General features: G+C 60.6%; 101 protein-coding genes and 4 pseudogenes. 55 read left to right on the forward strand and 50 right to left on the reverse strand.

What is annotated here, in order from left to right; genetic code table 11:
* Positions 1-218: 218 nt before the first annotated feature.
* From HD842_RS19925 to HD842_RS19965, 10 genes and pseudogenes are all read right to left on the reverse strand, one after another.
* The gene (locus tag HD842_RS19925) at positions 219-560 is read right to left on the reverse strand and encodes a DUF1840 domain-containing protein (RefSeq protein ID WP_183556591.1); all 342 of its coding nucleotides are present in this window, start codon (positions 558-560) and stop codon (positions 219-221) included.
* A gap of 69 nt (positions 561-629) precedes the next feature.
* Positions 630-2183 (reverse strand): hypothetical protein, encoded by a 1554-nt coding sequence (locus HD842_RS19930; protein WP_183556593.1) that lies wholly within the window; start codon positions 2181-2183, stop codon positions 630-632.
* Positions 2180-2914 carry an ABC transporter ATP-binding protein gene (locus HD842_RS19935; RefSeq protein ID WP_183556595.1) on the reverse strand — a complete coding sequence of 245 codons (735 nt, stop codon included), beginning with the start codon at positions 2912-2914 and terminating at the stop codon, positions 2180-2182. The genes HD842_RS19930 and HD842_RS19935 overlap by 4 nt, the downstream gene beginning before the upstream one ends.
* An 8-nt stretch (positions 2915-2922) precedes the next feature.
* Positions 2923-3429: a hypothetical protein gene (locus HD842_RS19940; RefSeq protein ID WP_183556597.1), complete on the reverse strand. Its 507-nt coding sequence runs from the start codon at positions 3427-3429 to the stop codon at positions 2923-2925.
* Between the two features lie 64 nt (positions 3430-3493).
* Positions 3494-4096 (reverse strand): annotated as a pseudogene (locus tag HD842_RS19945) (ATP-binding protein); the annotation flags it as partial.
* A 306-nt stretch (positions 4097-4402) separates the two neighbouring features.
* Positions 4403-4854 (reverse strand): annotated as a pseudogene (locus HD842_RS24545) (IS3 family transposase); the annotation flags it as partial.
* Between the two features lies 1 nt (position 4855).
* Positions 4856-5143 (reverse strand): transposase, encoded by a 288-nt coding sequence (locus tag HD842_RS24550; RefSeq protein ID WP_441899750.1) that lies wholly within the window; start codon positions 5141-5143, stop codon positions 4856-4858.
* A 685-nt stretch (positions 5144-5828) separates the two neighbouring features.
* On the reverse strand, positions 5829-6569 hold the full coding sequence (locus HD842_RS19955) for a hypothetical protein (RefSeq protein WP_183556601.1): 741 nt from the start codon (positions 6567-6569) through the stop codon (positions 5829-5831).
* 271 nt (positions 6570-6840) lie between these two features.
* Positions 6841-8394 carry an MBL fold metallo-hydrolase gene (locus tag HD842_RS19960; RefSeq protein ID WP_183556603.1) on the reverse strand — a complete coding sequence of 518 codons (1554 nt, stop codon included), beginning with the start codon at positions 8392-8394 and terminating at the stop codon, positions 6841-6843.
* Positions 8381-10318, reverse strand: coding sequence for a hypothetical protein (locus tag HD842_RS19965; protein WP_183556605.1), 1938 nt, complete (start codon positions 10316-10318; stop codon positions 8381-8383). The genes HD842_RS19960 and HD842_RS19965 overlap by 14 nt, the downstream gene beginning before the upstream one ends.
* 237 nt (positions 10319-10555) lie before the next feature.
* Between HD842_RS19965 and HD842_RS19970 the strand changes: the two genes are divergently transcribed.
* The 6 genes from HD842_RS19970 to HD842_RS19995 all read left to right on the forward strand — a co-directional run bounded on the left by HD842_RS19970 (position 10556) and on the right by HD842_RS19995 (position 17619).
* The gene (locus HD842_RS19970; RefSeq protein ID WP_183556607.1) at positions 10556-11227 is read left to right on the forward strand and encodes a dUTP diphosphatase; all 672 of its coding nucleotides are present in this window, start codon (positions 10556-10558) and stop codon (positions 11225-11227) included.
* Positions 11217-12146, forward strand: a complete 930-nt coding sequence (locus tag HD842_RS19975) for a phosphoribosyltransferase-like protein (protein ID WP_183556609.1) — start codon at positions 11217-11219, stop codon at positions 12144-12146. Before HD842_RS19970 ends, HD842_RS19975 begins: the two co-directional genes overlap by 11 nt.
* A complete protein-coding gene (locus tag HD842_RS19980) occupies positions 12113-14017 on the forward strand; it encodes an ORC-CDC6 family AAA ATPase (protein ID WP_221290773.1) in 1905 nt (634 codons plus the stop codon). The genes HD842_RS19975 and HD842_RS19980 overlap by 34 nt, the downstream gene beginning before the upstream one ends.
* Positions 14010-14963, forward strand: a complete 954-nt coding sequence (locus tag HD842_RS19985) for a hypothetical protein (protein WP_183556611.1) — start codon at positions 14010-14012, stop codon at positions 14961-14963. The genes HD842_RS19980 and HD842_RS19985 overlap by 8 nt, the downstream gene beginning before the upstream one ends.
* A complete protein-coding gene (locus HD842_RS19990; RefSeq protein WP_183556613.1) occupies positions 14960-16078 on the forward strand; it encodes a class I SAM-dependent methyltransferase in 1119 nt (372 codons plus the stop codon). Before HD842_RS19985 ends, HD842_RS19990 begins: the two co-directional genes overlap by 4 nt.
* Positions 16079-16611: 533 nt before the next feature.
* Positions 16612-17619: a serine hydrolase domain-containing protein gene (locus HD842_RS19995; protein WP_183556615.1), complete on the forward strand. Its 1008-nt coding sequence runs from the start codon at positions 16612-16614 to the stop codon at positions 17617-17619.
* 332 nt (positions 17620-17951) lie between these two features.
* Here the strand turns inward: HD842_RS19995 and HD842_RS20000 are convergent, their stop codons facing one another.
* Together HD842_RS20000 and HD842_RS20005 are read right to left on the reverse strand one after the other, a co-directional pair.
* Positions 17952-18281, reverse strand: a complete 330-nt coding sequence (locus tag HD842_RS20000; protein ID WP_183556617.1) for an H-NS histone family protein — start codon at positions 18279-18281, stop codon at positions 17952-17954.
* 457 nt (positions 18282-18738) lie between these two features.
* The gene (locus tag HD842_RS20005; protein WP_183556619.1) at positions 18739-19428 is read right to left on the reverse strand and encodes an ankyrin repeat domain-containing protein; all 690 of its coding nucleotides are present in this window, start codon (positions 19426-19428) and stop codon (positions 18739-18741) included.
* A gap of 516 nt (positions 19429-19944) precedes the next feature.
* On the opposite strand from HD842_RS20005, the gene HD842_RS20010 reads away from it, so the two are divergent.
* On the forward strand, positions 19945-21078 hold the full coding sequence (locus HD842_RS20010; protein ID WP_370660862.1) for a TDT family transporter: 1134 nt from the start codon (positions 19945-19947) through the stop codon (positions 21076-21078).
* A 10-nt stretch (positions 21079-21088) separates the two neighbouring features.
* Here the strand turns inward: HD842_RS20010 and HD842_RS20015 are convergent, their stop codons facing one another.
* From HD842_RS20015 to HD842_RS20045, 7 genes are all read right to left on the reverse strand, one after another.
* Positions 21089-21679, reverse strand: a complete 591-nt coding sequence (locus HD842_RS20015) for a uracil-DNA glycosylase (RefSeq protein ID WP_065306379.1) — start codon at positions 21677-21679, stop codon at positions 21089-21091.
* Between the two features lie 14 nt (positions 21680-21693).
* Positions 21694-23094 carry a YVTN family beta-propeller repeat protein gene (locus HD842_RS20020; protein WP_070245919.1) on the reverse strand — a complete coding sequence of 467 codons (1401 nt, stop codon included), beginning with the start codon at positions 23092-23094 and terminating at the stop codon, positions 21694-21696.
* The gene (locus tag HD842_RS20025; RefSeq protein ID WP_082488630.1) at positions 23081-23521 is read right to left on the reverse strand and encodes a DUF305 domain-containing protein; all 441 of its coding nucleotides are present in this window, start codon (positions 23519-23521) and stop codon (positions 23081-23083) included. The genes HD842_RS20020 and HD842_RS20025 overlap by 14 nt, the downstream gene beginning before the upstream one ends.
* Positions 23518-24324, reverse strand: a complete 807-nt coding sequence (locus HD842_RS20030; RefSeq protein ID WP_056139889.1) for an anti-sigma factor family protein — start codon at positions 24322-24324, stop codon at positions 23518-23520. Before HD842_RS20030 ends, HD842_RS20025 begins: the two co-directional genes overlap by 4 nt.
* On the reverse strand, positions 24321-24839 hold the full coding sequence (locus HD842_RS20035) for an RNA polymerase sigma factor (RefSeq protein ID WP_056139892.1): 519 nt from the start codon (positions 24837-24839) through the stop codon (positions 24321-24323). The genes HD842_RS20030 and HD842_RS20035 overlap by 4 nt, the downstream gene beginning before the upstream one ends.
* 11 nt (positions 24840-24850) lie before the next feature.
* Positions 24851-25282, reverse strand: a complete 432-nt coding sequence (locus tag HD842_RS20040; RefSeq protein WP_056139895.1) for a nuclear transport factor 2 family protein — start codon at positions 25280-25282, stop codon at positions 24851-24853.
* Positions 25283-25370: 88 nt separating this feature from the next.
* Complete coding sequence (locus tag HD842_RS20045; RefSeq protein WP_056139900.1) at positions 25371-26255, reverse strand: LysR substrate-binding domain-containing protein; 885 nt, start codon at positions 26253-26255, stop codon at positions 25371-25373.
* A gap of 100 nt (positions 26256-26355) precedes the next feature.
* Between HD842_RS20045 and HD842_RS20050 the strand changes: the two genes are divergently transcribed.
* From HD842_RS20050 to HD842_RS20060, 4 genes are all read left to right on the forward strand, one after another.
* A complete protein-coding gene (locus HD842_RS20050; protein WP_056139903.1) occupies positions 26356-27366 on the forward strand; it encodes a YeiH family protein in 1011 nt (336 codons plus the stop codon).
* Positions 27367-27413: 47 nt separating this feature from the next.
* Positions 27414-27671, forward strand: coding sequence for a substrate-binding domain-containing protein (locus tag HD842_RS24395; protein WP_229255202.1), 258 nt, complete (start codon positions 27414-27416; stop codon positions 27669-27671).
* On the forward strand, positions 27671-28186 hold the full coding sequence (locus HD842_RS20055; RefSeq protein ID WP_307139974.1) for a substrate-binding domain-containing protein: 516 nt from the start codon (positions 27671-27673) through the stop codon (positions 28184-28186). The genes HD842_RS24395 and HD842_RS20055 overlap by 1 nt, the downstream gene beginning before the upstream one ends.
* Before the next feature lie 516 nt (positions 28187-28702).
* Positions 28703-28936: a hypothetical protein gene (locus HD842_RS20060; protein WP_183556623.1), complete on the forward strand. Its 234-nt coding sequence runs from the start codon at positions 28703-28705 to the stop codon at positions 28934-28936.
* A gap of 122 nt (positions 28937-29058) precedes the next feature.
* Here the strand turns inward: HD842_RS20060 and HD842_RS20065 are convergent, their stop codons facing one another.
* Positions 29059-29355, reverse strand: coding sequence for a hypothetical protein (locus HD842_RS20065; RefSeq protein ID WP_183556624.1), 297 nt, complete (start codon positions 29353-29355; stop codon positions 29059-29061).
* A 422-nt stretch (positions 29356-29777) separates the two neighbouring features.
* Positions 29778-30023 (reverse strand): helix-turn-helix domain-containing protein, encoded by a 246-nt coding sequence (locus tag HD842_RS20070; protein WP_183556626.1) that lies wholly within the window; start codon positions 30021-30023, stop codon positions 29778-29780.
* A 694-nt stretch (positions 30024-30717) separates the two neighbouring features.
* Here HD842_RS20070 and HD842_RS24190 point away from each other — a divergent pair.
* Positions 30718-30933, forward strand: a complete 216-nt coding sequence (locus HD842_RS24190) for a hypothetical protein (RefSeq protein ID WP_229424862.1) — start codon at positions 30718-30720, stop codon at positions 30931-30933.
* Between the two features lie 516 nt (positions 30934-31449).
* Here HD842_RS24190 and HD842_RS20080 read toward each other — a convergent pair.
* The 5 genes and pseudogenes from HD842_RS20080 to HD842_RS20100 all read right to left on the reverse strand — a co-directional run.
* Positions 31450-32004, reverse strand: a complete 555-nt coding sequence (locus tag HD842_RS20080; protein ID WP_183556628.1) for a hypothetical protein — start codon at positions 32002-32004, stop codon at positions 31450-31452.
* A gap of 17 nt (positions 32005-32021) precedes the next feature.
* Positions 32022-34235: a site-specific integrase gene (locus HD842_RS20085; protein ID WP_183556630.1), complete on the reverse strand. Its 2214-nt coding sequence runs from the start codon at positions 34233-34235 to the stop codon at positions 32022-32024.
* Positions 34232-36262: a hypothetical protein gene (locus HD842_RS20090; RefSeq protein WP_183556632.1), complete on the reverse strand. Its 2031-nt coding sequence runs from the start codon at positions 36260-36262 to the stop codon at positions 34232-34234. The genes HD842_RS20085 and HD842_RS20090 overlap by 4 nt, the downstream gene beginning before the upstream one ends.
* Positions 36259-37329, reverse strand: coding sequence for a site-specific integrase (locus HD842_RS20095; RefSeq protein WP_183556634.1), 1071 nt, complete (start codon positions 37327-37329; stop codon positions 36259-36261). The genes HD842_RS20090 and HD842_RS20095 overlap by 4 nt, the downstream gene beginning before the upstream one ends.
* A gap of 352 nt (positions 37330-37681) precedes the next feature.
* Positions 37682-38623 (reverse strand): annotated as a pseudogene (locus HD842_RS20100) (YifB family Mg chelatase-like AAA ATPase); the annotation flags it as partial.
* A gap of 237 nt (positions 38624-38860) precedes the next feature.
* On the opposite strand from HD842_RS20100, the gene HD842_RS20105 reads away from it, so the two are divergent.
* On the forward strand, positions 38861-39787 hold the full coding sequence (locus HD842_RS20105; protein ID WP_183556638.1) for an ABC transporter ATP-binding protein: 927 nt from the start codon (positions 38861-38863) through the stop codon (positions 39785-39787).
* A 9-nt stretch (positions 39788-39796) separates the two neighbouring features.
* Positions 39797-43378, forward strand: a complete 3582-nt coding sequence (locus HD842_RS20110) for an ABC transporter permease/M1 family aminopeptidase (protein WP_183556640.1) — start codon at positions 39797-39799, stop codon at positions 43376-43378.
* 269 nt (positions 43379-43647) lie between these two features.
* Here HD842_RS20110 and HD842_RS20115 read toward each other — a convergent pair.
* Positions 43648-43881, reverse strand: a pseudogene (locus HD842_RS20115) (accessory factor UbiK family protein); the annotation flags it as partial.
* Between the two features lie 272 nt (positions 43882-44153).
* On the opposite strand from HD842_RS20115, the gene HD842_RS20120 reads away from it, so the two are divergent.
* From HD842_RS20120 to HD842_RS20175, 12 genes are all read left to right on the forward strand, one after another.
* Positions 44154-44888: a TorF family putative porin gene (locus HD842_RS20120; protein WP_183556642.1), complete on the forward strand. Its 735-nt coding sequence runs from the start codon at positions 44154-44156 to the stop codon at positions 44886-44888.
* Positions 44889-44907: 19 nt separating this feature from the next.
* On the forward strand, positions 44908-45246 hold the full coding sequence (glnK, locus tag HD842_RS20125) for a P-II family nitrogen regulator (protein WP_137171558.1): 339 nt from the start codon (positions 44908-44910) through the stop codon (positions 45244-45246).
* A 14-nt stretch (positions 45247-45260) separates the two neighbouring features.
* A complete protein-coding gene (locus HD842_RS20130) occupies positions 45261-46661 on the forward strand; it encodes an ammonium transporter (protein WP_183556644.1) in 1401 nt (466 codons plus the stop codon).
* 174 nt (positions 46662-46835) lie between these two features.
* Positions 46836-48137 carry a glutamate--cysteine ligase gene (gene gshA, locus HD842_RS20135; RefSeq protein ID WP_183556646.1) on the forward strand — a complete coding sequence of 434 codons (1302 nt, stop codon included), beginning with the start codon at positions 46836-46838 and terminating at the stop codon, positions 48135-48137.
* Between the two features lie 88 nt (positions 48138-48225).
* Positions 48226-49170, forward strand: a complete 945-nt coding sequence (gshB, locus tag HD842_RS20140; RefSeq protein ID WP_183556648.1) for a glutathione synthase — start codon at positions 48226-48228, stop codon at positions 49168-49170.
* 4 nt (positions 49171-49174) lie between these two features.
* On the forward strand, positions 49175-49576 hold the full coding sequence (locus HD842_RS20145) for a PTS sugar transporter subunit IIA (protein ID WP_183556650.1): 402 nt from the start codon (positions 49175-49177) through the stop codon (positions 49574-49576).
* 87 nt (positions 49577-49663) lie between these two features.
* Positions 49664-49933, forward strand: coding sequence for an HPr family phosphocarrier protein (locus HD842_RS20150; protein ID WP_183556652.1), 270 nt, complete (start codon positions 49664-49666; stop codon positions 49931-49933).
* A gap of 41 nt (positions 49934-49974) precedes the next feature.
* Entirely contained in the window at positions 49975-51729 is a 1755-nt protein-coding gene (ptsP, locus tag HD842_RS20155; RefSeq protein ID WP_183556654.1) for a phosphoenolpyruvate--protein phosphotransferase, read from the forward strand.
* A gap of 67 nt (positions 51730-51796) precedes the next feature.
* Positions 51797-52966: a homoserine O-succinyltransferase MetX gene (gene metX, locus HD842_RS20160; protein ID WP_183556656.1), complete on the forward strand. Its 1170-nt coding sequence runs from the start codon at positions 51797-51799 to the stop codon at positions 52964-52966.
* Positions 52963-53580 carry a methionine biosynthesis protein MetW gene (metW, locus tag HD842_RS20165; RefSeq protein ID WP_183556659.1) on the forward strand — a complete coding sequence of 206 codons (618 nt, stop codon included), beginning with the start codon at positions 52963-52965 and terminating at the stop codon, positions 53578-53580. Before metX ends, metW begins: the two co-directional genes overlap by 4 nt.
* Before the next feature lie 145 nt (positions 53581-53725).
* Positions 53726-54610, forward strand: coding sequence for a M48 family metallopeptidase (locus tag HD842_RS20170; protein ID WP_183556661.1), 885 nt, complete (start codon positions 53726-53728; stop codon positions 54608-54610).
* Positions 54611-54617: 7 nt separating this feature from the next.
* Entirely contained in the window at positions 54618-55556 is a 939-nt protein-coding gene (locus HD842_RS20175; protein ID WP_183556663.1) for a pseudouridine synthase, read from the forward strand.
* Here the strand turns inward: HD842_RS20175 and HD842_RS20180 are convergent, their stop codons facing one another.
* On the reverse strand, positions 55557-56327 hold the full coding sequence (locus HD842_RS20180; RefSeq protein ID WP_183556665.1) for an exodeoxyribonuclease III: 771 nt from the start codon (positions 56325-56327) through the stop codon (positions 55557-55559).
* 202 nt (positions 56328-56529) lie between these two features.
* On the opposite strand from HD842_RS20180, the gene HD842_RS20185 reads away from it, so the two are divergent.
* Both HD842_RS20185 and pyrE read left to right on the forward strand, forming a co-directional pair.
* Positions 56530-58491 (forward strand): hybrid sensor histidine kinase/response regulator, encoded by a 1962-nt coding sequence (locus HD842_RS20185; protein WP_183556667.1) that lies wholly within the window; start codon positions 56530-56532, stop codon positions 58489-58491.
* Positions 58492-58523: 32 nt separating this feature from the next.
* Positions 58524-59195: an orotate phosphoribosyltransferase gene (gene pyrE, locus HD842_RS20190; RefSeq protein WP_183556670.1), complete on the forward strand. Its 672-nt coding sequence runs from the start codon at positions 58524-58526 to the stop codon at positions 59193-59195.
* Positions 59196-59665: 470 nt separating this feature from the next.
* Here pyrE and gatB read toward each other — a convergent pair whose 3' ends face one another.
* Genes gatB through gatC form a run of 3 tightly spaced genes read right to left on the reverse strand, consistent with a single transcriptional unit; the run spans position 59666 to position 62983 of the window.
* Positions 59666-61126 carry an Asp-tRNA(Asn)/Glu-tRNA(Gln) amidotransferase subunit GatB gene (gatB, locus tag HD842_RS20195; protein ID WP_183556672.1) on the reverse strand — a complete coding sequence of 487 codons (1461 nt, stop codon included), beginning with the start codon at positions 61124-61126 and terminating at the stop codon, positions 59666-59668.
* 32 nt (positions 61127-61158) lie between these two features.
* Positions 61159-62634, reverse strand: coding sequence for an Asp-tRNA(Asn)/Glu-tRNA(Gln) amidotransferase subunit GatA (gatA, locus tag HD842_RS20200; RefSeq protein WP_183556674.1), 1476 nt, complete (start codon positions 62632-62634; stop codon positions 61159-61161).
* 49 nt (positions 62635-62683) lie between these two features.
* Positions 62684-62983, reverse strand: a complete 300-nt coding sequence (gene gatC, locus HD842_RS20205) for an Asp-tRNA(Asn)/Glu-tRNA(Gln) amidotransferase subunit GatC (protein ID WP_183556676.1) — start codon at positions 62981-62983, stop codon at positions 62684-62686.
* 317 nt (positions 62984-63300) lie between these two features.
* Here gatC and HD842_RS20210 point away from each other — a divergent pair, with 317 nt between their 5' ends.
* The 6 genes from HD842_RS20210 (at position 63301) to HD842_RS20235 (ending at position 70305) form a co-directional block, all read left to right on the forward strand.
* On the forward strand, positions 63301-64344 hold the full coding sequence (locus tag HD842_RS20210) for a rod shape-determining protein (RefSeq protein ID WP_183556678.1): 1044 nt from the start codon (positions 63301-63303) through the stop codon (positions 64342-64344).
* 99 nt (positions 64345-64443) lie between these two features.
* Positions 64444-65577, forward strand: a complete 1134-nt coding sequence (gene mreC, locus HD842_RS20215; protein WP_183556680.1) for a rod shape-determining protein MreC — start codon at positions 64444-64446, stop codon at positions 65575-65577.
* Positions 65578-65583: 6 nt separating this feature from the next.
* A complete protein-coding gene (gene mreD, locus HD842_RS20220) occupies positions 65584-66102 on the forward strand; it encodes a rod shape-determining protein MreD (protein ID WP_183556682.1) in 519 nt (172 codons plus the stop codon).
* Positions 66103-66126: 24 nt separating this feature from the next.
* Positions 66127-68127 (forward strand): penicillin-binding protein 2, encoded by a 2001-nt coding sequence (gene mrdA / locus HD842_RS20225; RefSeq protein ID WP_183556684.1) that lies wholly within the window; start codon positions 66127-66129, stop codon positions 68125-68127.
* 3 nt (positions 68128-68130) lie between these two features.
* Positions 68131-69249 carry a rod shape-determining protein RodA gene (gene rodA / locus HD842_RS20230; RefSeq protein WP_183556686.1) on the forward strand — a complete coding sequence of 373 codons (1119 nt, stop codon included), beginning with the start codon at positions 68131-68133 and terminating at the stop codon, positions 69247-69249.
* A gap of 18 nt (positions 69250-69267) precedes the next feature.
* Positions 69268-70305, forward strand: a complete 1038-nt coding sequence (locus HD842_RS20235) for a septal ring lytic transglycosylase RlpA family protein (protein ID WP_183556688.1) — start codon at positions 69268-69270, stop codon at positions 70303-70305.
* A gap of 27 nt (positions 70306-70332) precedes the next feature.
* On the opposite strand, the gene HD842_RS20240 is transcribed toward HD842_RS20235, so the two are convergent.
* The 7 genes from HD842_RS20240 to argS all read right to left on the reverse strand — a co-directional run bounded on the left by HD842_RS20240 (position 70333) and on the right by argS (position 76752).
* Positions 70333-71109 carry a PEP-CTERM sorting domain-containing protein gene (locus HD842_RS20240; protein ID WP_183556690.1) on the reverse strand — a complete coding sequence of 259 codons (777 nt, stop codon included), beginning with the start codon at positions 71107-71109 and terminating at the stop codon, positions 70333-70335.
* 204 nt (positions 71110-71313) lie between these two features.
* Positions 71314-72039, reverse strand: coding sequence for an SPOR domain-containing protein (locus HD842_RS20245; protein WP_183556692.1), 726 nt, complete (start codon positions 72037-72039; stop codon positions 71314-71316).
* Positions 72033-72770 (reverse strand): type III pantothenate kinase, encoded by a 738-nt coding sequence (locus HD842_RS20250; RefSeq protein WP_183556694.1) that lies wholly within the window; start codon positions 72768-72770, stop codon positions 72033-72035. The genes HD842_RS20245 and HD842_RS20250 overlap by 7 nt, the downstream gene beginning before the upstream one ends.
* Positions 72767-73531, reverse strand: a complete 765-nt coding sequence (locus tag HD842_RS20255; RefSeq protein ID WP_183556696.1) for a biotin--[acetyl-CoA-carboxylase] ligase — start codon at positions 73529-73531, stop codon at positions 72767-72769. The genes HD842_RS20250 and HD842_RS20255 overlap by 4 nt, the downstream gene beginning before the upstream one ends.
* A complete protein-coding gene (locus HD842_RS20260; protein ID WP_183556698.1) occupies positions 73528-74313 on the reverse strand; it encodes an SDR family oxidoreductase in 786 nt (261 codons plus the stop codon). Before HD842_RS20260 ends, HD842_RS20255 begins: the two co-directional genes overlap by 4 nt.
* Before the next feature lie 6 nt (positions 74314-74319).
* On the reverse strand, positions 74320-75006 hold the full coding sequence (locus HD842_RS20265; protein WP_183556700.1) for an SPOR domain-containing protein: 687 nt from the start codon (positions 75004-75006) through the stop codon (positions 74320-74322).
* A 33-nt stretch (positions 75007-75039) separates the two neighbouring features.
* Positions 75040-76752, reverse strand: coding sequence for an arginine--tRNA ligase (argS, locus tag HD842_RS20270; RefSeq protein WP_183556702.1), 1713 nt, complete (start codon positions 76750-76752; stop codon positions 75040-75042).
* Between the two features lie 209 nt (positions 76753-76961).
* Here argS and rsmB point away from each other — a divergent pair, with 209 nt between their 5' ends.
* The 8 genes from rsmB (at position 76962) to HD842_RS20310 (ending at position 85510) form a co-directional block, all read left to right on the forward strand.
* The gene (rsmB, locus tag HD842_RS20275) at positions 76962-78551 is read left to right on the forward strand and encodes a 16S rRNA (cytosine(967)-C(5))-methyltransferase RsmB (protein WP_229424864.1); all 1590 of its coding nucleotides are present in this window, start codon (positions 76962-76964) and stop codon (positions 78549-78551) included.
* 43 nt (positions 78552-78594) lie between these two features.
* Positions 78595-79170: a DUF4390 domain-containing protein gene (locus HD842_RS20280; protein ID WP_183556704.1), complete on the forward strand. Its 576-nt coding sequence runs from the start codon at positions 78595-78597 to the stop codon at positions 79168-79170.
* Complete coding sequence (locus tag HD842_RS20285; RefSeq protein WP_370660863.1) at positions 79160-81475, forward strand: sensor histidine kinase; 2316 nt, start codon at positions 79160-79162, stop codon at positions 81473-81475. Before HD842_RS20280 ends, HD842_RS20285 begins: the two co-directional genes overlap by 11 nt.
* 195 nt (positions 81476-81670) lie before the next feature.
* On the forward strand, positions 81671-82441 hold the full coding sequence (locus HD842_RS20290) for a response regulator (RefSeq protein WP_183556706.1): 771 nt from the start codon (positions 81671-81673) through the stop codon (positions 82439-82441).
* Positions 82441-82887 (forward strand): GTPase, encoded by a 447-nt coding sequence (locus tag HD842_RS20295; RefSeq protein ID WP_183556708.1) that lies wholly within the window; start codon positions 82441-82443, stop codon positions 82885-82887. The genes HD842_RS20290 and HD842_RS20295 overlap by 1 nt, the downstream gene beginning before the upstream one ends.
* A 122-nt stretch (positions 82888-83009) precedes the next feature.
* A complete protein-coding gene (locus HD842_RS20300; RefSeq protein WP_183556710.1) occupies positions 83010-83267 on the forward strand; it encodes a BTH_I0359 family protein in 258 nt (85 codons plus the stop codon).
* Between the two features lie 79 nt (positions 83268-83346).
* Positions 83347-84135: a class II glutamine amidotransferase gene (locus HD842_RS20305; protein WP_183556712.1), complete on the forward strand. Its 789-nt coding sequence runs from the start codon at positions 83347-83349 to the stop codon at positions 84133-84135.
* A gap of 97 nt (positions 84136-84232) precedes the next feature.
* Positions 84233-85510 carry an EAL and HDOD domain-containing protein gene (locus HD842_RS20310; protein ID WP_183556714.1) on the forward strand — a complete coding sequence of 426 codons (1278 nt, stop codon included), beginning with the start codon at positions 84233-84235 and terminating at the stop codon, positions 85508-85510.
* Between the two features lie 255 nt (positions 85511-85765).
* Here the strand turns inward: HD842_RS20310 and metH are convergent, their stop codons facing one another.
* On the reverse strand, positions 85766-89536 hold the full coding sequence (metH, locus tag HD842_RS20315; protein ID WP_183556716.1) for a methionine synthase: 3771 nt from the start codon (positions 89534-89536) through the stop codon (positions 85766-85768).
* Positions 89537-89727: 191 nt separating this feature from the next.
* Between metH and HD842_RS20320 the strand changes: the two genes are divergently transcribed.
* Complete coding sequence (locus tag HD842_RS20320) at positions 89728-90003, forward strand: BrnA antitoxin family protein (RefSeq protein ID WP_229424865.1); 276 nt, start codon at positions 89728-89730, stop codon at positions 90001-90003.
* A 96-nt stretch (positions 90004-90099) separates the two neighbouring features.
* Here HD842_RS20320 and fmt read toward each other — a convergent pair whose 3' ends face one another.
* Both fmt and def read right to left on the reverse strand, forming a co-directional pair.
* A complete protein-coding gene (gene fmt / locus HD842_RS20325; protein WP_183556718.1) occupies positions 90100-91047 on the reverse strand; it encodes a methionyl-tRNA formyltransferase in 948 nt (315 codons plus the stop codon).
* Positions 91047-91586 carry a peptide deformylase gene (gene def / locus HD842_RS20330; RefSeq protein WP_183556720.1) on the reverse strand — a complete coding sequence of 180 codons (540 nt, stop codon included), beginning with the start codon at positions 91584-91586 and terminating at the stop codon, positions 91047-91049. Before def ends, fmt begins: the two co-directional genes overlap by 1 nt.
* A gap of 281 nt (positions 91587-91867) precedes the next feature.
* On the opposite strand from def, the gene HD842_RS20335 reads away from it, so the two are divergent.
* The 4 genes from HD842_RS20335 to HD842_RS20350 all read left to right on the forward strand — a co-directional run bounded on the left by HD842_RS20335 (position 91868) and on the right by HD842_RS20350 (position 97713).
* Positions 91868-92989 (forward strand): LysM peptidoglycan-binding domain-containing protein, encoded by a 1122-nt coding sequence (locus HD842_RS20335; RefSeq protein WP_183556722.1) that lies wholly within the window; start codon positions 91868-91870, stop codon positions 92987-92989.
* Positions 92990-92996: 7 nt separating this feature from the next.
* On the forward strand, positions 92997-94127 hold the full coding sequence (dprA, locus tag HD842_RS20340; protein ID WP_183556724.1) for a DNA-processing protein DprA: 1131 nt from the start codon (positions 92997-92999) through the stop codon (positions 94125-94127).
* Between the two features lie 213 nt (positions 94128-94340).
* A complete protein-coding gene (locus HD842_RS20345; RefSeq protein WP_183556726.1) occupies positions 94341-94799 on the forward strand; it encodes a DUF494 family protein in 459 nt (152 codons plus the stop codon).
* Positions 94800-95043: 244 nt separating this feature from the next.
* Positions 95044-97713 (forward strand): DNA topoisomerase III, encoded by a 2670-nt coding sequence (locus HD842_RS20350; RefSeq protein WP_183556728.1) that lies wholly within the window; start codon positions 95044-95046, stop codon positions 97711-97713.
* Positions 97714-97784: 71 nt separating this feature from the next.
* Here the strand turns inward: HD842_RS20350 and HD842_RS20355 are convergent, their stop codons facing one another.
* Genes HD842_RS20355 through HD842_RS20365 form a run of 3 tightly spaced genes read right to left on the reverse strand, consistent with a single transcriptional unit; the run spans position 97785 to position 102536 of the window.
* Positions 97785-98024 carry an addiction module protein gene (locus tag HD842_RS20355; RefSeq protein WP_229424866.1) on the reverse strand — a complete coding sequence of 80 codons (240 nt, stop codon included), beginning with the start codon at positions 98022-98024 and terminating at the stop codon, positions 97785-97787.
* 10 nt (positions 98025-98034) lie between these two features.
* Positions 98035-101640 carry an ABC transporter permease/M1 family aminopeptidase gene (locus HD842_RS20360; RefSeq protein WP_370660864.1) on the reverse strand — a complete coding sequence of 1202 codons (3606 nt, stop codon included), beginning with the start codon at positions 101638-101640 and terminating at the stop codon, positions 98035-98037.
* 2 nt (positions 101641-101642) lie between these two features.
* On the reverse strand, positions 101643-102536 hold the full coding sequence (locus tag HD842_RS20365) for an ABC transporter ATP-binding protein (protein ID WP_183556730.1): 894 nt from the start codon (positions 102534-102536) through the stop codon (positions 101643-101645).
* A 230-nt stretch (positions 102537-102766) separates the two neighbouring features.
* Between HD842_RS20365 and HD842_RS20370 the strand changes: the two genes are divergently transcribed.
* Both HD842_RS20370 and coq7 read left to right on the forward strand, forming a co-directional pair.
* On the forward strand, positions 102767-103198 hold the full coding sequence (locus tag HD842_RS20370; RefSeq protein ID WP_183556732.1) for a hypothetical protein: 432 nt from the start codon (positions 102767-102769) through the stop codon (positions 103196-103198).
* 15 nt (positions 103199-103213) lie between these two features.
* Positions 103214-103858, forward strand: coding sequence for a 2-polyprenyl-3-methyl-6-methoxy-1,4-benzoquinone monooxygenase (gene coq7, locus HD842_RS20375; protein ID WP_183556734.1), 645 nt, complete (start codon positions 103214-103216; stop codon positions 103856-103858).
* 165 nt (positions 103859-104023) lie between these two features.
* On the opposite strand, the gene HD842_RS20380 is transcribed toward coq7, so the two are convergent.
* Genes HD842_RS20380 through HD842_RS20395 form a run of 4 tightly spaced genes read right to left on the reverse strand, consistent with a single transcriptional unit; the run spans position 104024 to position 107867 of the window.
* Positions 104024-104446: an OsmC family protein gene (locus tag HD842_RS20380; RefSeq protein WP_183556736.1), complete on the reverse strand. Its 423-nt coding sequence runs from the start codon at positions 104444-104446 to the stop codon at positions 104024-104026.
* 54 nt (positions 104447-104500) lie between these two features.
* Complete coding sequence (locus tag HD842_RS20385; RefSeq protein WP_183556738.1) at positions 104501-105685, reverse strand: ABC transporter permease; 1185 nt, start codon at positions 105683-105685, stop codon at positions 104501-104503.
* Positions 105682-106413, reverse strand: coding sequence for an ABC transporter ATP-binding protein (locus tag HD842_RS20390; protein WP_183556740.1), 732 nt, complete (start codon positions 106411-106413; stop codon positions 105682-105684). The genes HD842_RS20385 and HD842_RS20390 overlap by 4 nt, the downstream gene beginning before the upstream one ends.
* A gap of 14 nt (positions 106414-106427) precedes the next feature.
* The gene (locus HD842_RS20395) at positions 106428-107867 is read right to left on the reverse strand and encodes an alpha/beta fold hydrolase (RefSeq protein WP_183556742.1); all 1440 of its coding nucleotides are present in this window, start codon (positions 107865-107867) and stop codon (positions 106428-106430) included.
* A 264-nt stretch (positions 107868-108131) separates the two neighbouring features.
* On the opposite strand from HD842_RS20395, the gene rplM reads away from it, so the two are divergent.
* From rplM to erpA, 4 genes are all read left to right on the forward strand, one after another.
* Positions 108132-108560: a 50S ribosomal protein L13 gene (gene rplM, locus HD842_RS20400; RefSeq protein ID WP_183556744.1), complete on the forward strand. Its 429-nt coding sequence runs from the start codon at positions 108132-108134 to the stop codon at positions 108558-108560.
* A 9-nt stretch (positions 108561-108569) separates the two neighbouring features.
* Positions 108570-108962, forward strand: coding sequence for a 30S ribosomal protein S9 (gene rpsI, locus HD842_RS20405; protein WP_183556746.1), 393 nt, complete (start codon positions 108570-108572; stop codon positions 108960-108962).
* A gap of 166 nt (positions 108963-109128) precedes the next feature.
* Positions 109129-110166: an N-acetyl-gamma-glutamyl-phosphate reductase gene (gene argC, locus HD842_RS20410; protein WP_183556748.1), complete on the forward strand. Its 1038-nt coding sequence runs from the start codon at positions 109129-109131 to the stop codon at positions 110164-110166.
* A 274-nt stretch (positions 110167-110440) separates the two neighbouring features.
* Positions 110441-110809, forward strand: coding sequence for an iron-sulfur cluster insertion protein ErpA (gene erpA, locus HD842_RS20415; RefSeq protein WP_183556750.1), 369 nt, complete (start codon positions 110441-110443; stop codon positions 110807-110809).
* 66 nt (positions 110810-110875) lie between these two features.
* Here the strand turns inward: erpA and HD842_RS20420 are convergent, their stop codons facing one another.
* Both HD842_RS20420 and HD842_RS20425 read right to left on the reverse strand, forming a co-directional pair.
* A complete protein-coding gene (locus tag HD842_RS20420; protein WP_183556752.1) occupies positions 110876-111967 on the reverse strand; it encodes an anhydro-N-acetylmuramic acid kinase in 1092 nt (363 codons plus the stop codon).
* Positions 111968-112111: 144 nt separating this feature from the next.
* Complete coding sequence (locus tag HD842_RS20425) at positions 112112-113476, reverse strand: M23 family metallopeptidase (RefSeq protein ID WP_183556754.1); 1365 nt, start codon at positions 113474-113476, stop codon at positions 112112-112114.
* A gap of 195 nt (positions 113477-113671) precedes the next feature.
* Between HD842_RS20425 and tyrS the strand changes: the two genes are divergently transcribed.
* Together tyrS and dtd are read left to right on the forward strand one after the other, a co-directional pair.
* Positions 113672-114886 (forward strand): tyrosine--tRNA ligase, encoded by a 1215-nt coding sequence (gene tyrS / locus HD842_RS20430; RefSeq protein WP_229424867.1) that lies wholly within the window; start codon positions 113672-113674, stop codon positions 114884-114886.
* Positions 114883-115341 carry a D-aminoacyl-tRNA deacylase gene (dtd, locus tag HD842_RS20435; RefSeq protein WP_183556758.1) on the forward strand — a complete coding sequence of 153 codons (459 nt, stop codon included), beginning with the start codon at positions 114883-114885 and terminating at the stop codon, positions 115339-115341. The genes tyrS and dtd overlap by 4 nt, the downstream gene beginning before the upstream one ends.
* The last annotated feature ends 2 nt before the right edge of the window (positions 115342-115343 follow it).

The following is a 115343-nucleotide window of genomic DNA, read 5'->3' on the forward strand; positions in this document are numbered from 1 at the left end:
CCGATGATAGTGCTGCAACCAGTGTGAAAGTAGGTTATCGTCAGGCTAGTTATATAGAAAAGCCCCACTCAGTGATCTGAGTGGGGCTTTTCGCTTTGGGCGATCGATATTCACGCAATCAAACAACTGGTACCACTAGACTGATATGACCTAAAAAAAGCCCGCTGATTCACATCAGCGGGCTTTTTACATGCAGACAAGGACAAACTAAAGCCTGCTTACACACCCCAAAGGATATCGGTCTTGTGATCACGCGCCGAACGCAGCATTTCCAGCAGCGGATACATGCGGGTCGAGAAACTGACGACCTCGATCGCCTGATGGTCATGGTCGTCTTCATCGCGGTGATGCGCATGAACATCGTGCGCCACCTGATCCGATACCTGATGCTTGCGGGACTCTTCGATCTCCTCTTCGACCAGCGAAATCACCTGCGTAGCTTCGGCCGAGGTAATCACGCCACGTTCGGGCTCCTTGTGCAGCAGGTCAAGGATACGTTTGGCATGTTCCTGATACATCAGAACTTCTGGATACGTTTTGCATTTAAATGTAATCAACATAGCTATCTCTTGGTTTTGTTAGTAATTAAACGATAGCACGACTCGCGCCCCTTCACAGTGCGGTCGCGCTCACATCGGCCGGGACCGCAACATCCAGGCAGTGCCAGGTACAGCAATGGCGAAAAACGTAGCCCCCGCTGCGACGAGGATGCCCATGCGGTCCAATGGCCCGAGCGTGGCAGCCGACAGAAGCCATCCCAACGCGCCCCATGCCAGGCTGTTGAACAATTCAAGCACGTTCATCACGAAGCCACCCTTGCCACGCCCCTTGAAATTACTGCGCACACCAGGCCGCCCGCACCAGAACACCACCAGACCCGCACCCGTGACAGCGCCGCACACGACCAGGAATCCGACCAGCCCGGCGGCCGGAATCCGCATTGTCAGCCATAGCAGAGGAACCGCCACCAACCCCAGCACCGGCATCATCGCCGCAGCCAGCTTGGCGCGCCGCACCGTGCGCTGCGACGCGGGCGACACCAGCAGCAGATCGGGCGCATCCTCGGCCGACAACGCAATCCATGCCAACGCACCGGTCAGCGAACTGCACAGCAACACCAGGCCCGCGCCGATGGCTTGCACTTGCACATCGGCACGCTTGAAAATCAGGAAGAACAACGGCAGCAAAAACAGTATTTGCAGCATCACCTGCGACAGCAACTGCGGATCGCGCACGATCAGGCGCCATTCCTTGATGACCACCGTGCGAAACAGGCTACGCCCGAAACGGGGCCGGGCCGTCGTCGATGACGCCTTGCCCGCAGCGAGTGACGACGTCGACGCGGCCAGTTGCAGCCCGCGCGCAAAGAAGCGATGCGTGTGCCAGGTCGACAGCATGAACATGCTGCACGCGAGGGCGCCCAGTAGCAGCACCGGCAACGGCTCGCCCAGCATCGCCCGCGCCGGCAGCCAGAGCAGGCGATCCGCTGCACCCTCCGCCTGCACCATCCTCAGCACGGTATTGCGAATGCCGTCCTGTGTTTGTCTCGACGAAAGTGCATGCAGCTGCGACGCGATAACCAGCAGCGCGCCAGCCAGCGCCCCGACAATCTGCGCCACGACGCGCGTGCGGCGCGCACCGAGCAGACGCACGAGGGCAAGCGTGAGCAGCATGGCGCCACAGCTGCATAGCACCGCAAGACCGATCACGCCCGGATAAATCCCGAGCCAGCGAAATTGGCCCTGCAGCAGCCCCGCATGCGCGAACGGCGCCAGCAAAAACAGGTACAGCGCCGCCGTATCCGCGCACACGCCCAGCAGCCGCACCGTGAAAATGCTGCGCGAGGGTAGGGGTGACGACAGCAGCAGATCGAGGTCGCTGCGCTCGAACATCACGACGACGCATGCCTTGATCGCCGATGACAGCATGAAGGTCGTGACCACGATCAGCAGGGCGGACACCGCCAGCAGGATGCGCGGATCGTCGCCCGGCATCCCTGCCAGCTGGCGCACGACCAACCAGCCCCCCACATGCATGGCGATACAGCCAGCGGCCGCCAGACCGAGCGCCAGATTGCCTGGCCGGCGCCGCCCGTCCGCCGCTTTGCCGCCCGCCGCATTGAACCAGGCGAGCCGCAGCTCGTGCCGCAGCAGCCAGCCGACACTGCCCGGCGCCAGCCTCATGGTGCGGCCATCAGGTGCAGGAACATGTCTTCGAGGCTGCCGCCCGGCGTACGTTCGCGCAGCGCGTCCAGCGTGCCTTCGGCGATCAGCCGGCCCTGGCGAATGATCCCGATGCGGTGCGCCAGGCGCTCGGCCACTTCCAGGATGTGCGTTGTCAGGATGACGGTGCCGCCCTTGGCCACGTGCGCCAGCAGCAGGTCTTTCACCTGGCGCGCTGCCGCTGCGTCCAGGCCAGTGAGCGGCTCGTCGAGGATCAGGAGTTCCGGGTCGTGGATCAGGGCGCCGGCCAGCGCGAGCTTCTGCTTCATCCCGCGCGAAAAACCTTCGGTCAGCTCGTGCGCATGCTGGCTCAGGTCGAGCCAGTCGAGCAGTTCGCGTGCGCGCGGTTCAGCATCCTGCGCCGGCACGCCCCACAGGCCCGCGACGAATTCGAGGTACTCGAACGGCTTGAGCTTCCCGTACAACATTGGCTCGTCCGGCAGGTAGGCCAGCTTCGCTTTGGCCGCTGCCGGCGCTGCAGTCATGTCCACGCCCAACACCTCGATCGTGCCGGCGTCAGGCGCCAGCAGGCCCGTGACCAGGCGCAGCGTCGTCGTCTTGCCAGCGCCGTTCGGCCCGAGCAGTGCATAGAACTCGCCGCGACGGACCAGCAGGTCGAAGCCATCCACGGCAGGGCGGCCGAACTGCTTGCGCAGGCCGACCAGGCGCAGGGCGGGGCGTTGGTCATCCATGGAAGACCTCAGAAGCTCGTGAAGGATGTGAGGAACTGCTCGACCTGTTCCGGCGGCGTCTTGCCTGCGGGGCCAAGCACGATGACCTGATAGACGCGGTTGCCCTTCGCGGCGAAGCGCCCGCTCAGATGCATTGGCGTACCCTGGCCGGCGCCCGTGACATCCACGTTCAGGTCACCAGTGGCCGCAGCGTCGGGCGCGCCGATATTGCGCAGCAGCGCCAGGCGCATGGCCGGCAGCGCCGCCTGCGCGCGCGCCGCATCGGGTGCGACAGCGGTGCCCACGGCAAACGTCGTGTTGTCCACCTTGGCCGCCGTCATCGTCATCTCGACCTGCAGGCCGTTCAGATCCACCTTGCGGGTCAGGGTCGCAGGCTTGGCCGGAAACAGCGCCTTGAAGCGGCCGTCCTCGCTCGTATGGTCACGCCAGTTATAGGCCGGATTGCAGCCGGCCAGCAGCGCGCCCGCCAGGAGGATCGGGACAATCTGCAGGGCACGCACGATAGAGGTTCGCATGCGTCGATGGTAACAGCAGCGCTGCAGAACGCAACACCTGCAACTCACGCTGCAATTCACACTACTACTCACGCTGCAACGCGCGCCGGTACCCGATCGCCTCGGCTACATGCGTGGCGGCCACGTGCTCGCTGCCAGCCAGGTCGGCCACCGTGCGCGCCACTTTAAGAACGCGGTGATACGCACGCGCCGACCAGTGCAGATGCCGGGCCGTGGCATGCAACAGGCGTTCTCCGGCGTCGTCAGGCGCGCAATAGCGGTCGATGTCGCGCGGGCCGAGGTGGCTGTTGGGCCACCCCTGGCGCGCCATCTGCACCGCACGCGCCTGTGCTACCCGCGCTGCGATCACGCTGCTCGGTTCCCCGTCGCCGCGTGCGCCCATGCTCTCCGGCCCCAGGGCCGCGACCGGCAACTGGATATCGATGCGATCGAGCAGGGGCCCCGAGATGCGGCTCTGATAGCGCAGCACGGCGGCCTCATGGCAGTGGCATTTGCCGCTGGCGTGCCCGAGCCAGCCGCACGGACACGGATTCATCGCTGCAATGAGCTGGAAGCGTGCCGGAAAATCGGCCTGGTGCGCCGCGCGCGAAATCGTGATCTGCCCCGACTCGAGCGGCTCGCGCAGCACCTCGAGCACGCGCCTGTCGAACTCGGGCAGCTCGTCTACGTTTATAGTCGGTTTTGTATTAGATGAGGGGAAATATCTTCTATCAATCAAGTTGTTAGACCCCATCTAAGAATTGATTCATTAGATGGAAGCAAAGTCGACTAACGAACTGGAACTTAACAAGACAATTCGTGCAAATAAGTTAAGGATTTATACACATGTAGGGCGGCCCAACTTTGACCATCCTCTGGCGCCGTAGCCTATTTTCTACAAATCCACAAATAAACACTCATCATGCGATCCTTGTCAGTGCATGTTAACTCTGGGCTGATATTTGGCCTTCCCTGATCGATACCGACACTTCCGTTAGGCGCATCTTAGATTTTCAAACTGTACCGGGCTAACGTAGCCGATAGTGAAATGACGACGGCGTGGATTGTAGAACCTTTCTGTATAGTGGAACACGTCAGCGCGTAACTCATCTCTGGTCCGGTAGTGCTTTTTGCTCATGCGTTCGGTCTTGAGCGTCGAGCGAAGCATTCCATTGCAGCGTTGTCCCAGCAGTTGCTACGACGGCTCATGCTGCAAACAATGCCGTGCGATTCAAGCAGACGCTGGAAGTCCTCGCTCGTGTACTGGGAGAGCTGGTCCGAATGATGCAGTACCGCGCGAGGCCGGCCACGACGGAAGATAGCCATTAGCAGGGCATCCATCACTAACCGCGCGATCATCGTCTGTTGCATTGACCAGCCAACTACACGCCGCGAGTACAGGTCTAGGACGACAGCAACAAACAGCCAGCCTTCACCAGTCCATACTTCACTTTAGGTCGGCTGCGAAGTAGCCGAGCGCCTTTTTTAATATGTCGCGCTCCGCCTTGACCTTCGCCAGCTCGCGCCGCACGTGCTCGTACTCTTGGAGCGATACCTTCTCTTGACCGCCTGGTACCTCTGCATCCACGTTAGCTTCTCTGCACCATCGCCCCAGCAAATTGGCACCGATGTCAAGGTCAGGGGCTATCGCAGCCTTGCTTGCGCAAGGCTGACCTAAAAGCTTGACTATCTCGCGCTTAAACTCTTCTGAGAACAAACGTCTTTCACGTGCCATGTAACACCTCCGATAGGAACATCATACCTATCGAAAAGTGTCGGTCGCGGTGGGGGACGGCCAAACAAACCGACTAGACACTGCACACGATCGCCGATTTGTAGAAGATCGACAGCAGATTCGCGCCTATTGCTGACGAGAAGAGCCAAGCTCGCACGTGGGCAAATGCAATTGAAACCAGTCCTCGGACGCTTCTTCAAGTGGATTGGCGCGTAGTTCGACAAGCGGAACTTCATGCTAAGCAGTCGTTTGCTAGTTCGCTAGAGTCTTTCCATAAAGCGCCGGGTTGGCCTAATGGCTTACCCGGATGGCATGCAGACATACAATACGATGATGGCGGTGTCGTATTAAGGTCGGCGATCGCAATTTGTTACGGGGCCTACGGCGGAGCAGGCGGCTTGCCTCTCTTCGAGAGGTATTAAATCTCACCGCAAAATTTGTCGGCACACTTCAGCCTCGAGACTTCGAGCTTTAACCAACCGCGCGTCTAAAGGACTTCACGGAAAAAAACGGACATCCAAAAACTAAATCGGAAGGTGAATTTCACGCATTAAGTGAAGCTTGAAAATTTTCATCAGATTTTAGCCCGATCTAAAAGTCCATAAGCCATTGCATGTTTATCTCATGATGTGGGCGTTTGCGATTCAAATGTGGAGAGCGTTTTTGTTAATATTGAATATATTCCTCAGTCACTGACCCTACCTATATCTGTATTCGCCATGTCCGTTACCGCCTCCATGATGGCGACGGTCTGTTGGGCGACAATCGGAGACGCTGGCACCACTAAGTAGCGTTCCCCCATAGTGACAAAGGGGGCAAGTCCGAGGGGCTCAAATACTACCGGTGATATCATACTAAACACGATTCCCATACAGAGGAAATTTGAGCAAAAGTATCCGGGTGTAACTTCAAATACTGCCGGATATTGAATAACTTCCCAGCCAGCTACGATTTCCCTCAAGCTTTTAAGAAATCCTAATGAGACTGGGAGGACGGGGGGCACTAGAGACACCTCACGTAACAAAAATTTTCTTAAGTGCTCTTCAGTCGCCTCGGGTAATTTATAAATTGAATGCGATTCCGCGACAGATGCACGCCAGAAAACTGAATATGTAAATATCAATATATAATCAATAGATAATGCTGGGATAGGATAGGACCGCCGCCCCATTTTACTACTTTTAAAAGCTGGACGAAGCAGTTCTATTGTCCTCTTTTCGGATATGCTTAGCATTTTTTCGCATGAAGTACATAGCATTTCTTCTTTGAGGTCTCTTTGATTTTTTTGGTTAACCGACCCACCTATTTTTATGTGTACATTTTTTCCATTATTATCTTTTGTGACTTTATGCAAAGATGATGGAATAATATGAGATTGATGAAGTAACGCTGTTTTTTTGCAAAGCTTACAAGTACCTGTATTCATGCTTATGGGAAATATTTAGTTTAATGCAATGTTGTCAGGCAAGTCATCTGCTGTCAAATGTTGGGATTTGGCTGAATCAAACCGGTGATCTAGATTAGCCAGTTGCTGAGCTGAGGAGATAGTATCCACGCCTATAGGCAGCAATCGAACCATAGTAGACATTCCGTTCTACGCAAAGTCGTACTGCAGCCCCTCTCAAAAGTATACGCAAAAAAATTTGCAATTATGTATTGAGTAGAAAATGTTCAATTATTTTAGCTGCTCTATTCTCTCAGAAATATGTTAGCTCTACAAACAACTTATTTGGATCAAGCAAAGTAGTATTGCGGAACTTTGCCTTTGCTGTGCTAGATAACCCTCTCAACACGTCATCGCTCGGCAAATCGAGGTCATCAGCTTGTAATAGTCTACCTTGGGTTTTTTCACGTAACCTTTGTACCAGCGGTGGAAACGGCATGCCTGTCCAACCACTCTTACGGGCCTGCTGCTGTACTACGGGAATGTAGGCTATTAAGTCGTCACTGTGCATCTGCTCTAAGCCCAGTTCGCGTAGAGTAGCATTGTGACTACCGTGATGACCTACCTTATAGAAGACAGTGCGTCGGAGCAGGTCATTAGCAGTCACGCGAGTAGAACCGCTGTCTTCGCTAAGCGTCCATTGCATACGTTGCCAAGAAAGCCAGTTTCCTACTTGAGCATCGGCTGGAAATAAAAAAACCTCGCCACTATCAATAAATTCGAACGCTAGCACCAAGGAAGTGTTATTCGTATGGTTATCTAAGTTAAGAGCAAGCGTTTCGGCAACATGCGTCCAATCGTCTTTAATCCGGCGCCATTCTTCGTCCGGCTGGTCCCATGTTTGTTCAAGTAGTACGCGTAATTCAGGTGAGATCGTGCTGCGAATCATATCTGGCGATTGATGCCATGCCAGATCAAAAGGGCAGTCCGCATGGCCGTCGGAAAGGGATTCGGGTAAAGCTGCCATCCTGATGAAAGCGTCACGCACATTGTCTGCTAGATCAGCTTCGGCCGCCATTTCATACACCTCTCTACCTGACTTAGTTGGCGCAGATTTTTTGATGAAAGTCTCATCTTCAGGCGGACCCAGTACGAAGATTCGTACCCCGGGAATATTTGCTAATGAAAATGGAGTTTTAGTTGGTTGTAAGTAGCGAACCTTAACACCGTTGCGATTCACGAAATAGTCGAAAGCTTTGCGGGTCCTACCGATCGGCGACGCCGGCGTAGCTGGTTCAGATTCGTCGGTTGGATCTGTCGTCGCGCCAAAAAACTGCAATACTGAATTAATGGAATCGGCTCGGGAAGTTGCGATAGGAGAAGTCGGGTTGGAGCGAAATGCTTGCACTGCAGCCGTAAGCGCAGCAACTTTCTTGGCACGTTCGGAACGCAGCCGCATGCCAAGCGCATGTGTCGGGTCTTCAGTCCAAGCGTACCAGGCTTCGCCAATGTCAATTTTGTCAAATAAAGCTTTCTGGGTGGAGAAACCAGAGACATGGTCCCAGTGTTCGTGTGTCATGACCACAACGTCGATCCGATTGTTGCATGCCTGTGATATGTCAGAGACTACTTGACCCATAGTTTCTTTGGCTCCCCCGGCTGCATTGATTAATCCACAATCGATCAAGACATTATAGGTACTGCCATCGGCTTGAGAAAATCGGAGAAGGCTACAGTCACCTAGGCCATGGCGGTAGAGTCGAATAGACAGACGCGGAGTTTTTGGATTGTCACGAATTCGGCGTGTGATAGCCGAGAGAAGATTGTCGAAAGACATATTTAATTTATACGGTTTAGTGTTCGTCATGTAGCATACAAAATGGTTCAGCGCGCTCGGTGACATGCACGCCTCCAAAATAGGTATTGCGCAATGGCATTGAATGCTCCATGCGCGTTTGTTTGTACCGGCGAACTGCCTCTAAACGTATTTGATCATCGATCGGACGCGTGATTGCATAACTTAATCGGGGCGACTCATCTGTCATGTCGAAGATGAGCGTGCATCCGCCACGGAAGGTAAATGTAGAACTGTCTGATTGATTCGGGTAAATTGGGACCTCTCGCAGTTGCTGAGTGACAGTGATAATCAATTGTTTAGAAATGCGCCCATCGGGCGTTACGCGTAGCGCAGGTAGTACCGCATGGACCTCGAAGATCGCTTGGCCATTTCGCTCGTCGCGAATGCCAGGCAAAGGTGCATCGACGTCTAAATTTAGTCCGGTTATACGGGTAAACGCCTTACGTTCTTCAGGGCTAGTATTGGATCCCAGCAGTTTTTCCAGTAGTCGGTGTACGACTACATGAGCGTTACGCAGGGTTTCGAAAATCTTATCGCGTCGACGCTGAAACAGAGCATTTGCAAGAAGCCCTTTTAGTGTGTGCGCCGCTCGCCCTAGCGCCTCGCCTCCCGCAGGATATTCCTCCTCCGCATAACCCCAGCGTAGTTGCTCCTCGGACAATACTTTTAGGCCTTCGGGGACGATTCCCCAGCGACGGAATGATTCGATAAGCGCCACGCGATAGCCATAGCGGTCGCTAGACATCATGTCATAGTCAGCTGTGACTAATGCGCGTAAATAATCGCCAAATGTAATGTCAAACGGCGGACAATAATCTAAAGCGCGAATACACATGTTGAGGAAGTGGCGCGCTGTTTTTGTTGCTGCTTTTGCGAGCGCCCCAATTACATCACCAGGAAGGGCTCCCTCGGGAAGCACGCCAGAGCCGGAACTTGCTAGAGCGAATATATGCTTGGAGCGCAATTTATATATTGCTAGAAATGAGGAGAAGATCGCCGAGACTAGAATTGCACCACGCTCATGCGGCTGGGTAGCCTCATTCAGACGCCGAGTATCCGGTATTACGGGTTGCCATACCCCTTCAGCGTCGTAGTTTCCTATGGCGCTCCGTAGGGCACCGTAGCGGCCGGTCGCCTCTCCAAACTCTTGTGCAAGTTCACCAAGAAGCGCAGCAGTCTCAAGATCGCCACGTGTACGTTCTAACTGGTGTCGTAATACGTCTGCAAGGGTAAAATGTTGGAATAGTGCAACCAAATCCGCGAACGCTTCGTGAAATGCTAAGGTATCTAAGTGATTATCTTCAACGTAGCGACGGTGCATGCCGTCCAACAGGGCATGGGTAGTTTCGTGAGCGACAATGTCTTGGGATAAACAAGAGAAGACAGTTCCGGCTGGACCTTGAAAGTAACCAAACAACAGCGCTTTTTTTTCTGGGCTGTAGTACGCGTTCGCCGCACGCAATGCGTGCGGGTAAATACGTAGGGTCGAAACATATCGCTCGCGCTGCCCAATCGGCGCCTCGCTACCGAGGTCGCGGGGGGACCACTGGACACGGCGTCCCAATGCCTGCTCAAAGCTAGCAATTGTCTTCATAGCGACGGCGTATACCATTTGCTGGTGGAATTGAGGATTGCCTTGCGAAGGGGCAACACCGTCCTGTGCGAGCAAGACTGTAGCGTTGAGGTCAACGGGTTCGTACCAGCATCCGCTGGCTGGATCGTAGTCCAGTACTTCGACGTACTCGCCGCGTGGTCCTGGCTGCAAGTTAGCTTCCCATGGGACTTCCATCACTGTGTGATTGACCGGAGCAGTCTCCAATCGAAGCGACAGACTTGGGTCGAGCGCAAATGCACGCAGACGACGGAAGGGAGGATTCCCGGCACTGCGAGTCGCGTAGTGAATTGGTGCGGTTTCGGCGTTGTATTTCGTCATTACCTATGGCCCATCTACTGGCGTTTGCTGGCATTTAGTGATAGTCGAGTTAGGAACTAGCTCTAGAATACTAACGTATTCTACTGCGTCAACTGTTGCTTGGGGGAAGTTGTGATCAAAGGAGATATGCAACTATACTTTAAGAATTTGCAGTCTCAACGCACAGCATAAGCTAAATGATGTGGCGCCTTGACGTGTTGGCCTTTAGAATAAGTAAATCTTAGAAAAAGGTTCTACATGAATGCAAATTTGGCAACATTGGCAGATAGCCGCCTCCGTGAAATGTTGATGCTACAGGAAGAAGTCAACAATTTAATTAATTCTTGCTGGCGTAGAGCTGAAAATCCCTGGTACCGCGCAATATGGACGGAGTGTGCCGAGTTAGTAGATCATGTCGGATGGAAATGGTGGAAGCAGCAGTTGCCGAACATTCAGCAGATCGAACTAGAACTCGTTGACATATTTCACTTCGGTCTAAGCGATCTACTGCAGAACCACACGATTGAGACGATCTTGGTTCAGTTTCAGGAAGTCTACAGAAATTTTGCCTCCCAAGATAATCTAAAGTCGATAGATAGTAATATAGCATTAGAGGTGGTCGAAAATTTTGCATTGGATATTATTCAGACTAAAAAATTCGACTTCGGGAAATTTTGTGAACTTTCTAAATATTTAGGAATGAGCGAAGCGAGGCTGTACCAGCAGTATGTTAGTAAGAACGTCTTGAATAAATTTCGTCAAGATCACGGATATAAAAGCGGAAAATATGTCAAGATGTGGCATGGTCGAGAAGACAACGATTGGCTTGCTGATATTTCAGCTGTGATAACAAAAAACCCCGCTATTTTTTCTCAAGAATTGTACTTGCGCCTCAAAGAAATTTATCTTGAGGTCATAAATGGAAAATGATCGGGCCGCGAGAGGCCACTTTGAGAAGTGGGATTTTTTTCGGATGGCACAATTATGGCCTCGTTCAATAAGTTTCGATCCACAGGGATGGATCAAAAATTTTGAATCGGATGAGCTTCCGTACGCTTTAAGATTGCTAGAAGGATTTACTTATTATTCCGACGAGTTGGTTCAGCATCTATTTCGAACTGCTTTCCAGAATATTTCCCAAATAGTTGTAAAGAATAAAGAAAACTATTTTTCTGCAGTATCTCAATGGACGCAGTTCGTTGATTCACTTATCGTCGTTCGTGTGGAAGGGCGGGACGTCAGCGATGCTGATACAAGTTATATATTTCCGAGATACGCACGTGACGTCCTCGGGCTGCAGCCAAGTCAAATACTCTCACCGTCTAAAGCGTTAGAACGACTAAGAGATCGTCCGAGAGGGAATGTTGTTTTTGTCGGCGACTTCGTTGGTACGGGAGAACAATTCGAAGAAATGTGGAATAAGATATATACTTTGGAAGATTATTCGTATGCTTCTTTCAATTCTTTAACTTCATCAGCAAGTGCAATCGAAACTGAGTTTTTCTATTGCCCTTTGATCGCTACCGAAATCGGACGTGATTATATTAAAAAAGAATGTCCGTTAGTCAAGCTCGTGCCAGCTCATCTACTTCCCGAAAACTATAGTGTGCTGTCAAATTCTTCGACAATCTGGCGTGACGACATGTGTCAAGATGGCCCAAAATTTATCGCGACTGTGAGTGAGCGCGCAGGGCTTTCTGACTTAGACGGTAGGTTAGGATGCTGGAAGGGTTATGGCAAGCTTGGCCTAGCTTTGGCATTTGCTCACGGTTGGCCAGATGCGATACTTCCAATTTTTACGTTGGACGATGGGAAATGGACGCCACTATTGAAAAAGGGATTCGTATGATCAACTCAACAGAGATCGAGAAAAACCAGCTTAGTGACATTCTAGGAATGTATAAGGCAGAGTGGTTAAGTAATAAGCTGTTTGATCTTTTTACAGAACCTGGTTATTTTTCAGAATTAAAAACATCGCGACCATGCGTTCTTATCGGAGGACGCGGAACCGGAAAGACTACTGTGCTAAAAGGCCTTTCGTACGAGGGCCAATTTTCATTTGCTGACGGGAATAAGGATACTATAGACAGTTGGAGCTTTTTTGGCATCTATCACCGAGTTAATACAAATCGCGTGACGGCTTTTCGTGGCCCTGAATTGAGTGAGGCAGAATGGAGTACATGCTTTGCTCATTATTTGAATTTGCTATTTTGTTCTCAACTGCTAGAGTTCGCAAGTTGGTATGAACGACAAACAGGGCGCCTGATAAGTTTAGGAGAGCAGGACTTTCTACCATTTAAAGTCTCTTTGAACCTGCCTAACGATGGGAAATTAAAAGAACTTGCACATGAGCTACGACTGGAAGTGCTAAGATTCGAGGCCTCGATTAATTCAGTTCAAGACACGCCTCCTATAAATCTGTCAATGCAATCTGCGCCAATCGATGCGCTAGCAAGGATTTTGTTATCTTCTCCAGAATTAAGAGGTAAACAGTTCTTTTTTCTTATCGACGAGTTCGAAAACTTCGAAGATTACCAGCAGCGAATACTTAATACAATAATTAAACATTCTCCCGCTGAATACACATTTAAGATAGGTGTGCGAGAACTGGGTTGGCGCGAACGTGCGACACTAAATTCAACCGAACAGCTGACATCGCCAGCGGACTATGCACGTATCTCAATCGCTGAGCGGTTAGATGATAGCAAATTTAAGCAGTTCGCAGAACGTGTTCTTTCGGTACGTTTTGCTAACGTAGCTACCTTCCCTTTGCAGCCTGCAAATTTATTTCCTAGGTTAAGCGAATCCGACGAGGCAGAAAAACTTTTAGATCGGGCTGGAATTTCTCGTATTTCCAGTCGAATACGATCGGCAGTCGCTGCGGATATACTGAACGATGCTTTAAGCTTGCCCCTCTCGGTTAAGTTCTTTTTAGTCTACTGGGCGGATGCACACCCAGAAACATCTTTAGAATCAGAGATTAAAGCTTGGCTTGCCGGCAATGCAAGTGCTCGTGAGAGATACGACAACCATTTCTATGCATCGTTATTTTCTATACGGCGTGGAAAGCGTGGAATAAGAAAATATTACTCTGGATGGGATGTCATAATATCCCTTTGTGCTGGCAATATCAGGTATCTCCTGGAGCTAGTGCATCTGGCAGTTATTCTTCACCTTGAAAAAGGAAATGATCCATTTTCGCCTATTGATCCTGAAACTCAGACTGAGGCTGCTCAGATGGTTGGGAGGAAGAATTTATCTGAACTTGAGGGACTTAGTGTGGATGGTGCGAAGTTGACAAAACTTTTACTTAGCTTGGGTCGAGTTTTTGGGGTTCTTGCTGAGTCTCCAGCACGCCATACGCCCGAAGCTAACCAGTTCCATTTGCGTGAGGATTCTGCGTCTAGCGAAAACGATGACAAAGCCACCAGTCTATTAAAACACGCTGTGATGCATCTAGCTTTAGTGCGATTTGCCGGGAGTAAAGCGCTGGATGAGCGTGATACGAGAGCGTACGATTATATGATTCATCCGATATTTGCCCCGTTTTTTGTGTTCAGCCACCGAAAAAAACGTAAGATAAAGCTAACGAGCGTACAGCTGTTAGCTCTAGTGGATCGACCGCGTGCCGGCATCGATATTGCATTGAAAAATAACAACCGGCAAAGCGACGATCTTCTTCCAGACCAACTGGAGCTTTTTGGCGAATTCTATGCGTAACATTCGCCTTGAGCCGATTTTGACCGATACCTACGAGTCTGTTGATGAATTCCGTCCTGTTCCGGGTAGTGCATATATATATGGTGTGACAGCCGAAGATCGAAGTACTCACACAGCACATTGGCGAGCAGAATGTCAGGATGTAAATTTTGTAGAAATACACAGTGAGGCATTTGCTGAGTTTCAGGTTGTTGGAGACCTAGATAAATACTTTCTTCGAGGTACCACATCGTTAAATAAGTTGCTTAATTCATTAGGAAGCGGCCGGGTTCTGTATATCGATATAACAGGTCTTACCCATCCAACTTGGGCTGCGCTGATTCGAACTGCCGTCGATGTTTATAAAGAAATACGGATTGTATATGTCGAACCGAGTCGATATAGGCGCAGTGAAGCTCCGCTGCAAGGGCAGGTATATGATTTAAGCTCACGAATTGCAGGGATCACTCCAATGCCCGGTTTCGCAACGATTTCCGAAAACGACGACTCTGTGTTTGTTCCGATGCTTGGTTTTGAAGGCGCGCGCTTGAGACATGCTCTTGAGCACGTCCAGCCGGACCGCGTTATTCCTATTGTTGGGCATCCGGGATTTAAGCCTTGGTACGTTTTTGAAACCTATTCAGGCAACAGATCAGCGCTCGAGGAGACGAAAGCTTGGCAAGAAGTCGTTTATGCCGCTGGAAATTGCCCTTTTAATTGTTTTTATGTTTTGCAGAAAATTGCGGGAAGCAATCCACTTCGAGTCCTAAAAGTAGCCATGATTGGTACTAAACCTCATGCTTTAGCTGCGGTTATGTTTTCACTCATTTCGCCAGAACGCATAGAGCTTATTTATGACAACCCAATAAGAAAGGCAGGTCGAACGGACGGATCTGATCGTCTCTTGGTGTATCATGTAAGTGCTATACTTTCTGGAATAAACAAAAATAGTAGTGTGAAGTCGTGACAATTGACAGTTTTTACACGTCAGCTTCCCTTGCTGATACGTTAACATCCTTTGGCAGTGTTAACGAGCCACCTGCTACGGTAGCCGACTTCGCTTGCGGGGGAGGGAGTCTGCTGCTTGCCGCTGAACGTCGGTGGCCCGGTATTCGTGTGTTAGCAAATGATATCTCACGTTCTGCTATAAGTAAGCTGAAACGAACGCGATCTAATTGGCAGTTTTCGGCGGCAAATTTTTTAGAGCAGCGCTCGATTCGTTCGTCGCGGATTTACGATAGCATTGGGAATGTCGATCTTGTTATTTTGAATCCACCATTTTCCCGCCGCGACAAAAAAACATATGTAGTGGTATTTAATGGAAATAAATATTGCGTTAGCGTAGCTACAGCGTTTGTGATTAATTCCTTGCCCTTTATGAGTCAAGGAGGTTGTCTCTTAGCTGTACTTCCGGATGGCTGTCTTGTCAGTACTGCAGATGCTCCCGTATGGCAAGAAGTGAACAGATTATTTAAGTTCGAAGTAGTAAGGGATAACGCGCGTTCGGAATTTGAGGGGGTAAGTGCTCGGACATGTTTAGTTCGTCTATATAAAAGAACCGAGCATACACTGCATCTTGTACCTAATGAAGTAAAAAACAAGTCGAAATTTAAGATCGAGCGTGGCACCTGTCAGATGCATACGCGGAGAATTAAATGCGAGGGAAATTCCGCGCCACTGGTACATACTACACATTTGAAGAAAGGTCGGGTTGCTCATTCTGATGAAATTGTTTTTGGTAAAACCATTGAAGGCCCCGCTCTATTGTTTCCCCGCGTTGGGAGAATAACACCAGAAAAAGTCTGTCTGCTTGAGGAGAAACGAGTCGTCGTGTTATCAGATTGTGTATTGGCGTTGCCGTGCACATCTTTTGCCGCTAGCGAAAATCTACATACTCAAATTATTTCTAAATGGTCAATATTTTCCGCTTGTTATCGCGGAACTGGAGCTCCATACATTACAGTTGACCGTGCCACGCATGCTTTATCAAAGATTATTACTGTCGATAAGAAGACGATGCGCGGTGTTTCAATGGGTAATAGTAAATCACTCGGCGCTGCAATTTCTCTCGTTGACATATAGGAAAAAGTAATTGAGGCGATTTCCGTGGTGGTCATCAATATGCTGTCGCGTTCCCCAAATTCTTATCCATAATTGGCTGGCGCCTGGCTTTACTGACCATCAACCTGGTCAAGTGGTGCATGCGGCCCTCGCATCCGCAGCAGTGGCGTGGACGACTTCGCCGCTTGTAACGACGCGCTAGTCCGCGCATCGCGTCATGCGGTCGATTCTTCATCGCGCGGCATCAGTCTCTCACTGCAAACGGTCCCCCACATCTAATACGACTCCCCGCAAGTTTGCCTGTCAGAGGATAAATTTCAACGTTCAATGCTTCACTGCAATGCGCTCGTGGCGCAATTTATTTCCTGGCTGCTGTACCAAAATCCAGATGTACGGGTGCAGTCTTTGCCTTCTGCTAATTATGGAACGAATGCTTGGCAAACCGGGGGCGTCCATATACGACCCGAAGCAGTCGTTGATGCTTTTTTTTCGATACCAACGACGCCTTGGCACGTAAGATCTCGGCTTCATCTAAAAAAACAAGCTAAAACTGCATGCAAAAACTTTTAGAATATTATAGCGAGTTGGAAGCGCTCTTGCCGTCGCAGGGACCGGGTTTCAGCGCCGCGATCTTGTGCGCAGGAGAAACGTTATTTGAGCGCCATCATGGCCTTGCATCATTGGAGCTCAAAGTGCCGTTGTCGCGCGACTCCGCATACTACTTGGCATCGGAATCGAAGCAATTCACAGCGGCGTGCGTCATGTCGTTGGTACGTGAAGGCGCGATAAGTCTTGATGACGACGTTTGTGCACATTTGCCAGAGTTGACCAAATTCGAGCAACCATTTCCGCTGCGAAGTCTGTTAAATCATAGCAGCGGGATTCCAGATTATTTCCAGTTCCTGCAGTGTCAGCTTGGACGGCACGAAGCTGACTACTTCAATAATGACATCATCCTGCAGTTGATTTCTCGCATGGACACCGTGGAGTGTCCTGCACAGACTAAACACCGGTACAGCAATAGCAACTACATCCTTCTAGCCACTCTCGTCCAGCGATTGAGCGGTATGACGTGCAAAGACTATGCTAGGAAGACGCTGTTCGAGCCGCTCTGCATCCAGGAAATGACATACGATGACGATCGCTTTGATGTCATAGAACATCGTGTGTTCAGCTATGAAAGTGACGCGGCGCGTTCTTCGGGATACAAACAGCATTTGGGTAATGCCAACACGGTTGGAGATGGCGGCATGTATGCCAGCACTGCTCAGCTGCTACTGTGGGAAGTCGAATGGCACCGCCAGTGGGCCGACCATTCAAGCCTGCTGCATGCAATGCTACAACCGTCCCCCTTTTTGGATGGAGCAGTGCCTGACTACCGATTTGGATTGGAGATCACGGAAAGGTTCGGGCAAGAAGTTGTGTTTCATAACGGCGGTCTTTGGGGATTCAACACGCTGATTGTTAGGCTACCTCAATCCCGTACATCAATAATACATTTGGCCAATTGCCAGAATGCTGAGCCGGACATGGATCGAATTCTCTCTGCAGCACTTACCTAGGGGTAGGAAAGTGAGCTAGACCAGTCTTGTATGGACCTACTCGGTGCAAGGCATTACGCGTCATTCGCTATAACTGCTTTTGGCCGACTCCTGCCTGCCACGACCGGTAGCTTTCGTCCCAGGCCGTGTAAAAACGCAAGTTAGGCATGGGCTTGAGGACAATCGCCCCCTTAAACCGCTCGCTACGGCGTTTTCTCATGGTCTGGAATCGTAAAGGGACCCCTAAGACACGCCGATCGCACGTTTTTTAAACAGCCTGGTCCGAAAAATGCCAATTCGGCAACTGCTGCCAGTTAAGCCAGCTTGGACAGTACATCGATGAACCTTTGAAATTAGATTCTAAAGTCTGCCAGTTGCTTACCGCCAGCAATGCCTTCCGCTATCCATTTTGGCTGGCGCCCACGGCCGGTCCAAGTTTGACCTTTATCAGCTGGATTGTGGTACTGCGGCTCTACCTTCTGCCCTTTGCCCTTCGACGACTTTTTCGAATTTACCGCGAGCAATTCCTCGACTGTCACGCCTACCTCCTGTGCAATCGAGAGAATTTGCTGACGTGCTTTTGCTAAGTCGCCTTGTTGGCGGTTCTTAATCTCCTGGTCGATGCCATGCTGGAGTTCCTTCAGTTTGCTAAGGTTGAAGCTTGACAGGTCGATGTTCGTCATTTTGTTTCCTTTTCAATAAGTTATAACGCTCTGGTACCAATTCTACTATGTGCTTATCAATTTACATGTCTTACGAATCAACGTCAGTGATCTTCTGAAGGGACTAAACGAAGAATGCGGGACGATTGAGCTATCTGCCCTACTACGTGGAGCAAAAGATTAGGTCGACAGAATACCCCCGACATTAGCCGGCGGCAGCAGGTCTGAGCCTCAATTTGCTCGGACATTTCCAGTGCGTCATCAACTTCGATGCCCTCTAGGCATACGTCAGTCCCTGTTCACTTAGCTTGGCACACAATGTCGAGCCGCGACCGAGCCATTTCTGCCGAACTAGGCCGTTTGCGTCGGCGTCGCAGGTTGCCGGGCGAAAAAATCACAGACTGTCTCGACAGGCCGGATTCGACCCAAACCGGACGTTCGCTAGTAAGCGTGTATCGACCGAAAATGACAACCAAGACTAGTCAAAATTGATGTTTGGATAGTACCGTTCGAGAATTTTTTGCATCTCGGGCTTTCCCGAATAGCGTGCTCTATCGCGGGCCTCATGGATGATGTTTCGACCACGCCAATCCGTCACAGTCACGTCGGCCTTGTAGCGGCAAAGCACGTCGAGTATTTCCAAGTCGGCCGGCTCTGCTTTGAGGGTGCACATGATTGCAGTAGTGCCGTCAGCGCCCATCCCGTTAACATCGGCCCCTGCTTCAAGTAGCGCCTGGACAATTGGAACGAACCTTCGATTTGCTGCCCACATGAGAGGCGTGTAGCGATTGTCATGTGTGTCGGCATGAGGAAGGGACTCGTTTGGATCCTTGTTGGCTGCAAGCAGCATCCGGACGGCCGCAATATCCCCCGCCATTGATGCATGGACAAGCGAGCCGTCACCTGTTCGCATGCCTCCGCGTCGGATGAATTCTTGTACCAGCGCTGACCTGCATTTGTTGATCGCGGCTATTAGTGGACTCCTTCCCCATTCGTCGCGTGCTCGCGTCAGGACACGCTGACTACCAAGACGAAGCGCTTCTTCATCAGCTCCACTTTCAATCGCGGTAAAAATCTCGTGGCGAAAAACTCGACCGAACCACTCCCTTAGCCGATAACCGATCTTCCTCCAACGATATAGATCTTTTAGTAGCACAAATGGCATCATTTACTCGACTTATAGGATGTCCGCTCTTGGCCTAAATCGGCCGGTCACTGTCAGGCTGGTTTCGACCCCATTTCGGACGTCTGCCGACAGCTTTGAGAGAACAACTGGCTGGGCTGCATGCACGGTTTGACCCACTTATCCGCGCTGCGCTGCTGCACTACAAATTGTTAGGACAGAACCGGAAAGCAGAATGGGCCATAGCGCACTGGTGTCACCGAAAAATAGTGACACGATCGCTCCTCCGGCTGTGGCGGCCATCGCTCGCGGCCAGCGCTGGGTAGGAAGGTGGAAGATAAGGTAGAGCGCGATGATCCCTATCAGTGCGAGTGAAACGACCCAATACCAAGCTACGTTTACCATGTTGAATCAACATTGATCCGAAAGACAAGCATGATACGTGGAGCTTGAACATGAAAGGTCACACAATTTCACGCTGATCAACTTGGTCCGCTGCGAAGGACCGCTTTTGGCCGAAAGCAGAAGTTCGTCGTCGCCAGTGTAACTCAGCAAGAAGCGGTGGATTTCGCTACTTCATGCCCTGTCGTCGCAGTAATTTCCAAAACGTCGCATCTATTTCGGAAAGTCACATTTGCGGCAACGATGGGCACCGGCATCTTGTCGCTCGCGCTCGCCCAACTTCCAGGCGCGCTCCCGGGAATGGCCCGCCTGGCCGAGGGACTTTGGCTTTTTAACATTGCGCTGTTCGTATTGTTTGCCGCGCTGTACAGCGCGCGCTGGGTCATGTTTTTCGACGAAGCGAAACAGGTGTTCGGCCATGCGACCGTCTCCATGTTCTTCGGTACCATTCCCATGGGCTTAGCTACAATTATCAATGGATTTCTCAGCTTTGGCGTGTCGCGCTGGGGCGCCGCCGCCGTCGCGGTGGCCGAAGCTTTGTGGTGGATCGATGTGGCCATGGCACTTGCTTGCGGCGTCCTCATTCCTTACCTGATGTTCACGCGCCAGCAGCACAGCATCGACCAAATGACGGCGGTCTGGCTGCTGCCGGTCGTCGCTGCCGAGGTTGCAGCGGCGAGCGCCGGGCTGCTTGTGCCGCACCTGCAGGATGGTGGCGCGCGCTTCACAGTCCTGATCACCGGCTACGTGCTGTGGGCATACTCGGTGCCAGTGGCGCTCAGCATTCTCGCGATTCTGTTATTACGCATGGCCCTGCACAAACTGCCGCACGAAAGCATGGCGGCATCAAGCTGGCTGGCGCTCGGGCCAGTGGGCACCGGCGCGCTCGGCATGCTGGTGCTCGGCGCCGCCGCGCCGGCGACGCTGGCGCCGTTTGGCCTGGCCGAGGTTGGCCACGTGGCCAACGGGATGGGCGTGGTGAGCGGCCTGCTGCTTTGGGGACTCGGCCTGTGGTGGATGATGCTGGCAACCCTGATTACGCTGCGCTACTTCAGGGCAGCCGTTCCATTCAACCTGGGCTGGTGGGGCTATACCTTTCCGCTCGGCGTATTCGCGGTCACCACGCTGCGTCTGGCGAAGGTGCTCGATTCGCTGTTCTTCGAGGTCTTCGGCAGCGCGCTGGTAGTGGTACTGGCAAGCCTGTGGCTGGTTGTCGCATGGCGCACCGCGCTCGGCGCTTACCGTGGCAACCTGTTCGTCTCTCCCTGTATTGCGTCGATGAACCGGCCCTGAAGGCCAACGTTCAGCGCGCCAGTTGCGCCGCGCGCGCCAGTGTCGCGACGATTTGCGGGGCCACAGTTGGCGACGTACAAACAGATAGCGGACTCGGATGAGGCATTTCCAGTACGATCAAGCCCGGCCGCCTGGCCTCGATGGCAGCGTGGGCCTGGCGGGCCGTGCGTCCGGCCAGCACGACCACCCGCAGGCATGGCAGGAGGTCCAGCACATCGCCTAGCATGGCGATGCCTGCGCGTACCGCCGCCACACCCAGGCGCGCCGGCGGAGCTTGCTCGTCGGCCAGCCAGGGCACGGTATTCCACAGCACGGTACGCGCACGCGCGACGGCGGCTTGCGCCAGGAAACGTTGAAGATTGCGCTGCGCAGGACCAGGATTGTCGCGCGAGACGAAGCGCGGGCGCATCGCATGGCGCGCCGGCGCTTCCAGCAAGATGAGAATGGACGCATCGGCGCCGCCGTCCAGCGGATCGAAGTACGGCAGCGCGCGGACGGCTGCGTGCGTGTCGACCCACTGGTTGAGCGCGACCACATGGGGAAGAGACAGCAGTTCGACGCGGCGTGCCAGTTCGGCTACATCGTCCAGCAAGGGAGCCACCGGCACGCCAGACGTCACTCGCTGCTCGCCAGCGCTGCCTGCTCCGCTCCGGCTGGCGTGTCGCCCTCCATCACCAGGATCCGGCTGGCGCCAGCCGGCTGCTGCGCCAGGCCCGGCCGCACGTCGCGCATGGGCCCAATGGCAGTACCGTTCGCCATGCCTTTGCCGTCAGTCTTGAAGCGACCCACCGGCGCGCGCTGACCACCGGCGTAGACGTTGTAAACAGTCTCCGGTTTCAGTTTGTACAAGAACACTTCCAGTGCATCGGTCACGCCCAGGCTGCGCACGACCACGAATCCTTTGGCGTCGCCGCGGGACTTGAGAGCGATATTGCTCGACTCGCCGTTCACACGCGGCACCAGGTTGCTGGTACCAGCACCGGTGGGCACGGCATGGGACACGTAGACAAGCGCTTGCGGCGCCTGGCCGGCCGCCACATGCGCGACGACCTTGTTGCTTGCGGTGTCGATCACGTCGACACCATCGCCGTTTTCGAGACCAACGTACACTTTGCTGCCGTCGTCCGACGCCCATGCGCCATGCGGCAAGGCCCCGGTCGGTATCGTCGCCATCAGTTGTGGCTGATCACCGGTGGAATAGACCTTGACGACATTTTCTCCGCCCACTGTCACGTAGGCTCTTGCGCCGCCAGCGTTCTTCCCGAACGCCAGGTGGTTGGTAATAAAACCGGTGTCGATGACGCCTTTGACTGTCAGCGTCGCCACGTCGATGCGGGTGACCTTGCCAACGTCCTTGTGCGTCATCCAGACTTCCTTGAAATCAGGCGTGAACTGCAAGAACGGCGAGAACGGGCTAGTGACAGAAATATGCTTGATCACTTTGGATGTTTTCATGTCGATGACATCGACGACAGGATTAAAGCTCGATACCACGAACGCCAGTTTGCCATCGGGATGGAACATCACCATGCCCGGACCACCTGTTGTCTGGATCCGGCGTTTTTCCTTGAAGGTGACAGGATCGATGACCGAGACGTAATCTTCGCCGCGTACCACGACCCAGACTTCGCGACCGTCCGCGGTGAAAAATCCTTCGTGAGGCGACCGCCCGATATAGGTAACGCCCTTGACCTTATTGGTGGCCGTGTCGATGAAGGTCACCGAATTGGAGCCATTCGATATCGCAATCAAGGTTTTATGGTCCGGCGAAAAACCCAGTCCATGAACATTCACTTGCCCCTTGTACAAAGGAGACAGGATGTCGGGCCGCTGATTACCCAACCGGATTTGTCCCAGCAACTGATTGGTGGATGGATCGATCACCGAAACGGTGTTGCTGTTCTGGTCAGCTGTATAGACGCGGTCCTGTGTGCCTGGCGCAGCCTGCGCAGTACCCATGGCAGCGACCGCAAGCGTCATGGCGAAGGTGAGCTTATTCAATTCAGTGAGTTGCATGAGAGTCTTTCCTGGTGTCTGCGTTGGTGGAATCGGCTCTTGCGCCGTGGGCTGCCTGGTAGCGTTGCAACCAGGCGCGCATTACATTGATTTCGTTCTGTTGTTCGACGATGATGCCTTGTGCCAGGTTGCGCAGTTCGCGGTCGTTACTGTGCACCAGGATGGCCTTGGCCATATCGATCGCGCCTTGATGGTGAGGAATCATCATGCTCATGAAGTCATGCGCGGGGTCCCCGGTTGTCGGCGCGCGTCGCATGCCGTCATCCATGATCGCCATGGCATCATCCGCGAGAGACGCATAGGGCCTGTCGCTACTGGCGATAAACGAGGCAGGCGGCGCAGTCGCGCCATGGTGGCCAGCATGCTGCGCCGAGACTGTGGCGGTGCAGCACCAGAGCATGGCGCCCAAAAAAAGTGAAAATTTCAAACCGGTCCCTCCAGTTGTTCATAGACGGCGCTGGCAACCCGTGCCAGTTCGCCCTTGTCGACGGCTGCGGACAGCGCATAGCCGAACTTCCCGTCGATCCAGTAAAACACGTTGACGTCGCCCTCTTTGGCGAACCGAAAGCCGGTGTCCTTGTTGCGCGCCTGCTCCGTCGACACGTACAGCGTCAGGCGCTGGCCAGCGCCGTCGTGGTACATGAATTGCGCTACCGGCCCGCTGGCCCCGGGCAGCAGGCGCCCGCCGATCAGTTCATAGCCCAGCTTGCCCAAATGCGGCGGACGGATCTTGCTGCCCATGCGCTTCGACAGCCAGGTCACCAACTGGTCTTCCTGGTCGGCGCGAATTTCCACTGGCCGGCGCACATCCGGGCTGTACACGGCATGGGCTATTGCGGCCTGGTGTGCCAGGCCGGACCACGCTGCCTGCTGATACGCGGGCGCTTGCTGCTCCATACGCGCCAGGGACTGGCCAGTTGCCGCGCCGCGCAAGCCCCAGCCGGCGCCACCGCTCACCAACGCGATTGCCAGGCCCGCCGCCAGCGCCTGCCATTGCCAGTGCCGGTTGCGCTGCGGCGTGGTGGCCGCTGCCATGGGCGCCGGGACCGGTTCGCCCAGCACCGGATCGAACAGGCGATGCATGGCGTCGTTCTGGGCCGCGTAGGCGCGCACGCGCGCAGCTTCCTCGGGGCGCTCTGCCAGGTAGGCGGCGACCTCGGCAGCGCGTGCTGCCGGCAGCACGCCGTCGACGTACGCGTGCAGATCGGCTTCAGTCACGGGCAGGTTCATTTCACGACTTTCAACGAGTTCACGCGGGCGCCGCCGTCCATCAGGCTGCGCAGCTTTTCGCGGGCGCGCGCGAGCCGCGACATGACGGTCCCGACCGGGATGCCGAGCGTCGACGCCACTTCTTCATAACGCATGTCTTCCAGCCCGACCATCAGCAGGATCGCGCGCTGTTCTTCGCTCAGCAGGCGCAGCGCGGCATCCATCTCGCGCACCTGGATGCCGACCGTGCTGCGATCCGCCAGGGCCGGCATCGGCGTATCATCGTCGAGCGGCTCGGTGACCAGTGCGCCGCGCCGTATCTGATCGATACGCATATTGTGCATGATCGCAAACAGCCAGGCGCGCGCGTCCGTGCCGGGTTGTAGCGCGGCGCGCTGGGCCCAGCCGCGTTCGAGCGTGTCCTGCACCAGGTCATCGGCCGCGGCGCGCTCGCCCACGAGCGCGCGCGCGTAGCGCCGCAGCCGCGGGACACACGCCAGCAACTCCGCGCCGGGAAGAAGGGGCAGGACGCTCATGGAACCAGTGATTACATCGCGCTGGCGGCCAGCTTCGGATCGATCTGCCAGGTTTCATTGACCAGTTTGCCGTCGCGGTAGGTCAGCACGTAGCGCACCTTGATGGAGGCCTTGCCGTCGAATTGCACTGCCGCCGTGACGGTCGCACCCTTCGGATTGACCGACTCGGACGCGCCCATAACGGTGACGCGCAGCGGGCCCATCGCGCCGAACTTGCTCCATACGGCGCCGATGGCGGCTGCACCGTCGTAGCTGCCGTCAAGCGGTCCACCAACCCAGGTCAGCCGCGCATTGTCGGCGTAATCATGCACGATGGCGGCGTGTTCACCGGCGCCAATGGCGGCGAAGTGGGCTTGCGCCATATCCAGCGCAGGCCCGGCAACAGCCGTGGTGGCGATGCCGATGGTGCTGGCCAACAGGAACATCAGGTGGGTGGTTTTCATGGGTGCGGTCCAGTACAGGTCAGGTTGAAAAACGGGCTTGCTACAGGTGCAAACGTCATTGCCCTGTTTTTATTCCATGTATTTGTATTTATTTTTTTGTGTTCATCAATTCTTCAAATGCCAGCGCCGCACGGCTGCGATGGCGTTCAGGATGACGCAGCATCGAGAACCCACGCGCCGGCAGGACCAGCGCCGCGCGCGCCAGCAGGCCCGCCTGAACATGCGATGCCACGACCAGTTCGGAAATCGCGGTGGCAAAGGGACCGGCCATCACCGCGCTGCGCACCGCCTCGTTGGACGGCAGGCTGAGAGCAACCTGCATTGCGGCGACCGGCACGCCCATGTCCGACAGCGCTTTCTCAAACGCCGAACGCGTGCCGGAACCGGTTTCGCGCAAAATCCATTGCGCCTGCACCAGGTCGGCAGCCGCCAGCGGCACCCCGGCGGACCATGGATGATCGGGTGCTACCACGACAACGAGCTGATCCTCCCCCACAGCTTCGATGGCCAGGGAGGGTTCGTCGATATCGCCTTCGATGAAACCGAGATCGGCGCCACCCAGCAGGATGGCCTGCGCCACGCTGTCGGTATTGCCCACTTCCAGGGTGAGGTCGATGGCCGGGTAGGTTTGACTGAATTGCACGAGCAAGCGCGGTAGCCAGTAACTCGCGATGGTCTGGCTGGCGTGGATTGCCAGCGTGCCGCGCCGCATCTGGCCCAGCTCCGACAACGTGTTTTCCGCTGCACGCGCGCTGGCCAGCGTGCGTTGCGCTTCTATCAAGAAAATCAAACCGGCGTCGGAGAGTTCGATGCGCCGTCCTATCCGATGGAACAGTGCCGTGCCATAGCGCTCTTCCAGGGCCTTGATCGATGAGCTGACGGCAGACGGGGATAGAAACAGCGCGGAAGCCGCCTGAGTAAGGTGCTGGCGTTGTGCGACTTCAACAAAAATGCGTAGCTGGTCCAATGTCATCGTTCGATCCAATCTAATGATTTGTCATTAATTATACGATGGACCGAACGAAATCGCCGTTCAATAATGCATGCACTAAATATCTGAACGAGAGTCGACCATGACATCCCACTATCAAAAATGCGCTCCATTTGTACCCGGCCTGTTACTGTGCGGCGCCGTCACGCTGGCCGCGTATGGGCTGGAAGCTGTAGAAGCCCATCTGTTCGGACGCGCGTGGCTTGAAAGCCTGGTCCTGGCGATCTTGCTCGGAACCGGACTGCGCACCGTGCACCGTCTCGATCAGCGGTTCGAGCCAGGCATCCATATGGGCGCCAAGCTGCTGCTTGAAATTGCCGTGGTGCTGCTGGGCGCATCCGTCAGCGCCGGCGCGCTGCTCGAAAACGGCATGGGACTGGTCGGCGGCATTGCCGGGGTAGTCGTGCTGGCAATTCTGTTCAGTTATTTCCTGGGCCGCAGCGCCGGTCTGCCGAAAAAGATGGCGATCCTGATTGCTTGCGGCAATTCAATTTGCGGCAACTCGGCGATTGCGGCGGTGGCCCCAGTGATCGACGCAGATGGCAAGGACGTGGCCGCCTCCATCGCCTTTACGGCGGTGCTGGGTGTGGTGGTGGTGCTCGGGTTGCCGTTGCTAGTCGGGCTGTTGTCATTCACGCCGGTTCAATACGGCGTGTTTGCCGGGCTGACCGTGTATGCCGTGCCACAGGTACTGGCGGCAACGAGTTCGGTGTCCGCAGCCAGCGTGCACATTGGCACCCTGGTCAAGCTGGTGCGCGTGTTGATGCTGGGCCCGGTCGTGCTGGTGTTGTCCTTGACAGGGCGCGGACGGGGAGGCGCCCGCCTGAACGTCGCGCACCTGGTGCCGTGGTTTATCGTCGGCTTCCTTGCATTGCTGGGCTTGCGCTCGCTGGGCTGGATTCCGCAGGCAGCGCTGGCGCCAGCGCACGTTGCCGCCAATTTCTTCACCATTATGTCGATGGCCGCGCTCGGCCTCGGCGTCGATGCCCGCGCTGTCCTGCGTGCCGGCGGCAAGGTTGCCGGGGTTGTCATTTTTTCGCTGCTCGGCCTTGGTGTCATCAGTTTCGCCCTGATCAAATTTCTGGGTGTTTAAGGACGTAGCAGTACGCCATCCATTTTCCAAAAACGAAAGAAAACGCCATGACATCACATCACTATTTGACCGCGGCGCGCTGCAGCCTTGTTGTTGCAGTCTCGCTCACCGCTGGTATCGCGTGTGCCCAGCAGCCGTTGCTGGTGTACGGCCCGGGTGGACCGGCTCCTGCGATGAAAGAGGCGGCGGCGGCATTCGAGCACGCGAACGGCATCAAAGTCACCGTCACGGCTGGCCCCACGCCGAGCTGGTCGACCACGCAAAACAGGATGCGGACATCATCTACAGCGGTTCGGAAACGATGATGACGGACTTTACGTTAGCGATGGGCGGCAAGATACAGGAGGCAAGCATTACCCCGCTATATATGCGTCCCCTGGCGATCCTGGTGCGTCCCGGCAATCCCAAGCACCTGCGCGGCGTGGCCGACCTGATGCAGCCCGGCGTGCGCCTGTTGGTGGTCAACGGTGCCGGCCAGAACGGCGTCTGGGAAGACATGGCTGGCCGCAAAGGCAGCATGGAGTCGGTGCGCAAGGTACGCGCAAATATTGCCAGTTACGCACCCAACAGCGCGAGCGCGCGCGGTACCTGGACCGCGCGCACCGACATCGACGCGTGGCTTATCTGGAATATCTGGCAGGTGTCGAACCCGCGCCTGGCCGACGTCGTGCCAATCGAACCTGATTATGCGATTTACCGCGATACCGGCGTGGCGTTGACTGAGCATGGCGCTGCCAACCCGCAAGCGAAGCAGTTCATCGCATTCCTGCAATCGCCGCAAGGCAGCGCGATCTTTGCCAGGTGGGGCTGGCAGAAATAATGAGCGCCGGATTGTGGGCCTGCGGCGGGTTTCAGTATATTCAGGTACCGCGTGCAGCGCGTCGCACGGCGGCGGTAACGATTCCTAGACAAAATGGACAATAACGCACCATCGCGCGGGGCGGTCGTGACCCAATCGCTTGCCCTGGCAGCGCCCGGTGCACTTGGAACCCTTTCTGGAGCTGCAGCCGCAGGGACTGCCACCGCATGGCGGGTCGTCTTCCAGGGGAGCGACGCCAACCCCATGAAACGGAATCTGACGCTCAACAATACTTGTAATGCGCAGGATGACCTAGGCGCCGACAACGTGAGGATCGAGGTCGTTGCGTTTGGCCACGGCATCGCGATGCTGATGGCCGACAGCGCTGTCGCCGAACGGCTAGCTTGTCGAGATGCTTGGCCAAGGTCGCCGGCGATAGCTCGCCCCTGCGGCGTTTGACTGGCTGGTCCCCTTGGCATTGAAAAAAAGTGTTGTCGGCAAGCCGCGCGCCCCTGATTAGCGCGCCATGGCGCCAATATGGTCGATCAGAACATTTTGCAGGACCATGCTTTTTTGGGAAAGACAGCATTTGAATGCCGGGGCAAAACCACCCTGATTAGCAAAGATGAAGACGACATCGCCACGCCCTGCCTGCGCTTTGGCCAAGACCGTCGTCTCTCGACGGCCGACGGGCACCAACTGGCCCACAGGTTCGCTACTACGGGCTTGCCGGACAGCGACAGTCCGCTTTTGGCCGAACCCGGCCGTTGAGCTCAGCATATCAGGTCGCCAAGCCCAAAAAATCGTGGACTGTCACGAAGGACCGCACCCGACCCAAAGCGGACATAGTCCGGATAGGCTGCAATTACAGTAGTGCCTCACTTCGTGCTCACCTAGCTGTAGACCCAATCAGGATAGGCGTCGTTTTCGGCATAGTAAAAAATCAAATTTCTACGCTCTTGAAGATTCGGTTGGCGTGTTCCAAACACCTCCAGTACCTCTATTGCAACGTAGACCTCAAGGAAATATTCAAATTCTTCACCCGCCACCTCTGCTGGGACCCTGAAGTCGTCAGTTAGGGGCCCGACGGTGGCTAAAGTATTTGTGCTCCATGGCTTGCGCGCGAAAATGCAGTGGTCCTCGTCAAGCATTTCTAACGAGTCCACGATTTCAACAAGTGTTGTGTTCACAAGCATAGGTATGCAAAGGAAATGAATTGTTCTAAGTCCGCTTTTGGCCGAACCTGAACGTTCAGGGCAGCATAAGAGGTTGTCAGGTCGAAAATCTAGCGGCGGCGGCCGTAGGCCGAGTACGCATGCCTTTGGCGCGGTCGGTGCGGATGCCATCGTCTGCATTAGTGGGACAGTGGGGGGCTGATCGCGGCCTTCACAGGGTCGACGCGGCTGCTGGCGACGCCATGCGAACATTTAGCGCTCTCGCACAGGGCCGTTTAAGGGCGTTCCCATTCTCTCGAACGACAAGTTGCGACTCGTTGACTCATCGATCCAATCGATCGTCAAAGTTCGGCTCACATATCGTCATGGTCATGCTCTAACTTTGATGATATGTGAGCCGAACTTTGACGATATGTAGTATAGCGGCTTGATAGGACCTAAAGTCCAGCTGTCTTCATGATTTCTGATGGTTGGCAACCGATGCCGCGCGAAATGCGAACAAGGTTAAGCATAGATAGATTGCGCTCGCCGCGTTCAACCCTGCCCATGTGACTCCGATCAATAGATGAGAGGTACGAAAGCTCTTCTTGAGAGAGCCCTTGTTCTTTTCTCAATGATCGAATAGCGGCGCCGATTGCCGCTAACACATGAGAATCGTCTAGTCGAACCGGATCGATATCCATTGTGCAATGGTCCGGTTTTCGGGCACAATAGGCCACGGCATTTGCGGCCCAATTTACATTTTTGCAACTAACTATACCGTTTAGATGACTACACCCCAATCAGTTGCAAAGAAGAAAGCTGTGCTTATACGCATTACGCCGCAGTTGTACGAAGATCTTCTGAACCTATCAGCTGCAGCTACGTTACTTCAGCGAAAAAGTATTAGCGTTCCAGGCTTAGTCGTTGAAATACTTGAAGATGCCCTGAGGAAACGCTCTTCCCGGTAAGCATATATTCACGTTCTTAAGCTGGAGTCTCAGAACCTAGCTGCGCCTTCCGCACTGTTGATGTTAATCCGCGTTGTGCTTGTTATTTTTCACGCGCGGTGATTCAAGATTTTGATCCTTGCGCTGTCGACTAGCAGGAGCATCCCGTTGTCGTTGGTCATCCCTCAATTGCCACGTCAAGATGCTCTTAGCGACGGCTCACTGTGTTTGCCTGTCTGGGGCGGCGACCCTTCGCAGGCTTCTCGCTATACCATCGCCAGACCTATCGCCCAGTTTAAAAAGTGCTTAATCTTCAGACAAAATTGGATCGCCGGAGCGCCACCTTATCTCGAAGGGGAGCTACGAGGCATTCAGGCAGGCATTCGAGCATTCAAACGGCAGCGCATGGGAGGCCGAGCGCGACGCGGTCGGATTTCTGCGAGACGGCGTGATCGCCGGCCTCTCGGCCGCCTTAGGCATGTCGGTCGAGTCGGCCGGCAAATGGTTCGACAACGCGGCTGAGACCTACAAGATTAACATGGAGGGATTCGCCGGGATCGTGCGCGACTATCTGGACTCGAAGGGGCCCGGCCACCGCGTCGTGTTTCTCGCCGACGAAGTAGGCCAGTTCATCGGCAAGACCGCTCAACTAATGCAGAACTAGCAAACTATCACCGAGGGCCTTAGCACCGTATGCAAGGGCCGGGCGTGGGTAATCGTCACAGGCCAAGAGGATATCGATTCCACGCTTGGGAAGGCCAACGCCGCGCGCTCCAACGACTTCTCGAAAATCACGGGGCGATTCCACACGCGCATGTCTTTGGTTCGAGGCGTAAATTCATTCTGCTTTTTCGATATGTTGAAGCGGACATATGATGCTAGCCCTGCCGGAAAGTCTAAAGTGAAGTTGTACAAAACGATGTGGAACCGTGACTGGGAGGTAGACAAATTGAGATACGAAGAGTTCCACTCACTCGTTGCGTTGGTACATTTTTCGGGTCCGTCTACACCTGCTAGGGAGACGTATAACGCTTTCGTGCCATATATTACGGTCCAACAAACTGGAGAACATGGAGACGCAATTAGAACAGGCAGACCATTTCTGATCACCCTGAAGTGGACTAGCCATGCGCCGGCGCTGTGCATCAACGCTAACGAAAATTAGCTAGGTCCAAGCAGATCAATTAGCGTCAGCACGTGAAGATCTGTAAATCGATACAACATTATTATCTTTGAGAAGACGTTCGAGGCTCGTGTTTTCTAGTTTGAGCCTCTGAAGTTCAGCTCGGACCAGCTCTAATTCAGATTCTCTCGCCTGCAATTCAAGTTCCGTATCGCGGTGAGACTGAGCAAGCCCTTCATATAGTGTCTTCCAATCAGCGATTCGCTCCGAGAGTGTTCGCCGTATTTTAACCCGACCTACTATTTGTAGGCACTTCAGGTCGCGTACCCATTCTTTTACTTGTTGACCCAGCTCCTTTTGGCAAGGGCTGAACAAGGTCGTCACATGAATGCCGGCGCGCCTGGCTACCTCAGCCGATGAAACGGAACCCTTGTTGTGTGGATAGATACCTCCGTTCGCTTTCATTTCTTCGGTGACGTTTGTCATTGCCTCCTCGACCTTACGCCGGACTTCAATTGTCCTAAGTAATCCTTGCTGTTTCGCTTTTTCCCGAATCTGGGCGCGTCGCGCCTCAGTTGAATGCAAGGCTAATGTTCGTGCATCGATTGTCATCAAATGTTCGGTAATAGTTAAGTTAGCTCTAAAGCGAGAATTTTTTGAATTATGGGATCGTTCTGCCACTTAATTTTTAGTTCCGGTAGCCTCCCAATGTGCGCGCGTATCTGTCCTGCCCACATCGCCTGCATTAGTTCGTCTCGTTCAGTATTGGCATTATTATATTCATTGACACATACGGCAATAGAATTATCAATGTCTTCCCGCAAGAAGGCTTCTTCAAGCCTATGGCTGCAATCAGGCTGACATTTAGAGGGCTCTGGTCTACCTTTGCTTTTGTTGCAAGGCCCAGCTTCCGTGCCGGGAAGTTTTGTGCAAATCACCCCCTGCCGAACGACCTCCCAAGCTTTCCCTTGCAGTGTGAGTATTTCCGCTAAGTCACGAACGGAATCTGAACCCCATTGATTGCCCGCCAAGTGCGATTGCTCCCTCTGTCGATCGATAGTACTACGTAGCATGAGGGCTGCGGGGCCGCCATAATTTCCAACCGGTGCGCTGTCCTTCCCCATATCTTCGGCATCAACAATTGCATTAATGGCCGTCTCAGCTCGCATTACGCGAAGTTCCCTGCTAACAGTTTCAATATCTGCTTGGAGATCTTTATCACAGAGTATGTAATAAAGAGTCATCTCGATGGATTTGTGCCCGAATACATCCATGAGAATTTTCGGTGCATGGGTAAGAGCTAGGGCGGCCAGGCGTGCTATGGTTTTTCGAAAGCGATGAGGGCGAAGCCACTGGTCATTAGGTTTAGGGTCCATGCCAATCGCGATCGCATAGGAACGTAGAGGAACAGCTAAGTCTTGAGCAGGTAGTTTGTGATTGCTATTCGACCCAGCGCCGACCTGAACCCATAGATGATCCAAAAAATCATCCTGTTTGTCTGCCTCTATCATGATTTTCCTGGCTCCAATGTGCTGAATGGATTCAATCAGCGGGACAAGCCTACATTGCTGTTCTATTGCCTGAATTGCTAAGTCTGGTAGTGTCCAGTCACGAGCCAAACCGTCATGTCGATCAACGAGTTTGAAAGTTCGACCGTTTAGGTAAGGATATCCGTTCCGGGCGTATTCGATGCAGTCGCGACGCAAGGTCAGGATCTCTGAACTTCGCGCGCCAGTGGCAAGAAGAACGACGAACAGATGAGCACACTGTAAGTTAGCTAGGAGTCCAAGAATAGATATAAGATTTTTTGGAGGCCATCTCATGTCCGCGAGAGTACTTCTCTTTCTGCCTAATTGAGAAAGCCGAATTTCAAATGGAGTCGAATCAAAAGGATGACCATCGACGTCTGTCCATATCCAAGAGCTAAGAACTTTGTCGACCGCATTGCGTCTCCGGTTTTGTGCCTTCTGAGGCGATAGTGCACAGTTTTCTATTTCGACAAGGTCCGTACTTATTTTTTCAGCTACTTGAAGGAGTGTCGGTCCTAGAGTTTCGATGATCCAAAGGCTTTTACGGCCCATTTCTGACACGTAGTCGTCGGGCAATGGTAGATGGGGGCTTTTTACTCGATAGGCAGGGTAGGGAAGAGGATTCCCTGATACATCAGTAACTTTCGCATCGTCGGGACCAATATTCGGAAGATCCGTCCAATAGCCTCGATCGACTAATAGTTGCATTCGTCGCGATTCTCGCATAACGTGCTCCTGAACAGGCACGCTTTGTTTTTTTATATCCGTCACTTCAACGATTTTTAGGAAACCCCCTTCGTCCGGCGCGCTTCCTTCGCGTTCGTTCAACCATTTGCAAAGAGCGATTGCAAATAGCGATGGTGTACCAAAATAAGCTTGTCCAGCTACGTATCGAGGATTGATTGGACTAGGCGTAGATCGGCCCATGCTGGCGGGTGCGACGCGAAGGACGACTAAGTATTTGGTCAAAAGTTTAACAGCGATCTTTAGCAACCGCTGCCCCTGCACTGTTATTGTCCTTTCGCGTGCAGACTGCTCGGGCATGAGATCCAGTAGCCGAGACTTCAGGTCGATGTTCAGATGGTTTCTTCTGACGCCGAGGTGCCATTTGCGAGGAGTAAGCCATGTTCCGAAGACTGTGCCGTGTTGCAGTATGGATTGAGCACAAACTAAAGAGCTTTCATCGAGAAATTGAATCTGTTCCGCGGCGACGAGTTGCAATGCTTGGAGTCGGGTGGTTTCGAACTCTGTTTCGACTCGAATTGGGGCTGCTGCGTTGTCAAAAATTCCAGTTGAGGTGTTGCGACTGTTCATACGTTTACTTTCTGCAGGCCATCGATATCAATTACTAAGTGGGATCCTTCGGCTATGCGTTGCTCCCAGTAGAGAGTGAATTGGTCACGCTCGGCAGCCTCAAATCCATTTAAGATTATGTTTATATTTTCCATTTCTTGGCCGAATGATGATTCTAGGAATGCTAACGTAGACATCTGCGATTTGATCGTTCTTAGCTCTGCTAGTCGCTTACAAATTCCGGACAGGCTGTCCGGGAATATTACTGCATGTTCGGAACACAGCATGCACCTCTGGACATGACACATCGATTTTCCATTGACCTGGAAATTTGGGGCTATAGATTTCGGTGGATGTGTTGGGTCTTTGCAGCCTACGCCGATCCGGCTTCGGCGTAGCGTGCGATACTCTTCGAGTCGGCTAAGCTCTCTCTGCGTCGTGATTCCATATCGCGAGTTACTGGCGATGATCGTTGGGTCTAACCGGCCATGTAGCTTTATCTCGTCCCAGAGTGAATTGCTGAAATTTCTATAAAGGTTTTCGGACTGCGCGTTAATTAACGTGTTGTTCAGGTAGGCCTGTGTCGATTTTAGACTCCTATGTCCTAGTGCCTTCATCACGTAAAGAATCATCCCGCCGCTAATGCGAAATGCATAGGCAGCAAACGCATCGCGAAGGTCACTTGGTTTCAATGGCGATAGTTTTTTTTCCAGCGGTTGGTCTTCATTTATTCGGCTAATTACGATTGAAAGAAAAGATGATGGTCCCGTAGTTGCGTGATTTCGCTCATCTCGTGCTAACCAGACAATCTCGTCCGTTTTTGCGGTAACATAAATCCAAATTGCAGAAGCGCCTTCTCTGAGTCTTTCAATTAACTTCCTTTGACTGTTGAGTTCAGCCTCCGAACTGTTTGCAGCAATCATTTCCGTGTATTGTTGACTCTCTTGGTATAACTGGAGTTTCAATCGCGCGCGCAGTGGTTCTGTACGTTGAACTAACGTTTGCAGAATGACCCCGACAGAACCTTTTGATTTGTATAAGCCTTCGCTAACTTGTTCAGTTCCCGCCCGAGTCTTGAAGCCACGCAAGAGATAGCGGGATGGATCCTTCGGGTGCGACTCTATAAACGTTCGATTAGTACTCAGACTAAGAAAAACGGCAGCGTTCCATCCAGTGTTTGCTAGACATAAAAAGAAAGCGTAGCGTATTGTTTCAGAATCAGGATATGTGCCACGCAGCATATCGGACACGCTGTAGCCTTGCTTTAAATAGCGCGTGCCTGAGAAATCGCTAAAAAGCTCGCGAGCTGTAGGGCGCGGGTTGCCGGAACGGATAACAACATCTCGAAATCGAAGATAGTTGCGTTTCAAACGTTCCTCTTCTTGATTAACTGTGTGACGCCCTGAAAGTAGTTCGTCTGCAGTTTGCCAACGGAAAAGCGCTTCAAACCAACGGTGTTTTAAATAAATTCTTAGCTTTCGAATTTGCCACTCGGGAGGAAGATGCCGAATGGGCTCTCGGCGTTCCATTGGTTTCCAATGAAGTGGCCGAAGCCCTTTATGTTTTCGAGCGATGTTAAATAAGACTAAGCTGCATCCGAATAGTCCACGATTCATATTTTCATCATGAGCTCTTTGTCGATGTATCTCTGTAATATGCTCTACGCTGTGTACGGGTTTGATGTTGGTGCCTTGCGGTTGATCACGGCATTCGACTGCGTCAAAAAGTCTCCACCAGCTTCTAAGTGAACTTAAATATCGGGCGCATGTTGCTGGAGTGTAGTACTCCATAAGAGCTTTCATGACTGGGGCAAGTTCTTCAATCAACAAAGGCCTGCCGGAAAAGCCGCCAAGACGCGTGCCTACTACGTTCGCTACAGAGTTATCCCCGACTGCGAAAACCGTGAGATCGACCAGTGTTGGATTTTCGTGGACTGTCCAAAAACAAAGAGGAGATTCAGTTTGATGAAATTTCTTAGGATCTGAGGCTTCGGCCAGTGCAGGGGCTATTTCTCTTAGATGGTCTTTATTATGCTTACGGATGCTCAAATCAATTCCTCTTCAGTCAGATCTTGTTCGTACTTAATTGATAGGGCAACGCCAAGCATATCAGCTACCCATTGAAGATAAATCATGCTTGTACTGTCATGTGCATGACCAAGTTGAGGCTGAATTTGAAGTCGAATGATGCTCATCGCTGTAGATTCCAAAAGTGCGGCGCTGGCAGCATTTCCTAGTGAGCGCAGCAGCTCGTGCCGCTTGATTTCTCTCCAAAGCACTGAGCAGGCCCACCAGTCACGGCCCAAATGAGGCGACCAGCCTTTAAAAGGAAGGTCGACTGTTGTCCACGCATCATAAAGATTTTTTGCTGAGAGTTTGTTTCCTATTTTCTCGTCTAAAAAAAGGTGGACTGATTCAGAAATTCGCCGACGTTTCTCAGCGACGCTTGAGGCGGCAGATATTAATTTCTTTAATGAGCGATTGCGTAGGCTCATCCGATACTCATGCAGGCGCTCAGCCAAATCTAAGGGCATCCATATTTCTCGTTGAGGGCCGATTTTGTCTCCATTATCCCTGCCATAAGTAGTTCCTTTTGTCCCGTACTTAATGGACACCCGAACGGACTGTTCCTTTGGAGGGGCATCTGAATTATTGCGGTGCCATTCCTTAGGATTTTCCGAAATAAAATCTATTCGAAGAGATGCGACTTCATTTCTTCGCATTGCGGTAAGTAGGATTGTTTCGCACATCAATCCTTTTGTCTCGCCATTTCGTTCGTAAACGGCGGACAGCCAGCTTCCAATTTCGTTATCGGTAGGGAGTCTAAGGTAGCGTTTGTTTTTTCGAACTTTGCCTTCTCGAACTGCAACTTTCTCTCCGCGATGAGCAATGGCGTTTGTAGCACTACCTTTCCGGATATTCAGGATCCGAACCGGCTGCTCAAACGGCTCTCGGTGGCCTTTATATGCTAGCCAAGTGAGGAAGTCACAAGCAATTTGAACCCGGACGTTTACCGTGCTCGCCGCGAGGCCACGGGCATCTCGTGACCAAATACCGTTTATCATCTCACTTTGATAACGTCCGTAGATGTGAGCCGTGTATTCGCAGGTAGTCAAGTCGATGTTCCTTATTTCTGCCCACTCAAGGAAATTTGACAACCAATATGCATAGTTGAGTAGAGATTGTTCACTTGGAGGTGGGCCAGGATTTCGACCATGGGAAACTGGATCCCAGGCATTCACCGCTCGATCGATCAGGTATCGGCTACCAAGTCGGTGGTACCCGGGTCTAGAGTCGAAAATGCAGGGAGCTGTAGCGACTTTGCCGAAGCCGGCTTCTGTCGTGATTTGCTGATTGCTTCTGTAAACAGTAAAACCCATCTTGTTCCCTTAAGTAGAGACCTGCTGGCATGATTGCGAAGTTGCTTAATTGCAACATTAATCTAATAATGTGTACCCTGTCTATAACCAGAAACAATACCCCATGATGGGCGAGCGAGACTTCGCCGGGCCGCGGCACGCTGCCACCGCCCACCAGGGCCACGCCGGACGTCGTGTGATGCGGGCTGCGAAATGGCCGCTGGCGCCAGCGTTGCGGCGAGAAGCCGCCGGCGAGCGATTGTACGGCAGCCGATTCGAGCGCTTCGGCGTCACTCATCAACGGCAGCAAGCCTGGCAGGCGCGCCGCCAGCATGCTCTTGCCCGCACCGGGCGGGCCAACCAGCAAGCACGAATGCGCGCCGGCCGCCGCCACCTCGAGCGCGCGCTTGGCATGCTGCTGACCTTTGACCTCGGCGAAATCGGGGTAGCACACAGCATGCGCAAGGGCCGGCCCCACATGCCGCACCAGCTTGGGCGCATCGGGCGCGTTGGCGAAGTGCGCACAGACCTCGAGCAGCGTGCGCGCTGGCAGGATCTGGGCTGCTTCGACCAGCGCCGCTTCGTCGGCATTGGCCAGCGGCAGGATGAAGGCCCGGCCCTGCAGGTCGGTCTGTAAAGCAGATTGTGCAGCACCCGCGCGCACCATCGCGAACGCCATCGCCAATGCCCCGCGAATCGGCCGCAGCTCGCCCGATAGCGACAATTCGCCGGCAAACTCGTAACGGTCCAGCGCATCGCCGCGGATCTGGTGCGATGCGGCCAGGATGCCCAGCGCAATCGGCAGATCGAATCGGCCGGATTCCTTGGGCAGATCGGCCGGCGCGAGATTGATCGTGATGCGGCGCGGCGGGATATCAAAGCCCGAATTCTGCAGCGCCGCGCGCACGCGATCCTTCGCTTCGCGCACTTCGGTGTCGGGCAAGCCGACGATCGTCCAGCCGGGCAGGCCGTTGGCCAGATGGACTTCGACATTGACGGGCGGCGCGGCCATGCCGGCCAGCGCGCGGCTTTTCAGGACGGCGAGACTCATCGGATTCCTTCTGCAGAACGCCAGGGTGCCCCATCCTAAAGCGCGGATCGCACCACCGTTTGAGAGCGGACAGGCGTGCGCGCGCTTGCCCTTTCATGACCGATGCATATACCGACCATCTCGTCGTTCATGCCGCAATTCATACCGTCTGTCACAAAATACTGACATTGCTTTTTATTAACGTTACATTGATCGTGAACAGCACCACAACCGCAACCGTCCCCGGAGAATCAGTCCATGCTATCGATCAAGCAGCTCAACAAGACCTATGCCAATGGCGTCAAGGCGATCAACAACGTCAGTCTCGAGATCCCGAACGGGATGTTCGGCCTGCTGGGCCCCAACGGCGCCGGCAAGTCGTCGCTGATGCGCACCATCGCCACGCTGCAGGACCCCGACAGCGGCAGCATCGATTTCAATGGCCTGGATGTGTTAAAGGACAAGGAAGGCCTGCGCCGCCAGCTCGGCTACCTGCCGCAGGACTTCGGCGTCTACCCGAAAGTGAGCGCCGAAAAACTGCTGAACCACTTTGCCGTCCTCAAGGGCCTGACGGCCAAGGGCGAGCGCAAGGAGATGGTCGAGGCGCTGCTGCACCAGACCAATCTGTGGGAAGCGCGCTCGCGTGGCCTGGGCACATTTTCGGGCGGCATGCGCCAGCGCTTCGGCATCGCGCAGGCGCTGCTTGGCGCGCCGCGCCTGGTGATCGTCGACGAGCCGACCGCGGGCCTGGACCCCGATGAACGCAACCGCTTCCTGAACCTGCTGGCCAAGATCGGCGAACAGGTGGTCGTGATCCTGTCGACCCACATCGTCGAAGACGTCACCGATCTGTGCCCGCGCATGGCGATGATCGCGAAGGGCACCGTGCTGCTGCAGGGCGAGCCACAAGCTGCGATCGACACACTCAAGAGCCGCGTGTGGCGCCGCACCGTCAGCCAGGATGCGCTGGCCGACTACCAGCGTGATTTCAACGTGCTCTCCACGCGCCTGGTAGCGGGGCGGCCGCAGATCAATGTGTTCGCCGAATCGCAGCCGGACGACGGCTTCGTCAGCGTCGAGCCGGACCTGGAAGACGTCTACTTCCTCCAGATCCGCAACGCCAACCGCGCGGCCGTTTCGACGACCGATGCGGCGCTGGCGTCCACCGCACCGGTCGTGGCGTAAGGAGCCGGCATGCTACGGGAATTCTTCAAGTTCGAGCTGGGCATCCAGCTGCGCCAGCCGCTGTTGTGGGTGTGCGCATTGATTTTCGGCGCGCTGGCCTTTGGCGCGACCACCACCGATGCGATCCAGATCGGCGGCAGCATTGGCAACGTGAACCGCAATGCGCCGGTCGTCGTCGCGCAGCTGCTCGGTGTTTTCAGCCTGATGTCGATGTTCGTCGTCACCATCTTCATCGCCGGCTCGGTGCTGCGCGATGGCGACGTCGGCATCTCCGACATGCTGTTTGCCACGCCGATGAAAAAGCACGACTACCTCGTCGGCCGCTTCCTGGCGGGTCTGCTGGCCTGCATGGTGATCTTCGCGGTGATCGTGGCGGGCATGATGCTCGGTCCCCTGATGCCGTGGATCGACGCCGAGCGCGTGGGGCCGTTCCCCGGCGCGGCCTACCTGTGGGCGCTGTGCGTGCTGGTGGTGCCGAACCTGCTGTTCATCGGCGCCTTGCTGATGCTGCTGGCTTCAACCACACGCTCGATCATGATGGTGTATGTCGGCGTGATGGCGTTCTTCGTGCTGTGGATCCTGGCCGGCAAATTCACCAGCAATATCGACAATGAGTGGTTCGCCGTGCTGGCCGACCCGTTCGGCCTGCGCGCCCTTGGCCGCGCCACGCGTTACTTCTCCACCGCCGAATCGAATGCCGGCCTGCCGGCCATCGGCGGCTATATGCTGGCCAACCGGCTGTTGTGGAGCGTGGTCGGCCTGGCGCTGCTTGGCCTCACGCTGGTGCTGTTCAAGCCGCAGCGCGCCGGCACCGGAAAGCGCCTGTTCGGCAAGGCCAAAGCGGCAGCGCCGGTAGCGGGCACGCCGGCCCACGTCGCGCTGCCACGCATCGCGCCGCGCTTCACACGCGGCACGCGCTGGACCCAGTGCTGGCATATCTTCGTCTTCGATGCCGTAGCCGTCTTCAAGAGCGTGCCGTTCCTGGTCATGCTGCTGTTCGGCGTACTCAATATGGTGGGCAGCTCGAGTCAGCTGCACCAGATGTTCGGCACCGACGTCTACCCACGCACCTACCTGATGATCGAGCTGCTCAAGGGCAGCTACAACTTCCTGCTGCTCATCATCGTGATCTTCTACGCCGGTGAACTGATTTTCAAGGAGCGCCAGGCCGGCATCGCCGACGTGAGCGACGCGATGCCGATGCCGAACTGGGCGCCGCTGGTGGCGAAGAGCCTGGCCCTCGTTGGCGTGGTGCTGGCCTTCCTGTTTGCCGGGATCCTGACCGCGATCGCCATCCAGCTGTACAAGGGCGGGGCGCCGATCGAACCGATGGTGTATCTGCAGGGCGTGTTCATGGCCGGCACGCCGTACATCCTGATGGCGCTGATCGCCGTGGCGCTGCAGGTCGTCACGAACAACAAGTTTCTGGGCTACCTGTTCATGATCGTGCTGATCGTGTCGCAGATCGTCCTGTCGGTCCTGCACTTCGATCACAACCTGTACAACATCGCTCTGCTGCCCGAGACGCCGTACTCGGACATGAACGGCTTCGGCCATTTTGTTACGGGCTGGTCGTGGTTTGCGCTGTACTGGACCCTGTTTGCCGTGGCAGGCCTGATCGTGGCCCAGGCATTCTGGGTGCGTGGCCTGTCGGTCGAGTGGCGCACGCGCACGCGTGAAGCCACGCGGCGCCTGAAAAGCGCATCGGGTGTCGCGCTGGCCGCCTGCACGATCGCGTTCGCGCTGGTGGGCGGCTGGATCTTCCACAATACCGTCACGCTGGGCCGCTACGAAGCGCAGAACGTCGCGATGGACAAGCAGGCCAGGTACGAAAAGACCTACCGCAAGTACAAGGACCTGCCCCACGTGAAGATCGTCGACGTGCTCGCTGCGGTGGACATCTACCCGGCCGAGCGGCGCGTGATGGTCAAGGGCCGCTACGTCTTCGAGAACAAGACCAGCCAGCCGCTGGACACGCTGCGCCTGCAGGTCAATCCGGATGTCGTGACCACGTTCGCCGGCCTGCCCGCACACACGGTGGTCCTGGACGACCAGGTAGCGGGCTTCCGGATACTCAAGCTCGCGCAGCCGACGGCGCCGGGCGCCCGCCTGGCACTGGACTTCACGGTGGACGTGCGCCGGCCCGGATTTTCCAACGCGGGCAGGGGCGACACGCTCAACCTGAACGGCACGTTCTTCAACAACCGCGAGTTCTTCCCGCTGGTCGGCTACCAGAGCGAGTTCGAACTACTGGACCGCAACGAGCGCCGCAAGCGCGGCCTGGGCGAGCCGGAGCGCATGGCCAAGCTTGAAAACCAGGCGGCCCGCGCCAACACGATGTTCGGGGACGACGCCGACTGGATCAGCTTCGATACCACCGTCTCCACCAGCGGCGACCAGATCGCGCTGGCGCCGGGCTACCTGCAAAAGGCGTGGAAGGAAAACGGCCGCAACTTCTATCGCTACAAGATGGACCAGAAGATGATGCCGTTCTTCGCCTATTTATCAGCCAACTGGCAGGTGAAGAAGGGCGACTGGCACGGCATTCCGATCGAGATCTATCACGATCCGAAACACGCCTACAACGTGGACCGGATGATCGCGGGTACGCAAAAGTCGCTCGACTACTTCACGACCCAGTTCACGCCCTACCAGCACAAGCAGGTGCGTATCCTGGAATTTCCGAACTACCAGCGCTTTGCGCAATCGTTCGCCAACACGATCCCGTTCTCGGAAGCGATCGGCTTCATCGCCGACCTGCGCAACAAGGAAGATATCGACTACGTCTTCTACGTGACGGCGCACGAGATGGCGCACCAGTGGTGGGGCCACCAGGTCACGGCCGCGAATGTGCAGGGCGCGAGCATGCTGATCGAATCGCTGGCGCAGTACTCGGCGCTGATGGTGATGGAGAAGGAATACGGCCCTCACAAGATGCGCCGTTTCCTGCGCTATGAGCTGGACCGCTACCTCAGTTCGCGCGGCGCCGAAAAGATCGAGGAGCTGCCGCTGGTGCGCGTGGAGAACCAGGACTACATCCACTACCGCAAGGGCAGCCTGGTCTTCTACCGCCTGCGCGACGAGATCGGCGAAGCGGCGCTCAACCGCGCCCTCAAGCGCTTCCTGCAGGACAAGGGCTATCAAGAGGCGCCGTTTGCGACCTCCGCCGAACTGGTGGACTACATCCGCGCCGAAGCCCCGGTCGGCAAGCACGCGCTGATCGCCGACCTGTTCGAACGCATCGTCTTCTACGATAACCGCGTGACCGAAGCAAAGGCCGTCAAACGCCCGGACGGACAGTGGGACGTGACGATGAAACTGCATCTGGCGAAGATGCAGGCCGACGGCAAGGGGCAGGAAACCCCACGCACCTATGACGAGGCCGTGGAGATCGGCGTGTTCGCACGCGCGAAGGATGCCAAGGAATCGGACGAGCGGGTGCTGTTATTGGAGAAGCGTGTACTGCGAGGCGAGAATCCGACTGTGACGGTGACCGTGAAGGAACAGCCGTTCGACGTGGGTGTCGATCCGTACAACAAGCTGATCGACCGCGTGGCGCGTGACAACCGCAAGGAAGTCAGCGTCGATTGAAGTCCGGGTAGTAGGGTGGGCGGGTTTCCCGCCCACGCGTTCAACCAGACGCTGGTAACTGCGCTGGTAACTGCTTAATGCTTGTCGAGCGTTGGCGGCACGACGATCGTCGGATCTTCGGGTGCAGCCGGGAACGGCGCAGTAGCCGACGGCGCCGCGCCTGGCATCGGAATCGCCGAGCTGCCCGAGGTCGGAAACGCGGCCGATGCCGATGCCGCTGTCGCCGAGGTTGCCGATGAGGTTGCCGACGGCGCCGTGGTGCTGCCTGCACCCAGCTTGGCTTCGAGCTCGCTCACGCGCAGTTCGAGCGCCTCGAGCTTGCTGCGGGTCTTGGCCAGCACCTGGGCCTGGATATCGAATTCCTCGCGCGTGACCAGATCGAGCTTGGAAAAGCCCGATGTCATGGCCGCCTTCACATTGCGTTCAATATCCTTGGCCGGACCGCTCTCGAGCGCCTGGTTGATCTTGCCCTGCAAGTCGCTGAAGAAGTTGCTATTACTCATATCCATTTCCCTTTCTGCCGAGGCCGCACGCTCCATGTTGGTGCAATGTGACCTGATGTAGTGCGCCGAACGGCCGTCTGGGTGCCGTGTGCGGTCCGTTGTGTTGTAGCAAAACCGATGTGGGGCGTGTTTACCAAAAAAACAAGGACCTTTTTCCCGTTTATGAGCTGGCTATGAGCTGGCACGCATCCTGCTAAATAAAGCATAGATAAAGAACATCACAAGGATCCACAAGCAGTCATTTTTCATGTTGTTCATCAAGGGGGTTTGTCATGAAGTGCAAAGCAAAATTCAGCGCAGTTGTCCTGGCAGTGTCGGCACTTGCCAGCGCTCCGGGCATGGCACAGGAACAACCCGCCGAACACCAGGTGAGCTACAACGCGAGCATCACCAGCGACTACCGTTACCGCGGCCTGTCGCAAACAGCCCTCGACCCCGCCCTGCAGGGCGGCGTCGACTACGTACACGGCCCATCCGGCTTCTACGTGGGCACCTGGCTTTCCACCATCAAATGGACGAAAGACCTGGGCGGCGACGGCAATATCGAATGGGACGTCTATGGCGGCAAGCGCGGTCAATTGAGCGACGCGATCAGCTATGACATCGGCGGCCTGTATTACTACTACCCGGACAATGGCCTGAACCCGAGCGCGAACACGTTCGAGCTGTACGGCAAACTCGGTTACGGCCCGGCCTACATCAAGTACTCGCACTCGACGACCAATCTGTTCGGCACCGCAGACAGCAAGCGCAGCGGCTACCTGGACGTGGGCGCCGACATCGACGTCAGCAACGGCTTCATCCTGAACCTGCACGTCGGGCGCCAGAAACTGAAGAATAACAGCGCGTTTTCGTACACCGACTACAAGGTCGGCGTCACCAAGGACTTCGGCGTCGCCACCGTGGCGCTGGCGTGGCACAAGGCGAATACCGACGCCTACCTGAGCCCGGAAGGCAAGAATCTCGGCAAGTCCGCCGCCGTGCTGTCCGTCTCAAAAACTTTTTGATTGCAAAAGAGGCAATACCATGAAAATGATCACCGCCATCATCAAGCCCTTCAAGCTCGACGAGGTGCGAGAGGCACTGTCGGAAATCAACGTGCAAGGCATGACCGTGACCGAAGTAAAAGGTTTCGGTCGCCAGAAAGGCCACACCGAGCTGTACCGTGGCGCCGAGTACGTCGTCGACTTCCTGCCCAAGATCAAGATCGAAGCCGCGGTCGATGATGCCATCGTCGACCAGGTCATCGATGCGATCCAGGGCGCTGCCCGCACCGGCAAGATCGGTGACGGCAAGATCTTCGTGGCCGACCTGAACCAGGTCATCCGTATCCGTACCGGCGAGACCGGCAACGACGCACTGTAAGAGGGAATGTTTTCATGAAGCGTATAACTACAACGATACTGACCGCCTTGCTGGGCCTGGGCGTTGCCCTGCCGGCCATGGCGGCGCCGTCCATCAACAAGGGGGATACGGCCTGGATGTTCGTCGCCACGCTGCTGGTGATCCTGATGACCATTCCCGGTCTGGCGCTGTTCTACGGTGGCCTCGTGCGCGCCAAGAACATGCTGTCGGTGCTGATGCAGGTGATGATGGTGTTTGCCCTCGTCATCGTGCTGTGGTGCCTGTACGGCTACTCGCTTGCCTTCACGCAGGGCAATGCGTTCATCGGCGGCTTCGACCGCGCCTTCCTGCAAGGCATCTGGGATCCGGTCGCCGGCAAGTTTGCGATGGCCGCGACCTTCAGCAAAGAGACGATGATCCCTGAATTCATCTTCGTCGCCTTCCAGGGCACCTTCGCAGCGATTACCTGCGCGCTGATCGTCGGCGCCTTTGCCGAACGCGCCAAGTTTGCGGCCGTGCTGGTCTTCGTCGTGCTGTGGTTCACCTTCGGCTACCTGCCAGTCGCGCACATGGTCTGGTTCTGGGCCGGTCCTGACGCCATCACCGACGCTGCCTCGCTGCAAACCGTTACCGCAGCTGCCGGCTACCTGTGGCAGCAGGGCGCGCTCGACTTCGCGGGCGGCACCGTGGTGCACATCAACTCGGCCGTGGCCGGCCTGGTGGGCGCTTATGTGATCGGCAAGCGGATCGGCTACGGCCGTGAATCGATGGCGCCACACTCGCTGCCGATGACGATGGTCGGCGCATCGCTGCTGTGGGTCGGCTGGTTCGGCTTCAATGCCGGCTCGGCGCTCGAAGCAGGCGACGTGGCGGCACTGGCGTTCCTGAACACGCTGCTGGCCACCGCCGGCGCGACCCTCACCTGGGTACTGGGCGAGTGGATCTTCAAGCACAAGCCATCGATGCTGGGCGCCGCATCGGGCGCCGTGTCGGGCCTGGTGGCCATCACCCCGGGCGCCGGCTTCGTCGGTCCGATGGGCGCACTGGTCATCGGCCTGCTGGCTGGTATCGTCTGCCTGTGGGGCGTGACGGGCCTGAAGCGCCTGCTGCGCGCTGACGATTCGCTGGACGTGTTCGGCGTGCACGGCGTGGGCGGTATTCTCGGCGCGATGCTGACCGGCGTGTTTGCGTCGCCAGCACTGGGCGGGCAGGGCGTGTGGGATTACACGACCAATGCGATGAACACGAGCTACTCGATCGTCGGCCAGCTGTGGATCCAGGCCCATGCGATCGGCGTGACCGTCATCTGGTCGGCCGTCGTCGCCTTCATCGCCTTCAAGCTGGTGGATATCGTGATCGGTCTGCGTGTGCCGGAAGAAGAGGAACGCGAAGGCCTGGACATCACGAGCCACGGCGAATCGGCCTACCGTTACTGATCCAGCCACACCCCGCACGTCGTTCCCGCCTCCGCGGGAACGACGTTTTTTTACGCTCGTGACAATGCGATTCCCCGCGCTTTCCACCAGCCCTTTAAAATACCCGGACCAACCCCATATGCGATTCCCAAGTTAAATTAACAACAAGAAGCGCACAACAAGGACGTCCAATCAATGGTTCCGCACCTCGCCACCGCCCAGACCGGTCCTTTGCTGGACCTGGAAAAGAAAATCCTCGAAGCCACGCCTGCCATCGAGCGCTGGTTCCGCCTCGAGTGGCAGGAGCACACGCCGCCATTTTATTGCTCGGTCGATCTGCGCAATGCCGGCTACAAGCTCGCACCGGTGGACACCAACCTGTTCCCGGGCGGCTTCAACAACCTGGCCAGCGAGATGCTGCCGCTGACGGTGCAGGCGGCCATGGCGGCCGTCGACAAGTATTGCCCGGATGCGCGCAACCTGCTGCTGGTGCCGGACGCCGACCGCCGCAGCCCGATCTACCTGCAGAACGTCGCGCGCCTGATGCAGATCTTCCGCCAGACCGGCTTGCATGTCCGCCTTGGCACGTTCTCGCCCGAGATCACCGAGCCGACCCCGCTGGCGCTGCCTGACGGCAATATGCTCGTGCTCGAGCCGCTGGTACGCTCGGCCAATGGCCGGCGCGTCGGCCTGCCCGACTTCGACCCGTGCACCATCCTGCTCAACAATGACCTGTCGGGCGGTATCCCGTCGATCCTCGAAAACGTTCATGAGCAAGCCTTGCTGCCGCCGCTGCATGCCGGCTGGGCGCTGCGCCGCAAGAGCAACCACCTCAAGGCGCTGGACGAAGTGGCCAAGAAGTTCGGCAAGCTGATCGACATCGACCCGTGGCTGGTCAACCCGCTGCACAGCACCTGCGCCGAAGTCGATCTGCGCGAGAACGTCGGCACCGAAGCGCTGGCCGACGACGTCTCGGCGCTGTTCTCGAAGATCAAGAAGAAGTACAAGGAATACGGCATGAAGGAGCGCAAGCCCTTCGTCATCCTCAAGCCCGACGCCGGCACCTATGGCATGGGCATCATGACCATCAAGGACGCGAGCGAAGTGCGCGACCTGACTCCGGCCCAGCGCGCGCGCATGTCGGTGGTCAAGGATGGCGTGGCCGTGACCGATCTGATCATCCAGGAAGGCGTACCCACCTTCGAATCGATCGACGACGCCGTCGCCGAGCCGGTCGTCTACATGATCGACCGCTATGTCGTGGGTGGCTTCTACCGTGTGCACGCCGAGCGCGGCATCGACCAGAACCTCAATGCCCCCGGTTCGCAGTTCGTGCCGCTGGCGTTCGCGCAGCAGCATGCGATGCCCGATCCGAAGGCCAAGCCGGGCACCGCCGCGCCCAACCGCTTTTACGTGTACGGCGTGGTTGCGCGCCTGGGCATGCTGGCCGCGTCGCTCGAACTCGAACGCACCGATCCGAATCCGGAAGTGTACTGACGCACTGCGTCCGGCACACCTCGGGGCTTGGTCCGCGAGGTTTGCCGATTCGGGCTAAAATCAAGGTATTACATCGATTGGACGCCCCATGAAAATCGCTTTTCTCGCCGACCCGCTGTCCGGATTCAAGATTTACAAGGATTCGACCTTCGCCATGATGCGCGAGGCGGCCCGGCGCGGTCATGCCCTGTACTTCTTCGAACAGCGCGACATGGTGCTCGAAGAGGGCATCGTCAGCGCGCGCGTGATGCAGATTCACCTGACGGGCGAGCCGGATGTCTGGTACACGGCCGATGCCGCCGTCGACGTGAAGCTGTCCGAATTCGACGCGATCATCGAGCGCAAGGACCCGCCGTTCGACATGGAATACGTCTACGGCACCTACTTGCTCGAACTGGCCGTGCGCCAGGGCGCCTGCGTGATCAACAGCCCGTCGGCGATCCGCGACCACAATGAAAAACTGGCGATCGGCCAGTTCAGCCAATACACGTCGCCGACGATGGTCACTTCGGATGAAGCGCGCCTGCGCGCCTTCCACGCCAAGCACGGCGACGTGATCTTCAAGCCGCTCGACGGCATGGGCGGCGCCGGCATCTTCCGCGTGAAGAGCGACGCGCTCAATCTGGGTTCGATCATCGAGACGCTGACGGCCAACGGCCGCCACACGATCATGGCCCAGAAATTCATCCCGGCGATCGACAAGGGCGACAAGCGCGTGCTGGTCATCGGCGGCAAGCCGGTGCCGTTCGTGCTGGCGCGGATTCCGCAAAACGGTGAAGTGCGCGGCAACCTGGCCGCCGGCGGCATCGGCGTGGCGCAGCCGATCAGCGAGCGCGATCGCGAGATCGCCGAAGCCCTCGGCCCATTGCTGGCCGAGCGTGGCCTGTTACTGGTAGGATTGGACGTGATCGGCGAGAACCTGACCGAAGTGAACGTGACCAGCCCGACCTGCTTCCAGGAGATCTTCGACCAGACCGGTTTTGACGTGGCCGCGATGTTCATCGACGCGGTTGAACAGAAAGTACTTGGATAACGACATGGTAGGCATTCTGCTCCTGACCCACGCACCTTTGGGCCAGGCATTCATCGCCGCAGCGACGCACGTGTTTCGCGGCCCCACCGAGCGCGTCGAGGCAATCGACGTGACGGCTGACCAGGATATCGGCCAGATCAACTGCCTGGCCAAGGAAGCCATCGCGCGCCTGGACGACGGCGACGGCGTCCTGGTGATCACCGACGTCAAGGGCGGCACGCCGTCGAATTGCTGCAATTCGCTGGCCGACGCGGGCCACGTGGAAGTCATCGCCGGCATCAGCCTGCCGATGCTGCTGCGCGCGATCACGTACCGGCGCGACTCGCTCGACGTGGTCGTCGAGATGGCGCTGGCCGGCGCGCAGAACGGCGCAGTGCGGGTGGATAACCGGATCCGGGTGGGCTAGGGCAGGCGGCGATGGCGTTGGCAATGGCGATGCGTGCGAGGAGATACCGGGCGCAGTCAGACACATTACAAAAACGATAAAGCGACTATGATTCAACAAGAACTCGAGATCATCAACAAGCTGGGCCTGCACGCACGGGCCTCCGCCAAGTTCACGCAACTGGCCGCCAGGTACAAGAGCGACGTCTGGCTCACCCGCAACGGCCGGCGCATCAATGCCAAGTCGATCATGGGTGTCATGATGCTCGCCGCCGGCAAGGGCGCGAAGGTCACGCTCGAAGCCGATGGCGCCGACGAAGAAGCCGCGCTGGCCGCCCTGACGGCGCTCGTCAACGACAAGTTCGGTGAAGGTGAATAATGCCGCGTGAAGCGGTCCCCTCGCGTTCAACGGATTCTTCCATGGCTTCCTTTCTCCTTCACGGCATTCCGGTTTCGCGCGGCATCGCGATCGGCCGCGCGCACCTGCTCACGCCGGCCGCACTCGACGTCAAGCATTACCTGGTCCCTGAAGAACAGGTTGAGGCCGAGGTGCGGCGCCTGCAGGATGCGATCGCCGCCGTCCACCACAATCTGCAGGAACTCTGGACCGGCCTGCCGAAGGATGCCCCGACCGAACTGGGCGCCTTCATCGACGTGCATGCGTTGATCCTGTCCGACCCGATGATCTCCGAGGCGCCGCTGGACATCATCCGCGCGCGCCACTACAACGCCGAATGGGCGCTGGTAACGCAGATCGATGAACTCTCGGCGCAGTTCGACGAAATCGAAGACCCCTACCTGCGCGAGCGCAAGTACGATATCCAGCAGGTCGCCGAGCGCGTGCTGAAGGTCTTGACCGGCACCGCGCTGAGCGTCGCGCCCGTGTTTGCCGACGAAGACCAGCCACCGCCACAGATGATCGTCGTGGCCCACGACATCTCGCCGGCCGACATGCTGGCGTTTCGCGACCGCTCGTTCATCGGCTTCGTTACCGACGTCGGCGGCCAGAACTCGCACACGGCCATCGTCGCGCGCAGCCTGGATATCCCGGCCGTCGTCGGCATGGACCAGGCCTCTCGCCTGGTCGAGCAGGACGACTGGCTGATCGTCGACGGCGATGCCGGCGTCGTCATCTGCAATCCAAGCCAGTTGGTGCTCGAACAGTACCGCGCGCGCCAGATCACGATGGCCAAGGCACGCAAGCGCCTGCTCAAGCTCAAGAAGACGCCAGCCATCACGCGCGACGGCACCACGATCACGCTGCTGGCCAATATCGAACTGCCCGACGATTGTCCGGCCGCCCTCGAAGCGGGCGCCAATGGCGTGGGCCTGTTCCGCTCCGAATTCCTGTTCATGGGCCGCGGCGCGCAGGCGCTGCGCATCCCGGACGAAGAAGAACAGTTCGAGCAGTACCGCAAGGCGGTGCTGGCAATGAAGGGCCGCCCGGTCACTATCCGCACGCTCGACGTGGGCGCCGACAAGCCGCTCGACCAGACCGACCACACGGCCCTCAATCCGGCGCTCGGCCTGCGCGCGATCCGCTATTGCCTGGCCGAGCCGCAGATGTTCCTGGTGCAGCTGCGCGCGATCCTGCGCGCATCGGCCTTCGGCAAGGTGCGCATCCTGATCCCGATGCTCGCGCACGCGTTCGAGATCGACCAGACGCTGGGCATGATCGAGCAGGCCAAGATCCAGCTGCGCGACGAGAAGATCCGCTTCGACGAAGGCATCGAAGTCGGCGCCATGATCGAGATCCCAGCTGCTGCGCTGGCGCTGCCGCTGTTCGTGCGGCGCATGGATTTTTTGTCGATCGGTACCAATGACCTGATCCAGTATCTGCTGGCGATCGACCGCGTCGATTACGAAGTGGCGCACCTGTATAATCCGCTGCACCCGGCGGTGCTGCAACTGATCGCCTCGACCATCGCCACGGGCCACAAGGCCGGGCTGGATGTGGCGGTGTGCGGCGAGATGGCCGGCGACGTCAAGCTCACGCGCCTGCTGCTGGGCATGGGCCTGCGCGAGTTCTCGATGCACCCGGCGCAGCTGCTGGCGGTGAAACAGGAAATTCTGAATACCGACCTTGGCGTGGTCACCACCCGTACCCGCCGCATCCTGCGCGCGATGGAGCCGGGTGAAATCGCCAGCGCCGTCGAGCAGTTGCAGACCCTGTGAGTCGCGCGCCGTTGCCATGCCCGGCAACGGCGCCACCACCGCATCATCAATCAAAGCACACAGTCCCATGGGATCTCTAGGAATAGTCACACCGCAGGCGATGCACTTCGCCGGGCCGCTGCGCCTGCAAAGCGGCGCGCAGCTCAGCAACTACACGCTGATGTATGAAACCTATGGCACGCTCAACGCCGACAGGTCCAATGCGGTGCTGGTCTGCCACGCCCTGAATGCATCGCACCACGTCGCCGGCCAGTACGACTCGCCCAAGAGCGCGGGCTGGTGGGACAATATGGTCGGCCCAGGCAAACCCGTGGACACCGACCGCTTCTTCGTCATCGGCGTAAACAACCTGGGCTCGTGCTTCGGCTCGACCGGCCCGATGCATCTCAACGCCGCCACCGGCAAGCCGTATGGCGCGAGCTTTCCGCTGGTGACCGTGGAAGACTGGGTGACCGCGCAGGCGCTGCTGGCCGACCGCCTCGGCATCGACCGCTTTGCCGCCGTGATGGGCGGCTCGCTGGGCGGCATGCAGGCCCTGTCGTGGAGCATCAAGTTCCCGGAGCGCCTGCGCCACTGCATCGTGATCGCGTCCACGCCGAAGCTGTCGGCCCAGAACATCGCCTTCAACGACGTCGCGCGCCAGGCGATCCTGACCGACCCCGATTACCACGGCGGCGATTTCTACGAGCATGGCGTGGTGCCGAAGAACGGCCTGAAAGTGGCGCGCATGATCGGCCACATCACGTATCTGTCGAACGACGACATGGCCGAGAAATTCGGGCGCAAGCTGCGCAATGCGGCCGAAACAAACGACTACAACTTCGACTTCGGCGTCGACTTCGAGATCGAATCGTACTTGCGCTACCAGGGCGACAAGTTCTCGGAATATTTCGATGCCAATACCTACCTGTTGATCACGAAGGCGCTCGATTACTTCGATCCGGCGCGCGAGTACGACGGCGATCTCGAAAAGGCGCTGGCCGGTACCAAAGCGCAGTTTCTGATCGCGTCGTTTACGACCGACTGGCGCTTCTCGCCCGAGCGCAGCCGCGAGATCGTCGAAGCCCTGATCAGCAACCGGCGCCGCGTGACCTACGCCGAAATCGACGCCCCGCACGGCCACGATGCCTTCCTGCTCGACGATGCGCGCTACATGAACGTGGTGCGCGCGTATTACAACCGCATCGCGCTTGAACTGGCGCCAGGCGCCGTGACCACCGCCACGGAGGCCGCATGAATTTCGCCGACCTCAATACGCTGCGGCCCGACCTGGCCTTCATCGCGCACTGGGTGGGCGAGCGCGCCCACGTGCTCGACGTCGGCTGCGGCGACGGCGCCATGCTGCGTTATCTTGAATCCGGCAAGCGCTGCTCGGGCTACGGCATCGAGATCGCCGACGACAAGGTCCTGGAAAGCACCGCTCGCGGCATCAACGTGATCCAGCACGATATGGAAAAGGGCCTGGGCCTTTTTGGCGACAACACGTTCGACACCGTGCTGTGTCTGAACTCGCTGCAGATGATGCAGCATGTCGAAGGCCTGCTGCGCGACATCGTGCGCGTCGGCCACGAAGCGATCGTCTCGTTCCCGAACTTCGCCCACTGGCCGCACCGCCTGGCGCTGCTGCGCGGGCGCATGCCGGTTTCGCGCGCGCTGCCGTACCAGTGGTACGACACGCCGAACGTGCGCTGCGCCACGATCTACGATTTCCAGGAACTGGCGGTGGAGTGCGGCCTGGAAGTGCTGGAATGCGTGGCGCTGGCCGACGGCAAGGTGGTCAAGTTTCTGCCGAACCTGCGCGGCAGCATGGCGGTCTTCCGCCTGCGCAAAAAAGCGCCGCCGGCAGTGTAACGCGGGGCAGGTTGCGACTTATGTGCGTTGGCGGCTTGAACCGGGCCGGTACATACGGCATGATCACGTCGATTCTGCGCGGGCGCTGCCCATTTATAACCAATTTTACGAGGCCGGCTGCCAACAACAGCCTGCCGGAGCCATGATGATGAAACTGAAACAACTCGCCGTTTGTCTGACCCTGTTCGCCGCGACCGGCCTGGCCACGGCGCAGGACGCCGGCGTCGTCGTCCAGGATGGCATCGAGGTCAAGCCACTGTCGCGCATGCGCGTGCTGGCGCCCGAAGAACAGGTCAACGAGGCCGCGCGCCTGCAGTACACCGAGATGATGAGCCAGGCCAAGGAGAAGGGCTTGCTGGCCCCGACCAGCGACCCGCAGCTCAAGCGTCTGCGCACGATCGCCCAGCGCATCATCCCGTTCACGCCGCGCTGGAATCCGGTGGCCAGCAAGTGGGACTGGCAGGTCAACCTGATTCAGGCCGACGAGGTCAACGCATTCTGCATGCCGGGTGGCCGCATCGGCTTCTACACCGGCATCCTCACCAAGCTGCAGCTGACGGATGACGAAGCCGCGGCCATCATGGGCCACGAAATCGCGCACGCACTGCGTGAACACGGGCGCGAGCGCCTGGCCAAGTCCAACGTCACCGCGCTCGGCGCGCGTGTCGGTGGCGCGCTGTTGTCGGGCATCTTCGGCGTCGATCCCAACCTGACCGCTACCGCGGCCAATGGCCTGGGCAGCATGCTGGTGCTGAAATTCTCGCGCGACGAAGAGCGCGAGGCCGATCTGGTGGGCCTGGATATCTCGTCGCGCGCCGGTTATGATCCGCGCGCCGGCATCGCGCTGTGGCGCAAGATGGCCACGCTGAACCAGAGCGCGCCGATGGAAATCCTGTCGACCCACCCGGGCGGCGACACCCGCATCAAGGACATGGAAGCGCACATGAACGTGCTGCTGCCGCTGTATGCGCGTGCCAAGAAGACGACGGTCGCCAAGCTGCCGGCCTACAAGAGCACTGCGCTGAATTGAGGCGTTGATGGGCAGTAGCGCCAGGGGCCGTCAGGCCGAAGCCAATGCACTCGTTCCGCTGCCCCTGCGTGACGGCGTCGCGCCCAGCTACCTGTGGCTGACCGAGACGCGCGCCGGCGGCATGCTGCGCTTTTTATGCGAGCGCTTTCCTGACGTGCCGATGCAATCCTGGGCGGCGCGGCTGGAACGGGGCGAGGTCGTCGATGCCAAGGGCGCGCGGGTGGCGTTCGACACGCCGGTGCGCCAGGGCATGCGTATCTGGTACTACCGCGAGCTCGACGTGCCCGAGGTGCCCATCCCGTTCCAGGAGGCGGTGCTGTTCCAGGATGACCACATCCTGGTCGCCGACAAACCGCATTTTTTACCAACGATTCCGAGCGGGCGCTTCTTGCGGGAGACGCTGCTGGTGCGCCTGAAGCGCACGCATGACTTGCCGCACCTGGTGCCCATCCACCGACTCGATCGCGAGACGGCGGGCGTGGTGATCTTTTCGCACAATCCCGCGTCGCGCGGCGCTTACCAGTCGATGTTCCAGAAGCGGGTGGTCACCAAGACCTATGAAGCGATCGCGCCGTTGCTGCAGGGACGTACGCTGCCGTTCACGTACCGCAGCCGCATGCAGGATGCGGCGCAGTTTTTTCTCAGCGAAGAAGTGGCGGGCGAACCCAATTCGGAAACGCTGATCGAATTGATCGAGGGGCGCGGGCTGCTCGCGCGCTACCGGCTGCATCCGCACACGGGGCGCAAGCACCAGTTGCGCCTGCACCTGGCGTCGCTCGGTGCGCCGATCGTCGGCGACAGTTTCTATCCGGTGGCGCGGCCCTGCGGCAGCGACGATTTCAGCGCGCCGCTGCAGTTGCTGGCGCGCGCCATCGCGTTCGACGATCCGCTCACGCGCCAGCCGCGCAGCTTTGCCAGCCGCTTCGATTTGCGCTGGCCGATGTGATTACAGGTCGTAGTCGATGATGAGCGGGGCGTGGTCCGAGAACTTCACGTCCTTGTAGACCGAGACGGTTTTGGCACGCGCCGCGATGCCGGGCGTGGCGACGTGATAGTCGATGCGCCAGCCGACGTTCTTCGCGTAGGCCTGACCGCGGTTGCTCCACCAGGTGTACTGGTCGGGGCGCGCATCCAGGCCGCGGTGCACGTCGACCATCCCCAGTTCGTCGAAGATGCGCGTCATCCATGCGCGTTCTTCGGGCAGGAAACCTGAGTTCTTCAGGTTGCCCTTCCAGTTCTTCAGGTCGATCTCCTTGTGCGCGATGTTCCAGTCGCCGCAGATGACGACTTCGCGGCCCTCGGCCTGCAGCTCTTGCAGATGCGGCAGGAAGACTTCCATGAAGCGGAACTTGGCCAGCTGGCGCTCGGGCGACGAGGAGCCGGACGGGCAGTAGACCGAGATGACGGTCAGGTTGCCGAAGTCGCAGCGCGTGTAGCGGCCTTCGGCATCGAACTCCAGGCACCCGAAACCGATGCGGTGCTGGTCTGGTTCGGTGCGGCTGTAGACGCCGGTGCCCGAGTAGCCTTTTTTCTCGGCGTAGTGGAAGCGCCCGTGGTAGCCGTGCGGGCGCAGGAAATCTTCGGTCATGTCGGCTTCCTGGGCCTTGAGTTCCTGGACGCAGATGTAGTCGGCGTCCTGCGTGGCCAGCCAGTCAAAAAAGCCCTTCTTGTGGGCGGAGCGGATACCGTTGAGGTTTGCGGAGATGATTCGTGGCATGGAGATGTTCAAGCAAGTGAAGAGGGCAGAGCGCACCATGGGGCACGTCGTCAGCCGGCAAGTGTAGCGTGTTTTGATGCTGCCCGTCATGCCTTGAGGTTGTTGCTTTATGGGGACTGGCGGTGATAAATGGCAACGACCTGTTACACTGGCGGTCCCCTGCGCGTCGACGGCACGCCGCATTTTCCTTCTTCCCGACTCCATGAACACTGACAAACCGCTCCCTGCGGACGTCGTCGCTATTTCCGTGCGCGAGCACGATGACGCCACGACCGCCGAACTCTACGATTTCGTGGAGAACGCCGTCGAAGGGCTGCACCGCGTCGGCCCCGACGGCACTATCCTGTGGGCCAACCGCGCCGAATTGCAGATGCTCGGCTATGGCTGGGAAGACTATGTCGGGCGGCATATCGCCGACTTTCACGAAGACCCGGCCACGATCGATTTCATCCTGCGCACGCTGCTCGCGGGCGAGGCGCTGTACGACCAGCCGGCGCGTCTGCGCTGCAAGGATGGCTCGATCAAGCACGTGCTGATCCACTCGAACGGGCACTTCGTCGACGGCCAGCTGCGCTACACACGCTGCTTCACGCGCGACGCGTCCGAACGCCACGAGCGCGACCAGGCGCTGGCGCAGCGCGACGCCATGCTGATGGCCGCGCCGGTCGCTGCGGCGCTACTGATGGGGCCCGAGTTGCGCTTCCGGCTGGTGAACAACCGCTACCGCGACCTGATCGACACCAGCAGCATGCTGGGGCAGACCTTCGACGAAGCGTTTCCGCATCTGGGCGGTGCCGGCGTCGCCGAGGCGGTCGCCCGCGTCTACGCCAGCGGCGTGTCGTACCAGGCGGAGGAGCTGTCAGTCACGCGCCTGGATGCAGATGGTCAACCGGTCGAACGCTTCTTCAAGTTCAGCCTGGAGCCGTTGCTGGACCTGGACGGCCGGCCGGAAGGCGTGATCGTGGTGGCGGTCGACGTGACCGAGCACGTGCGCAACCGCCTGGCGATCGAGCACGCGGCCCGAGAGCGCGAGCAGCTGCTGGTCGACCTGGGCGCGGCCAGCCAGGCCAAGGATGAATTCCTGGCGATGCTGGGCCACGAGCTGCGCAATCCGCTGTCGCCGATCGTCACTGCGCTGCAATTGATGCGCATGCGCGGCGATGGCGCGTACGGCCGCGAGGGCGAGATCATCCAGCGCCAGGTCGACCATCTGGTGCGGCTGGTGGACGACCTACTCGACGTCTCGCGCGTCACGCGCGGCAAGATCGAACTGAAGGTTGAACAGGTCGAAATGGCGCAGGTGACGGGCCGCGCGCTCGAGATGGCGAGCCTGCTGGTCGAGCAGCGCGGTCACCATCTCGAAGTCGATGTCGAGCCGGGCCTAGTGTGGGAAGGCGATCCGGCGCGGCTGGTGCAGGTGGTGTCGAACCTCTTGACCAATGCCGCGCGCTACACCGAACCGGGTGGCCGGATCTGGCTGCGCGCACGGCGCGACGGCGCGGACGTGGTCGAGATCAGCGTGCGCGACACGGGCATTGGCCTGGCGCCGGCGATGCACGAGCAGGTGTTCGAGCTGTTCTTCCAGGGCAAACGCAGCATCGACCGCGCCGAGGGCGGGCTCGGGATCGGGCTGGCGCTGGTCAGGAACATCGTCGAGCTGCATGGTGGCAGCGTCGAAGCGCGCAGCGAAGGACGGGGCCTGGGCAGCGAGTTCGTGGTGCGCCTGCCGCTGCACGGTGTGGCGGGGCTGGCCGCGCCGGTGGCCGTTGTGGCCGCGCCGGTCATCGACAGCGCGCCGCAGCGGGTGCTGGTGGTGGACGACAATGCTGACGGCGCCAACACGCTGGCGCGCCTGCTGACGGCGCACGGGCACACGGTCGAGGTGTATCACGATCCGGTGGCGGCGCTGGCGGCGATTGAACGCTTCCGGCCCGACGTCGCGCTGCTCGACATCGGCCTGCCGGTGCTCGACGGCTACCAGCTCGCCGCGCGCATCCACGTGCTGCCGGCAGGGCGCCTGTGCCGGCTGGTCGCACTGACCGGGTACGGCCAGGCCACGGACCGCGCGCGCAGCCAGGCCAGCGGCTTCGCAGCGCACATGGTCAAGCCGATCAGCGGTGCCGAAGCGCTACGGGTCGTCGCCGGCGAGGCCGTGAGCGATTAAAATAGCCGCTTTCGACATTCAGGGAGAAGTACATGACTGATCTGCGCCAGCAATTCATCGGGTTTTCGGTCGAGGCCGAAGTATTGAAGTTCGGCCAATTCACGACCAAGGCCGGGCGCCTGTCGCCATACTTCTTCAACGCCGGCCTGTTCCACGACGGCGCCACACTGGGCAAACTGGCCCAGTTCTACGCGCAGACGCTGCTCGACTCGGGCGTCGAGTTCGACATGCTGTTCGGCCCGGCCTATAAGGGCATCACGCTGGCCTCCGCCACGGCAGTGGCCCTGGCCGCGAAAGGGCGCGACACGTCGTACGCCTACAACCGCAAGGAAGCGAAAGACCACGGCGAAGGCGGCACCATCGTCGGCGCCAAGCTGCAGGGCAAGGTCGTGATCATCGACGACGTGATCAGCGCCGGCACCTCAGTGCGCGAATCGGTCGCCATGATCCGCGCCGCCGGCGCCGAGCCAGCCGCTGTGTTGATCGCACTGGACCGCATGGAACGCTCGGGCGCCGACGACGCACTCTCCGAGCAGTCAGCCGTACAAGAAGTCTCGCGCGAATTCAACATCCCGGTGATCTCGATCGCCAACCTCGCCGACCTCTTCACCTACCTCGACACCCACACCGCCGACCCCCGCCTGTCGCAACACAAAGACGCCGTCTCCGCCTACCGCACCCGCTACGGCATCCAAAAGCAATAGCCCAACAATTAGGGGCAGAGTCGACTTATTGGGCAATTACCCAATGTTGTCAAACAATTCGACTCTGACCCTAATTTAGATTAGGCGGAAACTCTTGCAAATTAATTAGGGTCAGAGTCGACTTATTGGGCAATTCTCTAGAGTTGTCAAACAATTCGACTCTGACCCTCATTGTTTATGTGCTTGCAGGAATCGATTTATTTTCCGCTTGGAATATCCCTAATCAATTTGATCACTTGAACGGGAATCGGCTCAGCTTTCCTGCTTTGCGGACAGTTTTGGCCGTCCAAACAAATAGGGTCAGAGTCGAATTGTTGGGCAATTGCTCGCGGTCGCCCGATAAGTGGGGACAGAGTGGCCAAGTTAGGCAATCACTGCGGGTAAAAATGAATCAGGGTCAGCGTCGCATTGCTGGCAATCGTGGGCAATTGCTCAATAATTCGACTCTGACCCTAATTGAGAAGGAAGGGTTAGCTGGTCAGCTTTTTCTTCAGCAGTTCGGTGACTTGCGCTGGGTTGGCTTTGCCTTTGGAGGCTTTCATTGCCTGGCCGATCAGGGCGTTGATCGCGGCTTCTTTGCCGGCGCGGTATTGTTCGACGGATTTGGCATTGGCGGCCAGGACTTCGTCGACGATGGCTTCCAGTGCGCCCGTGTCCGAGATCTGTTTCAGGCCTTTCTGATCGATGACCGTGTCGGCCAGTGCTTCGTCGTCCGATTTCGCGTCCCACATTGCTGCGAAGACTTCTTTTGCGGCCTTGTTCGAGATCGTGCCGTCGGCGATGCGCTTGAGTAGCAGCGCCAGTTGCGCGGCGCTTACGGGCGAAGCCTGCAGCTCGACGCCTTCGCGGTTCAGTGTCGACGACACGTCACCCATCATCCAGTTGGCGGCCGACTTCGCGTTTTCCTTGCCGGCTTTTGCCACCACCGCTTCGTAGTACGTCGCCATCGTCTGCGACGACGTGAGCACCAGGCTGTCGTATTCCGGCAGGCCGTATTCGCCTGTGAAGCGTGCGCGCATGGCGCCTGGCAGTTCCGGCATCTCCGCTTTCACGCGCTCGATCCAGTCCTGGCCGATCGCCAGCGGCGGCAGGTCGGGGTCGGGGAAGTAGCGGTAATCCTGCGCGTCTTCTTTCGTGCGCATCGAGCGCGTTTCTTTGCGGTCCGGGTCCCACAGGCGCGTGGCCTGGATCACCTTGCCGCCGTCTTCGATCAGCTCGATCTGGCGCCGCACTTCGTAGTGGATCGCTTCTTCCATGAAGCGGAACGAATTCAGGTTCTTGATTTCGCAGCGCGTGCCGAATTCCTGCTGGCCGACCGGGCGCACCGAGACGTTGACGTCGCAGCGGAACGAACCCTCCTGCATATTGCCGTCGCAAACGCCCAGCCACATCACCAGCGAGTGCATCGCCTTGGCATACGCCACGGCTTCGGCTGCGCTGCGCATTTCAGGTTCGGACACGATTTCCAGCAGCGGCGTGCCGGCGCGATTCAGGTCGATCCCGCTCATGCCCGCATAGTCTTCGTGCAGCGACTTGCCGGCGTCTTCCTCGAGGTGGGCGCGGGTCAGGTTGACCGTTTTCATTTCGAGCTTGCCGTCTTTTTCGTAGGCGAAGGTCAGCGTGCCGCCCTGGACCACCGGATCGGCGAACTGGCTGATCTGGTAACCCTTCGGCAGGTCGGGATAAAAGTAGTTCTTGCGCGCGAAGACCGACTCCGGCGCGATGGTGCCGCCGACCGCCAGGCCGAAACGGATCGCGCGTTCGACCGCGCCGCGGTTCAGCACCGGCAGCACACCCGGCAGCGCCAGGTCGACCGGGCTGGCTTGTGTGTTCGGCTCGGCGCCGAAACGGATCGCGCTGCCGCTGAAGATTTTCGATTGGGTCGTGAGCTGCACGTGGTTCTCAAGACCGATGACGACTTCCCATTGCATAGTGTTCTCTCTTTGTTCTGTGTCGGCGCGAATCAAACGCCGTCCGGCGTGCGCGTATGCCAATCGGTCGCGAGCTGGTACTGGTGCGCGATGTTGAGCAGCTTGGCTTCGGCGAAGTAGTTGCCGATGATTTGCAGGCCGACCGGCCGCTTGCCGTTCTTCTCGCCGGCGCCGAAGCCGCACGGGATCGACATGCCGGGCAGGCCCGCCAGGCTGGTCGAGAGCGTGTAGATGTCGGCCAGGTAGTTCGCCACCGGGTCGTTCGACTTGGCGCCCAGATCCCACGCCACGGTCGGTGCGACCGGGCCCATGATCACGTCACACTTGTCGGCAAACGCGGCCTGGAAGTCGTCGGCGATCAGGCGCCGGATCTTTTGCGCCTGCACGTAGTAGGCGTCGTAGTAGCCGTGGCACAGCACATAGGTACCCACCAGGATGCGGCGCTTGACCTCCGTGCCGAAACCTTCGGCACGGGTTTTGCGGTACATGTCCTGCAAATCCTTGTACTCGCTGGCGCGGTGGCCGTAGCGCACACCATCAAAGCGCGACAGGTTCGACGAGGCTTCGGCCGGCGCGATGATGTAATAGGTCGGGATCGACAGCGCGGTCTTTGGCAGCGAGATGTCCACCAGCGTCGCGCCCAGTTTCACGAACTGTTCGAGCGCCGCGCGCACGGCGGCTTCGACGTCGCTCGCCAGGCCTTCGCCGAAATACTCGGCCGGCACGCCGATGCGCAGCCCGGTCAACGGGTGCTCCAGCGCGCGCGTGTAGTCTTCCGCGACGTTGCCCTGGTCGACCGTCAGGCTGGTCGAATCACGCTCGTCGAAGCCGATCATTTCATTGAGCAGCAGCGCGCAATCCTCGGCGCTCTGGGCGATCGGGCCGCCCTGGTCGAGCGACGAGGCAAACGCGATCATGCCGAAGCGCGATACGCGCCCGTAGGTGGGCTTGATGCCGGTGACGCCGCAGAACGCGGCTGGCTGGCGGATCGAGCCGCCGGTGTCGGTTGCGGTGGCCGCCGGCGCCAGGCGCGCAGCGATCGCCGCCGCCGAGCCGCCCGACGAGCCGCCCGGCACCGCCGTCGTGTCCCATGGATTCTTCACTGCGCCGTAGGCCGAGTTTTCATTGGCCGAGCCCATCGCGAATTCGTCGAGATTGACCTTGCCCAGCGTGACCATGCCGGCATTGCGGAAGCGCTCGACGACGGTCGCATCGAACGGGCTGACGTAGCCCTCGAGCATCTTCGAGCCGGCCGTCGTGCGCCAGTCGCGCGTGACGAAAATATCCTTGTGCGCGATCGGCACGCCGGTCAGCGGGCCGGCCGTGCCGGCGGCGAAGCGCACGTCGGCCTCGGCGGCCTGGGCCAGTGAGCGCGCGTGGTCCACGTGCAGGAAGGCGTCATGCTCGCTGGCGTCGATGCGGCCGAGGTAGTGGCGCGTCAGTTCGGTGCTCGAGATCTGCTTCGAGTGCAGGAGCGCGGACAGCTCCTTGAGGGTCTTGTTATGCATGTGCGTGTCGATTCTAAAAGCGGATTCGTGAGCGATTCAAAAGCCGGGATTACTCGATGACCTTCGGCACCAGATACAGGCCGTCCTGCGCTTTCGGGGCCGGCGCCTGGTAATCGTCGCGGTGGTTCTGTTCGGTCACCACGTCGTCGCGCAGGCGCAGCGGCAGGGCGAGGATCGCCGACAGCGGCTGGGCCAGTGGCGCCACGCCGGTGGTATCGACCGCCTGCATCTGCTCGGCCAGCGCGAAAATGCCGTTCAGCTCGGTCAGGGCGATCTCGGCATCGGCCTCGTTCATTTCGAGCTGGGCCAGGTTGGCAATGCGTTTTACGTCAGATAGGGTCAGGGACATGGCAAGGTGGCGCGGCCCAAGGCTACGCAGAATGTGATTAGGCGAATAAAGAATGTTGGCAAGTTGTCAGCGAACAGCATTTTAAAGTTGATAAAACCCTTCAAATATCGCGCAAACCGCTTGCAATTCGGTGGGGAAATCCACCTGTATTGGGCATGTAAACGACAAATTATAAGGTAGAATGGCGGGCTAATGCGTTGTCGTGCCGAAAGCTATGGCTCCCGCGCAATGAAAGTCCGCGGTGCCCTCGGTTGGCAGGTGCGGCACAGAATCCCCGATCAATGTTTAGGCGCACATTGATGCGCATCAGGACACCCATGTTTGGTTTTTTACGCAGCTATTTCTCGAACGACCTCGCCATTGACCTCGGTACCGCCAACACGCTGATTTATGTGCGCGGCCTGGGTATCGTGCTGGACGAGCCGTCGGTCGTCGCGATCCGCCAGCAGGGCGGGCCAAATGGCAAGAAGACGATCCAGGCGGTCGGCAAGGAAGCCAAGCAGATGCTGGGCAAGGTGCCGGGCAATATCGAGGCGATCCGCCCGATGAAGGATGGCGTGATCGCCGACTTCACCGTCACCGAACAGATGCTCAAGCAGTTCATCCGCATGGTGCACGAGTCCAAATTTTTCCGCCCGTCGCCACGCATCATCATCTGCGTGCCATGCGGTTCGACCCAGGTCGAGCGCCGCGCGATCCGTGAATCGGCGCTTGGCGCCGGCGCCTCGCAGGTGTACCTGATCGAAGAGCCAATGGCCGCGGCCATCGGCGCCGGCCTGCCGGTGTCGGAAGCAACCGGCTCGATGGTCGTCGACATCGGCGGCGGCACCACCGAAGTGGGCATCATCTCGCTGGGCGGCATGGTCTACAAGGGCTCGGTGCGCGTGGGCGGCGACAAGTTCGACGAAGCCATCGTCAACTACATCCGCCGTAACTACGGCATGCTGATCGGCGAACAGACGGCCGAAGCGATCAAGAAGGCGATCGGCTCGGCGTTCCCGGGTTCGGAAGTCAAGGAGATGGAAGTCAAGGGCCGCAACCTGTCCGAAGGCATCCCGCGCTCGTTTACCATTTCGAGCAACGAGATTCTCGAAGCGCTGACCGACCCGCTGAACCAGATCGTCTCGGCGGTCAAGAACGCGCTGGAACAGGCCCCGCCAGAACTGGGCGCCGACATCGCCGAAAAGGGCATGATGCTCACCGGCGGCGGCGCGCTGCTGCGCGACCTGGATCGCCTGCTGATGGAAGAAACCGGCCTGCCGGTGCTGGTGGCCGAAGACCCGCTGACCTGCGTGGTGCGCGGCTCGGGCATGGCGCTGGAACGGATGGACAAGCTCGGTTCCATCTTCTCGTACGAATAAGCCGCACGTGGTCTTCCAGGACGGGCAGGGCGTGCAGTCACAAGCTGCGCGCGACTGCCCGTCTTGATATGAACTCCCGCGTTACCACCACCAGAGCTCATGGAATATAGTCCTCCGCCGCTGTTCAAACAAGGCGCGCCCGCGCGTGTCAAGGTGACGGTGTTCGCGCTGATCGCGATCGTTCTGCTGGTGGTCGACGCCCGCATGGGGCTTCTTGCCGGCGTGCGTACGGTCGCCGCGACCGTGCTGTACCCGATGCAGATGGCCGCCATGCTGCCGCGCGATGCGGTGGGCAATATGGGCGTCTATTTCTCGTCGGTCTCCACGCTGCAAAAGCAGGTCCAGGCGCTGAAGAACCAGGAGCTGGCCCAGGCCCGCCTGCTGCAGCAGGCGCAGTTCCAGATGGCCGAGAACATCCACCTGCGGCGCCTGATGGACGGCAAGCAGCAACTGCCCGTGCAATCGCAGATGGCCGAAATCCTGTACGACGCGCGCGATCCGTCGACGCGCCGCATCGTCATCAACCGCGGCTCGCGTGACGACGTCACGCCCGGCCTGCCGGTGATCGATCATGCCGGCGTGGTGGGGCAGGTCACGCGCGTGTTCCCGTTCACGTCCGAAGTGACGCTCCTGACCGACAAGGACCAGGCCATTCCCGTCCAGGTGCTGCGCAGCGGTTTGCGCAGCATCGTGTACGGCCGCGGGCACTCCGGCCAGCTCGATCTGCGCTTCGTGGCCCAGGATGCCGACATCCAGGTCGGCGACGTGCTGGTCACGTCGGGCCTGGACGGCATGTACCCGGCCGGCCTGGCCGTGGCGCGCGTGACGCAGGTCGAAAAAGCGACCGGCTCGTTCGGCCGTGTCGTTGGCCTGCCGCTGGCCGGCATCGACCGCAACCGCCAGGTGCTCGTGATCATGTCGAACCACGCCTTGCCGGCGCGCCCGCCGCAGGAAACGCCGCCAACCGGCAACCGCCGCAAGCTGCCGGCGATGGCGCCGGTGCCGACGCCGCCGTTGCCCGCGTCCCCGTTGCCGGCCGCTGGCGCGCCGGCGGCCGTGCAGTCGCCGGTTGCGCCAGCGACGCCGGTCACCCCGGGCGCCGCACCAGCAACGACGCTGTCCACACCTGTGCCGGCTACAACGACACGCGCCGCTACTACGCCGGCGGTCCGGGCGCAGCCTGCACCGACGCCAGTCGTACCTGCGCCGTCAGCACCGTCACCAACCCGATAAGCGACCATGCCAGGTAACCGCCCGCATTACATCCTGCTGCCCGTCAGCCCGCTGTTCATCACGTTCAGCCTGGTGTGCGCCTTCATGCTCAACCTGATGCCGTGGGGCCGCTGGCTCGGCGCGCCCGACTTCGTCGCACTGGTGCTCGTCTTCTGGGGCATCCACCAGCCGCGCAAGGTCGGCATCGGCGTCGCCTTCTGCATGGGCCTCCTGATGGACGTGCACGATGCGAGCCTCCTGGGCGAGAATGCGCTGGCCTATACGCTGCTGTCGTACTTCGCCATCATGATCCACCGCCGCGTGCTGTGGTTCCCGACACTCACCCAGGCCATGCACGTGTTCCCGCTGCTGCTGATGGCGCAGGCGATCCAGCTGATCGTGCATTTCATCGTCTCCGGCCGCTTCCCGGGCCTGCTGCAGTTCATCGAGAGCGTGGTGGCGGTGATCCTGTGGCCCGTGATCACCTGGCTGCTGCTGGCGCCCCAGCGCCGCGCGGTCGACCGCGACCATACCCGTCCGATCTGACGACCTGAATCGACCAATAAGCGCATGACCGAATTCAAAGACAGCGATCGCGAGATCCACCAGTTCCGGATGCGCCTGACGGTGCTGATCGCCCTGGTCTTCATTTGCTTTGGCCTGCTGGTCGCGCGCGTCGTGTGGCTGCAGGTGCTGCACCACGACCAATACGCGGCCCAGGCCGAGGACAACCGCATCGCGCTGGTGCCGATCGTGCCCAACCGCGGCCTGATCGTCGACCGCAACGGCGTGGTCCTGGCGCGTAACTATTCGGCCTACACGCTTGAACTGACACCGTCGAAGCTGCAGGCGAACATGGAATCGGTGATCGACGAACTGGCCAAGCTGGTGCAGATCGAGCCACGCGACCGGCGCCGCTTCAAGCGCTTGCTGGAAGAGTCGCGCAGCTTTGCCAGCGTCCCGCTGCGCACGCGCCTGACCGATGACGAAGTGGCGCGCTTCACCGCCCAGCGCTTCCGCTTTCCCGGCGTCGAAGTGCAGGCGCGCCTGTTTCGCCAGTATCCGATGGGCGAGGTGGCCTCGCACGTGATCGGCTATATCGGCCGCATCAACCAGAAGGAAGCCGACGCGCTGGAAGAGGGCGACGACGCCGCCAACTACAACGGCACCGACCACATGGGTAAGGAAGGCGTCGAGAAGCGCTACGAGCGCCAGCTGCACGGCCAGACCGGCTACGAGCAGGTCGAACGCTCCGCTGGCGGGCGCGCCATTCGCACGCTGCGCCGCACGGCGCCCACGCCGGGCAGTAACCTGATCCTGTCGATCGACATCGAACTGCAGAAGATCGCCGAAGAAGCGTTCGGCGACCAGCGCGGCGCCCTGGTGGCGATCGAGCCGGCCACCGGTGACGTGCTGGCGTATGTGTCGCGCCCCGGCTTCGATCCGAACCTGTTCGTCGATGGTATCGACTCGCAGAGCTGGAACGAACTCAATACCTCGCTCGACAAACCGCTGATGAACCGGCCGCTGTCGGGTACCTATCCGCCCGGGTCGACCTTCAAGCCGTTCATGTCGCTGGCAGCGCTCGAGATGGGGTTCCGCCGGCCGCAGGATGCGATCCGCGATCCCGGTTTCTTCATGTTGGGCGGGCACCGCTTCAACGATGACAAGCCGGGCGGGCACGGAATCGTCAATATGTACCATTCGATCGCCCACTCGTGCGATACCTATTACTATCAGCTGTCCAACGAGATGGGGATCGATAACATCTCGAAGTTCATGCGCGAATTCGGCTTTGGCCAGCCCACCGGGATCGACCTCGATTACGAAAAGACCGGCGTGCTGCCGTCAAAAGAGTGGAAGGCCGAGCGCTTCAAGCGCAACCCGGCAGCCCAGAAGTGGGTCGGCGGCGACACCATTTCGGTCGCGATCGGCCAGGGCTTCAACAACTACACGATGCTGCAGCTGGCGCATGCCACCGCCATCCTGGCCAACAATGGCGTGGTGATGAAGCCGCACCTGGTCAAGATGATCGAGGACGGCGCCACCCGCGAGCGCACGCTCACCGTGCCGAAGGAAACCCGGCGCCTGGCCATGAAGCCCGAGCACATCGCCTTCATCAAGGATGCAATGGCGGGCGTGATCCGCGAAGGCACGGGCCAGAAAGCCTTTGCCGGCGCGCTGTACACCGCCGGCGGCAAGACCGGCACCGCCCAGGTGATTGGCCTGCGCGGCAAGAAATACAATGCCAACGCAATCGATGAACGTCACCGCGACAATGCGCTGTTTACCGTGTTTGCGCCGGCCGAGCAGCCGCGCATCGCGCTGGCGATGGTCGTTGAGAATGCCGGCTTTGGCGGGGCTATCGCCGCACCGATCGCGCGCAAGGTGCTCGATTACGCCATCCTGGGCAAGCGCCCGGCGCCGCCGGCCGAACCCAAAAAGGCCGAGCGCCCCGTCACCGTCAAGAAGACCGCACCAGCGCCAGCACAAGCACCAGCACCAGCGCCGGCGCCCGTGACCGCACCGCTCCAGACGGCCAGCGCACCCGCCGTCACCCGAACCGAGTAAACCATGGCCCATATTCCAGAACGGCGTTCGCTGCGGCGGCGCCTGCGCCCCTATTTCACGGTATTCGACCTGCCGCTCACGCTGATCCTCGCGGTCCTGGTCACGATCAGCATGATCACCATGTCGTCGGCCGGCGCCGACTTCCCGGACCGGGTCGAGCACCAGATCCGTAACTTCCTGCTGTCGTTTGCCGTGATGTGGATCGCCGCAAACATCGCGCCGCAAACGCTGATGCGTCTGGCCGTGCCGATCTACACCATCGGCGTGGCGCTGCTGGTCGCAGTGGCCATGTTTGGCCTGATCAAGAAGGGCGCGCGGCGCTGGCTGCACATCGGTGTGATCGACATCCAGCCGTCCGAGATCATGAAGATCGGCGTGCCCCTGATGCTGGCCTGGTATTTCCAGACCCGGGCCCAGGTCGCCGGCTGGAAAAATTACCTGGCCGCCGGGGCGCTCCTGATGATTCCGGTCGCGTTCATCATGAAGCAGCCCGACCTGGGCACGTCGCTGCTGGTGGCGTCATCGGGGTTGTACGTGATCTTCCTGGCCGGCCTGTCGTGGAAGGCCATTGCCGCCGTGTCGGTACTGGGGCTGGCCAGCCTGCCGGTGGGCTGGTCGATGATGCACGATTACCAGCGCGAGCGGGTGATGACGCTGATCGATCCTACCTCCGACCCGCTGGGCAAGGGCTTTCACATCATCCAGTCGATCATTGCGATCGGCTCCGGTGGCGTGAGCGGCAAGGGCTATATGAAGGGCACGCAGGGTTACCTGGAATTCGTGCCCGAGCGGACCACCGACTTCGTGTTCTCGGTGTATTCGGAAGAATTCGGCCTGATCGGCAACCTGTTCCTGCTGTTCGTGTACCTGCTGCTGATCGGGCGCGGCCTGATGATCGCGGCCAATGCGGCCAATACCTTCGGGCGCCTGCTGGCCGGGTCGATCTCGATGATTTTCTTTACCTATGCCTTTGTCAACATGGGCATGGTGGCGGGCATCCTGCCCGTGGTCGGGGTGCCGCTGCCCTTCATGAGCTATGGCGGCACTGCCTTTATCACACTCGGCCTTGGCGCCGGCATATTGATGAGTATTCAAAGACACCGTAAACTGGTGAAGACTTAACTAGCAGGAGGACTGCCAATGGGCGTTCGCAAAAACATCCCGGCGGTCGTAGCGGTTGCCTTTCTTGTCACGGCGTGCAGCAGTACCGGTGAACACAAACGCCTGTCGCCATTCCCGTGGCCGCACAAGCCCACCGCCAAGCATGGCCCCGCGCCCAAGCTGCCTGCCGCCAATTCGGGGCGGGGCGGTTATTACAAGGATGACGGCCCGGGCGAGAATCCGCCCGACGGCCTGCTCGAGACGCCCGACGCGGTCGTCGTGGCCGAACCGTTCAACAAGTTCACCAGCCGTCCCTACACGGTGCTGGGCAAGACCTACACGCCGCTGGGCAACGATGAACGGTTGACCCAGCGCGGCATCAGCACCTGGTATGGCAAGAAATTCCATGGCCAGCGCACGGCCTCCGGTGAGCTGTACGACATGTACAAGATGACGGGTGCACACCCGACGCTGCCGATTCCGTCGTACGTGCGCGTGACGAGCCTGGAAAGCGGCCAGTCGGTGGTCGTGCGCATCAACGATCGCGGCCCGTTCCATTCCACGCGCATCATCGACGTGTCGTACACGGCCGCGCTGAAACTGGGCCTGCTCGGCAACGGCAGCCACGAGGTCGAGATCGAGCGCCTGTTCCCGGGCGATCCGATCGTCAATCCGGCGCAGATTGCCGCCGCGCGGCGTGAAGCGACCTCGCAGGCGCAATCGGCGCCGCCCGCCATCGCCGCGCTGATGCTCGAAGACCGGGTGCAGGCCGACAGCGGCGCCGTCGTGCGCCTGGTGGAGCCGGCGACACCCGCGGTGCAAGCCGCGCCGGCGCCGCGCGCCACGACGGGCGAGTACTACATCCAGCTTGGCGCGTATGGCCGCACCGGTACCGCCGAAGCGATCAGCGACCAGATCGCGCGCGCCGGCGTGGACGTGGGCACGCTCGAAGTGGTGAAGGTGGGGGCATTCAATCGCCTGTACGGCGGGCCGTATCCGACCCGCGCCGAGGCGATCGAGGCGATGGACGCGCTGCCGGCTTCATTGGGATTGAAGCCGATCGTCGTGCGGCGCTGACGCCTCGCCGGATCGTTCCGAACCGTCTTATACGGTTGCGCGCTTGCTGCGGCGACGCACGGCGCCCAGACCGGCCAGACCGGCGAGTGCCAGCAGGATGCTCGATGGCTCCGGCACTTCGGCGGATGCCACGACTTCCGTGTAATCCAGCAGCAGCTGTGAATTGGTCAGGATCAGGTCGCCCGCGACTTTCAGATTCAGCGTCAGCTGGTCGCTGCGCAGCAGTTCGTCGATGATCGACTGGTTCGAGATGATGCCGCTGATCGTGAAGGCGCCGGTGTAGTCGCGGGTGATGGTCGTTGTATCGGTCCAGCTCTTCGTATAAAAACCGTAGCAGTGGTTGTAGAAGCAACCCTTGCCTTCATACTTGGCATGGAGCGGGCTCGAGGTGGTTTTGCTCGATTCGGTCAGTGCGGTGCTTCCCGTGCCGAGAACGACGTCGCCGATCGACAGCGCAGCGCTTTCCTGCTGGCCCGTGCGGTTTACCGTCGCGTAATTTGTCAGATAACGTGCGAAGCTCACCGCGGTATGGGGCCGCCAGCCCGTCATGCTGCTGCCGGTGGAGACGGGGGCCGACGTCATGAACGTATCCGCTCCATCGTCACGAAACGAAAACGAGTAGGCCAGGCTGTTGACCGTGTAGTCGGTCGGCAGGAACGATTTGCCACTGAACACGGCGCTGTAGTTGTTATTGGCCAGGTCGCTCGATGCAAACGCACCGGTCATGGCGATTGGGGTGGCCAGTGCTGCAGCAGAGATGGTGCACAGGGTGGTCAGCAAAGCAGTGGTGATCAGTTTTTTCATGGCAAGTTCGAGGTTTTAATTTAAGAAACAATAATTTGTATGTAGCAATAGTTATGCCAGCTAAGCAACTAATTGATTATAAACAACCTTATTTTCTTAAAAAAACTTAGTGTAAAGAAATTCGACACTTTTTCACCTCCGCGCAATACACATGGACGAAAAAAAGCGCACCCGCAGGTGCGCCGTTGATGGACTGTGTGCGATTTAACTGCAGCGGGTGATGTCGACGCCGCTGTAGTCGTCGGCGATGCCCGTCAAGCGATCGCGCTCGCCAGCGTCGATCTGGCGATACTGGTAGCCGGCGCGCGTCACTTGTGGTCCACGTGGCAGGATGCGCACGCCGCGCACGCCCTGGCGCTGCAGGTCAGCTACGAGCTTTTGCGCCGCACCGTCCGACTTGAACACGCCGAGCGAAATCGCATAGCGTAGTGGCGACGTGTCGTTCTGCATGATAAAGAAGTTGGTCACGCCCCGTTCCCTGAGCTCGGCGACACGGCGCTGGGCGCCTTCGCGGCCGCCGTTCGGTGGCAGATAGACGAGGCGGCTCGTCACTTCCTGGTACGGGATCTCGATGCGCGACTGGCGCGGCGCGAGGCCAAGCCGTGCGACCCGGGCCTCGAAGCGGCGCGCATCGGCCGTGCTGAACGGGCCGGCCTGCATGCAGGCGACCAGATCCCGCGCAACTGGCACTGGCGCTGGCGCTGGCTCGGGCAGGGGCTCAGCCACTTCGGCTTGCGGCGCCGGTGCAGCGCTCGCCGCAGCCTGTCTGGCCTGCGTTGGCGTGAGCTGCTGCATGCGTTCGGGCGCAAGCTGGTTCTTCAGGCGCGCCGGCTCGCGCGCCCCATCACCCGGCTGGCCGAGCAGGCCCTGGCCATACGCCAGCAAGACCCCATTGGCGCCCAGCAGCGCCCAGAACACGAATTTCAGCACCGCATATCTCCCGTCGAGCCGGTGGCTGCTGCATGCAGGCCGACCAGTACGATGTTATCGACCACCTGGTGCGCAACCTTGAGGGCTGGCGCTATATGGGGCGCGGCGCCACCCGAGACGATGCAGAAGGCGCCGCCCAGGCCGGCAACCGCGCGCTCGATCGCGCCCGCCTGCGCCGAGAGCAGGCCGGACAGGATCGCATCCTGCGTATTGTCGCCAAACAGCGGCGGCAATGCGCCGGCGTCGACCTGTGGCAGTTGCGCCGTGTTGCGCGCCAGGCTCGCGGCCATCAGGGCCAGCCCGGGCAGGATCATGCCGCCGATGAAGTGGCCATTGGCGCGTACCGCGTCGACCGTGGTTGCGGTGCCGCAGGTGGCCAAGATCAGGTCCTGGCCGGGGGCCAGCGCGCGCGCGCCGATGGCGGCGGCAAAGCGGTCGCACCCGAGCCGCGCCGGCTCGCGATAGCCGTTGGTGATGCCTGCGCGCTGCGGCGTTGACGCGAACCACTCTACCTGCGCATGCGCCGGCAGCAGGGCCGCGATGCGTTCGGCCAGCGCGGGCCCCGCCACGTTCGACACCAGCACGCGCGTGGCGCCGGCCCAGTCGGACGCCAATGCATCCAGCCCGGCATGCGCCACCGCGCCAGTGGCCGACCAGGCGCCAGGCGCCGCGCCTTCGGCTGCCAGCGCCCACTTGACGCGGGTATTGCCGGCATCGATCAGCAGCATCATGCTTTCACCCGCAGTGAGACGTCGCCGGCCATCACGGTGATGCGGCCTTCATCCGTATCGAGCAGCAGGCGCCCGCTATCATCGACACCGGCCGCGCGGCCTTCGTGCCGCACGACGCCGCCGTCGAGCAGGACGACGGTCTCGCCCTGCCATGCATGGCGCAGGTTCCAGCGCGCGCTGAAGGCGGCAAACCCGCGCGCGGTAAATTCGCGCAGGCAGCCGGCAAGGCCGTCGAGCAGCGCGGCCATCAGCGCGTCACGGTCCATGCGCGCCAGCCATGGCATGCCGGCCGCGCTACGGCCCAGCTGCGCTTCCATCTCATCGGGCATCAACAGGTTCAGGCCGATGCCGATCACGCACCAGGTGCCGCCGCCAGGGGCGGACTGGGTTTCGATCAGGATGCCGGCCAGTTTGTCGCCATCCTTGAGGACATCGTTCGGCCACTTCAGCTGCACCTGCTGGCCCAGCGTGCCAAGCGTGTCGGCCAGCGCCACGCCCACCGCCAGCGGCAGGCCAAGCAGCGCCTGCGGCCCGCCGTCGAAGCGCCAGGCCAGCGAAAACGTCAGCGAGCCTTCGGGCGACGACAGCCAGCTGCGCCCGGCGCGCCCGCGGCCGGCGCTTTGATGTTCGGCGATCAGCAGCAGCGGGGCGGCGAGTGTGCTGGCGCGCGCGAGCAGGTCGGCGTTGGTCGACCCGGTCTGCGCGACGACTTCAACGGCCACGCCTGCGCGTGACAGCGCGGCAATGGAAGCAGCGTTCATGGGTGCTCCCGGCGCGGCTTGGTCGGCGCGCGCGCAAAGAGACGGTCGAACAGGGCGTTGGGCATCAGGCGCAGCAGCTTGGCGACGACGCCCATCTGCCACGGCAGCACGCGGTAACTGTCGCCGCGCGCGATCGCCGCGACAGCCCGCGTGGCAAAGCGTTCGGGGGGCATCAAAAAGGGCATGGGGAAGCGGTTGGCACGGGTCATGGGGGTATCGATGTAGCCGGGCGCGATGGTCACGACGCGAATGTTCGACGGCCGCAGTTCCACGCGCAGCGCTTCGCAATAGCTGTGCAGCGCGGCCTTGCTGGCGCAGTAGGCACCGGCGCCGCGCATGCCGCGAATGCCGGCCACGCTGCCGATGCCGACCAGGCGGCATGGCGTCGACTGGGTTTTCATGGCGGCGATGAACGGTGCGAACGTCGCCACCGTGGCATTCATATTGGTGGCGAAGACGGCGTCGAACACAGCCAGGTCGTCGGCCTGCTCGGTCAGCGTGCCCTGCGAAATGCCGGCGCAGGCGATGACGATGTCGGCGCCGCCGTTCGCGGTGAGGAAATCCTGCGCCGCGGACGCGAGGGCCGCGCGATCGAGCACGTCGACCGCATACACCTGGTGGCGCGAAGCGTCAGGCAGCGATTGACGCAGTTGGTCGAGCGCGTCGCGCCGCCGGCCGAGCAGGCCCAGCGTCGCGCCGCGCGCGGCATATTCGCGCGCCAGCGCGGCGCCGATGCCGCTCGAGGCGCCGGTGATGAAGACGCGCTGGCCCGGCAGCGACATGCCGGATCAGCGCTGGTTGCGCACGATGGCGACGTCGATGCCGCTGTCGAGCAGCTTGGCACGCGCGCGGTTGACGCCTTCGACCTGCGTGAACGGGCCGACGCGCACGCGGTGCAGCACGCCGCTGTCGGTGCTGCGGTCGGTGATCGCAGCCTCGAAGCCCAGCAGGGCCAGTTTGGCGCGGGTGTTTTCGGCGTCCGACATTTCACGGAACGCGCCCGCTTGCAGGTAATAGATGTAGCCGTCGGTGACGGCGGCAGCCGCGGGCGCCGCGACCGTGTTGACGGGCGCTGGCGATGGCGCCGGGGTTGGCGCGCGGCGCGGCGCCTGCATGCCGGCGATCGCAGCGCCCAGTGGATCGGCGTCTGCGGGCGCTGCAGTTGGCGCGGCGGGGGCGGAGGGTGTGGCTGGTACTGCCGGTGCGGCAGCCGGTGCACTTGGCGCCGGCTTGGGCGTCTCGCGCACTGGCGTGCGGGTGCCGTACAGCGGCTTGTTCGGATCGTTGGCCTGGCTCGGCTCGAGGTCGGCCGGGCGGCCCATCTTGTTGGAGCGATCGGTAAAGGGCGAGGCGCCCTTGGTGATCACGAGTGCGACCGCCACTGCGATGCCCAACCCGATGATCAGGCCGATGATGATGCCCGTCAGGGTGCTGCCGCGCTGGCGGAGGGGCGAGAAGGATCGAATGGCGGTCATGACGCTTTCTGGTTGGACAGTGGGATGCAGTGATTACATTTTGTCCGGCGCCGACACGCCGATCAGCGCGAGGCCGTTGCGCAGCACCTGGCGCGTGGCCGCGGCCAGCGCGAGGCGGGCCAGCTTGAGCGGCTCGTCGTCGTCCAGCAGCCACTTGTGCGCGAAGTAGTAGCTGTGCAGGTCGCCGGCCAGTTCGCGCAGGTAGAACGCGACCTGGTGCGGGCCCAGTTCAGCCAAGGCGCGCTCGAGCACTTCAGGGTACGACGCCAGCTTGGCCAGCAGTTCGAATTCCTTCGGCGAGGTGAGCGGCGACAGATCGACGCTGGCGAGCGAAGCGACATCGCCGCCCCAGTTGGCCAGCGCCGAGCAGATGCGCGCGTGGGCATACTGGACGTAGTACACCGGGTTCTCGTCGCTCGTTTCGAGCGCGACGTTCACGTCGAACACGAACTCGGTGTCGGCCTTGCGCGAGATGAGGAAGAAGCGCACCGCGTCGCGGCCACGCGTGACATCGCCCGCGCCCGACCAGTCGATCAGGTCGCGCACGGTGACGTACGAGCCGGCGCGCTTGGAAATCTTGACCTCTTCGCCGTCCTTCATCACGGTGACCATCTTGTGCAGCACGTAGTCGGGATAGCCTTGCGGGATGCCGATGTCCACGGCCTGCAGGCCGGCGCGCACGCGCGCGATCGTGCCGTGGTGGTCACTGCCCTGGATGTTGATCGCCTGGTCGAAGCCGCGGCGGAATTTCTGGATGTGGTACGCCACGTCCGGCACGAAGTACGTATAGGTGCCGTCGGACTTGCGCATCACGCGGTCCTTGTCGTCGCCGTAGTCGGTGGTCTTGAGCCACAGCGCGCCGCCGTCTTCGTAGGTCTTGCCCGAGTCGACCAGCGTCTTGACGGCGGTGTCGACCTTGCCGTCGGCGTACAGCGACGACTCGAGGTAGTAGTTGTCGAACTTGACGCCGAAGGCCTGCAGATCCTGGTCCTGCTCATTGCGCAGGTAGGTCACGGCGAAGCGGCGGATCGATTCGAGATCGTCGACGTCGCCGCTGGCGGTGGCCGGCTCGCCATCGCTGGCCGAGACGGTTTTTTTGGCCAGGAAGTCGGCGGCGATCTCGGCGATGTAGTCGCCGTTGTAGGCCGATTCTGGCCATTCGGCGTCGCCCGGCTTGAAGCCGCGCGCGCGTGCCTGCACCGAGTTCGCCAGCGTGGCGATCTGCACGCCCGCATCGTTGTAATAGAACTCGCGCGTGACGTCGTGACCCTGCGACAGAAACAGCGACGCCATCGCGTCGCCCAGCGCGGCCTGACGGCCGTGACCGACGTGCAGCGGCCCGGTCGGGTTGGCCGAGACGAATTCGATGATCACGTGGTGGCCGGCGCCGCTGGTGCCGCTGCCGAATGCCGCGCCCTGTTCGAGCACGCTGCGCGCGACCGATTGCTTGGCGCTGGCCGCCACGCGCAGGTTGATGAAGCCGGGGCCGGCTATGTCGGCCGCGTCGATCAGCCCCTGCGCGCCTGGTTCGGCCAGCAGTGCGGCGACCAGGCGCGTGGCCAGTTCGCGCGGGTTGGTCTTGAGTGGCTTGGCTAGCTGCATCGCGATATTGCAAGCGATGTCGCCGTGCGACGGATCGCGCGGCCGTTCGAGCACCACGTTCGGGGTTAGATCGGTACCGGCAACGATCGGCGCGAGGGCGGCCTGGAACAGGGCAACGATTTGTTGTTTTTGTTGGGCGAGCATGGGAATGGTCGAAAATGTAATGAGGCGGCGCCTGGAGGTCAGGCAAACAGTGCACATTATACTAGCTTGACGGGCCGCTTTGGCGGGCTGCGGCGCCAGCGGCCGGCGTATCACCCACTATCAGGATAACCACAGCGGCCACTATATTAAGCGTCGTCAAAGGCATAACCGTTACAATGGGAGCCCATTTTCGCAACATTTTATTCGCCATGACTGACAAGCGTCCAACGCTCTCCCTGAAACCCAAGGCCAAGCCGGCGTCCGACCGGCGCGGCGCCGGCGCGGCAGGCCGCAAGCCGGCCCAGGCCGCCGAGCGCGCGCAACCACGCGCACAGGGACAAGGGCAGGGCAGTCAGGGGCAAGGCGAACGCGCACCGGCCCAGCCGGCAGCGGCGTCCGGCTATCAGTTGAAGCACCACGTCGTGCGCGCGCCGCGTGAAGAGCCGCGCCTGCGCGCCAGTCATGAAGTAAAAGTTGCGCCGCAGCGCGACTACAAGCCCGACCTCAAATCCGACTCGCTGGCCCTTGCGCTTCTGGGCGCGGCCAGCGCCGTCGCCCGCGTGCAGGGCGGCATGGCGCTGCCGCAGGCGCTGTCGATCGTGTTCGGCGCTTACGACGTCACGCCGCAAACGCGCGGCGCAATCCAGGATATCGCCTACCGCACGATGCGCCAGCTGGGCCGCAGCGAAACGCTGCTGGGCCTGATGACGAGCAAGGCGCCCGAGCCGCCGATGCTGGGCGCGCTGCTGTGCGCGGCGCTGTCGCTGCTGGACCCGCCCGAGGGCACGCCGGCCCCGTACGAAGCATTCACCGTGGTCGACCAGGCCGTCACCGGTGCGGCAGCGCATCCCGATTTTGCGCATGCCAAGGCGATGGTCAATGCGGTGCTGCGCCGCTTTCTGCGCGAGCGTGAATCGCTGGTCGAAGAAGCGCTGCGCACACCGCTGGCGCGCTGGAATTATCCGCAGTGGTGGATCGATACGGCGCGCGCCGCGTACCCACGCGACTGGGAAGCCGTGCTTGCCGCGGGCAACGCACATCCGCCACTGACGCTGCGCGTGAACCGTCGCCGGCAAGAGGTCGCCGCCTACCTGCAGTCGCTGCAGGATGCGGGCCTGGACGCGGAGCAGGTGGGGCCGTACGCGGTGCGCCTGGCGCAGGCAATCAATGTGAGCCAGATTCCCGGCTTTGCCGAGGGTGTGGTGTCGGTGCAGGATGCCGGCGCCCAGCTGGCCGCGCCGCTGCTCGACCTGCAGGATGGCATGCGCGTGCTCGACGCGTGCGCAGCCCCTGGCGGCAAGAGCGGCCATATCCTCGAGACGGCAAACGTCGAACTCACCGCCGTCGACACCGATGCGCTGCGCCTTGGCCGGGTGGGCGACAATCTCGGCCGCCTGGGCTTGGCCGCGCAGCTCGTGACGGCCGATGCCGGCGCAACCGACTGGTGGGATGGCCGTCAATACGACCGCATCCTGGCCGACGTGCCGTGCACGGCGTCGGGCATCGTGCGCCGCCACCCGGATATCCGCTGGTTGCGCCGCAAGTCGGATACATCCCAACTTGCAACACTTTCAGCCAAAATACTCGACAACCTTTGGCAGATGCTGCTGCCGAATGGTAAATTGCTATTCGTGACATGTTCGCTCTGGCCCCAGGAATCGGAGGCGCAGGCGGCTGCCTTCGCGGCCCGCCACGACGCGGTCCGCCTCGATGCGCCGGGCCAACTGCTGCCCGTCGGTGGCGCCGGACAGGATCATGACGGTTTGTTCTACGCCCTGTTCCAGAAGAAAGCGGCGTGAAGTTCTTTTCACTACGCGCATTATTTAAGGCCCCGGCTCCCCCGTGACGTTACGATTTTTCCGCCTTCTCGCCTGTCAGTTTCTGCTGGCGATCGCGTGCGTTGCCATGGGCACGCCGGCGCAGGCGGCCGACGACATCGAAATCACCCGCGCAACCATCGAAGCAAGCGACGATGGCTACCGCCTCAACACGGCCTACAACTTCGAGCTGAACCACGGCCTGAAGGACGCGATCCAGCACGGGGTCCAGCTGCACTTCACCACCGAGATCGAACTCACGCGCCCGCGCTGGTACTGGCGCGACGAAAAGGCGGTCTCGCTAAAACGCACCATCCGCATTTCGTACGACGTGCTCACGCGCCAGTATTACGTGGTCGTGGTGGGGTCGTTCCAGGAACGCTTCCAGACCTTTGAAGACGCGATGTTCATGATCCGGCGCCCGACGCGCTGGCTGATCGCGCCCAAGGGCACGCTCAAGGCCGGCGAAGTCTATGAAGTCTCGCTGCGCATGTTCATGGACCGCGAGTACCTGCAAAAGCCGTTGCAGGTCAATGCCTTCAACGACTCGGACTGGCGCCTGACCTCCAGCCGAAAGACGTTCACCTACCGTGCGGAGTGAAGTGATCAGCGGTGGGGTGCGCTATGCGCTGATCGTTGGCGGTGCCATCGTCTCGATCCTGCTGTTCCTGCTGGCCGGCGCATCCGACAACTCAGGCTTCTTCGGCCGTTACTACAGCTGGCTCCTTGGCCTGACCGCCGCGATGGCGTTCCTGCTCCTGATCGTCGTGGTCGTGGCGCTGGGGCGCCTGTACTCCCGCTACAAGGCCGGCAAGTTCGGCTCCCGGCTCATGGCGCGGCTGGTGCTGCTGTTTGCCGGCATCGGCATCCTGCCCGGTCTCGTCATCTTCATCGTGTCGGTCCAGTTCGTGTCGCACTCCATTGACTCGTGGTTCGACGTCAAGATCGAATCGGCCATCGAATCGGGCCTGAACCTGGGCCGCGCCGCGCTCGACGAATCGCTGTCCGAACTGGGCGCCACCGCGCAGACTGCCGCCGCCACGCTGGCAGGGCAGAGCGACATGACCGCGCAACCGGTACTCGCGCGCCTGCTGCTTGACACCAGCGGCCTGCAAAGCGTGATGCTGGTCGACGCCAACGGCGCCGTGCTGTCCGCCGCCACCGAAGACCGCGGCGCCAACCTGGCGGCCGACGCACCCAATGAACGCATGCTGCGCAGCGCCGGGATGCCGGGCGGGTATGCCCAGGCCGAGGGCGGTGTCGGCCCTGCCGATGCGGGCGACGAGGCCGCAGACGGGGCCTCGAATGCGCTTGATGCCGTGACCGGCCTGCGCCTGCGTGTCGTGATGGCCGTGCCCGAACCGCCGGGCGTGCAGCAGCGCTACCTGCAACTGCTGCAGGCGGTGCCGGTCGGCCTGGCGTCGAACGCCGAGGTGCTGCGTTCGGCCTCCACCGAATACCGGCTGCGCCTCGAAGCGCGCACCGGCCTGCGCAAGATGTACATCGTGACCCTGACCCTGACGCTGCTGCTGGCGATCTTCGGGGCGATCGGCAGCGCCTTCCTCATTGCCGGCAACCTCGCGCAGCCGCTGCTGGTGCTGGCCGAAGGCACGCAGGCGGTGGCCGAGGGCGACCTGTCGCCCCGGCCGATCGTCGAGACCAACGATGAACTGGGCACCTTGACCCGATCCTTCAATGCGATGACGGGCCAGCTGTTCGAAGCCAGGAGCGCCGTGGAGCGTAACCGCGCCGCGCTGCAAAGCGCCAAGGCCCACCTGGAATCGGTGCTGGCGAATATGTCGGCCGGCGTGATCGTGCTCGATGCCGAAGGCGTGGTGGTCAACTCGAACGATGCGGCGTACCGGATCCTGCAGGTGGAGCCGGGCGCGATGGCCGGGCCGCTGAACCGCATCGCCGGCCTCGAACATTTTTCGAACACGGTCACGCGCTCGTTCTCGGCGCAAAGCGCCCACGTGGCGGCCGAGCGCCGCAAGCGCGCGCACTGGCAGCAGCAGATCGAGATCCCGCGCGACGCCCAGCGCAAGACCGGCGCTGCCGACGAACAGGAGCACGACATCGTGCTGCTGGCGCGCGGCTCGCGCCTGCCGGTGGGCGCCGACAGCGGCTTCATCGTCGTGTTCGACGATATCTCGGACGTGATCACGGCCCAGCGCTCGGTGGCCTGGGGCGAGGTGGCGCGCCGCCTGGCGCACGAAATCAAGAACCCGCTCACGCCGATCCAGCTGGCGGCCGAGCGCATGCAGATGAAGCTGGCCGAGCACCTGCCGCAGGCGCAGGCCGACCTGCTCCAGCGTGGCACGACCACGATCGTCAATCAGGTCGACGCGATGAAGCGCATGGTCGACGACTTCCGCGACTATGCGCGCACGCCGCCGGCGATGCTCGACCAGCTCGACCTGAATGGCCTGATCGCCGAGATCCTCAGCCTGTACCTGGCCGACGACGGCAGCGACATCATTCATGCGAACCTCGCGCCCGACCTGCCGCGCGTGATGGGCGATGCGACCCAGTTGCGCCAGGTGATCCACAATCTGGTCCAGAACGCGCAGGATGCGCTGGTCGAGCGAGGGCCGGATGCGCCGGCGCCGCGCGTGGACATCACGACCGAGGCGATCCAGTACACGGGCGCCGGCGGCCTGGCCGGCACTGCGGTGCGTTTGGCGATCGTCGACAACGGGCCCGGTTTCGCGCCCCGCATCCTGGCGCGCGCGTTCGAGCCGTACGTGACGACCAAGGCGCGCGGCACGGGTCTTGGGCTCCCGATGGTCAAGAAAATCATCGACGAACACGGTGGCCGCATCGATGTGGGGAACCGCAGCGATGGAACTGGCGCAGCAGTGTCGATTTTGCTGTTAAAGTTAGCTCCCGAAGCAAGCTTGGCTTAAGGACAACTGAACAAGCGGCTGCGTGTTGCCCTGCCAATCGCACCGCCTGGCAGTACACTGCGCCGTGTTTGTCAGTACAGTGCGTTTTCCGGCCGATCGTGGCTCCGCTCGTAATGGTTTTTCGAACTCCCCTTCAGTGCAAAAAACTTATAAAATTGCACACACGTCGGGTAGAAGATCAGGAAGGTAGAAGAGATGGCGAACATACTGGTAGTTGACGATGAAATGGGAATCCGGGAGCTGCTCTCCGAGATTCTCGGTGACGAAGGTCATGCCATCACCCTGGCCGAGAACGCGCAGCAAGCGCGTGAGGCGCGCGCGGCCGGCGCCCCGGATCTCGTGCTGCTCGATATCTGGATGCCTGACACCGATGGCGTCACGCTGCTCAAGGAATGGCAGCGCGACGGCCTGTTGACCATGCCGGTCATCATGATGTCGGGTCACGCGACCATCGACACCGCAGTCGAAGCGACGCGTATCGGCGCGCTGAACTTCCTCGAGAAACCGATCGCGCTGCAAAAGCTGCTCAAGGCCGTGCAGCAGGGCCTGAGCCGCGCGCAGGAAGTCGCGCGTGCGCCGATGGCGCCACCGCGCCCGATCGCACCGAGCGTGCCAAGCATGGCGCTCGATGGCGGCGGCGCGGCATCCGCATCGGCCTCGCCATCGGCGCCGATGTTCGCATCGGCCAATACGCAGCCGGGCGCCGGCGCGGCCCTTGGCAATGGTGCGCGCATGGTGCATGCGATGTCGCAGGGCGAGGGCACCGGCTACACGCTGTCGTTCGACCTGCCGCTGCGCGAAGCACGTGACGCGTTCGAGCGCATGTACTTCGAACACCATCTGGGCCGCGAAGGCGGCAGCATGACGCGCGTGGCCGAAAAGACGGGCCTGGAGCGCACCCACTTGTACCGCAAGCTCAAGCAGCTGGGCGTCGAGCCGGGCAAGCTGGCCAAGAAAGGGGGCTGATGGCCCGCGCGGCCACCAGTCTCGTTACCGGTTCGAAGGCTGCGGCGCGCGAAGCGGCCATTGCGGCGCTCCTGGCCGCACCATTCGATGCAGCGTCTGCATTTCCTGCGTCCGTCAGCAGCCTCGCTGACGGACCAGCCTCTCCCGCAAGCCGCCTGCCGGCGCCCGCCATCCCGTTCGACGCTGTCATCCTCGAAGGCCTGGGCGTGGCGGCCACACCGCTCGAAACGGGTCCCGGCCTGCAGGTCATGCGCATCGCGCCGGGCTGCCTGTGCTGCGACGGCAATCTGGTTTTGCGTGTAACATTGAATCGTCTGCTGCGCCAACGCCCTCGGCGCCTGTTCATCGGTCTGGCGAGCAGCGAACACCTTGATCAGTTGCGATCGTGGCTTGCAGCACCGCCATACGATCAGCTGTTGGCCCTGGAACCGACCGTGCACGCCTGAGTTTTACGGGTGCGTTCACTTGAAATCCAGCTGGCCAGCCCCACCTCTTTATCGAAGTGAACAGCCTGCCATTCGCCGCCATCCGGCAGGTTGGCACCAACTTTCTGATCGAAGGAGTCAACATGAACATGATCTATAACAGTGAACAGTACAGCGTCGTCGAATTCGGCGTCGACCGTGAACTCGAAGCACTGCGCTTTGGTGGCTTCGAGATCGTCGACAAGGCCGGCCGGCGCGAAGCGTTCATCGGCGGCCGACTCGCGCAATCGTTCCGACGCGATGTCAACAACCTGATCGCCAGCGAACCGACGATGGAAGAAATCGACGAGTTCCTGGGCGAGTACGACACCCTGATGAGCCAACCGGTGGTGCTGCATTAAGCCGCTGGTGAAGTACCTGCCGCGCCATCGCCAGCCAAGGTGATGGCGCTCTCATTTCAGTAGCTTACGAAGCTGTACCATGTGCCAGTTACTTGGAATGAACTGCAATGTCCCCACTGACATTGTCTTTTCTTTTACCGGCTTCGCCCACCGCGGCGGCCACACCGATACCCACCACGATGGCTGGGGAATCGCGTTCTTCGAAGGGACCGGCGTACGCCACTTCGTCGATCACCAGGCGGCAGTCGCCTCGCCGATCGCCGAGCTGATCAAGCGTTACCCGATCAAGTCCACCAATGTCATTGCCCATATCCGCAAGGCCACCGTCGGCCAGGTGGCGCTGGAAAACTGTCATCCGTTCGTGCGTGAATTGTGGGGCCGCTATTGGGTGTTCGCCCACAATGGCGACCTCAAAGCGTTCGCGCCCGTGCTCGATGGCGCATTCCGGCCGGTCGGCACGACCGACAGCGAGCTGGCCTTCTGCTTCCTGCTGCAAAGCCTGCGCCGCGAGTTCGGCGATACGGCGCCCACGCGCGCCGCGCTCGCTGGCGCACTCGAGCGCATCATTCCCGGCATCGCCGCCCATGGCACCTTCAACATGATGCTGTCCGATGGCACGGCGCTGTACACGCATTGCTCCACCAAGCTGTGCTACGTCGTGCGCAAACACCCGTTCGTGACGGCCTGCCTGTCGGACGAAGACCTGTCGGTCGACTTTTCGCAGGTGACGACGCCCGATGACCGGGTCGCGATCATCGTGACTGAACCGCTGACGACAAACGAGGAATGGACACATTTCGCGCCGGGTGAACTGAAGGTGTTCGTCGATGGCTTGCCACAGGATGTCGCGACCTTGTCAGTGGGTTGATCGTTCCCCAACATTCTCACAAAAAATTTATGCTAGGAAACCCAACTGTCATTGGGATGCGGTAAAGTAGATCGGTTGCCGCGATATTGAGAATGATATGACCGATACAGCCCGCCTCGACGAGGCATCCCAGCCACTGCGCATGCGCAATTTCTTTTTGGCGCGCCAGCCGGTGCTGGACCGTAACCAGGCATTGTATGGCTACGAATTGCTGTTCCGCGGCAGTGCCCAGGGGCCGGCGGAGTTCGAGTCCGGGCTGTCGGCCAGCGCCAGCGTCATCCATCATGCGTCCCAGCTCGGCCTGCCACGCGCGATTGGCGATGCGACGGCGTTCATCAATGTCGACAAGGACGCGCTGATGAGCGATATGTTCGCGTTCATGCCGCGCGAGCGCACGGTGCTGGACATCGTCAGCTCGGTCGAGCCCGATGTCGACGTCATCGAGCGCATGACGCACCTGGCGTCGCACGGCTTTCGCTTTGCCGCCGAAGCGTCGGCCCATGGCCCGGCGCTGTCGCGTTTTCTGCCCGTGATCGATTTCGTCAAGATGGACCTGCGCGCGCTGCCGCTCGTGACGATGCTGTCGCTCGCACCGCGCCTGCGCAACACCGGAAAGCGGCTGGTGGCGGCGAAGGTCGAGAACCTTACCGAATACCGGGCTTGCCTGGACGTCGGCTTCGACTATTTCCAGGGCTATTACTTTGCCAAGCCATCGGTGATCGCCGGGCGCAAGCTGTCGCCGTCGCAGACGACGGTGCTTGACCTGATGAACCTGATCATGTCGGATGCCGACAATGCCGAGATCGAGCAGGTGGTCAAACGCGAAGTGACGATTGGCCTGAACCTGCTGCGCCTGGTGAATACGCCGGCGGTGGGGGCAGGGCGCCGCATCGAATCGATCAGCCAGGCCTTGAACCTGCTGGGCCGGCGCCAGTTGCAGCGTTGGCTGCAGATCCTGCTGTTTGCCGAGCCCGACGTGCGCGGCCACAGCCAGAGCCCGCTCCTGATGCTGGCCACGACCCGCGCGCGCCTGATGGAGCTGCTGGCCCAGCGCATGCGCCCGGCGCAGCGCAACGTTGCCGACATTGCGTTCACGGTCGGCATGATGTCGCTGATGGACACGCTGTTCTGCATCCCGATGCGCGACATCGTCGAACAGATCCCCGTGATCGACGAAGTGCGCGCCGCGCTCCTGAACCGCACCGGCTTCTTTGGCGAGCTGCTCAAGCTGGCTGAATCGATCGAGCGCATGGACGACGAGCAGGACGACATGCTCGCCGGCCTGAAGTCACTGGCCTTCGACGGCGACGACCTGGCCGAACTCGAGGTGGCTGCATTCGAATGGAGCGACAAGGTCGTACGCTACGCCATCTAACGCCATCAGCAGCATCACCCGACCGGGCCGCCAGGAAACTGCCGGCCCGTTTCGCATCCCGCCACAGAAAAGCAATTGCCCAACAATGAGGGTCAGAGTCGAATTGTTTGACAACTTTTCCAATCCGCATGGCTCCGAATGGTCGAGCCCGTTGTCAAAGAGAGCAATTGCTCAATAATTCGACTCTGACCCTAATTAAAATTAGTGATCTCAAGAAAAATTACTAATTAATTCGACTCTGACCCTAATTGGGGTTTAGGAGAGGTTGGGGGCCAGGTGGCGTTCGACTTCTTGTTTGTCCATGTTGCGGCGGGTGGCCATGTCGTCGACCTGGTCGTTGCCGATCTTGCCCACGACGAAGTATTTTGAGTCGGGGTGGGCCAGGTAGAAGCCGGAGACGGCGGCGCCGGGATACATGGCGTAGGACTCGGTCAGTTGCATGCCGATTTCCTCGGCTTGCAGCGTGGCGAACATGTCGGCTTTGACTGTGTGTTCCGGGCAGGCCGGGTAGCCTGGGGCGGGGCGGATGCCCAGGTATTTTTCGGCGATCAGCGCTTCGTTGCTCAGGTCTTCGCCGACGGCGTAACCCCACAGGTCGGTGCGCACGCGTTCGTGCAGGTATTCGGCGAATGCTTCGGCCAGGCGGTCGGCCAGCGACTTGAGCATGATCGACGAGTAGTCGTCGTGCGCTGCTTCGAAACGCTGCTCGTGCTTTTCGATGCCCAGGCCGGCCGTCACGGCGAACATGCCGATGTAGTCGGCAACGCCGCTGTCTTTCGGCGCGATGAAGTCGGCGATGCACTGGTTCGGACGCTGCTCGCCGTTCACCATGGGTTTCACGCCCTGCTGGCGCAGGCCGTACCAGGTCAGCGCCACTTGCGAGCGCGATTCGTCGGTGTAGATTTCGATGTCGTCATCATGCACCGTGTTCGCAGGCAGCAGCGCGATGACGCCGTTGGCCGACAGCCAGCGGCCTTCGATGATCCGCTTGAGCATCGCCTGGCCTTCGGCAAACACCTTGCTCGCGGCGTCGCCCACCACGGCGTCGGTGAGGATGCCGGGGAACGGGCCGGCCAGGTCCCAGGTCTGGAAGAACGGGCCCCAGTCGATGTAGCGCGCGATCATGCCCAGGTCGACGTTCTTGAAGATGCGGCGGCCAATGAACTTCGGCTTCACCGGTGCGAAATCGAGGCGCGCCTTGTTGGCGCGGGCCTGTTCCAGCGTGAGCATCGGCAGCGCCTTCTTGCTGGCGTGCTGGATGCGGATGCGTTCGTAGTCCTGCGCCAGTTCGATGATGTAGGCGTCGCGCGTGTCGTCCGTGACCAGCGACTGGCCGACCGACACCGAACGCGATGCATCCGGCACGTACACCACTGGGCCATCGTAGAACGGTGCGATCTTCACAGCCGTGTGCGCGCGGCTGGTGGTTGCGCCGCCGATCAGGAGAGGCATCTTGCGGTCGCGGAAGTACGGATCGCGCTGCATCTCGCGCGCCACGTGCGCCATTTCTTCGAGCGATGGCGTGATAAGACCGGACAGGCCCACCATGTCGGCGTTTTCTTCTTTGGCACGCGCGAGGATGTCGGCGCACGGCACCATCACGCCCATATTGACGATCTCGAAGTTATTGCACTGCATGACCACCGAGACGATGTTCTTGCCGATGTCGTGCACGTCGCCCTTGACGGTGGCGATCACCATCTTGCCCTTCGGCTTGGAGACGATGCCGGTGCGCGCTTCTTCAAGCGCCTTTTCTTCTTCGATGAACGGCACCAGGTGCGCCACGGCCTGCTTCATCACGCGCGCCGATTTCACCACCTGCGGCAGGAACATCTTGCCCTGGCCGAACAGGTCGCCGACGATGTTCATGCCATCCATCAGCGGGCCTTCGATCACGTGGATCGGGCGGCCGTTCGCGGCCAGCACCTGCTGGCGCATTTCTTCGGTGTCTTCCACGATCCACTGCGTGATGCCATGCACCAGCGCGTGCGCCAGGCGCTGTTCGACCGTCGCTTCACGCCATTCGAGGTTCTGTTCCTGCTTGTTGCCGCCGGCCTTCAGGGTGCCGGCGATCTCGATCATGCGTTCGGTGGCGTCCTTGCGGCGATTGAGCACGACGTCCTCGACGCGCTCGCGCAGTTCGGGCGCCAGGTTGTCGTAGACGCCGACCATGCCGGCGTTGACAATGCCCATCGTCAGGCCCGCCTTGATCGCGTGGTACAGGAACACGGTGTGGATCGCTTCACGCGCCGGATCGTTGCCGCGGAAGCTGAACGACACGTTCGACACGCCGCCCGAGATCTTCGCGTACGGCAGGTTGTCGCGGATCCACTGGCACGCCTGAATGAAGTCGTTGGCGTAGTTGTCGTGTTCTTCGATGCCGGTCGCGATCGCGAAAATGTTCGGATCAAAAATGATGTCTTCGGGCGGGAAGCCCACCTGCTCGGTCAGCACTTTATAAGCGCGCGCGCAGATCTCGGTCTTGCGCGCGAAGGTGTCGGCCTGGCCCTGCTCGTCGAACGCCATCACGATCACGGCCGCGCCGTAGCGGCGGCACAGGACTGCCTGGCGAATGAATTCTTCTTCGCCTTCCTTCATCGAGATCGAGTTGACGATCGCCTTGCCCTGCACGCACTTCAGGCCCGCTTCGATCACCGACCACTTCGACGAGTCGATCATCACCGGCACGCGCGAGATATCGGGTTCCGACGCGATCAGGTTCAAAAAGCGCGTCATGGCCGCCTGCGAGTCGAGCATCGCTTCGTCCATATTGATGTCGATGACCTGCGCGCCGTTCTCGACCTGCTGACGTGCGACCGACAGCGCCTCGTCGAACTGCTCGTTGAGGATCATGCGCGCAAACGCTTTCGAGCCCGTCACGTTGGTGCGCTCGCCGACGTTCACGAACAGCGACGACTCGTCGATCGTGAACGGCTCCAGGCCCGACAGGCGCATCGCGACCGGGATCTCGGGGATCTTACGCGGCGCGTGCTGCTCGAGGATGGTCGCGATCGCGTTGATGTGCTCGGGCGTCGTGCCGCAGCAGCCACCGGCGATATTGATGAAGCCCGCGTCGGCGAATTCGCGCAGCAGCGCGGACGTGTCTGCGGGCAGTTCGTCAAAGCCCGTATCGCTCATCGGGTTGGGCAGGCCGGCGTTCGGGTAGATGCAGACGAACGTGTCGGCGATGTTCGACAGCTCTTGCGCGTAGGGGCGCATCAGGGCGGCGCCCAGCGCGCAATTCAGGCCAATGGTCAGCGGTTTCGCGTGGCGCACCGAGTTCCAGAAGGCCGGCACGGTCTGGCCCGACAGGATGCGGCCCGAGGCATCGGTCACGGTGCCCGAGATCATCAGGGGCAGGCGCGGCACGTCCGGGTGTTCGTCGAAGTACAGGTCAATGGCAAACAGCGCCGCCTTGCAGTTCAGGGTATCGAAAATCGTCTCGACCAGCAGCACGTCGGCGCCGCCGTCGACCAGGCCGCGCACCTGCTCATGGTACGAAGCAACCAGCTGGTCGAACGTCACGTTGCGCGCCGCCGGGTCATTCACGTCGGGCGAAATCGAGGCGGTCTTGGGGGTCGGGCCGAGCGCGCCGGCGACGAAGCGCGGCTTGTCCGGCGTCGAGTACTTGTCGCAGGCAGCGCGCGCCAGTTTGGCGGCCTGCACATTCATCTCATAGGCCAGGTGGGCCATGTGATAGTCGTCCTGCGCCACGCCGGTCGCGCCGAACGTGTTCGTCTCGAGCAGGTCGGCGCCAGCGGCCAGGTAGCGCTCGTGGATTTCCTGGATGATTTGCGGCTGCGTCAGCGTCAGCAGCTCGTTGTTGCCCTTGACGAACAATTCGCGCGCGCCGCTGCCTTCGGGTGCGGCAAAGGTCGCAAACCGCTCGCCCCGGTACGCCGCTTCATCGAGCTTGTACTGCTGGATGATCGTGCCCATCGCGCCATCCAGGATCATGATACGGCGCGAGAGGATGTCACGCAGCTGGGTTTCGATCGGCGAGATGGCGTTGGAGCGGGCGTTCATGGTGAGGTCTTTCGAGGAGGGCGGCTTGACAGATGGAGCCTGTTGGGCGGTCTACGATTATACGCCAAGCCGTTGATATCGCTGAAAGTCGGACCCATGTATGTATCCTTTTGTATGTAACACGGCATGTGTTACATGGCGTTACAATTCGCGACTTAGCAGCAATCTTTACGTTACATGGTGAGACGACAATGAAGTCAAGCCACCGCGAGTGGCGTGAACAGATGGGATTACGCATGAACAAAGAATACCGACCGGATTGGGATCAGCCAATTGACAGCAGCCCGGACTCAGCAGCATCGTCGAAGCCGCAAGTCGCCAGTAATGGTGTGAAACAGATCGTCACGATCCGTCTGGATGTGGATATGCTGGAATGGTTCAAGACCGCAGGTCCTGGCTATCAGACCCGCATCAACCAGGTTCTGCGTGAACATATGGATGCCCAGCGTAATTCGCAGGCAGAGTAAGCAGTTGCAAGGCGTCGGCGAGGCGCCTTTTTCACGGCGTGAAGACAAAAATGGCAGCCCGCGGGCTGCCTTGTCGTATCCGGAGCAGGCGCTTAGTTAACTGAACCTCAATCCCGCCAGCGCAAACCCTTTCAGGAATTCCGCCGCCGCCAGGCGCTTGCCGCCCGGTTTCTGCAGCTCGGTCAGGCGCAGTGCGCCCCCACCGCACGCCACCACGATTCCGCCCGCATCCGCCTGCAGCACCTGGCCCGCCGCGCCGCTGCCATCAACGGCGTCGGCATGCCAGATCTTGACCGCCACACCATCGACCACGCCATTCGCACCGGGGAACGGATTGAACGCGCGGATCTTGCGCGCCAGGACGTCCGCCGGCAGCGCGAAATCGAGCCTGGCTTCTTCTTTCGTGATCTTGGCCGCATAGGTCACGCCAACATCCGGCTGCGGCGTGGCCACCAGCCCGCCAGCGGCCATCTTGTGCAGCGCCTCGACGATCATGCGTGCGCCCAGCGCTGCCACCTTGTCGTGTAGCGTGCCGGTGGTGTCGGTGGCCTCGATCGGCAAGCCTTCCATCAGCAGCATCGGGCCGGTATCGAGGCCTTCTTCCATTTCCATGATGGTCACGCCGGCATCCACGTCACCCGCCTCGATCGCGCGGTGGATCGGCGCCGCGCCCCGCCAGCGTGGCAGCAGCGAGCCGTGAATATTGATGCAGGGGCGGATGTCGAGCGTGCTGCGCGGCAGGATCAGGCCGTAGGCCGCCACCACCATCACGTCATAGTCCAGCGCCAGCAGCTGGGCGTGGGCCGCGCGTGCCTGTTCGGCGCGCTCGGGATCCTTGCTGTCGGTGCGCAGCGACAGCGGCTGCGCGACCGGCATGCCGTGCGCCAGCGCGTATTGCTTGACGCTGGAAGCCTGCAACTGCATCCCGCGTCCGGCCGGTCGGTCAGGCTGGGTCAGGACCAGCGGCACGGTGAAGCCGGCTTCGTGGATCGCACGCAGGGCGACGGCGGCAAATTCCGGCGTGCCGGCAAAGACGACTTTCATCAGCGACGCGCGCCGCGCTGGGCCGCTTCGCGCGCCAGGCCCCGCTCTTCTTTCTGCAGCTTGGCCTTGATGCGGTTGCGTTTCAGCGGCGACAGGTATTCGACAAACACCTTGCCCTTGAGGTGATCCATTTCGTGCTGGATGCAGACGGCCAGCAGGCCATCGGCGTCGACCGTGAATTCCTTGCCCTCGAGATCGAAGGCGCGCACCTTCACGCGCGATGGCCGCTCGACGCCGTCGTAGACGCCCGGCACCGACAGGCAGCCCTCGTCGTACACGGCGCGCTCGTCGCTCGACCAGGTAATTTCAGGGTTGATGAACACCATCAGGTCGTCCTGCGCTTCGGTGACGTCGATCGTGACGACTTGCTCGTGCACGTCCACCTGGCTCGCGGCCAGGCCAACGCCGGGCGCGTCATACATGGTGTCGGCCATGTCGGCAACCAGCGTGCGCAGGCGCTCGGTGCCGAATTCGGTCACGGGCGTGGCAATCTTGTGCAGGCGTGGGTCGGGATAGCGAAGGATGTCGAGTAGGGCCATGATCAGTTCGGATTTCGAGAGGTGGGTGCGGTTGACGGGGTGCTGGAGCGCGGGCAATTTCAGACAGCAAATGCGCCACACGCCCCACAGGACAAACGCCGGTTTGTCTTGCTAGTTCAGGCAATTGTGTGCAGAATTTGATTCTATACAGCAACCCTTCCGTGGGCGGGGAGCGGTACGTCGTGATGCTTCTGGCGCCGCGGCCGGGCGCACTGCGCGCGCGGCCTGCAATCGTATTCGGATTTACGCTGTCTTAACGCCGGACTTAACGGACGTCTTCAATGAAAAATTTTAGCACAGTCATGGCCCATGCTGCAGCGGTGGCCTTGCTGGCCTGCGCCGTGAGCGGCGCCGCCGTTGCCCAGACGGATACTGCCACCCCGTCGGCGGCCTGCGCATTCCGCCCCGACGCCCCCGACAAGCACGTCGTCGTCAAGCGCGACACCCTCTGGGACATTTCTGGCAAGTTCCTGCGTAACCCATGGTGCTGGCCGCAGGTCTGGGGCATGAACCGTGATGAAATTCGCAACCCGCACTGGATCTATCCGGGCCAGGTGATCTGGTTCGACCGCGCGCGCGGCCGCCTGTCGTTCAACCGGCCCGGCGAGGACGGCGATGGCCGTGGCCAGCCGCCGCTGACGCGCCTGTCGCCGCAGGTGCGCAGCGAAGGCAATGGCCAGGGCGCGGTGCCGTCGATCCCCGCCGGGGCCATCGAACCGTACCTGACCCAGCCGCTGGTGGTCGAAGCCGACGAGCTGGCCGGCGCGCCGCGCATCGTCGCCTCGCAGGAAGGCCGCTTTTATCTCGGCAAGGGCGACCGCGTGTACGTGCATGGCGCGCTCACGAGCGATACCGTATATCAGGTATTCCGCCCCGGCACCGTGTTGCGCGATCCGCAGACCGGCAAGGTGATGGCGCATGAAGCGGCCTTCCTGGGCAGCGTCAAGCTCGTCACCCCGGCCGGCCCCGGCGTCGATGCGCACACGTTCCAGGTCGTCGACACCGTGCGCGAAATGGGCGTGGGCGACCTGCTGGTGCCGCAGCCACCCACGCCGGTGCGCAACTATGTGCCGCATGCGCCGCTGCAACCGGTCGATGCGCGGGTGATGTCCATTTACGCCGGCGTGACCTATGCCGGCCAGAGCCAGGTCGTGACTGTCAACCGGGGCGCGGTTGACGGACTCGATGTCGGCGCCGTGCTGCAGCTCTATCATGTCGGGAAGACTGTGGCCGACCCGGCGAGCCGGGGTTTCCTCGGCATGGGGCGTGCCCAGTTGAAAATGCCTGACGAGCAAAACGGCAGCCTGTTCATCTTCCGCGTGTTCAAGAACGTCTCGTACGGCTTGATCATGACGGTGACAGCGCCCGTGCAAGTCGGCGACGTGGTCAAATCACCGGAGTAACCCCGCCGTGCAGGCCACGGACCCTCGCCCAACGCCGGACCAGCACGCCACCCCGATCGCCGACTGGCTGCGCCTGGAACAGGCCGCCGGGGTAGGACGCCGCAGCGTGCACGCGCTGCTGGCCGTGTTCGGCACCCCCGGCGCCATCCTGCGCGCCGGTCCGCAAGCCCTGGGCGCCCACGTCACCCCGGCCCAGGCACGCGCCATCTGCGCCCCCGTCACGCCCGCGCTGGCGGCCCTCATCGACGCCACGCTGGCCTGGCTGGCCGCGCCTGACCACCATCTCGTCACGTGCCACGATCCACGCTATCCACCGGCGCTGGCCGAGATTCCCGATCCGCCGCTGCTGTTATATGTCAGTGGCCGCGTGGAATTGCTGGCGCAGCCGATGGTCGCGGTCGTGGGCAGCCGCAATGCCAGCGTGCAGGGCAGGGTGGATGCCGAGTCGTTCGCCGCCGCACTGTCCGGCGCCGGGCTGTGCGTGGTGTCAGGGCTGGCGCTGGGGATCGATACGGCGGCGCACGAGGGCGCGCTGCGCGGCATTGGCTCGACGATCGCCGTCGTCGGCACGGGCCTGGACCGCGTCTATCCGGCGCGCAACCGGGAGTTGGCGCACCGGATCGCCGCGCAAGGCTGCATCGTCAGCGAATATCCGCTGGGCATGCCGCCGCTGGCCGCCAACTTCCCGCGCCGCAACCGCATCATCAGCGGCCTGGCGGCGGGCGTGCTGGTCATCGAGGCGGCAGCGCAGTCGGGCTCGCTGATCACGGCGCAACTGGCAGCCGAGCAGGGCCGCGAGGTGTTCGCGTTGCCCGGTTCCATCCATTCGGCGCTGACCAAGGGCTGCCACCGCCTGATCCGCGAAGGCGCGCAACTGGTCGAGACGGTGGACGATGTGTTGATGGCCATGCGGGTGTCCCCGCTGGCAGGGTTGCCGCAGGTCGATGCTGCTGCGCCTGCATCGGATGACGACGCCATCCTGCTTGACGCCCTGGGCCACGAACCGGTCGCGCTCGACGAGCTGCTGGCCCGCCTGGCGCTCGATCCGGGGATGCTTGGCGCACGCCTGCTCGAGCTGGAACTGGCCGGTGTCGTTACCCGGTTGCCGGGTGGGCGGGTGCAGCGCATCTGGCGTTGACAGCGTCGTGGCAGGGCATATTTATGACCGACCATGACAGCGGGGTCATGCTTCCCGATTCGTATTATGCGAATGGTATGTGCTTGTTTTTAATCATTATTAATAAGCTGGCTTATTGAACAAGGCTTGGATACAACGGTTTTTCCGTGGTGCGGCGTGGCTGGCGTGCTCCACTTGTGCCTCACGAAGTTTAGCTGCTACAGTAGCGTCACTATGTTCGACATCCTGGTCTATCTCTACGAGACGTACTACCGTCCCGACGCCTGCCCCGAGCCGGCAGCCCTGGCGCGCAAGCTCTCCGCCGTTGGTTTCGATGACATCGAAATCACGGAGGCGCTCGACTGGCTGGGCGGGTTGACCGACGCGCCGCTGCCCGAAACGATCGATGCGTCTACGGGCACCCGTTACTATGTCGACGAAGAATATATCGAGCTCGGCAGCGCAGCGATCGGCTTCATCGCCTTCCTCGAAAGCGCCAAGGTCCTGGGCCCGATCCAGCGCGAAATCGTCATCGAGCGTGCGCTCGCCTGCGACGAATCGCCCATTGCATTGAGCAAACTCAAGATCATTGTGTTGATGGTGCTGTGGAGTCAGGGCAAGGAGCCAGACGCGCTGATGTTCGACGATCTGTTCAGCGACGACGACGAGCAGGAGCCGCGTTTATTGCACTAAAATTGGTGCAATAATGGTAATAAACGAACGGGGCTGCGCGCCCCGTTTTGTATTTCCGGCCTGTCCGTTTGAATGCACCAGCGTGGGGCGGCCCCTTGCCGGAAGCGCGAAAACCCGCTTATCATTGGCCGCTTCATTCAGGACGTTACCAAACTGGCATGATGGCCAGAATTTCACCGGCGCCGGCCCGAGCATGTATGATGCGCAAGCCCCACACTATATAGACAGTACGACGAGAAACACTATGACCAAATCCCTCATCATCGCCGAGAAGCCGTCGGTCGCGAACGACATCGCCAAGACGCTGGGCGGCTTCACCAAGCACGATGAGTACTTCGAATCGGACGAATTCGTGCTCTCGTCGGCTGTTGGCCACCTGCTCGAAATCGCCGTGCCCGAAGAGCACGACGTCAAGCGCGGCAAGTGGAGCTTCACGCACCTGCCGATGATCCCGCCGTATTTCGCGCTCAACCCGATTGCGAAGACCGAATCGCGCCTGAAGGTGTTGAATCGTTTGATCAAGCGCAAGGATGTGACGACCCTGATCAACGCATGCGATGCGGGGCGTGAGGGTGAACTGATCTTCCGCCTGATCGCGCAGAACGCGAAGGCCAAGCAACCGGTCAAGCGCCTGTGGCTGCAATCGATGACGGCCGGCGCCATCCGCGACGGCTTTGCCAATCTGCGCAGCGACGAAGAAATGCTGCCGCTGGCGGATGCTGCGCGTTGCCGCTCCGAAGCCGACTGGTTGATCGGCATCAATGGCACGCGCGCCATGACGGCGTTCAACTCGAAAGAGGGCGGCTTCTACCTGACCACCGTCGGCCGCGTGCAGACGCCGACGCTGTCGATCGTCGTCGAGCGTGAAGAAAAGATCAAGAAATTCGTCCCGCGCGACTACTGGGAAGTGCGCGCCGAGTTCGTGTGCGCCGCCGGTATCTACGAAGGCCGCTGGCTCGACCAGAAGTTTAAAAAGGACGAGAACGACCCTGAAAAGCGCGCCGAGCGCCTGTGGAGCAAGACCGCAGCCGACTCGATCGCCGCCGCCTGCCGCGGCAAGCAGGGCGCCGTCACCGAAGAATCCAAGCCGACCACGTCGATGGCGCCAGCGCTGTTCGACCTGACCAGCCTGCAGCGCGAAGCCAACGGCCGCTTTGGTTTCTCGGCCAAGAACACGCTGGGCCTGGCCCAGGCGCTGTATGAAAAGCACAAGGTGCTGACCTACCCGCGTACCGATTCGCGCCACTTGCCCGAAGACTATATTGCCACGGTCAAGGAAACGCTCGTCGCACTGGCCGAGACCAATAACTACAATCAGTTCGCCAAGCAAGTGACTAAGGGCGGCTGGGTCAAGCCGAACAAGCGCATTTTCGACAACACCAAGATTTCGGATCACTTCGCGATCATCCCGACCGGCATCGTGCCGAAAAACCTGTCCGAGCCGGAACAGAAGCTGTACGACCTGGTCACGCGCCGCTTCCTGGCCGTGTTCTTCCCTGCGGCCGAATTCCTGGTCACGACGCGCTTTACCGAAGTCTCCGGTCACCAGTTCAAGACCGAGGGCAAGGTCATGACCAACCCCGGCTGGCTGGCCGTGTACGGCAAGGACCTGGGCGACGACAAGGATGGCGCCAACTTGGTGCCGGTGGCCAAGGGCGAGAAGGTCCTGACCGAAAAAATCACAGCCAATGGCCTGGTCACCAAACCGCCGGCGCGCTACAACGAAGCGACGCTGCTGTCGGCCATGGAAGGCGCCGGCAAGCTGATCGACTCGGATGAGCTGCGCGACGCGATGGCCGGCAAAGGCCTGGGCACGCCGGCAACGCGCGCTGCCATCATCGAAGGTCTGCTGACCGAGAAATACCTGCTGCGCGAAGGCCGCGAGCTGATGCCGACTGCCAAAGCATCGCAGCTGATGACCTTGCTGCGCGGCCTGGGTGTGAATGAACTGACAGCACCCGAACTGACCGGCGAATGGGAATTCAAGCTCTCGCAAATGGAAAAGGGCAAGATCTCGCGTGAAGAATTCATGCGTGAAATCGCCCAGATGACCCAGATCATCGTCAAGCGCGCCAAGGAATACAGCAACGACACGATCCCGGGCGACTACGCGACGCTCACCACGCCATGCCCGAACTGCGCGAACGTGGTCAAGGAAAACTACCGCCGCTTTGCCTGCACCAAGTGCGATTTCTCGATGAGCAAGACGCCGGGCAGCCGCCAGTTCGAGATCAGCGAAGTCGAAGAGCTGCTTGAAAAACGCACGATCGGCCCGCTGCAAGGCTTCCGCTCGAAAATGGGCCGCCCGTTTGCCGCCATCCTGCGCATCGTGCGCGACGAAGAGATCAAGAACTTCAAGCTCGAATTCGATTTTGGCCAGGACGATGAAGGCGCCGACGGCGAAGGCGTGGACTTTACTGGCCAGACGCCGGTCGGTCCGTGTCCGAAGTGCACCGGCGGCGTGTTCGAAATGCCATTGGCCTATGTGTGCGAACACAGCGTGGCCAAGCCAAAGACGTGCGATTTCCGCAGCGGCCGCATCATCCTGCAGCAAGAGATCCTGCCTGAGCAGATGAGCAAGCTGCTCAACGAGGGCAAGACCGATCTGCTGCCGGGCTTCGTGTCGCAGCGCACACGGCGCGCGTTCAAGGCGTTCCTGGTGCGTGGCAAGGACAACAAGATCAGCTTCGAATTCGAAGAGCGCAAGGCCAAGCCGGGCGCCAAGGTCAAGGCGGGCGCTGCCGATGGCGCCGCAGATGCCGAGGCAACGGTCGACGGCGCAGCCGCACCGGTAAAGGCGGCGCGCAAGGCGGCCGCCAAGCCAGCGGCGAAGAAGGCACCTGCCGCCAAGAAGGCAGTGGCCAAGAAGCCGGCGGCCAAGAAAGCGCCTGCCAAGAAGGCGGCGGCGAAATAAACCAGCGCCCACCGGCGTAAAAAAACCGCGGCATGCCGCGGTTTTTTCTTTGTGAGACGGACTGAACGCTGTCAGTCCTGCCATTCCTTCAATGCGCGAATGGCTGCTTCGCCGTTGTGAATGGCTTGCACGCGCCGCACGACTTCATTGCGCCACGCTTCATCGGCGTCCTGATCGGGCCCGTCGATGTCCTGCAGCAGCATGTGTAGCAGTTGCTGTTTTTCTGTTGCGTTCAGCATCTGGATTTTTTCGGTAATCTCCGTGACCAGGTTTGACATGACGCTTCCTCCCCCATATTTTGATTTGATCATAGCGCGAGAACTACGGCTTGTCGACTGCACGCATATTGTCACGCGGTTTTCGATCGATCAGCTTGTTATCGGGATCGATGCCGGCGCGCGCCGGGACGCCATCGACCACCAGCGTAATCTGCTGTTCGGCCCGGCTGACGAGGCGCCGCTCGCGCACCAGGGGATTGCCGTCGCTGTCGTCCACGCCGAATTCGATGAAGTCGTGTAGCGGCATCGGCTGCTCTTCGCCCTGGTCGGTGGCGCGCATCTTGCCGGCGCTGGCATGGATCGTCACGTCGTACCTGCCATCGGCGCGCCGGTGCGCCGTGGCGCTGTCGGCCCGGTTCTCGTACAGCACGATTGATTCGAACAGGTCGTCGATCAGATAGGCCTTCGCCGGCGGCGTGACGGCGCGCAGGCCGTCGATCAGGCTTGATGCGGTCGGGTAGGGCGGGCCCTGGTAGCCGTGCTGCGCCAACAGTCCCCGCAGCACGCCATTGACGACATCCTCGCCCAGCATGTCCTGCATCAGGTACAGCGCCAGCGCGCCTTTCTGGTACTGGATGTACGGCTGCTGCTCGTTGAGCGCCAGCGGCGCTTCCTTGCGCTGCTCGTTCGCGCGGCCCCTCAGGTAGCCGTCGAGGTCATAGCGCAGGAAGCGCCGCATCTTGCCGGCGCCGTAGGCACGCTGCATGACCATCAGCGCCATGTACTCGGACACGCCTTCGCTGAGCACGGTGCTGCCGCGCGTGTTGGCGCCCACTAACTGGTGCCCCCACCACTGGTGCGCCGTTTCGTGCGCGCTGATGTAGAACGGGTAATCGAGGTCTTTCGGCGAGCCGGGATCGATGCGCGCAATGAAGCCGGCGCTTTCCGAGAACGGGATCACGCCCGGGTAGGCAACGGCCATGCTGCTGTAACGGGGGAATTCGACGATGCGCAGTTCGCGCAGCGGATAGCGCCCGAAGTTGCGCGCGCCGTAGTCGAGGCCCGCCTGGGCACCGCGCACCATGCGCTCCACGTTGGCTTCGTGGCCCGGTTGGTAATACACGTCGATCGTCACGTCCTGCCAGCGTTCGTGGCGCACTTCGTAGCGCGCCGACTGGAAGGCGTAGTTGTTCAGCATAGGGCGGTCCATCTTGTAGCGGAAGTAGCGCCGCCCGTCCTGGCTCCATTCGCGCACCAGCGTGCCTGGCGCCACCGCAATCTGGTCGTCGCTCGTGCTGACGGTGGTCTCGAAGTCGATCCAGTCGGCGTCCACGCCCAGCAGGTGGTTGGCGCGCGCCGCTGGGTCGTCGCGCGCGGCCATGCGCGCGCGCGGGGCCAGGCCATAGCGGCGGCGATCGCGCTCGTCGCGCAGTTCCACCGCCGGCTGGTAGCCGATGCGCGGCATGACGTCATCCGTGAAGAAGGTGCCGTTGGCCACGACGGGCGTTTCGCTGCCCAGGCCCAGCAGGCCGCGCGGCGCGTAGTCGACGGTAAAGTCCAGCGCCATGCGCGCGCCCGGCGCCATCGGTGCGGCCAGGCGGTAGCGATAGAATCCGCGCTCGGGGTCACTGGCTGCCAGCGTTGCCGGCTGCGTGAACGTCACATTCAGGCGTGCGCCGCGCTGCTGGTACAGCACCACGTCCGACACCGGCTTGCCGCTGCGGTTTTCAAGCTGATAACGGCCCTTGACCTGCAGCGCGCGCGCGGCCGGATGGATGGCCGTGTCGAGCCTGACGGCCGTGATGCGCGGCTGCGGCAGGAAGGCGGTACGGTGGTAGCGTTGTTCGTAGTCGGCGCGCAGCTGTTCGGTCTGGCGCGCGCTCAGGTAGCCGCCCTGCGCCATTTCCCATGCGATGAAGGCGCCGCTGCCCGCGAACACGACGGCGCCGGCGCCGATCGTGGCCAGCACCGGGAGGGTCAAGCTGCGGCGCGCCAGGTGCAGGCGCTCGCGCCAGCCGCTGTCGACGCCGCGCGGCCACAGCGCGCGCGCCGCGCCCAGCAGCATCAGCGCCGCGCCGCTCCAGTACAGCAGGTAGAAGCGTTCGCGCAGCAGGTAGTGGCCAAAGCCGTTCATCGCCGAATAGGTCAGGTCGGGCCAGACCGCGTACAACACCAGCGGATGATCCAGGCCCGCGCCATTGAAGGTGAGCGCCGCCAGCACCCAGCCGATCATGACGAAGTTGGCGAGGTATTTGTGGTTGACGATGACTTGCACGGCGATTGCCAGCACCGCGAGCAATGCAAAGTGGGGCAGCATGATCGAGAACAGCGCCTGCAGGTACAGGCCCGGTTCGAGCTGGACGTACCCCTTGAACAGCTGGATCAGCATGGCCGTGACCATGGCAACGAGCAGCAGGCAGGCTTGCAGCCCGATCAGCGCCAGCGTCTTGCTGGCCAGCGGCAGCCAGCTTGGCACCGGCAGGGCATCGAGGATCTGGCTGGTGCGCATCTCGCGCTCGCGCCAGACCAGTTCACCGGCATAGAAGATGGTCGTGATGATCACGAAGAGACCCGTCACATCGCGGATCAGTTCCAGCATCATGTAGGTGACGGGGTAGGTCGGCGTGCCATACACCGCGCCCAGGTCGAGCGCGCTGGCGATCAGTGCGAGCACGCCGGCCGTGGCGAGCGCCACGAAGTACGCGTTGCGGGTCGATTCGCGCAGCTCGCCCCAGCCCGATTTGACGAGCAGCACGGCCAGGCTGCGGGCCGCGAAATCGGGCGGCGTGCTGGTGTCGCGCGCCGCGCGCGACAAGGGCGGGGTGAGTCCGGAGGGCAGTCCGGACGGCAGTTCGGGCGCCAGCTTGCGGCGCGCGCGCGTCTGCCCTTCCGTCTCGCCGACCGCCTGGAAGCGCCAGTAGCCAAGCAGCAGCACCAGCAGCGAGAAACCCATCCAGATCACGCGGTTGACCAGGTACACGTCGGTCAATGCGATCAGGCGCATGTTGCGCTCGGCCAGCGGCCAGTATTCGGTCAGGCGAATCAGGGCCGTGGTGCCGAACGGGTCCATCAGCGCGGCCAGCGTCTTGAAATCGAGGTCGCGCGCCAGCGACGGCGCGATCGTGTACCCGAGCGCCATGATGACGCTGGCCACGTACACCGGCAGCATGCGCCGGGTGAGGGCGGCCAGCACGAAGAAGATCGCGCCGAAGATGAACAGGTTGGGCAGAAGCGTGAACAGGTACGGCGTCAGCCAGGCCGCCAGCGGCGCGGCGCCGATGCGATCGGATGAAATCCCCGGCAGGAAGGTGCCCAACCACAGACCGAGCACGATGCCGGCGAAGATCACGGCCAGCGTGGCGTACGCGCCCAGGAAGCGCCCGAACACGTAGTCGGCCTTGCGCAGTGGCGCGCTGAAGAAGAAGTGGTGCATCTCGTGCTCGAAATCCTGCTGCACCGCGCGGCCCATGACAGCGGCGGCAACAATGACCCCGAGGCTGCCGAGCATCGCGGTGGCCAGCGCGATCTGGCGCGGGCCGTCGATCGCGATGCGGGTGCCGAACGTGATCGACAGGTCGCGAAACGCGCCGCCCGACGCCGCCATCCACAGCATCCCGAGCGCCAGGAAGCCGCCAAAATACACCCAGGTCGACAGCAGCCGCAGGCGCTGCCTGGCCTCGAAGCGGGCAATGACGAGCAGCGCGCGCACGGTCAGCAATCCCCGGCGGCGGGATTATGACGGCCGGCGATGGTGGCGAAGTACACGTCGTCCAGGCTCGCGCGGGCCGGCTCGAAGCCATCGCCCGGATCGTCCTCGGCATACACGTGGATCAGCGTGCGGCCACTGAGCAGGCGGCTCGAGATCACGCTGTGGCGCGCCTGGAATGCCGGCAGTTCGGCCTTGGTGACGAAGCGCGCCCAGATGAAGTCCTCGATGCCGTAGATGAGTTCTTGCGGCTCGCCGCACAGCAGCACCTGGCCCTTGTTGATGATCGCCATATTGGCGCACAGGTCGGCCACGTCGGACACGATATGGGTCGAGAGCAGCACGGTGCGCTCTTCGCCAATGTCCGACAGCAGGTTGTGAAAGCGCACGCGCTCCTGCGGATCCAGGCCGGCCGTGGGTTCATCGACGATGATCAGGCGCGGGTCGCCCAGCAGGGCCTGGGCGATGCCGAAGCGCTGGCGCATGCCGCCCGAGAAGGTGCCCAGGCGCTGCGCGCGTACATCCCACAGATTGGTCTGCTGCAGCAGGCCGTCGACGACCTCGCGCCGGCGCGCCCGGTGCGACAGGCCCTTGAGCTGCGCGAAATGATCGAGCAGGTCGTACGCCGTGACCTTGGGGTAGACGCCGAAATCCTGCGGCAGGTAGCCGAGCATGCGGCGCACCGCGTCTTTTTCGTCCAGCACGTCGATATCGTCGAGGAACACCGAGCCGGCGTCGCATTCCTGCAGCGTGGCCAGGATCCGCATCAGTGTCGATTTGCCCGCGCCGTTCGGGCCGAGCAGCCCGAACATCCCGGCCGGGATCGTCAGCGTGACACGGTCGAGCGCGACCACGCCGTTGGCGTAGGTCTTGGACAAATTGCGGATCTTTAATTGCATGACAACTCCTGGCTGCAGTGATGTATTTACATCGCAGCTACTCTTTTTTCACACTGGCATTGTATTCAATCGTCAAGGCGAGGGCAGGCACGGTGCGATACACGGGCCAAAGCGGGCCCCAGGCTGCATTATCCGGTGACAGGGTGCACACTGGGTTTCTTTCTATAAATTTGTTGTCCCGCGCAACGGGTGCGCGGCCCGCGCCCGCCCAAATTATGGATAATGGCAACATGGACGCCGCCACCCAAGACAAACTGCTGGTCCTGATGCGCGAAGGGCGCAGCCGGGCCGAATCGACCGACTGGTTCCGCGTCGGCCTGGGCCTGGTGTACCTGGCCGGCCTGATGACGAAGGACGAGATCGACTTCAAGACGGTCGACCGCGAATTCAACCGCTTCATCTATCACACGCTGGGCAAGGGCCACACGATCACCAGCGTGCTGCAGTTCATGAGCGGCGAAAAGGTCATGCCTACCGTGGACTCAAGCCGTTTCCTGGACGCGTTTTCCCGCCACTGTCCCGGCGTGCCGATCGTGTCGGTGCCATACCTGCTCGAACTGAACCTGGGCGTGGCCAAGAACATCTCGGGCATCGAACCCGAAGGCCCGCTGGTCGAGTGGATCGCGAGAACTAAGGCATATAATGAAGGCCTCAGCGACTAGATTACCGAGCCAGCCATGACCGCGAATCGTTTCATCAGCCCCCTGGACCACCTGATTGTCGGCGTCGACAAGGCCTTGCGCGTCGTCGGCGGCGTGACCGCCATGTCGCGCCCGAACCCGGCCACGCACGCCATGGACAGCGAGCTGTCCGATACCGATCGCCGTCACAGCGCGGGCCTGATGCGCGTGAACCATGTCGGCGAAGTGTGCGCCCAGGCCCTGTACGATGCGCAGGCCAGTTTCGCCCACACGCCGCAACTGCGCGCGCAGTTCGAAGAAGCCGGGCAAGAAGAAGAAGACCACCTGGCCTGGTGCGCGCAGCGCCTGGACGAACTGGGTTCGCAGCCGAGCGTGCTCAATCCGCTGTGGTATGCGGGTGCCTATGTGATGGGCGCCGTGGCGGCCCGGATCGGCGATCCGGTCAGCCTGGGCTTCGTGGTGGAGACCGAACGCCAGGTCGAGGCGCACCTGAACAGCCACCTCGAACTGCTGCCGCAGCAGGATGCCAAATCGCGCGCGATCGTCGACCAGATGCGCATCGATGAAATCGCGCACGCCGACGCGGCCCAGGCGATGGGCGCAGCCCCGTTGCCGATGCCGGTCAAGATGGTGATGCGGGCGATGGCCAAGGTGATGACGACGGCGGCGTATCGGATTTAACCGGGAAGGGCCTTGCACCCTTGCCCTTGAACGTCATTCCCGCGCAGGCGGGAATCCAAGTGGACCAGCATGCTACCTGCTTCAACGTCAGTGGCAGTGCATTGAACTTGGGTTCCCGCCTTAGCGGGAACGACGTGCCAGCGCTAACGAATCAAGACGGACGGCCTAGCCTTCGACGATCTCGATCGAATGCGTGATCTCGGCGGTCTTGGCCAGCATGGCCGACGCCGAGCAGTACTTGTCATGCGATAGCTGCACCGCGCGTTCGACGGCCGCCGGCTTCAGGTTGCGGCCCGTGACCACGAAGTGGAAGTTGATCTTCGTGAAGACCTTGGGATCCACTTCGGCGCGCTCGGCCTGCAGCGTCACATCGCACCCGCGCACGTCTTCGCGGCCGCGCTTGAGAATCAGCACCACGTCATATGCGGCGCAGCCGCCGGTGCCGATCAACACCATCTCCATCGGGCGCGGCGCCAGATTGTGGCCGCCGCCTTCCGGCGCACCATCCATCGCCACCATGTGGCCGCTGCCCGTCTGGGCCCGGAAGCTCATGCCCGACGGGCCGTTCCAGCTGACTTTTACATCCATGTTCTGCTCCGCTGTGCTGTGTTCTTGAAAAGGGGCTTCGATTGTACGGCGGGATTACACACCCAGCACGTATTTCTCGCTCTTCATGCGCCAGCTCGCGAACGCCACCACCAGCAGCGCCGGAATCAGCGCGCACAGGAAGGTCATCACGAACGGCAGCGGGCCGATGTCGCCCGTCTTGGCCAGTTCCTTGACCAGGGTCTGGTTCGACAGCATCGGCACCAGGTACATCCAGGTCGCGGTCTTGAGTTCCATGAACGACACCACGACGCCCGGAATCACGGGCATGATGGTCACGAAGCTGACCGTGGTCTGGGCTTCCTTGAAGGTCTTGGCGTTCATCGCGAGGCCAATGTACAGGGCGCTCGAGAGCATCGACAGCGGCACCGTGACCAGGCACACGAGCATCAGCTCACCCCAGCCCAGGCTCCACGACATGCCGATTTCCTCGAGCGGCAGCCAGCGCAGGATGGCGTGCGCGACGCACAGGACCAGTGTCACGCCCACCACCGAGGGCACACTCGCGGCCAGCCATTTGCCGACCACCAGTTCCCAGCTGCGGGCCGGTTGCGCCATCAGCACTTCGAGCGAGCGCCGTTCGCGTTCGCCCGCCGTGCTGTCGACGGCCGCCGACAGGTTCAGCACGAACGCGGGCAGGAACAGGATGCCGATGATGCCCCCGATGACCATCGCCGAGCGCGAGGCATTGGTGCCGGTGTCATGGCGCTGCAGTTCGATGGGCGAGAGCGTGGCGGGCGAGACGCCATGGGCGAGCAGGCGCGCGCTGGCGATATTGCTGCTGTAGGCCTGCAGGATCTCTTCGACGTCGCGCCGCTGCGGGCCGCTTTCGGTGGACGAATCGAACCACAGCTCCAGGCGCGCCGGGCGCATGGCCTGGTAGTTGGCGACGTAGTCGTCCGTCACGCGCAGCACGGCAACGGTCTTTTTGGCGCGCAGCAGGTTGCCAATGGCATCCTCATTCATCGGCGCGGCCTCGGTGACGGTCACGCTGCGCTCACGCAGCTGGGCCATCAGGGTCGGCGCTTTGGCGCCGCCGATGACGAGCATCTCGATGCCTTCACGTTCGGTACGCGTGTTCCGCTCGATCATCTGGTTCAGCACCAGGCCGATGATGGCAGGGTAGATCAGTGACGCCGCCAGCAGGAACATCAGCGTGCGGCGCTCGCGCAGGATCTCCCGCAGCTCTTTCAGAAACACGATCCGGATCTTGGACTTCATGCGATACCTTCTTCGGTGCCGACCAGGCTGACAAACGCGTCTTCCAGGTTGGCGATGCCGGTACGCCGGCACAATTCGTCGGGCGAGCCCTGGGCCACGGTATGGCCATTGGCGATGACGATGACGTCGTCGCACAGGTGCGTCACTTCCTGCATCACATGGGTGGCCATGATCACGCAGCTGCCGTCTTCGCGCAGCGCATGGAGCGCCGTGCGCAGTGCGCGCGTGCTCATCACGTCGAGGCCACGGCTCGGTTCATCGAGCAGCAGGTGGCGCGGGCGGTGCAGCAGCGTGCGCGCCAGCGCGACCTTGATGCGCTGGCCCTGCGAGAAGCCCTTGGCCCGGCGATCCAGGATGTCTTCCATGCCCAGCAGCTCGGCCACTTCGCCGATCCGCGTGCGCAGTGCCGGGGCCTGCATGTCATTGAGTTCGCCGAAATAATGCAGGTATTCGCGGGTGGTCAGGCGTTCGTACAGCCCGAACTGGTCGGTGAGAAAACCGATATTGCGGCGCACCGCCATCGGGTCCTGTTCGGGGTCGACGCCGCCGACCAGGATGCTGCCGTGGTCGCGTTTGAGCAGGCCGACGAGCGTGCGCAGCAGGGTGGTCTTGCCGGCGCCGTTGGGGCCGAGCAGCGCGGTGATCTGGCCATCGCGCGCGGTAAAGGAAACGCCGCCCAGCGCCTGGACGGCACCGAAGGCCTTGCGTACATCGTGAACTTCGATCATGGCGTGTCCGAATCTTAGGGTTGCGGCCCGGCGCTGCCGAGCTGGAAGGTGGGCGCCGGGATCTCGGCCATGCAGGCCGCGTCGAGCTTGTCCTGCGGATGGTCGAGAAAAGCGCGCAGCAGGCGCGGCGCGCAGCCCAGTTGCGAGACGCCGTGGCCGGCATTGGCCACCACGATCTGCTGGGCGTGCGCCATCGACCGGGCGGCGCTCGCAGCGCGGTGCGGCGGCGTGACCGGATCGAGCGCGCCCGAGAGCAGCAGGGCCGGTGCGTCGATGCGGGTCGGTTCTGCATACGGCACGGCCGGCACCTTGATGTCGTCCCTGCACAGCTTTGGCATCATCTCGGCCAGCGGCCGCGCCAGCACGGCGGCATCAAGCTTCATCAGCTCGGGCGTGAAACGGGGCACGTCTTCGGCGCACACCACGGCGAAGTGCAGCAGCATCGACATGCTTGCGTCGTTGCCGAAATCACCGGCGAGGTTCTGGCGCGCGATGAACGGCTGCCAGCGCCCGCGGCTCGCGTTATGGATCAGGAACGGCAGGCGCCGCGCATCGGCTGGCGCATACAGGATGTTGTGCACGGTGCCCAGGAAGCGGTCGGACGACATCGTGAAACTGGTCTGCTCGGCCGTGCGTGGATTGGGCAGCGACAGGCGCAGGTCGCCCGCTTCGAGCCGGGTGACCAGGCCATCGAATTCGGCGCGCAGGTTCGGGTAGGCCTTGTGGCAGGCGGCGTCTTTGGCGCAGGCGGCAAACACGCCGTCGAGCGCGGTCTGCGAGTCGCGGCCGCCGGCCGGGATCACCTGGTCGGGGGCGGCCACGCCGTCGAGCACGAGCGCGCGCACGCTGGACGGATAGGCGCGGGCATAGGTTTGCGCCAGGCGCGTGCCGTACGAGCCGCCCCACAGATTGACCTGGCCGTAGCCCAGCGCAAGGCGCACGCGTTCGAGGTCGCGCGCAGCGGCCAGCGTCGTGTAGGCGCTCAGTGGCGACGTGTTGGCCGCGATGCAGGCGCGCAGTTCGGCCATCAGCTCGGCGTCGCCCATGGTTTCGTGTTCGGGCTTGCTGACGCAGCCGAGTTTGCCCGAGCGGCCGGTGCCGCGCTGGTCGATGAAGACGATGTCGCGCGTGGCGCGCACGCGGTCGAACGCCGCCTTGAGCAGTACCAGCACATCGCTGCCCGCCTGGCCGGGGCCGCCGGCCAGCACGAACAGCGGATCGGTGCGGCTGCCCTGGCGGAACGCTGGCGCCACGGTCACGTGCAGCGCCAGCGTTGGGCCCTGCGGCTTCGCATGGTCGAGCGGCACCGTCACGCTGACGCAGCGCAGCGCCTCCACCACGCCGGGCAGGTGGCAGCTGCGGTCCGTCATGGCCGGTGCAGCGGCGCTGGCGCTGCCCGCAGCCAGCAGCAGCGGCAGCGCCAGCAGGGCGGGCAAAATCTTGAATATCGTCACGACATCTCCTCAGGTTGCAACGATGATAAGTTCGCGTTGTTTCTATGGTCAACCCATTGTTTCAACTATGCATCAAGGGATGCGGACCGGGTCAGGATTGTGGCAGGGATGGCTCTTGAAAATCACCAGATGGCGATTGACGGCAGTGCCCGTGCAGGTTATGATCGTCGGCTTTCCGTTTGCTCAGGAAAAGATAACAAGGCCGAGTCCGCTGAAGTACAGGGCGGAACCACCATTTGAGCAATTTTTTATTTTGGAATAAACATGAAAACTTTTTCCGCTAAGGGCCATGAAGTCCAGCGCGACTGGTTTGTCATTGACGCGACGGACCTGGTCCTCGGACGTGTTGCCAGCGAAGTGGCACTCCGACTGCGCGGCAAGCACAAGCCGGAATTCACCCCGCACGTCGACACCGGTGACTTCATCGTTGTGATCAATGCAGGCAAACTGCGTGTGACCGGTACCAAGGCCACCGAAAAAACGTACTACCGTCACTCGGGCTACCCGGGCGGTATCTACGAAACGAACTTCCTGAAAATGCAACAGCGTTTCCCAGGTCGCGCACTCGAGAAAGCGGTCAAGGGCATGCTGCCTAAAGGCCCACTCGGCTACGCAATGATCAAGAAGCTGAAAGTGTACGCGGAAGGTTCGCACCCACACGCTGCTCAGCAACCACAAGCACTGACCCTCTAAGGAACTGACATGATCGGTAACTACAACTACGGCACCGGCCGTCGCAAGAGTGCAGTCGCTCGCGTGTTCATCAAAACTGGCACCGGCCTGATCATCGTGAACGGCAAGCCTGCTTCGGAATACTTCTCGCGCGAAACCGGCCTGATGGTCATTCGCCAGCCGCTGGAACTGACCGGCAACGTCGAGCGTTTTGACATCAAAGTCAACGTGCACGGCGGCGGCGAGTCGGGCCAGGCTGGCGCCGTCCGTCACGGCATCACCCGCGCTCTGATCGACTACGACGCAGCACTGAAGCCAGATCTGGCCCGTGCTGGCTTCGTCACCCGCGATGCGCGTGAAGTCGAGCGTAAAAAAGTTGGTCTGCGCAAAGCACGTCGCGCAAAGCAATTCTCGAAGCGTTAATTCGTTTCTGCAGGCGCCTTCGGGCGCTGTGCCGAAAAAGCTGTCCGCCGCAAGGTTGGGCGGCTTTTTTGCTTTTCAGAGCGGTACGCCCCGCATTTCCCAGGCTGTTAAAATGCACCCTTCGTCCTGAAAGCAGGGCCTTTCTACCATTCTCAAGGAATAGAACATGATCAAAGTTGGCATCGTTGGCGGCACCGGATACACGGGCGTGGAATTGCTGCGGCTGTTGGCCGTGCATCCGGATGTGCAACTGACGGCAATCACGTCGCGCAAGGAAGACGGCCTGCCGGTGGCCGACATGTTCCCGTCGCTGCGCGGCCGCGTCGACCTGGCGTTCTCGAGCCCTGATAAAGCCGATCTGAAAAGCTGCGATGTCGTGTTCTTCGCCACCCCGCACGGTGTGGCGATGGCGCAGGCGCCCGAGCTGCTGGCAGCCGGCGTGAAAGTGATCGACCTGGCGGCCGACTTCCGCCTGAAGGATCAGGCGACGTTCGAAAAATGGTACAAGATCGACCACACGGCGCCCGAGCTGCTCGAAGAAGCCGTGTATGGCCTGGCGGAGCTGAACCGCGACGCGATCAAGGGTGCGCGCCTGATCGCCAACCCGGGCTGCTACCCGACCACGATGCAGCTTGGCTACTACCCGCTGCTCAAGGCCGGCATCATCGACGCGGGCAACCTGATCGCCGACTGCAAGTCGGGCGTCTCCGGCGCCGGTCGCAAGGCCGAGATCGCTACGTTGTTCTCCGAGTCGAGCGACAACTTCAAGGCCTACGGTGTCAGTGGTCACCGCCACACGCCGGAAACGACGGCCCAGCTGGCACGCTTCACCGACCAGAAGGTCGGCCTGATCTTCACGCCGCACCTGGTGCCGATGATCCGCGGCATGCACGCGACGCTGTACGCGCGCCTGACGAAAGAGATCGACGATGCCGCGTTGCAGGCCCTGTTCGAAGATGAATATAAGGACAGCGAGTTCGTCGACGTGATGCCGTTCGGCTCGCACCCTGAGACGCGCTCGACCCGCGGCTCGAACGTGCTGCGCCTGGCGCTGCATCGCCCGGATGGCGGTGACACGGTTGTGATCCTGGTGGTGCAGGACAATCTGGTCAAGGGCGCATCGGGCCAGGCTGTGCAGTGCATGAACCTGATGTTCGGGTTGGATGAAGCGACTGGCCTCAAGCAGATCGCGCTGTTGCCGTAACAAAGTAGTTCCTTGCATTGCGGCTGAATGGCCGCATATTTGAGGCTACCGCACAGGGTAGGGTGGGCGGCTATGCCGCCCACGCGGTGATCGTGATCGGCTTCGTTTTGTTTCTGCGTGATCTTGCTGTCAACGATCCCCGCGTGGACGGCGCAGCCGACTCGGCGTCCCCGTCCACCCTATGTCTCATCCTGCCGACTTTCCCTGATGGTCGGCAGCATGAGTTCCCCCAACCGTCTATAATGGGCGGAGTTTGATTATCCAGGAGCATTCCATGACCGCAGTCGCCGAAGTAGTAGATTTCGACACGATTCCCGTACCAATCAACTTCACCGACAGCGCGGCACAGAAAGTGGCCCAACTGATCGAAGAAGAAGGCAACCCCGACCTCAAGCTGCGCGTCTTCGTGCAGGGCGGCGGCTGCTCGGGCTTCCAGTATGGCTTCACCTTCGACGAGATCATCAACGACGATGATACGACGATGGAAAAAGCAGGCGTCCAGCTGTTGATCGACTCGATGAGCTACCAGTATCTGGTCGGCGCCGAGATCGATTACAAGGATGACCTCGAAGGCGCGCAGTTCGTGATCAAGAACCCGAACGCCACCTCGACCTGCGGTTGCGGTTCGTCGTTCTCGGCGTAAGCAGAGCAGCGTGACCCGGCAAGTGCCGGGGAAAAAAAAGCCCGCGTCAAGCGGGCTTTTTTGCGTTCACGCCGGGTACAGCGCACCGAGGACGCGCAGGCCGCGTGCGCCCGTGACAGCAGGCAGATTACCCGGTTCGCGCTGCGTGAAGCGCCAGCCCAGCCAGGCGAACGCCAGCGCCTCGACCCGGTTGGGCGCCACGTTTAGTTCGGCCGTTGACGCTACCATCACGCCATCGAGCTCGACGCTGATGGCACGCAGCAGCGCGCCGTTATAGGCGCCGCCACCGCATATATATACTGCATCCGGCGCGATGCCCTCATCGCGGATGGCGCGTGCGATCGTCACGGCCGTCAGGCGCGTGAGCGTGGCCTGGACATCGGCCGGGGCAACATCGTGGAAAGCGGCCAGTCTGGCATCGAGCCAGGCGGCATGGAACAGGTCGCGCCCCGTGCTCTTGGGTGCTGGCAGCGCAAAGTATGGCTCATCGAGCAACGCTGCCAGCAATGGCCGGTGCACGGTCCCGCTCGCTGCCCAGGCGCCATCCTCGTCATAGGCGCGGCCCTGGTGACGCGCAATCCACAGATCCATCAAGACATTGCCCGGACCGGTATCGAAGCCCGTCACGCGCCCGTCGCCATGCAGCACGCTGATATTGCCGATGCCGCCGATATTCACGACCACGCGCGCGGTGCCCGGCGCGCCGAACGCAGCCGCATGAAATGCCGGCACCAGTGGCGCACCCTGGCCACCGGCAGCGACGTCGCGGCTGCGAAAGTCGGCGATCACGTCCAGGCCGGTCAGTTCAGCCAGCAGCGCCGGATTGTTGGTCTGGCGCGTGAAGCCCAGTTCGGGACGATGGCGGATCGTTTGGCCATGCACGGCCACGGCAGCGACCTTGCCGGGGCTGGATGGCAACAGTGCGCGCACGCAATCGGCGTAGGCCAGCGCCAGCGCATTGGCGGCCAGCGCCTCGCGCTCGAGCTCGTTGTGGCTGGCCGCCTGCAGCGCCATCAGCTCATCGCGCAAGTCGGCAGGGAAGGGCGTGAACGCGGCTGCAATCGTGCGGATCGCGCCTTGCGAAAAGTCGGCCAGCACGCCATCGACGCCGTCGAGGCTGGTGCCAGACATCAGGCCAATGAACAGATTGGTTGTCATATGCGTAGGGTGGACGGCTGCGCCGTCCACGCGGTGATGGTTGGCTGAAAATCTGTCGCACAGCTGCTCGACAGAGGCCACAAAGCAAAACGCCCTCCGGCATCGAGATGCAGCGGAGGGCGTCGGGACAGGGGTGAAGCTGTCTTAGCGGGCGGCCATGGCCGAACCGCTTGGACCCAGCAGCGAGAAGCGATGATTCATCTCGGCTGCAGCCATGCGGAAACGTGCCAGCTCAGCCTGGTTCAGCGGTTGCTGTGCCAGCGACTTGTACTGGTTTGGATCCTTGGCCACGCCTGCAACACGGAATTCGTAGTGCAGGTGCGCGCCGGTCGACCAGCCGGTCGAGCCGACGTAGCCGATGACCTGGCCCTGGTTGATCTTGGCGCCCTTGCGCATACCTGGCGCGATACGGCTCATGTGCGCATAGGCGGTGCTGTACGCCGACCAGTGCTTGAGCACGACCATATTGCCGTAGCCATTGCCGTTGCCGGCGAAGTCGACGGTAGCATCAGCCACGGCGCGGATCGGGGTGCCGGTCGATGCTGCGTAATCGACGCCCTTGTGCGCTTTCCATTTGCCCAACAGCGGGTGCACGCGCATCGAGAAGCCCGACGAAATACGCGAATACTCGAGTGGGGACTTCAGGAAGGCTTTCTTGAGTGCTTTGCCGTCCAGGGTGTAATAGCCGCCCTGTTTGGTGATCGGGTCTTCGTACCAGACCGACTGGTACGCCACGCCACGGTTGACGAACTCGCCAGCCAGGATGCGGCCGGTCTTGACTTGTTCGCCGTCGAGCCAGAAGGTCTCGTAGACCACATTGAAGCGGTCGCCGCGCTTGACGTCGTTGCGGAAGTCGATATCGGTCGAGAACATCTCGATGATCTGGCCGACGATCGAATCGGGCAGGCTGCCGCCGTCGACGTTGGAGTCGGTGGCTGCATACAGCGACGATGCGATGTCGCGCGAGCGCATCTCGACGCGACGCTCGAGCTTTGCCGGCGCTTCGAGGGCGACAAAAGCTTCGCCCTTGCGCTCGACACTGATCGTGCGTGCGTCGCCATTCTTGCCATCGATGACGGTAGCGCGCATCGACAGCAGCAGGCCATTTTCATCGGTCTCGGCCTGAATGCGCTTGCCGGTCTGGAGCGACAGCAGGCGACGTGCCAGCTTGTCGGAACGAACGAATTTCTGTGCCTGTGCATCTTCGATGCCAAGGCGGGTGAAGAGCGAGCCGAGCGAATCGCCGCGGCGGATGCGTTCTTCGTGGATGAATTGCTGCTCGTCTTGCTGGAGCGCGGCGATCTGGGATGCCAGATTTGGCAGTTCCAGGTTCGTCGCGACCAAGGTCACGGGCAGGTCGGAAGGATCGCTGGCGATCGGGGCGACACCTACTGCGCCAAAGGCGCACATACTGAGGAAGACGGCGCCGGCGCTCAAAACGCGGGCTTTGCGGGTCTTCGGCACCAGCTGCAGCAGTGTCTGACGGGTAATTTTCTGTATAGGGTTCATGCAATCAGTTAAAATTTGCGGCTGAACTTTCAAGGGCCATGTTCATGACGTTTAACAAAGTTTTCTTTGGGAAACGAAAACAGGATCGTGAATTATACCAAAAGATGTGGTCCTACAACCGTTTTAGCCAATTTCCTACACGAATTTATGACCTCAACAGCAGTTCCTGGCGGCAATTCCATGGTAAATGCGCCTATGCGCCTTCCTCTGACTGACCGCGTTCTCGAGTCCCTCGCCATAGCGAAAAGGGGTGTCGACGAGTTGCTGGTCGAGGCCGATTTTGCGCAAAAACTGGCGCGGTCGGAGCAAACCGGCACACCGCTGCGCATCAAACTGGGTCTGGACCCGACGGCGCCAGACCTGCATCTGGGTCACACCGTGGTGCTGAACAAGTTGCGTCAATTGCAAGATCTGGGTCACCAGGTGATCTTCTTGATCGGTGACTTCACGTCGATGATTGGCGACCCGTCGGGGCGCAACGCCACCCGGCCGCCGCTGACGCGCGAGCAGGTCGAAGAAAACGCGATGACGTACTTCCGTCAGGCATCGCTGGTGCTGGACGCCGGCCGCACTGAGATGCGCTACAACTCGGAGTGGTGCGATCCGCTCGGCGCGCGTGGCATGATTCAGCTGGCGTCACGCTATACCGTAGCGCGCATGATGGAGCGCGACGATTTCACCAAGCGCTACAAGAGTGGGACACCGATCGCCGTGCATGAGTTCCTGTATCCGCTGATGCAGGGCTACGATTCGGTCGCATTGAAGTCCGACCTTGAGCTGGGTGGAACGGACCAGAAATTCAACTTGCTGGTTGGCCGCGAACTGCAGAAGGACTACGGCCAGGAGCCGCAGTGCATCCTGACCATGCCACTGCTCGAAGGCCTGGACGGCGTCGAGAAGATGTCCAAGTCGAAAAACAACTACATCGGCATCACCGAAGCACCGAACACCATGTTCGGCAAGCTGATGAGCATTTCGGACGACATGATGTGGAAGTACTTCAATTTGCTGTCGTTCCGCTCGCTGGACGACATCGCCCAATTGAAGGCAACGATCGACGGCGGCGCCAACCCGCGCGACGCCAAGGTGGCGCTGGGCAAGGAGATCGTGACGCGCTTCCACTCGGCCCAGGCAGCCGACGATGCGCTGGCTGACTTCGTCAACCGTTCCACGGGTGGCATTCCCGACGACGTGCCGGAAGTGGCGCTCTCGGGCGCCCCGATGGGCGTGGCGCAATTGCTCAAGCAAGCTGGCCTGTGCGCATCGACGTCCGAAGCCATGCGCATGGTCGACCAGGGCGGCGTGCGCATCGACGGCGCCGTCGTGGCCGATAAAGGGTTGCAGGTGGCTGCCGGCACGCTCGTCGTGCAAGTGGGCAAGCGCAAGTTCGCGCGCGTGACGCTGGCATGATTGGCCTGCTGCAACGCGTGAGCGAAGCGGCAGTGCGCGTCGACGGCGCGACCGTCGGCGCCATCGGTCCGGGCCTCTTGGTATTGCTGTGCGCCGAAAAGGGTGACACCGAGCGCGAAGCCGACCTGTTGCTGACCAAAATGCTCGGTTACCGCGTCTTTTCGGACGAGGCCGGCAAGATGAACCGCAGCCTGGCCGACGTCAATGGCGGCCTGCTCCTGGTGCCGCAATTTACGCTCGCGGCCGACACCAAATCTGGCACGCGGCCATCGTTCACGCCGGCAGCAGCGCCGGAAGACGGCCGGCGCCTGTTCGACCACGTGGTGCGCCAGGCCCGCACGCGTCACGCCCAGGTGGAAACCGGCGTGTTCGGCGCCGACATGAAGGTGTCGCTCATCAACGACGGGCCGGTGACATTCTGGCTGCGCGTTGATCCGGTCGTAGCAACGCGCTGAAA

Origin of the sequence: Massilia aurea, assembly GCF_014200505.1 — a bacterium.
In the GTDB taxonomy this organism is placed as follows: domain Bacteria; phylum Pseudomonadota; class Gammaproteobacteria; order Burkholderiales; family Burkholderiaceae_D; genus Telluria; species Telluria aurea_B.

Bases quoted from the DNA above. Each gene is read 5' to 3' on its own strand.
- mrdA (WP_183556684.1), top strand. From the start codon at position 66,127: ATGACCGAATTCAAAGACAGCGATCGCGAGATCCACCAGTTCCGGATG.
- tyrS (WP_229424867.1), top strand. From the start codon at position 113,672: ATGCGCCTTCCTCTGACTGACCGCGTTCTCGAGTCCCTCGCCATAGCG.
- HD842_RS24395 (WP_229255202.1), top strand. From the start codon at position 27,414: ATGACATCACATCACTATTTGACCGCGGCGCGCTGCAGCCTTGTTGTT.
- argS (WP_183556702.1), bottom strand. From the start codon at position 76,752: ATGCTCGCCCAACAAAAACAACAAATCGTTGCCCTGTTCCAGGCCGCC.
- HD842_RS20335 (WP_183556722.1), top strand. From the start codon at position 91,868: ATGAAAAATTTTAGCACAGTCATGGCCCATGCTGCAGCGGTGGCCTTG.
- HD842_RS20310 (WP_183556714.1), top strand. From the start codon at position 84,233: ATGACCGATACAGCCCGCCTCGACGAGGCATCCCAGCCACTGCGCATG.
- HD842_RS19955 (WP_183556601.1), bottom strand. From the start codon at position 6,569: ATGAATACAGGTACTTGTAAGCTTTGCAAAAAAACAGCGTTACTTCAT.
- HD842_RS20000 (WP_183556617.1), bottom strand. From the start codon at position 18,281: ATGACGAACATCGACCTGTCAAGCTTCAACCTTAGCAAACTGAAGGAA.
- gatB (WP_183556672.1), bottom strand. From the start codon at position 61,126: ATGCAATGGGAAGTCGTCATCGGTCTTGAGAACCACGTGCAGCTCACG.
- HD842_RS20035 (WP_056139892.1), bottom strand. From the start codon at position 24,839: ATGAGCGTCCTGCCCCTTCTTCCCGGCGCGGAGTTGCTGGCGTGTGTC.
- HD842_RS20180 (WP_183556665.1), bottom strand. From the start codon at position 56,327: ATGCCACGAATCATCTCCGCAAACCTCAACGGTATCCGCTCCGCCCAC.
- HD842_RS20425 (WP_183556754.1), bottom strand. From the start codon at position 113,476: ATGAACCCTATACAGAAAATTACCCGTCAGACACTGCTGCAGCTGGTG.
- argC (WP_183556748.1), top strand. From the start codon at position 109,129: ATGATCAAAGTTGGCATCGTTGGCGGCACCGGATACACGGGCGTGGAA.
- HD842_RS19930 (WP_183556593.1), bottom strand. From the start codon at position 2,183: ATGAGGCTGGCGCCGGGCAGTGTCGGCTGGCTGCTGCGGCACGAGCTG.
- HD842_RS20105 (WP_183556638.1), top strand. From the start codon at position 38,861: ATGCTATCGATCAAGCAGCTCAACAAGACCTATGCCAATGGCGTCAAG.
- HD842_RS20385 (WP_183556738.1), bottom strand. From the start codon at position 105,685: ATGAAGTCCAAGATCCGGATCGTGTTTCTGAAAGAGCTGCGGGAGATC.
- HD842_RS20060 (WP_183556623.1), top strand. From the start codon at position 28,703: ATGGTCGATCAGAACATTTTGCAGGACCATGCTTTTTTGGGAAAGACA.
- HD842_RS20345 (WP_183556726.1), top strand. From the start codon at position 94,341: ATGTTCGACATCCTGGTCTATCTCTACGAGACGTACTACCGTCCCGAC.
- HD842_RS20260 (WP_183556698.1), bottom strand. From the start codon at position 74,313: ATGTCGCTGCCGGGCCAGCGCGTCTTCATCACCGGCGCCTCGAGCGGC.
- HD842_RS20300 (WP_183556710.1), top strand. From the start codon at position 83,010: ATGAACATGATCTATAACAGTGAACAGTACAGCGTCGTCGAATTCGGC.
- HD842_RS19970 (WP_183556607.1), top strand. From the start codon at position 10,556: ATGAATGCAAATTTGGCAACATTGGCAGATAGCCGCCTCCGTGAAATG.
- HD842_RS19965 (WP_183556605.1), bottom strand. From the start codon at position 10,318: ATGACGAAATACAACGCCGAAACCGCACCAATTCACTACGCGACTCGC.
- HD842_RS19975 (WP_183556609.1), top strand. From the start codon at position 11,217: ATGGAAAATGATCGGGCCGCGAGAGGCCACTTTGAGAAGTGGGATTTT.
- rsmB (WP_229424864.1), top strand. From the start codon at position 76,962: ATGACTGACAAGCGTCCAACGCTCTCCCTGAAACCCAAGGCCAAGCCG.
- HD842_RS20040 (WP_056139895.1), bottom strand. From the start codon at position 25,282: ATGAAAACCACCCACCTGATGTTCCTGTTGGCCAGCACCATCGGCATC.
- HD842_RS19980 (WP_221290773.1), top strand. From the start codon at position 12,113: ATGGACGCCACTATTGAAAAAGGGATTCGTATGATCAACTCAACAGAG.
- HD842_RS20250 (WP_183556694.1), bottom strand. From the start codon at position 72,770: ATGATGCTGCTGATCGATGCCGGCAATACCCGCGTCAAGTGGGCGCTG.
- HD842_RS20380 (WP_183556736.1), bottom strand. From the start codon at position 104,446: ATGGATGTAAAAGTCAGCTGGAACGGCCCGTCGGGCATGAGCTTCCGG.
- HD842_RS20145 (WP_183556650.1), top strand. From the start codon at position 49,175: ATGGTAGGCATTCTGCTCCTGACCCACGCACCTTTGGGCCAGGCATTC.
- gshB (WP_183556648.1), top strand. From the start codon at position 48,226: ATGAAAATCGCTTTTCTCGCCGACCCGCTGTCCGGATTCAAGATTTAC.
- rplM (WP_183556744.1), top strand. From the start codon at position 108,132: ATGAAAACTTTTTCCGCTAAGGGCCATGAAGTCCAGCGCGACTGGTTT.
- gatC (WP_183556676.1), bottom strand. From the start codon at position 62,983: ATGTCCCTGACCCTATCTGACGTAAAACGCATTGCCAACCTGGCCCAG.
- HD842_RS20030 (WP_056139889.1), bottom strand. From the start codon at position 24,324: ATGAACCTGCCCGTGACTGAAGCCGATCTGCACGCGTACGTCGACGGC.
- HD842_RS19940 (WP_183556597.1), bottom strand. From the start codon at position 3,429: ATGCGAACCTCTATCGTGCGTGCCCTGCAGATTGTCCCGATCCTCCTG.
- HD842_RS19935 (WP_183556595.1), bottom strand. From the start codon at position 2,914: ATGGATGACCAACGCCCCGCCCTGCGCCTGGTCGGCCTGCGCAAGCAG.
- HD842_RS20005 (WP_183556619.1), bottom strand. From the start codon at position 19,428: ATGATGCCATTTGTGCTACTAAAAGATCTATATCGTTGGAGGAAGATC.
- HD842_RS20045 (WP_056139900.1), bottom strand. From the start codon at position 26,255: ATGACATTGGACCAGCTACGCATTTTTGTTGAAGTCGCACAACGCCAG.
- HD842_RS24550 (WP_441899750.1), bottom strand. From the start codon at position 5,143: ATGGCACGTGAAAGACGTTTGTTCTCAGAAGAGTTTAAGCGCGAGATA.
- HD842_RS20020 (WP_070245919.1), bottom strand. From the start codon at position 23,094: ATGCAACTCACTGAATTGAATAAGCTCACCTTCGCCATGACGCTTGCG.
- HD842_RS20255 (WP_183556696.1), bottom strand. From the start codon at position 73,531: ATGAACGCTGCTTCCATTGCCGCGCTGTCACGCGCAGGCGTGGCCGTT.
- HD842_RS20210 (WP_183556678.1), top strand. From the start codon at position 63,301: ATGTTTGGTTTTTTACGCAGCTATTTCTCGAACGACCTCGCCATTGAC.
- glnK (WP_137171558.1), top strand. From the start codon at position 44,908: ATGAAAATGATCACCGCCATCATCAAGCCCTTCAAGCTCGACGAGGTG.
- HD842_RS20240 (WP_183556690.1), bottom strand. From the start codon at position 71,109: ATGAAAAAACTGATCACCACTGCTTTGCTGACCACCCTGTGCACCATC.
- HD842_RS19960 (WP_183556603.1), bottom strand. From the start codon at position 8,394: ATGACGAACACTAAACCGTATAAATTAAATATGTCTTTCGACAATCTT.
- erpA (WP_183556750.1), top strand. From the start codon at position 110,441: ATGACCGCAGTCGCCGAAGTAGTAGATTTCGACACGATTCCCGTACCA.
- HD842_RS20175 (WP_183556663.1), top strand. From the start codon at position 54,618: ATGGGCAGTAGCGCCAGGGGCCGTCAGGCCGAAGCCAATGCACTCGTT.
- gatA (WP_183556674.1), bottom strand. From the start codon at position 62,634: ATGCATAACAAGACCCTCAAGGAGCTGTCCGCGCTCCTGCACTCGAAG.
- HD842_RS19925 (WP_183556591.1), bottom strand. From the start codon at position 560: ATGTTGATTACATTTAAATGCAAAACGTATCCAGAAGTTCTGATGTAT.
- HD842_RS20120 (WP_183556642.1), top strand. From the start codon at position 44,154: ATGAAGTGCAAAGCAAAATTCAGCGCAGTTGTCCTGGCAGTGTCGGCA.
- HD842_RS20305 (WP_183556712.1), top strand. From the start codon at position 83,347: ATGTGCCAGTTACTTGGAATGAACTGCAATGTCCCCACTGACATTGTC.
- HD842_RS20085 (WP_183556630.1), bottom strand. From the start codon at position 34,235: ATGAACAGTCGCAACACCTCAACTGGAATTTTTGACAACGCAGCAGCC.
- HD842_RS20355 (WP_229424866.1), bottom strand. From the start codon at position 98,024: ATGATCAAATCAAAATATGGGGGAGGAAGCGTCATGTCAAACCTGGTC.
- pyrE (WP_183556670.1), top strand. From the start codon at position 58,524: ATGACTGATCTGCGCCAGCAATTCATCGGGTTTTCGGTCGAGGCCGAA.
- dtd (WP_183556758.1), top strand. From the start codon at position 114,883: ATGATTGGCCTGCTGCAACGCGTGAGCGAAGCGGCAGTGCGCGTCGAC.
- HD842_RS20150 (WP_183556652.1), top strand. From the start codon at position 49,664: ATGATTCAACAAGAACTCGAGATCATCAACAAGCTGGGCCTGCACGCA.
- HD842_RS20070 (WP_183556626.1), bottom strand. From the start codon at position 30,023: ATGGATATCGATCCGGTTCGACTAGACGATTCTCATGTGTTAGCGGCA.
- HD842_RS20185 (WP_183556667.1), top strand. From the start codon at position 56,530: ATGAACACTGACAAACCGCTCCCTGCGGACGTCGTCGCTATTTCCGTG.
- ptsP (WP_183556654.1), top strand. From the start codon at position 49,975: ATGGCTTCCTTTCTCCTTCACGGCATTCCGGTTTCGCGCGGCATCGCG.
- HD842_RS20235 (WP_183556688.1), top strand. From the start codon at position 69,268: ATGGGCGTTCGCAAAAACATCCCGGCGGTCGTAGCGGTTGCCTTTCTT.
- rpsI (WP_183556746.1), top strand. From the start codon at position 108,570: ATGATCGGTAACTACAACTACGGCACCGGCCGTCGCAAGAGTGCAGTC.
- HD842_RS20320 (WP_229424865.1), top strand. From the start codon at position 89,728: ATGAAGTCAAGCCACCGCGAGTGGCGTGAACAGATGGGATTACGCATG.
- HD842_RS20265 (WP_183556700.1), bottom strand. From the start codon at position 75,006: ATGACCGCCATTCGATCCTTCTCGCCCCTCCGCCAGCGCGGCAGCACC.
- metH (WP_183556716.1), bottom strand. From the start codon at position 89,536: ATGAACGCCCGCTCCAACGCCATCTCGCCGATCGAAACCCAGCTGCGT.
- HD842_RS20170 (WP_183556661.1), top strand. From the start codon at position 53,726: ATGATGAAACTGAAACAACTCGCCGTTTGTCTGACCCTGTTCGCCGCG.
- HD842_RS19995 (WP_183556615.1), top strand. From the start codon at position 16,612: ATGCAAAAACTTTTAGAATATTATAGCGAGTTGGAAGCGCTCTTGCCG.
- fmt (WP_183556718.1), bottom strand. From the start codon at position 91,047: ATGAAAGTCGTCTTTGCCGGCACGCCGGAATTTGCCGCCGTCGCCCTG.
- rodA (WP_183556686.1), top strand. From the start codon at position 68,131: ATGGCCCATATTCCAGAACGGCGTTCGCTGCGGCGGCGCCTGCGCCCC.
- HD842_RS20390 (WP_183556740.1), bottom strand. From the start codon at position 106,413: ATGATCGAAGTTCACGATGTACGCAAGGCCTTCGGTGCCGTCCAGGCG.
- mreC (WP_183556680.1), top strand. From the start codon at position 64,444: ATGGAATATAGTCCTCCGCCGCTGTTCAAACAAGGCGCGCCCGCGCGT.
- HD842_RS20055 (WP_307139974.1), top strand. From the start codon at position 27,671: ATGACGGACTTTACGTTAGCGATGGGCGGCAAGATACAGGAGGCAAGC.
- metX (WP_183556656.1), top strand. From the start codon at position 51,797: ATGGGATCTCTAGGAATAGTCACACCGCAGGCGATGCACTTCGCCGGG.
- def (WP_183556720.1), bottom strand. From the start codon at position 91,586: ATGGCCCTACTCGACATCCTTCGCTATCCCGACCCACGCCTGCACAAG.
- HD842_RS20350 (WP_183556728.1), top strand. From the start codon at position 95,044: ATGACCAAATCCCTCATCATCGCCGAGAAGCCGTCGGTCGCGAACGAC.
- HD842_RS19985 (WP_183556611.1), top strand. From the start codon at position 14,010: ATGCGTAACATTCGCCTTGAGCCGATTTTGACCGATACCTACGAGTCT.
- metW (WP_183556659.1), top strand. From the start codon at position 52,963: ATGAATTTCGCCGACCTCAATACGCTGCGGCCCGACCTGGCCTTCATC.
- coq7 (WP_183556734.1), top strand. From the start codon at position 103,214: ATGACCGCGAATCGTTTCATCAGCCCCCTGGACCACCTGATTGTCGGC.
- HD842_RS20295 (WP_183556708.1), top strand. From the start codon at position 82,441: ATGGCCCGCGCGGCCACCAGTCTCGTTACCGGTTCGAAGGCTGCGGCG.
- HD842_RS20050 (WP_056139903.1), top strand. From the start codon at position 26,356: ATGACATCCCACTATCAAAAATGCGCTCCATTTGTACCCGGCCTGTTA.
- HD842_RS20290 (WP_183556706.1), top strand. From the start codon at position 81,671: ATGGCGAACATACTGGTAGTTGACGATGAAATGGGAATCCGGGAGCTG.
- HD842_RS20365 (WP_183556730.1), bottom strand. From the start codon at position 102,536: ATGCAATTAAAGATCCGCAATTTGTCCAAGACCTACGCCAACGGCGTG.
- HD842_RS20110 (WP_183556640.1), top strand. From the start codon at position 39,797: ATGCTACGGGAATTCTTCAAGTTCGAGCTGGGCATCCAGCTGCGCCAG.
- mreD (WP_183556682.1), top strand. From the start codon at position 65,584: ATGCCAGGTAACCGCCCGCATTACATCCTGCTGCCCGTCAGCCCGCTG.
- gshA (WP_183556646.1), top strand. From the start codon at position 46,836: ATGGTTCCGCACCTCGCCACCGCCCAGACCGGTCCTTTGCTGGACCTG.
- HD842_RS20130 (WP_183556644.1), top strand. From the start codon at position 45,261: ATGAAGCGTATAACTACAACGATACTGACCGCCTTGCTGGGCCTGGGC.
- HD842_RS20420 (WP_183556752.1), bottom strand. From the start codon at position 111,967: ATGACAACCAATCTGTTCATTGGCCTGATGTCTGGCACCAGCCTCGAC.
- HD842_RS20080 (WP_183556628.1), bottom strand. From the start codon at position 32,004: ATGACAATCGATGCACGAACATTAGCCTTGCATTCAACTGAGGCGCGA.
- HD842_RS20370 (WP_183556732.1), top strand. From the start codon at position 102,767: ATGGACGCCGCCACCCAAGACAAACTGCTGGTCCTGATGCGCGAAGGG.